This window comes from Pantoea rwandensis (assembly GCF_002095475.1).
GTDB classification, from domain to species: domain Bacteria; phylum Pseudomonadota; class Gammaproteobacteria; order Enterobacterales; family Enterobacteriaceae; genus Pantoea; species Pantoea rwandensis.
In genome coordinates this window covers 57,672-145,065 of record NZ_MLFR01000012.1, presented here as the reverse complement: position 1 = coordinate 145,065, position 87,394 = coordinate 57,672, and the positions used below count along the sequence as shown (strand labels likewise).

Genomic DNA, 87,394 nt, shown 5'->3' with positions numbered 1-87,394 from the left:
CGCATGGATGCGACTGGCAGTTCGGGTTGGCCTGGATGGCCTTACCCGAACGGTCCGTCCGGCGCGACGTTGCAGCCGAAGGTACCGCGGAGCGGCGCGAGGACGGCCCGGCAGCGGCAGAGGTGCTGTGGCCCGCACTGAATCGCGCAAAAGAAAAGGCTGCCACTTCTAAAAATGGCAGCCTCACTCGAACAAAGCTTAATGAAATGCATTAGGGCTAAGTGCCGCCCGTTCAACATTACTGTGCAGGTGCGTCCTGTGAACTGCCTGCGCTGGCCGGCACATTACTTTCAGTGTCACGGCCATTTTTCTTGTAAACGATTTTCTGGCTATCGTTCTCACAGTGCCCTACAACCTGCCCACCCGCCTGATCGGCTTGATCATTGGGAACGATATCCAGCGTAAAGTCCGATTCGGCTACGCCATTACTGACGATCTTCTTACTGATATCCGCTCTAACACTCTCACAGGAGGCCTGCGCCAATACAGGCAGCGCCAGCATCGCCATCAACATCACTGCATTACGTTTTTTCATCACACTCTCCTTGGTTCTGAATTCCCTAGAAAACTATAGCAGCAACAGCGAATTAAGGTGCAACGGTACGGCCAGTGCGGCGATCGAGGCAACGTAAGGTATTCGGTTCCCAATAAGCGTTAACGTTGTAACTCTTTTCGCAGGAGTCACGAGTATCAAAAGCTTTATCCGCCTTATCAAACTCTTTCTCGACACGCGTGTTCACTTTGCCACGCAGATTTTTGGTGTCATTCCACTGCTCTTTGCTTTGACGCGCAGCTTCATTACTGGAAGCACTATTGCCGTTTTCAATAATCAGCCGATCGGTTTGTGCTGATGCCAGCGGTGCAGCCAGCAGCGCGCTGGAGGTCAATACGCCAGCCAGCAAAACAGAAAACAGTTTTTTCATTGTCATTTCCTTTAGTTAACAACAGCCCAGCCGGGAAAAGCGGCTGTAACAACCTTGGGCGCTAGTATATCATCGCTGCTTCTTTGCTCACCAGCGGTGAGCCGTCTGTTTAGGCTAGAGTGAGAATTTATATGCTGGTGAAAACCGCGTTACTGTTTTTTATCACTGCGATCGCAGAAATTGTTGGCTGTTTTCTGCCGTGGCTGTGGTTGAAGAAGGGGATGACGGCGTGGGTATTGGTGCCTGCGGCGGCCAGTCTGGCACTGTTTGTCTGGCTGCTGACCTTACATCCTGCTGCCAGTGGGCGTGTTTATGCAGCTTACGGCGGCGTGTACGTGATGACAGCGCTGATATGGTTGCGCGTGGTCGATGGCGTCAAATTAAGTGCATGGGATTGGGTTGGGGCGTTGGTGGCGTTTAGTGGCATGCTGATCATTGTCACCGGATGGGGTCGCGCGTAGGGCGCACACCGCAGGTGCGCCCTGAGTCAATATCAGCCCTTGTGCACTTTCAAACCGGCAAGCGTCTGTGCAACCGGCATGATTTCCAACGTGTTGATGTTGACGTGCTTAGGCAGAGTGGTCACCCAGTAAACCGCTTCAGTCACATCTTCTGCGGTCAACGCGGTAGTGCCTTCGTAAACCGCATCGGCGCGGCCATCATCGCCTTTGAAACGCACATTAGAGAATTCGGTGCCGCCCACTAAGCCGGGCTCAATATCGGTGACGCGCAGTGCGGTGCCATGTAAATCGGTACGCAGGTTAAGGCTGAACTGACGCACGAAAGCTTTGGTGGCGCCGTAAACGTTCCCGCCGAGATAAGGCCAGCTACCGGCGATGGAACCAATGTTCACAATATGCCCGACGTTGCGTTCCACCATGGCAGGGAGTACGGCGCGCGTCATATACACCAACCCTTTGTTGTTGGTGTCGATCATATTTTCCCAGTCTTCAATGTTCGCTTTGTGCGCTGGTTCGACACCCAGCGCCAGACCGGCATTGTTGACCAGCACATCAATATTGCGCCATTCAGCAGGCAAAGCCGCAATCGCTTCATCGATAGCAGCACGATTACGTACGTCCAACTGAACGGTATACAGATTGTCGCCCAACTCATCTTTCAAGTCTTTCAAACGTTCAGCACGACGTCCGCTGGCGATCACTTTGTGACCTGTAGCAATGAAGCGGCGAGTAATACTTTGACCAAAACCGGCAGTGGCACCCGTAACAAAAATAATCATCTCACTGTTCCTTAAATTATTGCACTTGAAGTTAACTGATTGATTTTAAGATTAAAAACAATCATTAAAGAAAAAGAGGCGTAAAGGCACTTAGTGATTACGTTGCCAGTTACGGATTGGTGATGTCAACCCAGTTAGGTTTGCGATGGAACATTCATGCCACAGAATGTAACACAATGACAAATAAGAAATTGATGGTTGTAAAGCAGCGGGGATAGTGAGGCCGACACCGGGTTGCAGCAGCGGCCTCGATAGTATCATTTAGCGGATATGGGTGAACGCCAGGTCCTGTGAACCTAAATAGAGGTCAGCGGCTAACGCTGTTTTGTCGTCATCAACCTGGAACTGAGTCACGCACTGTTGCAAGTTCACGACCTGTTGTTGCAGCGAGCTGGCCGCTGTTGCGACTTCAGAAACCAATGAAGCATTTTGCTGAGTCACGCCGTCCATCTGCTGAATGGCGATATTAATCTGTGAAATGCCACGCGTCTGTTCTCCAGAAGCCAGCATCACTTCATCCATGATCTCGACGACTTTCTTCACGTCGAGCATAACTTCATTCATGGTGACTCCAGCATCTTTGACTAATCCTGAACCCTGCTCAATATTGCTCAGTGAGTGATTGATCATACTGCCAATTTCCTTCGCGGCAGTGGCGCTGCGCTGGGCGAGCACCCGGACCTCCGAGGCTACAACAGCAAATCCGCGTCCTGCTTCACCGGCACGCGCCGCTTCAACCGCAGCGTTTAAGGCCAGCAGGTTGGTCTGGAAGGCTATACCGTCAATCACCCCGACAATATCACCAATTTTGGCTGAGCTTTTCTCGATTGAACTCATGGTCGCCACGACTTCGGATACAACATTTGCGCCACGAGAAGCTGAGTCCGAGGCCTTCTGAGAAAGGGCATTGGCTTTGCGGGTGTTATCTTCGTTATTTTGCACCGTTGCCATGATCTGCTCCATGCTGGAGGCGGTTTCGTCCAGCGAGGCAGCCTGCTGTTCAGTACGGCTGGAAAGATCGATATTACCGATGGCAATTTCTTCCACACCGGTGCCGATGGCGTTTGTACCATTGCGTACCATTAGCACCATGTTTTCCAACCCATCCCGCATGCGCTGTACTGCCGCGAAGAGTTGAGCAATTTCATTTTTACCGGAGATATCGATACGTGCGCGCAAATCGCCTTCTGCGATACGGTCAAATACCGTAATCACATGGTTAAGTGGTTTCACAATCAGATTGGTCATCACTGACCAAGCCAGGCCTGCAAGTACCAGCGCACAAGCAATACAAATGTAGAGCGTCAACTCCATGCGTTTAACTCGGGCACTGGAGTCATCATAAGCGACATCAATACTTTTTAATTTAAAGGCGACCAGCGCCTTTGAAGCCTGATCGAACGCACCATACAGCGTCGTTGATTTTCCAGCGCGCTGGCGGTACTCATCCAATTTACCGGCTTCCAGCGCGGCAAATGCCGGATTAATAAATTCCTTCATTAGCGCTTCACGCGTTGCGGCCATTTCAGCCGCAATCGGTTTCTCTGCTGAAGATTGCGGATACTTAAGGTATTCCTGCCATTTAGCACTGGCGTTATCTATCTTGCCTCTGGCACGCTCGAGTGCAATTTTGGCTTTTTCAGTGTCACCGTTGCGACGAGCGATTCATAGAGACGTAAGTCCAGTCGCCCACGTAATAATAATTCTGAGCTCTCATTCAGTGCGACCAGACCTGGTAATACCTCTGTATCCACAGTGGCAAAGGATTTATTACCGGACTGGACGGCAACCAATCCCAATATACCGACGAACAACAGTAATGCGGTCAATGAAAAAACCATCATGCTCAGTGCTGTGCGAATCTTTATCCTTCGAAACATCGTGTATTCCCTGATATTGATAAAATAGCGAGATGATAAATGTTGATAAATTAACGTACCAAGAAGCCACATTTGTGACTTCTTAATCGTTAACTTAAATCATGTTTAATTTGACGTTTTTAGTCTTTTGCCATGAAATTTTGCAGCTTCTGATGATAAAACTTGGCTTGCATCATGGTGCCGTGTCCGCTGGTTTCAGCACTTGCCGGTATAACAAATAACTCGGCATGTTTTATCTGATGTAACTCCCCTTGCAAAATGCCGGTTTCAACAGGGTTTCGTTCGTCATCTGCGGAATTAATAATGAGCATGGGGGCAGTAATACGGCTCAAACCAGGCATCGCGTTATAATTTGCGGATGAGTTCCAGATATAAATGAAATCGTTGGCATCTGCCGTCACCGGTGCAGCAAGACGCTCATCCACCAGTTTATCGGCTAAGGCGTGAGTAGGGGCTTTGTGCTGATAAGCCAGCGTGCCGCCTGTGGTTGCAATACTGAACATAATATTCGCCGTTTTCAGCGCAGGGGGTTGCTGCTGGTAATTCCCTTCAGCCCACGCCGGGTCGCCTTTAATCGATTCAATCAACATGCGGCGTAGCATCCAGTTGCGCCCAGACAACTCGTTAGGTTGCGAAGCATCGGCACCAGCTTATCCATCATGGTCGGGTACTTTTCCCCCCACAACCAGGTCTGCATGCCACCCATGGAATACCCCATTACGAGGCGTAGATGCGAGATCCCCAAACCTTCTTTAATTAACCGATATTGTGCGGTCACCATATCGTCATAATCGTAGTGCGGGAAGGCCATCCTTAAGCCATCAGAAGGTTTAGTTGATTTTCCTGACCCAATCCCTTCGGGGATAATAATGAAGTATTTGCGGATATCGAGGGCTTGGCCTGGACCAAAGAGCTCTGCTGCAAATCCTGGGGCGAGAAAGGCGCTCAAAGGCTGGTTAGTACCGTGAAGTAATAATACCGCCGGTTTATTCTTATCACCCAGTGTTATATAGTGAATACGCAGATCGTTGATTTTTTCACCGCTGTTAAAGCGAAATTCTTTCGCCACCCAGTCAGCCTCTTGTGGGGCAGGTAATTGACTGGCGGCGTGTGTCATTGGTGATAAGGTTAACAGAATGGCACCCGCCACTCCTGATATCATGCGATTAAACATAAATGTCGCTCTTATGTGATTTGCGGTTCCCTGGAAGTCAGATATTAGTTTTTAAAGAGATAAATCCCAATTAATATCAACGGCATTAAAAGAAAAGCAGACAATAATCTTTCTTTTTGAGTTTTAACAAGACGATTTTCATCCGGTTTTTCTTAAGCTAATATATCTGGCAGTGATTCTCCTTTTAATTGATGGGAGATATGATTAGCTCTTTGCACTTTTCCTCTTCTGTTTAAATGAAAACCCCACGGATTTATTGAAGTGTTGCTTTGCACCGGAATCGTGCATCACTGCACATCGTTGGCGCATCATCATCTTCCTGTTACCCCTTTTTAAGTGTGAATCCTCAGAGCTTTAAGTTTGCCCCAGGAGGCAACCGTTTGCGCATTCGTTTGCGTGCGTGAATTTAGCTCATTGAAAACAAACGCTATTTTCCTTTGTATTGGCATGTCTCTTGCAAATTGTTCTTAAGGCAATCATCTGCAACGACATGGTCCAAGGAATCGCTATGCCTTACGCCTCTGAAACTCTGCTGCGCGCCAGCTTTTTTGATATTACGGCTCTGGCTACCCAGCCAGATGACATCCTCGCCAACGCGCGCTATCTCGAAGATGGTCTGCTGACGTTGCGTGAGGGCAAAGTGGTCACGCTGGAAAGTTGGGAGATCGCAGAAGGGCGAGTTGATGTTACGCAGGTCATCGATCTGCGTGGCAAACTGATCGTCCCTGGCTTTATCGACACGCATATTCATTATCCGCAAACGGAGATGATCGGTGCTTTTGGTGAGCAATTACTGGAATGGTTGAATCAATATACTTTTCCGGTGGAGAGCCAATATCACTGCCCGAACCACGCTGAGCAGATGTCCGCCTTTTTCTTACAACAGTTGCTGGCGAACGGAACGACCAGTGCATTGGTATTTGGCACCGTCCATCCTCAGTCCGTGGACGCGCTTTTCAGTGCGGCAGAAAAACTGGATATGCGGCTGATTGCGGGAAAAGTCATGATGGACCGCAATGCGCCTGACTATCTGACAGAAACGCCAGAAGAGAGTTACCAGCAAACCAAAGCGTTGATTGAGCGTTGGCACCATCGAGGCCGCCTTAGCTATGCGCTGACACCGCGCTTTGCGCCAACCTCTTCACCTGAATTGCTGGAGAAGGTGCGCCAGTTGCGTGAAGCCTTCCCAGACACCTGGCTACATACGCATCTCAGCGAGAATCAACAGGAGATTGCGTGGGTTAAAGCTTTATTCCCTGAGCACGACGGCTATCTGGATGTGTATCACCAGCATCAACTCACCGGCAAACGCAGCGTGTTTGCGCACTGCCTGCATCTGGAGGATCGAGAGTGGCAATGCCTGCACGATACTGATTCATCGATCGCCTTTTGCCCGACGTCAAACCTGTTCCTTGGCAGTGGTCTGTTCAATATCAAACGCTGCTGGCAACAGGGGGTGCGTATGGGCGTCGGAACTGATGTGGGAGCAGGCACCACGTTCAGTATGCTGCAAACGCTGGGTGAGGCATACAAAGTCGGTCAACTGCAGCAGTACAAGCTCAGTGCCTGCGAAGCCTTTTATCATGCGACGTTAGGTGGCGCGCATGCGCTGGACCTGGATGACAAAATTGGCAACTTCAACGCCGGTAAAGAGGCCGATTTTGTAGTGCTTGACCCGGCAGTCTCCCCTCTGCAAAAACTGCGCAGCGTCAACAGCAAAGACATCTGGGAGCGGTTATTTGTGATGATGACGCTGGGCGATGATCGCAACATTTATCAAACCTGGGTCAGCGGCAGGCCAGTATGGCAGCAGGGTACACATCAGCCTGTTGAAGGTTGTTGCCAGCCGTCGAAACTGCCAGGATAGAAGCATCCCGCCGCACCTGTTGCGGCGTTGCTGATTATCAGGAGCGATAATGACTTCACGCGTTAATCCGTTTTTTACCGTCAGTCCCTTGCCTTATCAAACCCCGCCGTTTGATCTCATTCAGGAAGAGGATTTTCTACCCGCGCTGGAAGCCGGCATTGAAGAGAAACGGCAGGAAGTCGCAGCGATTGCCAGTAATAGTGAACCGGCGACCTTTGCCAACACTTATGAGGCATTAGAACGTTGTGGCCAACTGCTGAAACGCGTCAATATGGTGTTTGGAGCCATGACGTCGGCGAATACCAGCGATCGTCTGCAGGAGATTGATGAGTTAATCACGCCAAAGCTCACCGCGTTAAGTGATGAAATCCATCTTAATAGTCAGCTATTTGCCCGTATTGACAACGTTTATCAGCACCGCGGCTCACACTGCCCTGACGCAGAAGCTATGCGCCTGGTGGAAGTCACCTGGCAACAGTTCCAGCTTGCTGGGGCAAGCCTGAATAACGCCGATAAAGACCAGCTTCGTGCCTGCAATCAGGAGTTAGCCACACTCAGCACTCGTTTCGGTAATAAACTTCTCGCGGCAACAAAAGCAGGGGCCTATACCGTGAGTAGTCCCGCGGCGCTGGCCGGATTGAGTGAAGAGGAGCTGGCGCATGCCAAAGCCGCAGCAGAAGCGCGTGGGTTGAGTGGAGAGTGGCTGCTACCTCTGCAAAATACCACCCAGCAACCGGCATTACAGTCCCTGGAGGTCCGTGCAACGCGTGAGGCACTCTTCAATCAGGCACTGACCCGCAGCGAGCAAGGGGATGATAACGATACTCGCGCCATTGTGTTACGCATGGCGCAACTCCGCGCGCAACAAGCGAAACTGCTCGGTTTCAACACCTATGCAGAGTGGAGCATGCAGGATCAGATGGCGAAAACACCGGATGCTGCCTTTAGCTTTATGCGGAATATTGTACCCGCTGCCCGAGCGCGCGCCGAGCGCGAGGCCGCCGATATCCAGCAAGCCATTGAACAGCAGCACCATAGCTTCACATTACGGGCGTGGGACTGGAATTTTTATGCTGAGCAGGTGCGTAAGGCTAAATACGCGTTAGATGAGAGCCAAATTCGCCCCTACTTTGAACTGAACAGTGTGTTGGAAAGAGGTGTCTTCTGGTCCGCCAGTCAGCTGTTTGGCATTCGATTCCAGCAACGTCACGACTTGCCGGTCTATCATCCGGACGTCAACGTGTATGAAATCTTTGATGCGGATGACACGCCACTGGCGCTGTTCTACACCGATTTATACAAACGCGACAACAAAAGTGGTGGCGCATGGATGAGCAACTTCGTTGATCAAACGACATTGCTCGCGACCAAACCGGTGATTTACAACGTGTGTAACTACACCAAACCTCAGGCGGGCCAACCGGCGCTGCTGAGTTGGGATGAGGTGATTACGCTGTTCCACGAGTTTGGCCATGCGCTGCATGGTTTGTTCGCTTCGCAGCGCTATCCAAGCCTGTCAGGCACTGCCACGCCTCGTGATTTTGTCGAGTTTCCTTCACAGATTAATGAGCACTGGGCCAGCAACGAAGCAGTGTTTGCCAACTATGCGCGCCATTATCAGAGTGGTGAAGCCATGCCCGTTGAGTTGCGTGAGAAGATGGTTCGCGCATCGAAGTTCAACAAAGGCTATGACATGAGTGAACTGCTGGCGGCGGCGTTACTGGACCTGCAATGGCACTCGTTGACCACGCAAGACAACCCGCAGGATGTCAGCCACTTTGAGTTACAGGCGCTGTCCGCCGAGAACATGGCGTTGGCCGCTGTGCCGCCACGTTATCGTTCCAGCTACTTCCGCCACATCTGGGGAGGGGGTTACGCCGCGGGTTATTACGCCTATATCTGGACGCAGATGCTGGCAGATGACGGCTATCAGGCGTTTGTTGAGCGAGGAGGGCTCACTCGCGAGAACGGTCAGCAATTCCGTGAGCATATCCTGTCACGCGGCAACAGCAGCGATTTGCAGCATTTATGGCTGGCATGGCGCGGTAAAGCGCCAGAGATTGGTCCGATGTTGAAAAATCGCGGGTTGGAAGACGCGTAGTTGATCGGGCGCACCTGAATGCGCCCGTACCGCTTAACCCAACGGCCCCCCTTCGATGGTGTCACACATACCGGCCAGCACCCGCTCGCCGGTCTCATTTTTCAAATCCTCATACCACGCGGCCGTCACCGCGGCATCTTTTGCATGGGTCACATCGCAGCGTTTCCGCGCCTTCAACACCAAATCTTTGGTGCGTTCTACGCGTCGTGCTTCATAACGTTGCAGTGCATCTTCGATCCCGAGCGAATGTGATGCCACCGTTTGTGCCAGCACCACGGCATCTTCCATCGCGGCGCAGCCACCTTGTCCAATGTCTGGCGTCGTGCTGTGAGCCGCATCGCCAAGCAGCGCGACGCGCCCTTTTACAAAACGGCTAAAAGGCTCGATATCGTGAATTTCAACGCGATTGGTGGTCTCTGGGTTAATGGCGTCAATCAGGCGTTGCACCGGGGCGGCCCAGCCTTTGAAGTAGCCCTGTAAATCTGATTTAAGTGATAACCGATCTTCCGCTAATCCCTTCGGCAGCGGTACGTCAAAGAAGAAGTAAAAGCGGTCACCACTGACCGGCATCAGTGATACGCGCTTGCCTTCGCCGACAAACGTAGTCCACTGATCGGCGGGTGCGATACGCTCATCCACCGTGACCAAACCATTCCAGTTAACGTAACCGGCGTAGCGGCGTTCAACGTTTTCACCCAATACGTAGTGTCGAACCACCGAATGTGTTCCATCGGCGGCAACCAGAAAATCACCTTCGGCTTGGCTTCCATCGTCGAACCAGGCGCTGACACCGGTTGGCGTCTGTTCGACTTGGGTGACGCGCTTGCCAAATTGAATCCGCGACCGGCCATAGGTATCGAGCAACATCGCTTGCAATTCCGCTCGTGCAACCGGATAAGGGTACTCACCCACCTGTTGCACCAGCGGCGACATACTGAAACGGGTGAGGGTGCTACCGCTGTGCGCATCGTTGTAGGCCATAAATGCCATGTTGCCGCCCAGCGCGCGCAGGGGTTCTTTCATACCCAAGGCGTTCAAGCATTTGACCCCGTTTGGCCAAATAGAGATCGCCGCACCCACCGGCTTCATCTCTTTTACCGCTTCAAACACGGCAGTTTCAAATCCCGCTTTTTCGAGCGCAATCGCGGCGCTCATGCCACCTATACCCGCTCCAATGACTATCGCTTTCATATCTGTCTCCTTTGTCTCTTGATGAATACTTGCAACTTTTGTACCAAAGGAGGGGCAAATAGAGTGATTGATTTAACATAATGAATATAAAGGATTTAGTGTGTGGTGGTATTTTCATTGATGCACGTATATGGTGCGGAAAATTGCACGCATTAAGGGCGCTTATGCCCTTTGTCTGAATCGAAGGTTTCAGTGTGGTATTTGGTCATGAACGCGCCATACTTTCAGCATCAAGCGACGAGGAGTTTCCCATGAAGTGGATAATGGTTTTTACGCTGTTATTGAGTGTTAATGCCTTCGCGCAAACCCAATGGCAGCCAGAACGCAAAGCGCAAGTCGTGCAACTGACACCGGTTGCCGCTAAATGTGACCTCTCATCCTGTCAACAGAACTGCTATGTACAGCAATCGCAGTGCAAAAATGACAACGGCGGCGGCTGTGGTTCACTTGCACAAATTTGCGTACAAAACTGTTCCAGTCAGTGCAAGTAAATGAAATAAAACTGTCATAACAGGGTGCTAGCGTGTTTCCCCGGCAAGGTAATATTCTGATAACAGGGGAAAATAATGAAAACCCGCTTCACGCTGATTGCAACGGTTTTACTGCTGGCTCAGCAGGCACACGCGGCAACACTGCCGCAGGCTGCCGCACTCGCGGCACAGACCTCCACCGGCTCCACGCCGGTTTACACCCAACTTGAGCAGCAGTCGCTACAGGCTGAGCGCAAGTATCTGCAAGGCGATGGCACCACGCTTACCCGTGATGCGCTGGAAAAAGCCAAGCAAAACAGTACACAAGCTGATAAAGCATGGTTGAAAAAGAGCGGTTACGATTTCAACGTTAAGCAAAATCAGCAGGCGGGTATTGCGTTGCTCTCTGGCTTTAGCACGCTGCCTGCCAACGTACTGGACGCGAATCGTGCCACTGTCACCAATATCAACCTGAATGCCACGCAGAATACGCGCCATCAGGCACTGCAAGACGCGGAAGCGATCAGCAGCCTCTATTTCCTCTCCGATGCGATGGGTCCACGTTTGGGCAAAGCTTTCCTCGCCGCTTATGACAAAGGCGAAATCAGTAAAGCCGCCGCACTGATCAAAGCCAGCGAAGTCAGCACCAGCGCAGCGAAAAAACACTTCAACTACCCACGTCCTTTCCTGCATGAAGGCAACACCATTCATCTGGTGCCGGACGATGTGGTGGTGAAAGACAACGTGCGCTATACCGCTGATGGCGGTTCGTTCCCAAGTGGCCACACCAACACCGGCTATACCGACGCGCTGTTAATGGCAGAGATGGTGCCAGAACGCTTTGAGGCGCTGGTGACGCGCGGCGCGCGCTATGGCTACTCTCGCTTAGTGTTGGGCGTGCACTATCCACTGGATGTAATGGGGTCACGCATGGTGGCAGAGCGTAACGTTGCTACCTATCTAAACGATGCTCGTTATCAAGTGCTGTTCAAAGAAGCGCGCGATCAATTGCGTGCTGCGCTTGAGAAAGAGTGTGGTACTTCCCTGGCGGAGTGCGCACGCACAGTCGGTAAAGACGACCCTTATCGTTCACCTGACATGAAGCAGTTCTATCGCTTCACCCTCAATTACAATCTGCCGAAAGCCAACGTGAAAAATACAGCGGTTCAGGTTCCGCAAGGTGCAGAGATTTTGCTGAAAACGGCGTTGCCGCACCTTTCAGATGCGCAGATTCGCCAATTGATGGTGAAAACGGCACTGCCAAACGGTTACCCGTTGTCGGGTAATGCTGAGCAATCATTCTGGCAGCGGGTTGATTTGACCGCAGCCTACGCGTCAGCGAAGAAATAAGCACAACAGGGCGCGCTGTTGCAGTGCGCCCTGAGCAACCGTGCTTTGATCAATCGACGATAAAAAGTTTCGCGCCTTGGGTGGTTGAAGAGCGATGCGCTTCAGCATTATCCGCCACCTGATAACTCACTCCGGGGGTTAAGGTGAAGGTGCGACCATCGTCCAGTTCGGTCACCATTTCCCCTTCCAGGCACAGCAAAATATGCCCCTTACTGCACCAGTGATCTGCGAGGTATCCAGCCGAATACTCGACCATCCGCACGCGGATGTCGCCAAAACGTTGCGTGCGCCACAGTGCGAAGCCCGTGTCTCCAGGGTGCGTTTCTTCCTCGATGGTGTTCCAGTCGGTAATGCCAAACGGCAGCTGATTGATTTGCATGAACATATCCTTATTAAATTAATCAAACGTCCACTATTACCGCTTGGCTAAAAATAAGCCACAACAATCAGCCGACGTCACGCCACATTTCTCCCATCGCCAGTTCGAGTTTTTTGAATACCCGATAACGTGCATCATGAAAAGCAAACCGTTCCGGCCTCGGTAACCACTCGCCGGGATTAATCTGCACCGCCTGTTGCACTGCTGCCGCCAAATGTGGCCAGACACCAACCCCCACGCCGGCACAAAGTGCCGCACCTAAAGCGCCCGTTTCTTTGCATTCGGCTACACGGATAGGAATACCCAACACGTCGGCAAACATCTGAGGCCAGATGCAGCTTCGCGCCGCGCCGCCGGAGAGAATCGCCTGGGTAAAGGGAATACCTGCCGCGCGTAAGCGGTCGATGTGCGCACGATGCGCAAATGTCACGCCCTCGAACAGCGCAAACAGCATGTCAGCTCGGGTATGCCAGCCACCTAAACCGTAGAAACCCGCTTTAGCCGGTTCAGATTTGCGACCGGAGTAGAGGTAAGGGTGATAGAGCGGCAACTGGGCGTTGGGTTCGACGTGTGCCACCGTGTCGCTGCTGCGTGCGGCACCTTGTCCGCTGCGTCCATCATCAAATTCACGCAGAAACCAGTCCAGATTGGCGGCCGAAGTCGCACTGGCTTCAATCGCCATAAAGCGATCTTTCTCGATAATCGAGTTCATAAAAACCGGGCGCAAATAATCGGGTGTATCAACCACGACCTGATTGATACTCCAGGTGCCCGCCACGATGGAAGCTTGTCCCGTCTCCACCACACCTGACCCTACGGCACTGGCCACCACATCGAAAATCCCTGCAACCACGGGGATACCGGCAGGTAATCCCGTCAATCGTGCAGCCTGTTCAGTGACCTGACCCACCACCTCGCAGGATTCACGCAGCGGCGGCAGCAGGGCGAGGGCGTCTTCGATATCGTAGAGCGCCATTAGTTCACGACTGTAATTGCGTAGGCGATAGTCAATCAACCCGGCGCCTGCGGCATCGGAGTAGTCAGCACTGATCGCGCCACTCAGAAAATGTACAATCACATCCTTTGCACAGAGTAAATGCCCCAGTCGGCTCCAGCGATCGGGTTGATGCTGTTTGATCCAACTGATCAGCACCGGCGTTGCGGCGGGCCAGGGCTTTTGCAACGACAGACGATAAATCGCCTGATCTGCACCACTCAGCTCCAACGCCTGGACCGTAGCAAGGGCCCGATGATCAATAGATTGAATGCCAAACAGCGGTTGCTGCTGCTTGTTCAGCGCATACAAGCCATTGCCATGTCCTGCGGCCCCAACGGCAATGACTTCGCGCGGATCGCTGCCCGCCTGCTGAAGACAGCGGCTTACCGCCTGGCTCACGCCGTGCCAGATATCTTCCACTGGACGCTCGGCGTAGCCTTCCTGCGGCTGGTGGGTTTCACCGGCACACTCGGCGACCGAGAGCACGCGCCCGCTGAGGTCAAACAGCACTGCCTTGATCATCGTGTTTCCGGCATCAATGCCGAGAATTTGACTCATATCTCCGACTCCGTTTGACTGGCGAAGACGGCGCACCGCTTAAGCGCCGGTGCAGGTCATGCTTAACCCTGCTGATAAATTTCCAGAGCATCCGGGCCGCTGGCACCCTGATGAATGATCGCCATTAAAGCCTTGACCACACGCGAGGGATTATCGTGCTGATAGACATTACGGCCGTACACCATGCCGCTGGCGCCTTGCGCCATTAACGCAGCACTTTTTGCCAGCACCGGCCCAAGCTCGCCTTTGCCGCCGCCGCGCACCAGCGTTGGGCAGCGCGCGGCTTCCACCACGCGATGAAAATCCTCAACATTTTCCGTTGGATCAGCTTTGATGATGTCTGCACCTAACTCCCGTGCTAAACGCACCAGCGGCACAATTTTTTCCACGTCCCCCAATGAACCATATGCCGCACCTTGCCCGGCCGGCGCCATCACCAAGGGTTCAATCATCAGCGGCATCCCATAGCGATCGCACGCCTGGCGCAGCCGACCAATATTTTCCACGCACATGCGGAAAATGCCTGGCTCATCGGGGATCAAATAGAGATTAACCACCACTGCGGCGGCATCCATTTGCAAGGCGGCGAGAATAGGCTCATCAGGATTGTGCAGTACTGCCCACATTTCGCGGTGACGAGCGGCGTTGTAGGCGTTCCCGACGTCGGTACGCATCACTAATGCGGGTTTGCGTTCGGCAACCCGTTGCAGCAAATCGGCTTGGCCATAATTCACCTGAATCGCATCTGGCTGGGCCGCGATCAGGTTCTCCATCACGCCCTCAATATTCTCCAGCCCAATAAGAAAGTCAGGCTCGTTGGCGATACCGTGGTCGATGGCGACATCAAGGCATTTGCCGTGGTGAAACAGACGGTTCATACGCACTTTATTGGTGACTAGCATGGTGGACTTCCTCCTGAAAAACAGTGGGGTCAAGGTCTTTAAGGCCGTGCCAGCGCGCCAGGCTGGCGCAGCTTCGTTGCAGATGTTGCACACGCTGGAGATCACTCCAAGCCAGTGCGGTGGCCAGCAGATGTGAAATCTCCTCTATCAGCAGCGGAGTCAGTTCGCCGCAGATAGCCAGTGACGTCCGGCGTACTAACAGGTCCTCCAGTTGCCGAACCTGCTCATGTTCAATCAGATAGCGCAATTCCAGTGCGCTGTAAGCTTGATGATGTTGCAGAGGCTGCTCCCCCTGTTGTTGGATCTCTTGCAGGATTGGCAAGGCGCGCGAACCATAGCGCTTCACTAATTGCGTCACACGCGCAAGGGGTAACGCATACTGCTGAGCAAGTTGGTTAAGCCTGCGGGTTTGCTCAGAGGGTTTTGGAAAGTCCCGACCGCCCCCAATGGGCAGGTTATCGCTCGACAGACGGCGCTTTTCACCGATCAGCCGCAGCACCCGGTCTGCGGCTTCTTCACCAAACTGACGGAAGGTGGTCCATTTCCCGCCCACCAGACATAACAGGCTATAGGCATGTGCAGCGTCGGGCGGCAGCAGGATTAATGAGTGGTTGCGCGATATTTGCCCATTCACTTTCGCGTCGCTGGCGGGTAGCGGACGAACACCGCAGAAGGTGTAGAGGATGGCGGACTCAGTGACCACCACGTCGGGGAACACGAAACGCAGTGATTCGAGGATGTAGGCTTTCTCATCTTCCTCACAGACAACGCTATCGGGGTCCTCCACACGGATATCGGTAGAACCCAACAGCACTTTGCTAAACCAGGGGAACATGATGCACACACGGCCTTCCTGGTTTTCGAAATAGACCATTTCACCGTCGAGCATCTGTAACAATTCAGGATGATCAAGAATCAGGTGTGAACCTTTGGTGCCACCAATCAACTTCGCCGATTTTTCCGTTGGGGCGAGGCGTTGATTGAGCTGGTCTATCCATGCACCGCCGGCATTCACCAGCACATGGGGTTGCAGGGTAAAATGCTCACCGCTTAAGGCGTCCTGCAAGGTGACAGATTCTCCATCTGCACTCACCAATTGCATATAGTTGAGCGCCAGGGCATCCGGACAGGCGCTTTCGGCATCTTCGATCAGCTCATAACCGAGTCGCTCCGGGGCGCTGATCCATGCATCGTAATAACTGGCACTGTACTTCACCCAAGGCGCAAAGCCAGGCCAACGATCGCGTGTGGCAGCTTCTGCACGCACCTGATGCTTGGGCATTGACCCGTACTGCCGGGTGTAAATGTCGTAAAGGCTCAGACCCGTTTTGATCAATAAAGCTCCGCGTCGCGTGGGTTTGTCGCTCAGGCGAAGAAAGCGGCGCGTGGCGTTGATCAGACCGCCGCCGAGGTTGTCAATCGGTACCGTGGTACGCAGGGGGAATACATAGTGAGAAGCGTTCTTCAACAGTCGATCACGTTCGGTCACGGACTCCTTAACCAGCGTAAATTCACCGGTTTCCAGATAGCGTAATCCGCCGTGAACCATGCGGGATAAGGCACCACTCGCGGCCTGACACCAGTCACCTTTTTCCACCATAATCACCGGAATGCCTTGTAATGCCAGTTCACGAAACGTACTGATGCCGTTGATGCCGCCGCCGACAATCAGGACTGGCGTCGTGGTGCGCTGCCGTAAGGCGCTGAGTCGCTGTTCGCGTGTTGCATTATTCTCCATGGATTGCTCCCCGGCTCATGGTCATATCGAGTACACCTGCGGCAGTGGATTCATCCGTGACGATGCCTTTTAGCCATTGCCCTCGCAGTGCACAGCGGATGGGATCCACCTTGTCTCGTCCAGCCACCACTGCCATGGAAAAAGGAATACGTTGCAGCTCTGCGAGTGTCAGGCCCACCAGCCTCTGGTTGTCGTCGAAAGGCGCGGGTTGGCCTTGTGAGTCCAACAGCCAAGCCAGCAGTTCACTGCGTGCTCCGCTGGTTTCGATGCTGGCTGACGCGTGACGTGCTGCCAGGTTTAAATCGTAGTAGCTGGAACTGTCGCTGTGAATCGACCCCAGTCCCACCACGGCGATCGAGGCGTTGCGTGCTTTTTCCAGTACCTGATCCACGGCACTGATGCGCATCAGCATGTCGCGCTCAGCAGCAGAATCGGTAAAGAGTGGGGCGTGAATTTGCCAGGCATGCCCCCCAAGCCGTGCCGCCATTTCTGATGCAACATGGTTTACATCGGTATAGTGCTTGCCCTGTACGCAGCCCAGTGCGGGGACGACCTGAACATCATATTTGCGCGCAGGGTGTAAGGCTTCCACTAAAGCGCTAACACCTTTGCCCCCCGTAATGGCAATCACATCGCCATCTTTGAGGCGAGAGAGCAGATATTCTGCCGCCGCGACGCCCACCATCTGTAAATTATGTTCCTCGCTGCGAGCCACATTGGGTGCGACGACAACTTGCTGCAACTGTGCGACTCGCGCCAGGTCACTCTCCAATTGATGGGCCGAGAGCCAAGGGGACTTAATCGTAATCTCCACCATGCCGCTCTCTTTACCTTGACGAATCAGGCGATTAACGCTGGCGACGGACAGGTCTGTTTCAGCTGCAATCTCTGACTGTTTTTTGCCATCAAGGTAGTACATCACCAGCACCTGATAGATTTGTCGGGCGCTGTGGAATGCAGGGTGTTCATTTACCATTTCCATTAAGGTTTCATCCTTATGCCGCGCGATATTTATTCAGCAGATGGTCAATCGATACGGCAGCCAACAAGATCAACCCTTTGATCAGGTCTTGCCAGTAGACCGACACGTTAATCAGAATTAGTGAGCTGGTGACGATGGAGAGCAGGGCTACACCCAATACCGCACCGAGGATGGATCCGGTCCCGCCTTTCAAACTGGCACCGCCAATCACGGCAGCAGCAATCACGTTCAATTCCATACCGACGCCAAAGGTGGGGGTAGCAGAACCGAGACGCGCCATGTAGATGATGCCCGCGACGCCTGCCAGCGTGGAAGTCAACACCGTGACCCACAACTTGATTCGATTGATGTTGATGCCTGAATAGGCTGCAGCACGTTCATTACTGCCGGTGTAAAACACCTTGCGGAATAGCGTGGCCTTGCGCAGCAAAAAGTCGAAAAGGGCAACCAGCACGAAGAACAGAATGATGACGAAGGGGATGCCCCACAGCGCCCCCTGACCAAGAAACTTGAAGCTGGCTGGAAGGGTGAACAGTGAAAGCGGGGTACCTTGGGTAATGATCATACATAACCCGCGGACTATCACCATGGCTGCCAGTGAGGCGATAAAGTGGCTGAGGCCAATTTTGGTGACCGTAAGTCCCATTAACAATCCCACTAATGCGGCAGCGACAATACCGCCAAGGCTGGCAAGCCAAGGGTCGATTCCACTCAGAAAGAGCTGGCCTGCAACCACCATTGAGAGGCATACCACCGCGCCGACAGACAGGTCGATACCGCCGACAATCAATAGAATGGTCATGCCGATCACCACAATGCCCTCAATCGAAAACGACAGCAGCATGGCTTTCATGTTGGCCCAGGTCAGGAAATAGGGTGAAGTAAAACTCATCACCACAAAGATCAGCGCAATAATGACGATCAAGCCGATTTCGCGCTGTTTATGCAGACCGCCGAACAGGGACAGCCGGGATTTTCCAGCAGTGGGCAAGGTCGTGTTCATGGTCATAGGGCCTCCGCTTGCGTTGCGATGCCAGCTGCGAGCCGCATCAGATTCTCTTCTGTCATCGCTGCTCCCGTGACTTCACCACTGATTCGTCCTTCATGAATGACAATAATGCGATCACAAAGTCCGATCAGCTCAGGCAGTTCCGACGAAATCACAACCAAACCGACCCCGTTGCCTGCCAGATTAGCGAGTATTTGATATATTTCCGCTTTAGCGCTCACATCCACGCCACGTGTGGGCTCATCCAGAAACACGATTTCCGGCTGCACCGACAGCACGCGTGCCAGCGCCACTTTTTGCTGATTGCCACCTGAAAGTGACGATACTGGGTCGCTTAGCTTGCCGCGTTTTAGTTTGACCTGCTGTGCCAGAGCTTCCGCTTGCAGACGTTCACGACGCGGGCTGAGCGTTAAGCCGTGATGGCTGACAGCACGGATGTCCAATGCGGAGATATTCCAGTCAATTGGCATCGCCAGAAACAGTCCCGCGTCTTTGCGATCTTCAGATAAATAGACCATGCGCTGCTGAATACTCGCCGCATAATCCTTTAATCGCACCGGTTCACCTTTAATACGGATACTGCCGCGAGTGAGCGGCTGCAGTGCGCAAATACCCTGCGCAATCTCGCTGCGACCAGCACCCATCAAGCCGCCAATCCCGAGGATTTCCCCCGGACGCAGGTTAAAATGGATATCGTGAAAGCGTTTCCCATCACTGATATTCCGCACTTCCAGTAAAGGCGGAGCGTCATTGACGGGCCGTTTATCAGGGTAGAGTTGTGACAACTCTCGGCCGACTAATCGCGTGATCACCTCATCTGCCGTCATGCTAGCGAGGGGGGCACTGTGAACGGTACGGCCATCGCGCAGGATAGTGATGTGCTGGCAGAGCGCGAAAATCTCCGCCATGCGATGGCTGATATACACCACCGTCATGCCCTGATCGCGCAGTTGGCGCACAATGCTAAACAGCGTCTGCGCTTCTGGCTCGGTGAGGGCAGCGGTGGGTTCGTCGAGGATCAGCAGCCGGCAATCTAACGTGAGGGCTTTCGCTATCTCAACTAACTGCTGCTGCGACAGCGACAGCTCACCCACCTTTTTACTCACGGGAATAGGGGCGAGGCGGTTCATCACCTGCTGCGCGCGTTCCCGCAACGCTTTGTGTGGTAACAGCAGGCCGCGCTGTTGATGTGCCATCCAGATATTTTCATAAATACTGATATCCGGGCACAGGGCGATCTCTTGGTGTACTAAACCGATGCCCAACTGCTGCGCTTCACGCGGTGAGCGGATGGTCACGGGTTTCCCATCCAGCCATATTTCACCGCTATCCGGGCGCAGGATGCCGTCAATGATGTTCATCAGGGTCGATTTTCCGGCTCCATTTTCACCCGCCAACGCGTGAATCTCACCGGCCTGCAATGTGAGGTCGACCTCCTGCAATGCCTTGACGGCACCAAAACGTTTACTGATACCGCGCAGTTCCAGCAGTGCTGTCATGATCGGCTCCTTACTCGTTAATGCCTTTGGTGCCACGGCGTTTCAGATAACTATCCCAACGAAAATCGTCGGCATTGTCTTTAGTGACAACCGCGTAACCGTTATCAAGAATGGGGAACGAGAAGGGATTGACGCCTTGACGTTTAGCGTCATTCATTGGGTCAATGAGCTCTGGATGAGCGGCAAGGAATAGAGTCATAAAGCCCATATAACCCTGAATACCCTGATTCGGGTTGATGGCACCAAATACCTGTCCGCTTTTGATCATATCCAACACTTTGGCATTGACGTCCACCGTCATGACTTTCACTTTGCCGCCATTTTCCGCCACCGCTTGCGCAGCACCAATCGCCGAACTGGCTTCCGGCATAAAGATGCCTTTCAGATTGGGGTGAGCTTGCAACATCGACAGCACAGCGTTGTAGGCTTTGGAAGGGTCCTGATAAGTTGCCGCGCGCGCCACTAACTTGCTGTCGGGGAATGCCGCTTTCATTTCATTGACGAATGCTGTGACTCTGCGGTCGTGGTTATCCTGGCCGGGATTCTCTAAAACGGCGAATTCGGCATCTTTACCCATGGCTTTACCTAACTCATCTGCCGCAGCTTTTCCTTCACGGAAGTTGTCAGACGTGATGTAGGCGACGCGTTTACTGTTGGGCGAATCAGCAGCAAAAGTCACTACCGGAATGCCCATTTCGGCAGCGCGGTTGATCGGCTCAATAAAAGGATCAGGATTCATGGGATGAAGGAAAATCCCCGCCGGTTTTTGTGCCAGAATCTGTTCAAAGCTGGCTAACTGTTGGTTGACGTCATAAGCGGGAGTCCCACCGTACACCGTTTTACAACCCAACTGGTGCGCGGCTTGTTTGAACATTTCATAGACCGGAAACCAATATTCAACACCGGTTACCATGACGTTCATGTAGTAAGTTTCGCCGGGTTTGCAGCGAAATTGTGGTGTGTCGTCGGCAGCCTGTGATGTGCTGACAAGTGTGCTGGCGAGAGTGAGGCCAGCCAGAATTGAGGCGATCTTTCTCATGTTTTTCCCCGGAGCAGACGCTGAATATTGAAGGCTCAGCCGTGACAACTAAACGCGGTAAAACGAGCCGGGGTAGGTGCTGAAAATTATTTCTGATGCCTGAAATAATTTTCATAAGCTATAAAAGCTGGCGGGGAAAAGATCAATTAACGGTTAATGAAATGTTTCATGGTTGTGATCACCTTCACTTTCTCAGTGTTAGCACAACATTGGGTTTGGCGATTAATTGGCAGGATTTTATAATCACGCGCTGAAATCATGTATTCACTGAACGAAAAGGAATTTTCATGCTTAAACAACTGACGGTATTGGCGTTGCTGGCGGGTGGCAATGCACTGGCGCACGCTGCTTCGCCCGACACCATCATTAAACCATTAATGCAGCAATATCAGATACCTGGCATGGCTGTCGCCATTCTGCATGACGGTAAAACTGAATTTTACAATTACGGCGTGGCGTCAAAGGAAACCCTTCAGCCAATTTCAGAGCAGACGCTGTTTGAGATGGGTTCGTTGAGCAAAACCTTTACCGCGACATTAGCCAGTTATGCTGCACAGCAGAAAAAACTGCAGTTTAGCGATAAAGCCAGTCAATGGTTGCCAGAACTTAAGGGCAGTGCATTTGATCAGGTTTCGCTGCTGAATCTTGCTACGCACACCGCCGGAACGCCTTTATTTGTGCCTGATGAGGTGACGAATCAGCAACAGCTGATGGACTGGTATAAACACTGGCAGCCAAATGCCAAACCCGGCAGTGTGCGAGTTTATTCCAATCTGGGTATTGGCATGCTGGGGATGATTGCTGCAAAAAGTCTGCAGCAGCCGTTCATCAGCGCGATGGAGCAACAATTGCTGCCGGCCATGGGCATGCACCACACCTTTATTCAGGTGCCCGCTTCTGCCATGGGCCAGTATGCACAGGGTTACAACAAACAGGATAAGCCGGTACGTGTGACGCCTGGGCCGTTGGATGCGGAGTCTTATGGGCTGAAATCCACCTCCGCCGACCTGATACGTTGGCTTTCTATTCAGCTGAACGAGCAGAAAGTCGCCCCTGAATGGCAGCAGGCGATTGCCCGCACGCATCAAGGCTATTACCAGACCGATGCCTTCACTCAAGCGATGATGTGGGAATATTATCCGCTGCCTGTCAGCCAGCAACAGCTCGTCGATGGCAACAGCAGTCAACGCATCTTGAAAGGGATGTCAGCGACGTTAATCTCGCCACCACAGGCAGCTCCTCAACAGGCGTGGTTTAACAAGACAGGTTCGACTAACGGTTTCTCAACCTATGCCGTGTTTATTCCGTCACAGAAAATTGCCGTCATTATGCTGGCGAATAAATGGTTCCCGAATGATGACCGCGTGGTCGCTGCGGATAAAATCATTCAGCAATTGAGCAAGTAAAGCTTAACCCAGGGCGCAGATTGCGCCCTGACGCTATTTTCGGGCATCCAACGCCAGTTTAACGGCCATTCCCGCCAATATGGTAGCCATCATCCAGCGTTGCATGCCTTGCGTTAGTCATCACTGATTATGCCGTGAATGCTTCGTCGCAGACAACGCACGTTTTCAGACTGACAGCGGGAATAAGCTGGGTTAATTTGAGTCTGCTTTTATTTTTTATTTAAAAGGGAGATGAATATGACGGTTCCTGTTGTTGCACTGCTGACTGCAAAACCAGGCTGTGAAAATAAAGCTGAGCAATTATTTCGTGGTGTTATTGAAGAGACATTACGTGAAGAAGGATGTATCACTTATCAGCTGAATATTGACAGCAAAAATCCACGTCGCTTTGTCTGGACTGAAGAGTGGGCCAGCCAGGCTCTGCTGGATAAGCATCTTCAAGCGCCACATATTGTCAAACTGTTCGCCGACCTGGAGCCTTTATTAGAACAGGCCGAAGTCGTGGCATTACGTAAAGTTGCGGGTGGCAACGCGTAACGAATGATGAAGCAGGCTGCGGTCTGCTTTTTTATTTTCTGAACGAAGCGAGTCTGAAATGAGATACGCGTCGTCAGTGGTTTGATTCACAGGCCTGATATTGGGTAGGGTATTCAGAGAGAAACGATGAGAACACAAAAACGTTGTATGGGTTATGTTGCGATTGTGGTGGATGACTACGATCGTGCGATTGAATATTACACGCAGAAATTAGGTTTTCATTTAATCGAAGATACACCACAACCGGGTAAGCGCTGGGTCGTGGTGAATCCAAACCCGCAAAGTGACTGTAACCTACTGTTAGCGCAGGCATCCAACGAGCGCCAGCAGGGTTTTGTTGGCAACCAATGTGGCGGTCGCGTATTTCTGTTCTTGCAGACGGATGACTTCTGGCGCGATTACCACCAGATGAAAGCCAACGGCGTCACGTTCTGTGAACAACCGCGTGAAGAGGAATATGGCATCGTGGTGGTATTTGAAGATATTTACGGCAACCGCTGGGATCTGTATCAGAACAAATAGTGGGCTCATTAGATTTCGAGATTAAAATAGGTTTTTTGAGCACCTTTCTATCAAAGAACCACAATAACCCTGCGAGACCATTATGCTTATCACCTTCAGTGGCTTACCCGGTACGGGAAAAAGCACCATCGCGCGCTTGTTAGCCCGGCAGTTAAGTGCAGTTTATTTGCGTGTCGACAGTGTTGAGCAAGCGCTTCGCGTAGCAGATCAACCTATCGGCCCAGAAGGCTACTTTGTAACCTATGCCGTCGCACGGGAGAATTTGCTATTGGGCTCCACGGTGATTACGGATTCCGTTAACGACCTGATGCAGATTCGTGATGCCTATCGTGATATTGCATTACTGAGTGGCACCGCGATTCTGGAGGTGGAAATCATCTGTTCCGACAAGAATAAACATCGTTTTCGTGTCGAAAACAGGGTTGCAGATATCAAAGGCCATATATTGCCAAGCTGGCAGGCGGTGGAGCAGCGTGAATATCAACCCTGGCAGCGTGATCGGCTGCAACTGGATAGCGCACTGTTATCAGCGCAACAGTGCGTAGATCGTATCGTGCTGGAGATGCACGGATAGATCAAAAAGTCGGCTTCATGCAGCGATTCAGGGGGCGATAGTGGAAACCTGAAATTAGTTGGCTCCCCACTTTAAAGAGATAAATCCGCGCGCTGAATTTCTCATCGGCCAGCGGATCAATATATTTTCCGACTAGCGGGTCTTGTGTGTCGGGTCCAGCAATGCGGAATGATTTTTCAGTTGATGCCGTCAAAGAGTCAATGTGATAGGTGTAATCAAGATTGACTGTTCTATCCACATTGATCTTTCGCTCATCGCCTTGCGGTGAAATAAAGGCCAGGTAAGCATTGAGATGACCTTCACGGCTACCCCGCAGGATGTCCCAATATCCATGACTGATCACGGTACGTTCAGGCTCATCGTAAATGATTAAGGTTTCGCTACGACAGTCACCGGAGAAGGGTTGTAGCAAATAAGGCAACGAAAACCACCCCAAGAACATCATCAACAGGCAGCTCGCGGCAGTAAAGGCAACTTTCATGGGTGATTTCTCCCAATAACCGCCATCGATTCACAGTCAGAAGTTTCTGCTTCAATGTCGCCATTGCAGATAAATAGGTTTATCGAATTGCCATGGTCAGAATTGATGTAAATCTTACTGTTTTGTGTGGTTTGTATTTTCATCTTAATAAGCCAATAGTTCACGCGGGACATCAACTCGGCATTATTGTTTTCTACGTAATTTGAAATATAGAAGATGCGTCCGTCTTGGTTAACGGCTTCGCTGTAATGAAGTGGGTGAATAAACTGTTGACTGCGAAGATAAGCACCCGTAGCAAAGAACAAACAAAATAAGAAGAGAACGAAAATAATCAGTTTCGGTTGAGATGCTTTTTGTTTCACAGCGATGGGGGAGTGCTGTAATGGATAAGTGTTAGGATGATCCTCCTCCTTTACAGTTTCAAACGCCGAACGCTGTTCAATCATCAGAAATTCATGGGTATCTGGCACGACATTGATGTAGTCAGGTTTTAATCGATAACCCGCATAACCCTGTGTTTCGAGGATTTCCTCCACGACACCTAATGACGCAAGAGATTTACGGAGGCGAAAGAGGGTTTGTCTGACAGTATTTTCTGATACCACAGTACCATACTGTTTCCAGCAGGCATCTTGTAGCCTCTCTTTGGAAATAATTTCACCTGCGTGCTCACACAGAAACGTCAGGCATATTTTGCTTTGCCTGCTGAGTAGCACTTCCTTATCTCCTAGTCGTATAAGACCAGAATCGGTAAAAAATAACATATTCAAGTTCGACCTTGACCTCACTACACACAGCAGGCGTTTCAACCTCAGATGCGATAAGTATAACATGAGTCCCAAGAAGGTCTTCTGGGCATTTTAGGGCGAGGAAAAGCTGTTGTAACCGCTTTGTCACCACTTCAAAGGATTGATTTAAATGCTTATTATTTACAGCTGGTGACTTATGTGTGACATGAGCGCCGGTGTGTTGAAAGCGGCATTGCCGATGAATAATATTCGCATCAGATTAATCGCATGTCCTGAGTTAATATATTTTTAAAAGTGTTATCTAAATGTACTGCGATTTTATTGATTTGATTTTTTAATGCAGCCTTTACAGAAAGAAGCGAGAGATATGCTTAATCATAAAAACAAAAACATAATGGTCATCACACCTAACCCTATTACTTACTACGGTATCCGCGCGATGCTAACGACGCTTCCATACATTAATGTGGCACACTGCCCGATCCATTTCCGTGATGAAGCACCCACTCATATCGAGAGGGGCATGCATATGGTGATTATTGATACTGAAATTGCGAATGCTGATATTATTTCGGAACTCATTAAGTCTTGCTCACTATCATCGTCGGTTGTTATTTTGACTCATGCACTAGATTATAAAACAACGCAGAAATATAAGATGATGAATGTGCGTGCAATACTACAAAGAAAAAGCAGTCAAAAAGAGGTTGAAAGTGCAGTTTTCTCTGTATTAGAGAATAATGAATGGGGGTTCGAAGACCACCCTCGCCAATTAAGGCGCGGCTTTACTGCTAGAGAGTTATCGCCTTCCATAAAAGATGAGCAGGCGATGCTGTCTTTATCTGCCACAGAAAGAACCATTATCCGTTCAATTTATCGTGGCAGGACGGTCACTGATATCGCTGTCGCTAAAGAGAAGAGTATCAAAACCATCAGCAGCCAAAAACAGGCCGCTATGCGCAAGCTTAATGTGAAGAACCTTGCGGAACTCCATGTTCGCTATCATCGCTATCTCGATTAACTTCCTGTGTTCGAAACTCCCTTCACGCTTCATACGAAAGCTTAAAGTGACGGTTTAATGTGACTGATATCATAAAATCACGCAATTTATGTTGGTTAACTGCTGTTCAATTGTTATGAATGAAGCGTAAATTAGTTTCGAACGAAGAAATCGGAGCAACGCTATGAACACAATCTTCACCTCAGAACAACAACCAGATGATTTCAAACACAACGTACGCTTGATGAAGAGAGTGCTTAGAGAGCAAATCGGCGATGTCGAAGGGCTGTTTGAGCAAGTGAGAAGCAAAATTGTTAACGAGATAGCGGCAGCACGTGCAGAAGAGGCGCAGAAAGGCACTGCATGGCCGCAACTCAGCTGGGATGAGATCGCAGAAGGTCGCGTAAGCGATGAGGTGAAGGCGCATATTCGCCGTCGTGGTTGTGTGGTGGTGAAACAGACCTTCTCGCGCGACCAGGCATTATGCTGGGACGAATCGATGCTCAAATACCTTGATGACAATCATTTCGATCAGGTCTATCAAGGCCCGGGTGATAATTTCTTTGGCAGCCTTGATGCGTCACGCCCCGAAATCTATCCCATCTATTGGAGCGAGGCGCAGATGACGGCGCGCCAAAGCGATGCGATGGCAAAAACACAATCATTCCTCAACCACCTCTGGACGTTCGAATCCCAGGGCAAACGCTGGTTTGACCCTGACGTCAGCATTATCTATCCCGATCGTATTCGCCGTCGCCTGCCTGGCACTACATCGAAAGGTTTGGGTGCACATACCGATTCCGGTGCGCTGGAACGATGGTTATTACCGGCTTATCAGAGGGTCTTTGGCAAGATCTTCAACAATCAATTCGACCAATATGATCCTTGGGATGCCGCACATCGTACCGAGGTGAATGAATACCAAGCAGGCACCACCACCAAATGCTCGGTATTTCGCACCTTCCAGGGCTGGACTGCGCTGTCGGATATGCAACTCGGCCAAGGGCTGCTGCATGTGGTGCCAGTTCCAGAAGCCATGGCGTATATGCTGCTGCGTCCGCTGCTCAAAGATGTGCCCGAAGATGAACTCTGCGGCGTTGCACCGGGTAAAGTGCTACCGGTTTCAGAGCAGTGGCATCCAGAATTGATTCAGGGCTTGTGCTCTATCCCTGCCATGGAAGCTGGTGATTCGGTGTGGTGGCATTGTGATGTGATCCACTCTGTGGCGCCGGTTCAGGACCAAAAAGGCTGGGGTAATGTGATGTATATTCCGGCTGCTCCCATGTGTGAAAAAAATGCTGCTTATGCCGCTCATGTCGCAGAGTCATTGGCAACGGGCGCATCACCGGGTGATTTCCCTAAAGAGGATTATGAAGCCACCTGGCAGGATCGCTTCACTGTGGAATCATTGAATGTGAACGGACGCCGCAGTCTCGGCTTAAGTTGAATTTCTGGTAAGCTTGGTGAAAATTTAAGGACAGCAGGTGTTATGAACGCACGTCATCAGCAGATTATCCAACTGGTTAGCGAACGCGGCAGTGTAAGCGTCAACGAACTGGCGCTTACTACCGGTGTTTCAGAAGTCACCGTGCGCCAGGATCTCAATGTGTTGGAAAAGGGCGGCTTTCTGCGTCGCGTGCACGGTTCGGCCGTAACGCCAGAAAGTGATGATGTGGGTGCACGAATGCAGACGCGTTTTGCTGTGAAAAAACGTCTGGCAGAATATGCGGCATCTCTGGTGAATACAGGTGAAACGGTGTTTATCGAAGGGGGCAGCACGAATGCGTTGCTAGCACGCGAGCTAAGTGCCCGTGACGATATCACGATCATTACCGTCAGCCACTATATTGCCGGTTTACTGCGGGAAAAGGGTGGGGATGTGATTATCCTCGGTGGCCTGTTTCAGAGAAGCAGCGAGTCAGTAGTCGGTCCTTTAACACGACTGTGTATTCAAAATCTTAATTTCCACAAAGCCTTTATTGGTATCGACGGCTGGGATGCAGTCACCGGATTTACCGGCCGAGATATGCTGCGCTGCGATGTCGTCAATGCGATCATGGAAAAGCAAACGCATACCATTGCATTGACCGACTCGTCAAAGTTTGGGCAGATTCATCCCTACTCGCTGGCACCTTCACACCCTTTTAAGCAGGTGGTCACCGACGCAGAATTGGATGAGGGGTTTCAAAAAGCGTTTATCCTGCAGGGGACAATATTAAGCCTGGTGTAGACGTTCGTTATTGATTGTTCCTGCCGTTAAATTAAGACGTTACCCAATTTGCCGAAGGAATAGCATGTTTTTCGATATTCACTCCCACCGACTGCGCTATCGTCAAATCAACGCTGAAGATTGGCCGTTCTACCTTGCGCTGCAACACGACGAACAGGTAATGCAATTTGTGGCCGATCGCCTGCCTGAAACGACCATTCGCCGCGAAAAGTTCGAGGTGAGATTACCTGAGTGGCGCATAGGCAGCACCCACTGGCTGTGCCTGGTGATCATGGAAAAGAACAACACCACGCCGCTGGGATTGACGGGATTTATCGACCGGGGCGAGGGGATTGCTGAAGTCGGATTTATGTTGGCAAAATCAGCGCAAGGTCAGGGGTTTGGCGCGGAATCATTACGCGATATCAGCCAGTTTGCACTACGTGAATTAGGCTATCGCAAGTTGGTTGCCACCGTGACGGCTGGTAATGAGGCCTCACGTAAGACACTGCTGAAAGTCGGGTTCCAGCAAGAGGGCACACTGCGGAAAAGTTTTTTCCTTGGCGGTGAGTGGCGTGACGATTGGCTATTGGGTTTGCTAGCGGATGAGTTTCACGCTGAACTAGCCCCCGATTAACGCCTGCGCCGTTAATTCATCGGTAATTAAACCGGTCACCAATCCACTGGCCAGCACCGCGCGGATGGCCTCCACTTTCGTTACGCCACCTGCCAGCGCCACAATTTCTGCCCGATGAGCGAGATCCAATTCAACTGACAGCGTACGGGCAGTCAAACTGGTATGAATCATCTGTCCATGCGTATCAAAGAAGTGCCCCAACAATTCGCCCACGGCGCCAGAGCGAGAAATATCGTTGATCTCTGTTTCGTCAATCATACCCGCCTCAACCAGCTGCGCGGCGGGCTCCACGGTGCCGATGCCGACTAATTTAACTTCACTTTGTGCGGCCATCTCAAACACTTCGCTTACCCCGCGTTGTTTGAGCAGCACTCCACGGTCTTCCTGCGTATTGGCAAAAAAGGGAACCGGCATCATATAAGCCTGCGCGCCGGTTTTTTCAGCGATACGGTGCATGACGTCGTGAGGATTCAGCGCGTAGTTGCGGGTTAAACAACCGAGCAATGAAACGAAACGCATATGGGGGGCTTCTATGCGTGGGAGTTGATGAATGGCGGCGGACAGGGTGCGGCCATGGCCTAACCCCAGAGTAATTGACGGTTGCGTGCTAAGCAGATTTCGCAAGTAATCGGCACCAGCCATGCCTAAAGCACGCACGGGCAAGCCCTCTTCACCAAGATCCGGCGCAACGTGGCAAAAGTTTAGACCGTACTTATCCCGAAGCTGATCTTCCAGTGCAACACAAGCCACGATATCGCCATCAATCGACACTTTTACCGCGCCTTCCGCGACCATGCGCGCAATCATGCGATGCGTTTTGACCGAAGGCAATCCGAGGCGTTTAGCCACTTCAGCTTGTGTTAGACCGCCGACGTAATGTAGCCAGGCGGCACGCAAGGCCAGAGAATCATCGCGTTCAGCGGATGTTGGAGCCGGTTTCATGTTTATTTCCTGATGAAGTTGGCCTTAAGAAGCCAGGTGCAAATCCTGCACGCCCGTATCAATGTGCGCCGCCCAAAAAGCCACGCTTTCCGCGATATCTGCCACCACTTGTCGGTCGGTGGGTTCACGCTCCTTGAAACTTAACTCAAGGCAAATCTCATTATCTTGTGCGCCACCCCGCGCCAGCGCCTCAAGCAAAGGCTGCGGTTGGATACGGCCGCCCGCATTGTACTGCAATGTAAAAGGTCTGTGACCGCCTTTATCCATCATGCTCTGTTTGATATGAATAATCGGCGAAAAGCGGGGCACCGCTTCGGCCCATGCATAGGGGTCATAATCACGCGGATCGGCTGAAGTGACATCACCATGATCGATATCCGCCATCATCCACATCGGCAAAGCGAACGACTCGCTGCTCAAGCGCTGCTGCAACGCGAGACACGCGGGAATGGTTTCACCGAACTCGCGCCCAATGCTCATCGGTTCCCAAAACAGATATTTCAATCCTGCGGCCTTTGCATGTTCTGCTACCTCGGCCCAGCAATCGATAGCGATATCCATCAGCGCTTCACGCCGGTTAACATCATTGAAATCCTGCTGAGTGAAGATAGCGAACTGCGAACCCACTGCATCACCGCCCAACTCGGCAGTGATATCAGCAAAGGTCTTAAACCAGTCAACATAGTAGCGGCGCACCTCGACGTCAGGGTGGCCAAAATGATTGAGGCGACCATAAGGTCCAGTCATGCCCGATGTCACGCGCACACCCGTCTCACGCAGCGCTCGCTGCATAAGGCGTGTCATGCGCTTGATGGTTGCGGCAGGCCAACCGGGATTAATAAACTCGTGGGTGAGTTGCAGGTCACGAATGCGGATCTGCTGCGCCACGGTGTAAATCAAGTCCTGCGGTTCAGCAAAACGATTCACCAGCGGATTGGTATTGAGTGAGAGCGTTAACGGCATACGTTAGGCCTCCTTCCGCAGCGGAACCGTGGCGGTAAACGTCGAGACGAACCACTGGTTAAACGCTTGCTGCTGTTCTTCTGAGAGATGCAGCCGATGCTTGGTACGGCGCCACAGGACATCTTCAGGCTGTTGTGCCCACTCGTTCTCCACCAGATAGCGAACTTCGGCTTCATAAAGCTGCGCGCCAAAATGCTGACCCAGTTCGCTGAGGCTAGTGGCATGGCCCAGCACTTTATCAATCCGCGTGCCGTAGAGGCGCGCATAGTGTTTACGCAAAGGCGCGGGCAACCATGGCCAGCGCGTTTTCACCTGTTCAAGGAAAGATTCAAAATCGCCATGAGCCATATCCCCGCCGGGCAAGGTGGCATCCCTTGTCCAGTCTGCGCCCATCGTGGGGAAAAAGGGGGCGAGTTTTTGTAGGGCGTGCTCTGCCAGCTTACGGAAGGTAGTAATTTTACCGCCGAACACATGTAAAAGCGGCGCCTGCTGCTGATCATCAAGGTCAAACACGTAATCGCGCGTGACCGCTGAAGGATTCCCCTTACCATCGTCAAACAGCGGGCGGACACCCGAAAAGCGGGTGATCACATCGCTGGGGCGCAGCTTAACTTTGAAATAGCGATTGACCACATCAATCAGGTACTGCTGCTCGCTGTCATCGGCGGTCACTGCCTCGGCTTTGCCTTGCCATGGGATATCGGTGGTGCCGATCAGCGCCTTGTCGCCTTCATAAGGGTTAATGAAAATCACGCGCTTATCGGTGTTCTGCACCAGATACGCCTGCTGACCTTCCCAGAACTTCGGCACGATAATGTGTGAACCTTTCACCAGACGCACGCTGCGGCTGCTCTTCGTTTGTGTTACCTGATTGACGATATCAAGCACCCACGGCCCCGCGGCGTTAACCAGTACTTTGGCAAACACCGTTTTCTGCGAGCCGCTGACTTCATCTTGTATTGTCACTTCCCATTTGCCACTGAGGCGCTTAGCGGACACACAGCGCGTACGGGGTAAAATCGTGGCACCGCGCTCGGCGGCATCCAGTGCGTTAAGGGCCACCAGCCTTGCATCATCGACCCAGCAGTCAGAGTATTCGAAACCTTTGGTGTAGCTATCGATGATCGGCGCACCTTCAGGATCGCGCATCAGATCTAACGAACGTGTACCTGGTAATTTCTTGCGCCCACCGAGATGGTCATACAGAAACAGCCCCAAACGTACCAGCCAGGCAGGGCGATCGGTTGGGCTGTGCGGCAAGACGAAACGCATCGGCCAGATAATATGAGGCGCAGCATTGAGGAGAACTTCGCGTTCAATCAATGCTTCGCGCACCAGGCGAAACTCATAATATTCCAGATAACGCAGCCCGCCGTGCACCAGCTTGCCTGAGCGCGATGAGGTGCCTTGGGCGAGATCGTCTTTTTCACACATCATCACAGACAGACCGCGACCTGCTGCATCACGTGCAATGCCCGCACCATTAATGCCGCCACCTATCACAAACAGATCCAGCGTGTTTTCACTCATGATTAACTCCTTAAAACTTGTTCAGCGCATGCCAGGCGGCAGGCAGATCGCTGCGGATCTGCTGATAATGGGGGAACAGTTGGTTATAGCGTTGCGACAGCTCCGCAGAAGGCGGCTCCGGTGCATCCAGCAGTGGTCGCACCCAACTTTCGACGCACTGCGCCATGGAGGGATAAGCACCAATGGCAACTGCAGCCATCATGGCGGCACCTGCAGCGCCCGCTTCGTCGCGTTGACTAATGCGCACTGGCGCACCAATACAAGAGGAGAGGATCTGGCGCAGTGGCTGAGAACGTACCGCACCGCCGGTAAGGCGAATTTCCCCTGGCAACGTACTCCCCATAGCCTGATAACAGTCGCGTGCAGCCATCCCAATGCCTTCAATCACGCCGCGTACCAGATCAGCAAAATTGTGCTGATAGTTCAGTCCGGTGAAGCTGGCGCGCGCATCGGCGTTCACGAATGGGCCGCGCTCTCCAGCGATTGAGATGTAAGGATGGAACAGTAAACTGCCGGGTTCAGCCTTGTTGAGCCATTGGTCGATATGTGAAACCAGACGAGCATGATCGACTTCACAACCAAAGTTGCTTAGCAGTTCACTGGCAACATTGAGTAGCCAGTCCAGATTCAGGGTCGATGCCATATTGGTTTGTACTTGTGTGACGTAGCCCGGCCAAGGCAGCGGAATGACATAACCGGTTTGCGCCGGATTAAGCCAGACGTCATCAATGGTGACGCTGCGCAGATGCACACCGGTTGAACCCACAATTGAGCAGGCGGTATTGGCTTCACCCGTGTGTACCCCCGCACCGAGTGCGGTCATCGCCATATCCACGTAACCCAGCGAAATCGGCGTGCCTGCCCGCAACCCGGTCATTTTGGCGGCTTCGGCGGTGAGCGGGTGGGTGGTCTGTGTGCCGTCGATGATCTCAGGTAACAGATGGCGGCGATGCTCCAGCCCTAGCGCGGCAATCACGGTGTCGTCATAACGTTGGGTGCGGAAGTTGCCAAAGGTGAAGCTGGCTTCGGAGGGGTCGGTTGCCCGCACGCCAGTGAGATTGAGGTAAAGCCAGTCTTTGCAGTGCAAAGCGACTTCGCTTTTGGCCAGCAGCTCTGGGTAATGTTGATCCATGTGTGCCAGCTGCGATCCTTGCTGGCAGGTATTCAGGCCGGTACCGGTTGCCTTAAAGCGTTCGGCGGCAAGGGGATGTTGATTGAGCGTTTCAACGGTGTGTGCGGCGCGCGCATCCAGCCAAATCCAGGCATCATCCACCGGTTGATTGTTCGCACCCACCAGCCAAGTGCCATCACCTTGTGCGGTCACAGCCACAGCCACCACGCGCGCTGCAAGATTTTCTACGCGATCGCCCAGTTTGCGGATCGCATCGACGGCATCCTGCCAGGTTTGGCTCATGGATTGCTGTGCTGCGCCACCTTCACTGCGGTAATAGCGGTTACGCACCGAGGCGCACGCTAGCTGTGACCCTTCCAGATCAAACGCCACTGCTTTAACCACTGAAGTGCCGGAATCCAGACCCAGAATGATATCGCCATTACTCACGTACACCTCCGAGGAAAGAAGAATTGAGTCACCACGCCGTGTTAATTCCCTGTGATGAATTTGCTAAATAATGTCTTACACCACTTCTCACTGAGATAACATATCGAGTGTATTATTTTTCGATAAAACGAATAAATTTCACTTCAGTTAGCGAGATTGATCACGAAAATAGAAGCTAAAGTGGGAGGGGGGAAATGTGATATCACACATGAAAGGCTGATTTGGTAAGGCCTACGGAGCGATTGCGAATTCAGGGGCCTAATTTAGCGATCCAGATCTCTCTCCTGAAAAAATTGCTCTTGGGCTGTTGACAATTTAGTCACATCGGAACAATTCTCATCACACAAGTTATCACATTTATAACATTTATCGCGGCGATTATCGCAGCAGATAACAGTGAGAGGTCACGTTATGTCCGATGTCTCAATGCTCGCACAGCAGCTCAGCCGAAAACGCACCCGTCGCTACACCCTCATAGGCGTGGTGGTGGTGGCGGTCATTGCTGCCATGGCCCTTGACACTAAGGTGGTGAAGATTGGTTCGGCGCAAGATGCACAAGAGCAGGGCTTCTCGCCAGATAGCTATGGTCAGAAAACCTTCCCCGGTATCCAGCAGGATGTGGAAGCCCGAGCGGTGGATGCGAAAACCCTGGCTGAGGCGTTGAAGGCCAATCAGCAAGAAGCCGTGCAGAAATATGGTGTGGGTTCGCCGCTACCGGTGATTCCGGTGAAACTGGAAGCGGTGGTACAGCCCGGACAAATGGGCATCTTCCCGCTGAAAGTAGCGGGATTGCCTGAAGGCAATCAGGTGCGCTTGCAAACGGGGCCCGCCATTACCGGCACTGATCTACGCGATGCTAGCGGCAAAATTCAATTCGGCGATTTTACCAACCAGATCGAGTATCAAAATGCCGGTTCGGCCATCAATCGCGCGATGAAAGCCGCCGTCCTAGACAAACTGGATCGTGATGCACTGCCGGGTAAAACCGTGCAAGTGGTTGGCGTGTTTCGTCTGTTGACCCCCACCAGTTGGATGGTGACGCCCGTCAGTCTGGAGGTGAAATGAAACCGTTCAACGTTAATCCTGCCTTGTTAAAAGGCGAAGTGATCTTGGAAGCGCGCCACATCAGCAAAGTCTATGGCTCAACCCATGCGCTGAAGGGCGTGAACTTTGAGATCCGCCGTGGCGAAGTCACCACGCTGTTTGGTGAAAACGGCGCGGGAAAATCGACACTCATGAAAATCTTGTCAGGCGTGATTACGCCAACATCTGGGGAAATTCTTTACAATGGCGAAGAGAAAGTTTTTCGCTCAGCAACCGAAGCGCGTGATTGCGGCATTTCGATCATCCACCAGGAACTGAACCTCGCGCCAAACATGAACGTGCGCGACAACATTTTCATGGGGCGCGAAATCATGAAAACAGGCGGCGTGGATTATGCCGAGGAAGCGCGCATTACCGCGCACTTGATGACGGCGTTGGAAGAGGAGATCGATCCGTTAACGCCAGTCGAGAATCTACGTCTCGGCCAGCAGCAAATTGTCGAGATTGCGCGCGCGCTCTCTGTGAACTCACAAATCCTGATCATGGATGAACCCACTTCGGCACTGAGTGCAGCAGAAGTCTCGGTGCTGTTTCAGGTGATTCGTGACCTTACCAGCCAGGGCGTGGCGATTGTCTATATCTCGCATCATCTGGAGGAAGCGTTGGAGATCACCGATCGGGCGGTCGTGCTGCGTGATGGGGTGATGACCGCTTACGCCAAGCGTGATGAGATCGATCTCGAATGGATCGTGCGCAACATGGTGGGGGACCACTTTGATCTTGGTTCGCCACCGGAGGGCTATGCCTTTGGTGAGCAGGCTCTTACCGTGCAGGATTTGACCCTCAAAAGTAAAACCGGCATTCGGCTGGTGGACAATTTATCGCTGAGCGTCAAAGCCGGAGAAATCGTCTGTATCTATGGGCTGATGGGTGCCGGACGTACGGAATTGCTGGAGTGCATTGCCGGGCGAATACATCAGAGCAGTGGGCACATTCTGTTGCAGGACACCGACGTCTCAGGCCTGACGATACAGCAACGCATTCAAATTGGGCTAGCGCTGGTACCTGAAGATCGTCAGCGCGATGGCCTGGTGCAAACCATGTCGGTGGGCGAAAACCTGTCGCTCGCCAGTATCAGCGAGTTTGTCCGTGGACTGGTGCTGTCACCGCGCCGCGAAAAACAGCTGGTGGCGGACAGTATCCGCAACGTCACGGTGAAAACTGCCGGCGGTGAGGCAGCGATTGGATCACTCTCAGGCGGTAATCAGCAGAAAGTGGTGATCGGCAAAATGCTGGCCACGCGTCCCAAAGTCATTCTGCTGGATGAACCCAGTCGCGGCATCGATATTGGCGCCAAAGCCGAAGTATTTCGTCTGCTGGCGGAGAACGCCAAAAAGGGGCTGGCGGTGGTCTATACCACTTCCGAAGTAGGTGAGTGCCTGAGCATTGCACATCGCATTGTGGTGATGAGTAAAGGGCGCATTAACGCCATCTTCGATTCCAGCGTGAGTAAAGAACGCATTATGGCCGCTTCAGGCGAGTCTCTGGTGGCATGACATGAAGAACGGAGCAAACGATATGACAGACAGAACGCAAACGCTGGATTCGCCGCCGGTCACCACCAAGAAGAAGGCCGAGAAAAGCCTTAATCTGGCGCGGTTGCTGCTGGAAGGGCGCGCCTTTATCGCGCTACTGGTGATTATCGCCACTTTTTCCCTGCTTTCACCTAACTATTTTACCGGTGCCAACTTCCTGACCATGGCCTCGCATGTGGCCATCTTTGGCTTACCGGCGATCGGTATGCTGCTGGTGATCCTCAATGGCGGGATTGACTTGTCAGTGGGATCAACCCTGGGCCTGGCGGGCGTGATGGCCGGTTTTATGATGCAGGGCATCAACCTGGAAGCGTTAGGCGTGGTGTTGTATTTGCCGGTGTGGGCGGTGGCGATCTTAACCCTGGTGATCGGCGCACTCGTGGGATTGGTCAACGGCGTGCTGATTGCCTGGTTCCGTGTGCCGGCCTTTGTGGCGACGTTAGGCACTATGTATGTGGCGCGCGGCATCGCGTTGCTGATCACCAACGGACTGACCTACAACAAACTCTCTGGTAGTGAAGCCTTAGGTAACACCGGCTTCGACTGGCTGGGTTTCAACCGCATCTTCAACATTCCGATTGGCGTGCTGGTACTGGGCGTAGTGGCGCTGGCTTGTGGTTTCCTGCTCAGCCGATCGGCCTTCGGTCGCTGGCTCTATGCCTCTGGCGGCAACGAGCGCGCTGCCGACCTTTCCGGCGTCCCGGTGAAACGTATCAAGATCAGCGTTTATGTGCTGTCGGGCATCTGTGCCGCCATGGCGGGTCTGGTGCTCTCTTCCCAGTTGACTTCAGCCGGTCCTACGGCGGGTACCACCTATGAGCTAACGGCCATTGCTGCCGTGGTGATCGGTGGTGCGGCCTTAACCGGCGGGCGGGGTAACGTGCGTGGCACGCTGCTGGGCGCTTTTGTAATTGGTTTTCTCTCTGATGGCTTGGTGATTATCGGCGTTTCTGCCTACTGGCAGACGGTGTTCACTGGCGCCGTGATTGTGCTGGCGGTGTTGCTCAATACCTTGCAATACGGCAAGCGCGGTCGCTAACTCACGCGCGCTGTTTGGCAGCGCGCGGTTATCCGTAAAACCTGTACCCTAAATAATAACGGAGCACCTATGTTCACAAAACGTCTGTTTATTGCTGCCGCAGCGATGGCGATTACCACCTTCGCTGCACCCACTTGGGCGGATAATGGCCTGATGACCATTATCGTCAACGATCCTTCCAACCCTTATTGGCTAACGGAGGGGCAGGTGGCGCAAAAGGCCGCTGAGAAACTGGGCTACAGCGCCAAAGTCAGCGCGCACAAAGGCGATACCAACACGGAAAGCCAACTCATCGATACCGCGATCACCAACAAATCTAAAGCCATTATTCTTGATCCGGCTAACGCAGACGGATCGGTGGGATCGGTTAAAAAAGCCATTGCGGCGAATATTCCGGTGTTTATCATCAATGCGGAGTTGAATCAGAGTGGGCTGGCAAAAGCGCAGTTGGTCTCTAACAACGCGCAGGGTGCCGCCGTGGGTGCCATGGAGTGGGTGAAACAAGTGGGCGATACCGCCAACTACGTTGAACTGGTGGGGCCTCCTTCAGACAACAATGCGGCAACCCGTGCCAACGGTTTTGATACCGTGCTGTCCCAGTATCCAACACTGAAGAAAGTCGGTCAGGAAGTGGCAAACTGGGATCGTACTCAGGGCTTCAACAAAATGCAGTCATTGCTGCAGGCTAACCCCAACATTAAAGGTGTCATCAGCGGTAACGATGAGATGGCGCTGGGGGCCATTGCCGCGTTGAAGGAAGCCGGCAAGCTGAACCAAATCAAGGTGGGCGGTTTTGATGGTTCACCGGATGCGGTTGATGCCGTTAAAGCCGGTACCTTGGCGTATACCGTGATGCAGCCAGTGGCGCAGTTCGCGCAGAAAGCGGTTGAGCAAGCGGATAGTTTCCTGAAAACCGGTAAAACTGGAGCAGCATCAGAGAAACAGTTGTTTGACTGTATTCTGATCACTAAAGAGAATGCGGGTAACTTTGTTTCCCCGTTCGTATTGAAGCAGTAAGGTGCAGGGGGCCGCATTCAATGGCGGCCATCCTTTACAGGTGCGCATTTCTGCGCACCTGATCGCGGCAACCGAAGTCGACCATTTGCAAAAAGAACGTTTCCGCGTTGTAATCATGACGAACCCGCTTTTCTGCCTCTTTTTCCCGGACGAAACATGGCGCACAACCCGCAGGACTCATCGCTCAACGTATTTATGGCTGAACCTCTACCGAGCGATAGCCGACAGGCGCGACAGCTCGCACGACGTCAATTGATTGCCGAAGCCGTCATGGCGGAAGGCGCCATTCGGATTGAGGACATCACCGATCGGTTTGGCATTAGTCTGATGACCGCACATCGCGATATTGATGAAATGGTCGAACGCGGACTGCTGCATAAATCTCGCGGCGTGGTTTCCGCCACCCCCACGAGCCTGGTTGAGTCGAGCGATATCTATCGTGCAACCCGCCAGTTGGAAGAGAAGCAGGCCATTGCCGAGGTGGCGGCAAGCTATCTGGAGCCGGGTCAGGCGATATTTCTTGATGATTCCACCACGGTATTGCAGATGGCGCGCCTGTTGCCTGCACGTGCGCCACTCACCGTTATCACCAACTCTCTGACGTTAATGAATGAACTGCGCAACGGCCGTGACATCACTTTGATGGGATTGGGCGGGCAGTTTTATCACTGGTGTAACGCCTTTATGGGCCGCATGACGCGGGAAGAGATTGCCAGCCTGCGTGCCGATGTGTTTTTTGTCAGCATGTCAGCGATCATCGACGACGCGGTGTTTCATCAATCCGCAGAAACGGTGGAAACTAAACGCGCGATGTTTGATGCTGCGCAGAAGCGCATTTTGATGATGGATAACACCAAATTTGAACGTCGTGCGCTGCATCGTTTTGCCCATCTCAGTGAATTCGACGTGGTGATCGTGAACCAGGGCACGCCGGTACCGATTTTGCGTCGCCTGCAAGATCTGGGCGTCAATGTGGTAGTGGCGCCAATGAAAGCCAGTTACCCTCAGCGCGAGCAACAGTAACGCTCATCAGCCGAGGAGCATAGCCTCCAAACTGCATCAACACTTGCCTATTAAATCGCAATTCATTTGACAGCTTTATCTACCTACTAGTAGATTGGATTGATCGAAACATAAAACCGTCCTTGATGACGGTTAGGTTTAATACCACGCACGATCTCTTCTGCTCGGGTGAGTGCCTTGACTTCTTTCTATGCAATGTTGAGCGAAACCATGACCAAGCCTTCTCTATCAACCGGCCAAAAAATAACGCGACTGGTCGTTATTGCTGTTATTCCACTGTTACTGATTGTGCTTTTTCTCTGGACGGGGGGTTGGCTTACCCCTGAGAGATTGTCATCAAACAAACTTATTAGCGTATTGCAGCAATCCGGCGGCGAGCATCCTGGCTATCGGCGTAATCACGCCAAAGGGGTGTGCATTAACGGCAACTTTACTGCCAATGGGAATGCCAGCATGCTGTCGCGCGCCGCTTTGTTTGCGCCAGGCGTGACCCCAGTGGTCGGGCGTTTTGCCATCGCGGGCGGAAACCCCAACGCGCCCGACTATACGGTGCCGGTGCGCAGTATGGCATTGGCGTTTTATCAAAAGGATGGTCAGCAGTGGCGTACCGGGATGAATGCGATGCCGTTCTTCCCAGTCAACAGCGTAGAAGGTTTCTATGACCTGCAAATCGCTACGCTACCGGATGCCAAAACGGGCAAGCCCGATCCGGCAAAAATCCAGGCTTTTGTGCAGAAGCATCCTGAAATCAAACCCTTCTTCGGTTGGGCACAGCAATATATCCCGTCCTCCAGTTGGGCAAGCGATCGCTTCAACAGTCTTAACGCGTTTAAATTTGTCGATAAAGCGGGGGCTAGCCACGTTGTGCGTTGGAGTATGGTGCCGCATCAGGCTTATCAACCGATCAATGCCAGTGATAAAAATGACAGCAACTTCCTACAGGACGATCTGCAACAACGCCTCGCCAAAGGCCCATTGATGTGGGATCTGATGATTACCGTGGCCAATGCGCACGATAAGAGTGATGACGCGTCAGTGGCCTGGCCAGCAGATCGCCAGAACATTAATGCCGGAACCTTAACCATCAACCAAACCACGCCGCAGCAGCAGGGAGCCTGCAACGATATCAACTACGATCCATTGATTCTTCCCGACGGCATTGCGGCCTCTGATGATCCCATCCTCAATGCCCGTTCCTCGGCCTATGCCAAGTCCTACAATGCACGCACCCGTGAACAGGCAGGAGCACACTGATGAAACACGCTGACTATTTCCATCCTGCATTGCGCATTATTCACTGGACGATGGCGGCGGCCATTATTGCCATGCTGTTTATCGGCGTCGGCATGGTGGCTAGCGTCTCGTCGCTGCATAGCCTGCTGGTTTCAATCCACAAGCCGCTCGGGGTGATGATTCTGCTGCTGGTGGTGGTGCGATTGTGGTTGCGATTTACCACAGTGAAACCTGCGCTTCCCGCGTCGCTGCCAGCTTGGCAGAAAGGGATCGCGCATCTTTCGCACTGGGCGCTGTATTTCATGATGTTGACCCAACCCTTGATTGGCTGGGCGATGCTGTCAGCCGCAGGCTACCCGGTGAGCCTAGGCGGCAGTATTGTGCTGCCGCCGATTATCCCTGTCAGTAATGACGCCTTTGCCGTGCTGCGCCCGTTACACACCTGGCTGGCGTTGGCGTTGTTCATCACGGTGATGCTCCATCTGGCTGCTGCACTGTTCCACGCATTGATCTTACGGGACGGCGTTTTTAGCAGTATGGCTGGACGGGGCAAGCGTCCTGAAGCGCCTTGACAACCCGGCTGCAGGTCAGTAGGTTCAGTGCCAATTTACTGATTTGCAGCCATTTCATTTTGCTGCCGGAGCCTTGCATGACCGCCGAACGTTCACCGAAAGCCACTGAAATCATTAACCACACCAGAACTCTGCTCACCTCTGGTGGATATAAAAGTTTCAGTTACGCGGATTTAGCTGAACGGGTGCAGATACGTAAAGCGAGTATTCATCACCATTTTCCGGCAAAAGCCGATTTAGTTCAGGCGGTGGTGGCAGAATATCGGCAGGAGGCGCGGGCAGGGATGGCGGCGACCAGCCAGCATTTCAGCAATGACCCGCTGAGCGAACTCAATGGGTATATCAACTTTTGGGCTGGCTGCATCCGAGATAACACCTCGCCTTTTTGTATTTGCGTGATGTTGGCCGTAGAGTTACCGACATTACCCGACGAGGTGGCCGCTGAAGTGACTGGGCATTTCACCGAGTTAGCCGACTGGCTCACAAGCGTGCTGCATAAAGGTGAGCAGAGCGGGGTGTTTATCCTACGTGAAGGGGCGGAAACCGAGGCGAAATCGGTCATGGCCACGGTGCATGGTGCAATGATTGCCGCACGCGCGTTTCATAAACCCGATCTGTTTTTACACATCGTTGCACCAGTCATAAACAGGTTGCGACAGAAAACCGAGCAATAAAAAAAGCCGCGCTGCGGCTTTTTTTTATTTTACGACTCGACGCCGCGCGACTCTTTTATCAGCAGCATGATGACTTTATCGACTAAATAAGGCGCTCGACTATTTAACTCGTCATCATTGCGCAGCTGCGTGGCAATCTTTAATGCAAAGTCACGTACCGCGATGTTTTTAATCTCATGGTTAAGTTGGCTGTGCTCAACTTGTTGCTGCTGTGGATTAGGAAACTTAATCACATTCACATCGCCTCCTGTCAGAAATTTCCCCGGCTTACTGAATCATAGTTAATCTACTAGTTGGTAGGTTGTACGTCAAGTGAACAATTGCCGGAAGATTCGACAGTGGCAATGCAGGATGATACCGCGGAATGCAGGGGTTTTCACCGCTTCGCCAGTGCCGCCATAAAATAGGAATTTTTACCTTTCGCCGTCATCCATTTCGCCATAAATTAGCGCCGACGAGCAGTGCAAGTCGCCAATGATTTGGTGTCTTAACAACAATCAAATTAAAACAATTGCATTCCATTAATTAATGGTAATGAGGATTTCGATGCTTTTAAAACGCAGCTGCAGTTTTGCTATTGTCGCATTAGTTTGTTTATCTGTTACCGCCTGCGGTATGTCACATCGTGGACGTAACACTGCAATTGGCGCGGGTGTCGGTGCCGTCGGCGGTGCAGTATTAACCGGTGGCAGCACGTTCGGTACACTGGGTGGCGCGGCGATTGGTGGTTTAATTGGTCACGAAGTAAGCCGCTAATACTTTATATTGTCGCGCAGTCTCTGCGCGACAATAAAATCACATCAAATAAATTTAACCTTTCCCTTCGATTATATTTTCGCTAACGCTCCAAAGACCTGTTTGCCTTGATGGAATGTAGCCATCACTGGTGCGACATGGGCCACCGCTTCTGCTGAGCAACTCGCTGCAACCAGCATCATGGTTGCGGGATCCTGCGCTTTTGGCCACTGCTGTTCGCCTTGGCTGTTCAGCGGCAATATCTCATTGGTGGCAATGCCGAGTGCGCGACTCAACGAATACTCATCCGGTCCACGATAGAGCTGGGAATAGACATTCGCTTTCTCCAGCATGCTGCCACTGCCAAATGGCTGCCAGTGATCGGCAATGGTATCGGTGCCTGACCACACTGGAATGCCAGCAGCACGCAGCTGCGGCAGCGGCATAATCACGCGCCCGATAGGCACGGTGGTGGCAATGCTGAACTGCTGCTCTTTCAGTTCCTCAATCATTGCGTCCAGTTCTTTTCCTGACAGCGTTCCTAATGCGAACGCATGGCTGATCGTCACCTTACCTTTGAGTTGCGGGTTATCGCGCACGGTCTTCAACATATAACGTATTGCCGCGACGCCGTGTGGCTCCGTTTCATGCAGGTGAATATCGATCGGGGCGGCGAAATCGAGAGCGATGCTGAACATCGTGTCGAGTGACTTCTCCATCGCGCCATCCACGTTGGTGGGATCCAAACCGCCAACGTAGTCCGCCCCCATTTTCATGGCCCCACGCATCATTCCCTCAACATGCGCACGCAGGAGGCCATGTTGAGGGAAGGCGACAATTTTGGCGCTGAAATCCTGGCGATGATGAGCAATCGCTTGCTGCAGATGAGCCAGCCCTTGGAGCTGACTGATCGGATCAATATTGCAGTGGCTACGCGCTTCTGTGCTGCCTTTAGATTGCAGCAGGCCGATCAGCTTTTCAGCACGTCCTTCAGAGGTCGGAACCAGCTCAGGCAGAATCTGTTCTTCCTGGTGGATCATGTCGATGACACTTTTTCGCGGCAGCGGCGCACGCCAACCCTCACCATAGAAGGTTTTGTCGAGGTGAATATGCATATCACGAGTAGCAGGAAGCAGGATATGCCCGCCCGCATCCCAAGCGGGAAGCGGGGAGCTAAATCCTGGTGAGTGGATGCCCGCAACACTCGCGCCATTGATCTCAATGTCATATAAACCCGTGCGGGTTGCGGTAATCACATCCTGTTTACGTATGAATCCTTCTTCGAGGCGGACATTACGCAGCAGATAGTGACTGACATTGATTTGGCTAAGGTTTTCTGGCGCACAGCTTTCAGCCGCAGAAACACGGTTCGTGAACCCGCTGCCAAGCAACGTGCCAGCAGCGGTTAACTTGAGAAAGTCGCGGCGATTGCCTGCCGATAAGAGGCTCATAACAGATGTTCTCCTTGTAGGGGGATATCCACCCTAAAGGAGCCACTGGTACGGTGCTGTGATTTTTTTCACTGATAACTATGGGGAAATTGAATGGCGCCGTTCATCCGCAGGTAAAAGTGCTTTGCGCAGTACAGAAAGTAAGCAAAAAGGTAAATATTCCGATTATTACAAGCATTTACGGCATTAAATCGGTCATTGACTATGCTTAAACAGTCCGACTTATCGACGCTAAAATGCAGGAGAATTCGAATGAAAAAATTATCGATGATTGTCATTACGGTTGGCATGCTCATGGCGGCCAGTTCACAGGCTGAAGCTAAAGGTTGTTTGAAGGGAGCCGCAGTAGGCGGAGTTGCAGGACATGTAGCCCACCATCATGGCGTAGCAGGGGCAGCGGCTGGCTGTGCTGTGGGTCATCACATGGCGAATAAAAAGCAAAAAGAAGCGGACAGCAAGCAACAACAGAATCAAAATTGATCAGCGTCATTCAGCTTATCTAGTCCTAAAACAAACGGACGCGTGATTCTCACTCCGCGTCCTCTTTTATCATCACGTTAACGTAACGTTCGCGGCACCTCTACTTCAATTCGGTCGCCTGTCAGGTTTACTGCTTATCCTGCAAGCCTGAAACCTTTTTGATTCATCCTTCCTCTAGTGTTTTTTCAGCACAGTAAATGTTAAATAAATGCTTATTAATTTAATCATTGTGCGCATACTAACAACTTTTTGTTGCAGCATGGTTTATTGGATAACGCTGTTATTCGTCATTTGAATCAAATCCATATGGGCGGCGGATTGTTATTTCAGTGTTAAAATAAGCCGCAATAAGTGTTATTGGAAGCGCTTTGTAATTCATTGTTAAATTAATGTGTATTGGATGTTGGCTACCTGCCTACTGTAATTGTAACACTGCTAAATAATAATTAATTAACACCACTATCATCATTCTGCTTGCTTTTATATTTTTCTTATAACTAAAGCAACCCATCAAGATCATCCATGCATATGTTTTTAATGAATTAATTTTTACAACTTGAGTTTTATTGTCGTTATTTAACATTTTAGAAACACGGTAAGCATTCATGAGCCTAACGTGTCATTTTCTTTTTGTTACAACTTGACCCTTTATTCGCAGTGTCTTTGCGCTAGCGCAAAATATAGAATAATTTACATAGATTTTCTTATTGCGAGCATGGCTTGGATCTTATTTCACCACCTCATGGTGACAGGTCTCCAGTTAACAATTTTGGTTGTTTTTTCTGTTTTCCTTAGAAATAAAGTCCTCGACAAATACTCTATTTCCTTTCAACACCTGCCTGGGAAATAGACTGTTGGTTGTTGCTCGTAGTTAAGAGGGAGACGACAGTGCAGCACCTGTTTTGACTTATCATGTCTGAGCTTTTCTCATATCACTCGCATGACAAGCGAAAAGGCGCTTTGTTGCCGCTAACTAACACGGTCACTCATATAAAAGAAGATAGTCATGTTAAGTAACGATCTTACATCGCTGATCACGCGTATAGATTTCGCGCTAATTTCATCCATACACATCATTTTTCCCCCGCTAACCATCGGTTTGGCTGCGCTTCTGTTCTTCTCTGAACTGATGTGGGTCAGGAAGCAGGACGAGAAGTGGTACCGCCTGTGTCGCTTTTTTGAAAAGTTATTCATTGTTAACTTCGGTGCAGGTGTGGCGACGGGCGTCACCATGGAAATGGCCTTTGGTATCCTGTATGGCCGCTTCTCTCAGGCTGCCGGACCGTTCTTTGGTCAGGTATTGGGCTATGAGACGATTACCGCCTTTATGTATGAAGCTGGTTTCATCGGACTGATGATTTTTGGTTGGGGCAAAATCAGCCGTGGTATGCACCTGTTTGCTACCTTTAATGTTGCGCTCTCTTCTACGCTCTCTGCGATGTGGATTCTGGTCGCTAACTCCTGGATGCAAACGCCAACGGGTGTGGAGCTTCACAATGGCATCTTTATCGTCACCGACTGGTTAGGTGCGCTGTTTAACCCGAACGCACGCAGTGCTTTCCCTCATATGCTGTTAGCCAGTTTCGAGCTGTCGCTCTGCTTCGTGGTGGCAACCTGTGCCTGGTTCGTGCTGAAGCAACGCCATGTTGAACTGTTCCTGCGCCCGTTAAAGTATGCGCTGGTCGCACTGGCAGTGGTTGCAGCGGTACAGATCTATATGGGTGATGTGCTGGGTGAAGAGACCCTTGAGCACAAGCCAGCCGCGCTGGCCGCAATGGAAGGTCACTACGATACCTATGATGCGCAAGGCAACGTCAACAGTGCCTGGCATATCCTCGGCTGGCCCAATAAGGACGGTACCGGTCTGGCATGGTCCATTGACATTCCACACGGTCTGAGTCTGATTGAAACCAAAACCTGGAATGGTCCGGTCAAGGGCTTAAACAGCTTCGCAAAAGATGAACAACCCCCGGTGGTATTACCGTTCTACGCCTTCCGCGCGATGTCGGGTGCCGCTGCTGCTATCCTGGCGGTTGCCGTATGGGGTCTGTGGTTGATGGCCCGTCGCCGTATGACGGTTGAACTGGCTCCGCGTAACAAACTGTTCTTGCTGCTGGCCGTGCTGATGGTGGCACTGCCGTATATCGCCGTGATTGCGGGCTGGTGGACGCGTGAAATTGGTCGTCAGCCGTGGATTGTATACGGTCTGATGCGTACTGAAGATGGCATGAGTGCGATGTCGCTGGGCTTAGCGATCTTCTGGCTGGTTGGTTTCGCTATTTTCGAAACGGCTGTGGTTGCAGGCACGATCTGGTTCTTGGCGAAGGTTGTGCGTAACGGCCCAGACTTAACCAGCAAACTGCCGGGAGAAGGGCATGAACATCTGGGGCACCTTGAGATGCCTGCCAGCGGTCACGCCGATCACCCTGAATATATCCGCCCGGTTTAATGAGAGAATAGACATTCATGGACATGCTTAATTCTTCACAGCACTTCCTGATCATCGCTTGGTGGTTAGCCTTTGGTGTTAGCGTCATTTTATACATCGCGCTGGATGGTGCCGATCTGGGTGCCGGGATTTTCTCGCTGTTTGTTCGCGACCATGATGAACGTGGTGCGATTATGGCGGCAATGGCCGGCACCTGGGATGCCAATGAAACCTGGCTGATCGTTGCCGGTGGCATTATGTTTGGGACCTTCCCGTTTGTTTACGGATCAGCCTTCATTTACCTGATGGTGCCAATGGCGCTGGTACTTTGGGGCATTATGTCCCGTGCCGTCGCTCTGGAGTTCCGCCATCTGGCGTCACCTTTCTGGCAGAAGTTCTCTGACGGTATTTTTGGCGTGGCCAGTCTGGCCGTGACCTTCTTTGGTGGCATGAGCGTCGGGGCGATCCTGCAGGGCTTCGGTCTTGATCATCCCGCCCAGGGCGTTCCTCACTATATCGGTGGTGCATTCAACTTTGTCTCACCTTTCTCTATCTGGACAGGTGTGGCCTCTTGTATCGCCATGACGCTCGCGGGTGTGCTGTTTGTTCGTGCGCGTTTTGAAAAGTCCGAGCCGATCCGTCAGGATGCGGCGCGTTGGACGGCAGTGATCTTCTGGCTGGCGATTGCCGCGGTAGTGATTACCTGGGTATGGAGTGCGGTACTCTTCGATTGGGCGCGTGAGAAATGGTTCGGTCCACACTTCTGGATCTGGGGACTGTTCGGTCTGCTGGCACTGTTCTGTATTGAACAGGTTCGCCGTGACACGCTGAAGGACAAAGATTTCGCTGCGGTCCTGTGGTTCAACGCTGCCGCGGTTATTCTCGGCTTCGGTATGCTGATCACTATGTTCCCGTACATTGTTCCAGGTACATGGACAATCTGGGATGGCGCAAGTCCACAGGTTTCAATGATTACCTTCACGATGACCATGGGCGGATTCGTTCCGGTTATGCTGATGTATAACTGGTATCAGATCTGGGTATTCCGTGGCCGTATCTCAAAATTGGTTGGTCACGAGGGTCATTAAGCATCATGTCTGCTAGCGCACCTCCTAGTGGAATTGCAGCCCGCCTCGCTGAACGTTGGCTTTCAAGCCTCCGTCAGCAGGCGGGCGGTTTATTTTCACTATCCATCAGTATGGCGGCACTTAATGCTGTGCTGATGATTGCACAGTGTTGGCTTCTCGCTTGGTTAATCGACAAAGCGGTGCTCGAAGGTAAAAGCTTCACCCAACTCATGCCATGCCTCTGGCTGCTGCCATTGGTGATGTTGCTGCGCGCCGGAATTGATGTGCTGCGTCAGGGGTTCGCGTTTGAGGCCTCTGCCCGTATCCGTCAAGGGCTGCGTAACCTATTGCTGGAGCGTATTGCGGCACTGGGCCCAACCTGGAGTCAGAGTCAGCGTACGGGCAGTATCGCCAACTCGCTGAGCGAAGGTGTCGAGGCCATCGAGGCTTACTTTTCAGGTTTTCTTCCGCAAAAAATCATCATCGGTATCGTGCCGATCGCTATTTTGATCGCGCTATTCCCGTTCGACTGGGTGTCTGGCCTGATCATGCTGATCACCGCGCCACTGGTGCCGTTATTTATGATCGTGGTGGGTAAGGGCGCTGAGAAAGTGAGTCTTAAGCAGTGGCATAAACTCAACTTGATGAGTGCGCACTTCTTTGACGTCATCGCCGGTCTAACGACGTTGCGCCAAACCAATGCCGCGCGCCGTCAGGCAAATATTATCGCCGCGATTTCAGACAGCTACCGTCAAACCACGATGAAGGTTTTACGGCTGGCATTCCTCTCTTCTTTAGTACTGGAATTTTTTGCCACCATCAGCACTGCCATGGTTGCCGTGTATGTGGGCTTCCGTTTGTTCTACGGCGAAATGGGCTTTTTACCCGGTTTATTTGCGTTGTTGCTGGCACCCGAGTTTTTCCGCCCACTCCGCGATCTGGGTACGCATTATCACGCGCGAATGGATGCCATTGGCGCCACTGAAGGTTTCCTTGCCATCCTGAATGCGGAGTTACCCGCATCGTCACAGGGGAAGGGGGCGTTAACGGCTAAACCCCGTGAAATCCATATTGAGGGTGTGAGCTATCAGTATGCAGAGGGCGGCGGCGTAACGGATATCTCACTCACCTTGCGTGCGGGTGAAACGCTGGCCATTGTCGGCACCAGCGGTGCCGGTAAAACCACGTTATCACGTCTGCTGCTGGGCTTTATCCAGCCTGCGTCGGGGCGCATCCTGATTGATGGCTGTGAGCTGACATCACTGGATCTTCCCGCATGGCAGCAGCACATTGGCTGGCTGCCGCAGCGACCCACGCTATTTGCTGGATCGATAGCTGAAAATATCCGTTTATCGCGTCCTGACATTAGCGCTGACGAGATAGAAGCGGCAGCACAGCTTGCCCAGGCTGACGGCTTTATCCAGTCACTGCCAGCACAGTATGGCTATAGCCTGGGTGATGGCGGGCAAGGCTTATCCGGTGGGCAGATCCAGCGTATTGCCATGGCTCGGGCGATCTTGAACGCGCCATCGGTAGTGATTCTGGATGAGCCCACCGTTGCGCTGGACAGTGACACCGCTCAGCGCATGATTGCGGCGTTGAGCAACAAATTGCCGGACAGCGCACGTTTGATTATTACCCACGATACGGAGATCGCAGCCAAGGCCGATCGTGTGGTCGTACTGGAAAGGGGACGTATGATTGAATCCGGTACGCCACAGGCGCTGCGTGATCGTGCAGGCCTGTTTGCTGAGCTGGAACGGCTGCAGAAAGGAGCGAGCGTATGAATGATCTCTGCCATCTCTTACGCCTGTCGCGTCCGTGGCGCTTACGCATGGCGCTGGGAGTTCTGCTCTCTGTCATTGTGATTCTCTCGAATGTTGCGCTGCTGGCATTATCAGGTTGGTTTATCACCTCCATGGCCCTGGCTGGCGTCGGTTCACTGGCGCTGGAGTTTTTCACTCCTGCTGCGGCGATCCGTGGTCTTGCCGTATTACGTACTTTCGCGCGCTATGTGGAAAGATTGGTTACACACGATGCAACACTGCGGTTGTTGTCCGTGCTGCGTGTCTGGTTTTACCAACAACTGGCTCCGCTGGCACCTGCACGACTGCAGGATTTCCGCGATGGTGATGTGCTGGCGCGTCTGCGGTCTGATATTGATAGTCTGGATAACTTCTATCTGCGCATCTTAACCCCTGCCATCGCGGGGTTGATCTCCGCCATCATTATTGTGGCTGGGATTTGCTGGTTTTCACCTTCCGTGGCACTGATAGACGCTGCAGTATTGCTGCTGGCCGGGGTGGTGGTGCCCGTTATGGTCGCATCGATGACAAAAACCAGCGGTCATCAGGTTGCGCACGTGCGTTCATCCGCAGTGGCGGCGTCGACTGACCTGATCCGCGGGTTGGGCGAGTTGCAAATGGTCGGTGCCGTCAGCCATCAAACCGATCACCTGCGCCAGCTGTCGCAGCAATTGATTGGCGCTCAGCGCCAGCAAGCCTGGATGAGTGCCATTGGCGGATCGCTGTGCGCCCTGGTGGGACAGCTCGGGATGTTTGCTGCTTTTGTGCTGTTATTCCGTCACGGCCATGCAAGCGGCATTACGCTCAGCGAAATCGTCATGTTGTTATTCACGGTGCTTGCAAGCACTGAAGCTGTAGCCGGATTACCGGGAGCCTTTGCGGCACTGGGGACGACGCGTGAAGCGGCGCGCCGTCTGTTCTCTATGACGGAATTGTCACCGGCGATTGTGTTGCCCGAATCCAGCCCGATGCCAGAGAGTAGCGAGCTGACGTTCAGTTCGGTCACGATGCGTTATGCACCTGAAGCCCCCGTAGTATTGGATAAGCTGAGCTTCACTGTGCCCGCTGGCCATTGCCTGGCGATACTCGGCCCCAGTGGCGCAGGCAAAACAACCCTCCTGAATCTGGTGCAAGGGTTTTGGGACACGACGGAAGGGGATGTGTTGATTGGCGGGCATCCAGTCCGAGAACTTTCCGATGAGGTTTTGCGTCAGATGATCTCGGTGGTCAGTCAGAAAACCTATCTGTTTAATGCCTCCATTCGCGACAACCTTCGCCTGGTCTCACCTGATGCGGACGATGCAACGCTGTGGGACGCGCTGACGCGCGCAGCGCTGGCCGATGAAATCCGTGGCTTCCCGCAGGGGCTCGATACACTGGCGGGGGAATTAGGAGTGCGCCTGTCCGGTGGCCAGGCGCGTAGAATTGCGATCGCACGCGCTTATCTCTCGCATGCGCCGATCGTATTACTCGACGAGCCCACCGAAGGGCTTGATGCGGTAAACACAGAACTCGTGCTCAACTGTCTGAAAGATCTCATCAAGGGTAAAACCACGTTGTTAGTCACTCATCAGATTCAGCCACTTTCTCTCGCGGAAAGTCGGTTACAGCTCGACCTAAAATAACAAGAGCAGAGTCTGATACTTTTCGCTTTAACGCCAGCTCGGGCTCGACTCGAGCAGCGTTTTGATATCAATACAAAAATTAAACGTGTGAGACAACAGACCAGGGATCAACATGGATAAAATGACAAACGCCAAAACTCGACGAAAACATATTCGTTTTCCTCACCTGCTGATTGATCAAATCGAAGAAAGTATGAAGATTGAGAACAGTCAGAACTTCTCTGCCTGGGTGGTGGAAGCCTGCCGATTGAAAGCGAAGGAAGTAACCAGCGAAAAGAAGTAGGTGGGCATTTACGCGGTTGCATCTTGAACATCCGCGCTGAACTTGAGCAGCACCTGACGGCTCGTCGCGAAAAATTCATTGAAACCGGCAGGTCACCTTGCCGGTTTCAATAGATTAACGATTATTACTGACCTGCAAACTGAGCATAATTTTCAGGGGTAATGGTTTTATAGGGTACCCAGTTGTACGCCTCAACTTTCTGTTTATCCAGCAGCGCTTTGGTTACCTGTACCGCACCCGTGGCTTGGCCTTTAGCGTCCTGGAAAATCGTTAATGCCATTTTGCCGTTTTTGACAAACTGCTGTCCGTCTGGCGTTCCATCAATGCCCGCGACCAGGATTTTCTCATTCTTCGCCTGACTCAGGGCCATGATGGCACCAATCGCCATTTCGTCATTGTTGGCAGCGATAGCATCAATAGGACGTTGATTCAGTAACCAACTTGATACCACGTCCACCGCCTCATTACGCTGCCATTTAGCGGTCTGCTTCTCGACCACTTTCATATCTTTATATTTGGCAATCACCGCTTCCACAGCACGGGTGCGTTCACGCGCCTCTTCGTTGGACAATGCACCCATCAAAATTGCCACATTACCTTTGTAGTTCATTTTCTTAGCCAAAGCTTCCATCTGCATCTCGCCGCCCAGCGCGGAGTCTGAGCCGACATAGGCCACGTCTCCTTGCAATTTTACCTCTGGCTTACGGTTCACGAAGATCAGCGGGATATTGGCATTCTTCGCTGCGGTAATCATGGGCAGTACGCCCTGTGTGTCCACTGGATTCAGGATGATGGCGTCAACGCCCTGATTGATAAAATCGTCGACTTGCTGCACTTGCAGTGCGACATCACCTTTAGCATCAACAAACTGCCCGTTAAGTTGATTGGCTTTGAGTTCTGCCTGCATCTGTGTACGTAGAATAGAAACAAAGTTAAGGTCAAAGTTGGCCAGCGCCACGCCGACAGTAAAGGTTTTGGCACTGACGCCGAGACTCAGCAGCAGGGAGCACAGACAGATAAGCACATTTCTGATTTTCATAATTTTTCCTGTAGAGTTGAGATTATTATTTTTTTAAACAGATGAATAACGCCGGGCAACAGGCAAATACCCGGCGGTGTGACACTTAAACAGTGAAATGATCGCGGAACTGTTGTAGTGCTTCGGTACTGTCTCCCTTTGCCCAGCCTTCCATCGCCACGGTGCCGCGATAGCCCACTTCATGTAATGTGCGCGCAATTGCGCGATAGTTGATTTCACCGGTGCCCGGCTGTTGGCGGCCCGGCACATCGGCAACCTGAATTTCACCTATTGCCGGTCCACAGCGGCGAATAAGCTCAATCAGATTCCCTTCACCAATCTGCGCGTGGTAAAGGTCGAGGTTCATTTTCAACGCCGGGCTATTGACCGCTTCGACCAGCGCCAGGGTGTCTGCTGCCAAAGCAAAAGGCGTACCTGGGTGATCAACCGGCAGGTTAAGGTTCTCCAGAGTAAAAACACGTCCGGCACGTTCGCCAAGTTGTGCCACCTTGCGCAGCGTCTCTACCGCTTTGAGCCACATCGCACCGGTGACCACTTCAACCGGTTTAACCGGTAAACCTTTGTCATCCAAACCGGTGCCATGCAGGTTCAGTCCGGGGCAGTTCAGTCGTTGAGCGACGGCCAGTGACGCTTCGGCACTCGCTAATAGCTGCTGGATTTCGTCATCATCCGTCAGGTTACCGGTGAGGTAGCCGGTCATTGAGGTAAAGCGGGCTCCGGTCGCAGCCAGTGCGTCAATATCTTTATTCGCCCATCCCCATATCTCGACACCAAACCCCATCTCATGAATACGCTCCACGCGCTCAACAAAAGGAAGGTCGAGAAACACCATTTCGGCACAGACGGAAAGTTGATAACTGGCCATTAACGCGCTCCCAGTTTGACAGGTTGTTTAAGTTGCACGGATTCAATACACGCCAGCGCGATTTCCAACGCGTTACGCGCATCTTCTCCAGTGGCGCGCGGGGTTTCACCTGTGCGGATGCAGCGAGCAAATTCGGCCATCTCAGCCACATAGGCAGCACTGAGCAGGTCTGAGTCGAGGCGGGATGTTTCAATCGCAATCCCGCCCTGGTGATAACGGACACAGTTATTCACGTTGATATGCCCTGCCTGCAACATACCTTTACTGCCGAAGACTTCGCCTCGCACGTCATAGCCATAGACCGCCTGGAAATTGGCTTCAGCCGTAGCGATGGCGCCGTTATCAAATCGGATAGTGACAACAGAGGTATCTAACAGCCCCTTGTCCTTGAAGTCAGGGCGCACCAGCGCATCGGCAAGGGCATAAACCTCCACCGGTTTTGCACCGTGGTTAAAGTGCAGCAGCGTGTCAAAATCATGGATCAGGGTTTCAAGGAAAATCGTCCATTGTGGGATGCGTGAAGGGTCATGCAGCCCTGGGTCGCGGGTCAGTGAACGGCTGAGTTGCGTAGTGCCATTTTCGCCCGCTTTGACAGCGGCAATGGCTGCCGCAAAACCGGTATCAAAACGACGGTTGAAGCCCACCTGAAGCACAATGCCCGCTGATTTAGCGGCTGCAATGGCGCGTTCGGCTTCATCAAGAGTGACGGCCATCGGTTTTTCGCAGAACACATGTTTACCTGCGTTTGCTGCCGCAATCACCCATTCAGCATGCGTGCGGGCGGGTGCTGCGATCACGACCGCATCAACGTCTGGGTCTTGAAGCAGCGCATGCAGATCGGAGTAGGCTTTATCAACGCCGAGTGCTTTAGCCAGCTTTTCTGCCGCTCCTGGCATCGGGTCAGCCACCGCCGTCAGGATGGCACCGGGTACACGATACGCAAGATTTTCTGCGTGGAAACTTCCCATTCGTCCCGCGCCAATCAGACCAACGCGTACAGTTTTGATAGCCATAAAAGCTCCTTGTTTTGTAGGGTTTGCCCATTCAGGCGTGAATGGATATTGCAAAGGCGATGCCAACTTAAAAATGGCGAAAAGTGTGAGTGACAACACAGAGTTAGCGTAAATAACGACCGTAAAGTTTACATGTCAAGTTAACATGTCAATTAACTGTACATACACCTTGAGCAAGGAGGGATGGCGTGTCATTAACTGATCGTTCCCCCATCAAAGATGAAAGTGATCCTATTTTCAGCCTGCCAAACGGCAATGAAGTGGTGGAATGGGATAATTTGCTCTGGCAGGGCTGGCAGAGTTTTGAAGAAGGCATCCAACCGGGATGGATTCGCCCGAACATCCTTGACTCATGGAATCGCTCGCAGCAGCGCGGTATCGATCCGCATTCATTTCACTATATTTCACCACCCGCTGATGAGCTGAACGCAATTATTGAACGTAACGCGGAGTTCATTCAGGTAGCCCGCAGCATTATGGAAAACCTGTTGGCCTATAACCCGGACGGCCATATCAACCTGACGGATGCACAGGGGGTGACGCTGTACTTTTGCGGATCGGACCTGACCCCGGTCGGCAGTATTTTGCGTGAAGATGTTCTGGGGACCAATTGCACCGCCCGTTGTTTGATTGAACAGCGGTTGGTTTATGTTCTGAGTGGAGAAAACTGGAAGCTGGATCTGCGAAAACGCAACTACCAGTGTGCCGCAGCGCCGGTAAGAGACGGCAGTGGCAAGATGCTGGGCGTACTGACGCTGACCGCCACCCCGGATAACTTCAATGCGCATACCCTTGGCACCGTTCAGGCTGCTGCTGAAGCGGTAGGGCAACAGCTCATGCTGCAGCGTTTACTCGCTGAGCAACAATCCATCCTTGAAACGCTAAACGAAGGGGTGATCGTCTGTGACAGGCATGGTCACATCAAAACGCTCAACCGCTATGCACGGCAAATCTTTAAAGATATTGATCCGCATGCAGGCACCATCGATGTGGTGCTGAGGCCGGAGGGGGGATCATTACTGACCATGCCCTTTTGTAATGACCGCGAGATCCAGTTCATCCCACATAACGCAGATCCGATTTCATGCCTGATCTCCCTGATGCCTGCGCCAGATGATGGGCGCGTATTGTCACTGCGAGAAAACCAGCGTATTCGCGCCATTACACGCAGAGTCATGGGCGTCAGCGCCAGCTATACCTTTGAAATGATTAGAGGGATGTCGCCACGTGTGCAACAAGCGATTTTTAAAGCGCGGGCCAGTAGTCGTACAGACAGTACCGTACTGTTGAGTGGAGAAAGTGGCACCGGGAAAGAGTTATTTGCTCAGGCCATTCACAATGCCAGCCCCCGTCATCATGAGCCTTTTATTGCCCTGAACTGTGGTGCCTTGCCAAGAGATCTTGTGCAGAGCGAACTCTTTGGTTACGTAGACGGCGCTTTCACCGGATCGCGTCGTGGTGGCTCTGCGGGTAAGTTTGAGCTGGCAGATGGCGGCACGCTTTTTCTGGATGAAATAGCGGAAATGCCGCTGGAGGCCCAAACCAGCTTGCTGCGCGTCTTACAAGAAAGCGAGGTGGTGCGTATCGGTGCGGCTCACCCTATTAAGGTCAATGTTCGCATTATCGCCGCCACGCATTGCAACCTGATGGATGCGGTGGAAAAAGGCGCTTTTCGTCGCGACCTGTTCTACCGCCTTAACGTCATGTCGCTTGATATTCCACCGCTGCGGGAGCGTCAGGAAGACATTCCGGGTTTGGTTAATACGTTTATTCATGCCCTTTGTACCCGGCTAAAGCGCATTGCACCGCAGGTGTCACCTGAAGCGATGCATTTTTTACAGGCATGGAACTGGCCCGGTAACGTTCGTGAGTTAGAAAATCTCGTTGAACGCATGGTGAACCTGTGTGAAGGACTGGAAATTGGCAGGGAAGATTTACCGGAAGAAATGACCCGGGGTGCCGTGGCGATAACTCCTCAGGCACTCACGTCGCTACAGGAACATGAGCGTCAACATGTTTTACTCGTCGTTAAAGAACAGAAAGGGAATCTGCGTCAGTCAGCTCAGCGGTTGGGTATTTCGCGCACGGCTTTATATAACAAACTCAATTTGTGGCAGGTTAATGTGGCGTCATTCCGGCAGGATTAAAGTCACCGCATCGTTGAGCTGAAACAGAAGATAAGCGCCCAAGCCGATGGAGTAGGCGCTTTTTACGTTAACGTTCGACGGGCGGGGTGCCGTGAGTATGGAAGGTCTCAATGGTTTTTAATCCCCAGGCCTGACCTCTCTTACGCTCGGATTCGGTCCATACCACGGTCTGCCAGTCTGGAGCCAGAATAAGGCGCGCGCCCGAATTAGCCAGCTCAACACGGTTCCCGGCTGGCTCCCATACATACAGGAAGAACGTGCCCTGAATAGCGTGTTTGTGCGGACCGGTCTCAATATGTACACCATTCTCCAGGAAGATATCAGCCGCGCGCAGAATATCTTCTCGTGTATCCGTCGCATAAGTCACATGGTGCAGGCGCGCATTGCCGCCGCCATGCTCCTCGGTACAAGCCAGATCGTAGGTTTTGTTGTTGATGGTGAACCAGCATCCGCCAATGCGCCCGTTATCTAACTGAATCATTTCAGTGACACGTGCGCCAAGGCAGGTCTCCATAAAGGCTTTGAACTCACGTACATCTGCGGCGAGCAGATTGAGGTGATCCAGCCGACGCGGGCAAGCGCCGCGCCCATGGTAACGTTGTGCCAGATTTTTTAATGAAGGACGCTCATCGGGCTCAGGCTGATAACGTACCGTGTCGTAGTAGATTTCGAAGATATGCCCAAAGGGATCGGCAAAGCGAAAAGCACGCCCGTGCCCAGGCTCATTATCCACCCAGCCTATCGCCTCATACTGACTGGCTTCGATTACGGCGACGCGCCTCAATAATGCGGCTTCTGAGCTGGCGCGATAGGCGATATGCCCCACGCCGGTGGTGTGATGGCGCGTCAGCTTCAGCGAGTGAAATTCGTAGTCGTCCCAGGCGCGCAGCCAGGCGTGATTTTCATCCTGAGCGGAGACAGTCAGGCCGTAAACGTTAACGAAGAAATTCAGACTCTCTTCAAATTTATCGGTGTACATCTCAACATGGGCCAGATGCGCGATATCGAAACAGGGTTCTGACAGGTGCTGCGTCATGAGAATCTTCCTTAACGGGTATTAACGGTTATTCAGGGTTTGAGACAGCGCGGGAATGTCGTTCAACTCCGCGCCTTTAATTTTCATTTCCAGTGCGACATTGCGGTGCAACACGATACTCAATGCAGCCAACAGCGCGGGCAGGGCAAGGATAAAGAAAATGGCGGATTGGGCAGGAAAGGCCCCCATGAGTAGTCCGCCCACGGATGAGCTTAAAATCGCGCCAGTACGGCCAATGCCATGCATCCAGCTTACGCCAGTCGCGCGAATCTCAGTGGGATAGTAAGCAGGAGAATAGACTTGCAGGCCATTTTGCGCGCCATTAATGCACATGCCGATAATAAAAATGAACACGCCTAATGCCACACCGGAGAAGGCGAAAACGCCCTGCGCCAGCAGACAGACGCATCCCAACAGATACACCACGCCGATGACGTATTTAGCGTTCAATTTATCCATTAACGCCCCGACCAAAATGCCGCCTAATGGCCCACCCAGTTGGAACAGACCGGCAAGGATGGCGGCTTGTTCCAGCGAAATGCCGCCAGAACGCATGATGGTGGGTAACCAGCCATTCAGCAGATAGATAACAAACAGCCCCATAAAATAGGTCAGCCACAGAATAATCGTGCCGCGGGCAAAACCGTGACTAAACAGCTGTGCAATGGTGCTGCTGCGCTGGATGCGCGGTGAACTCAGTACAAATGCGTCATGTTGGGTGAAGTGCCCTCCCATGCGATTCAGTAAGGCGGCGATTTGTGCACGCGGTGCTTTACGAACCACTAAGTTAAGGGTTGATTCTGGCAGCAAGACAGCTAACAGCGGCAGCAATAACAGCGGCACGGCTCCCCCCACAATCAACACTGCAGGCCAGTGATAATGGCTGAGCAGTGCGGCGGCGATAAAGCCACCCAAACCGGAGCCGATATTAAAACCACTGAACATCAGGGTGATCATCACCCCTTTACGACGCTCTGGCATATATTCGGCGAGCAGAGTCACGCAGTTAGGCATCACTGCCCCTAAGCCCAGCCCGGCAATAAAACGCAGCAGCGCCATTTGCAACGGTGATGAAGCGAAAGCACAGGCCAGACTGAAGGCAGAAAACATCGCGACGGAGAGCAGAATGACTCTCTTTCGTCCATAACGATCGGACAGCGGACCCGCAATGAGAGCACCAATGGCCACGCCGAACATTGCCGCACCCAGTATCGGTCCCATCGCCGCACGGGAAATATGCCACTGTTCAATCAGCGCGGGAGCAATAAATCCCATCACGGCGGCATCATAACCATCAAACATGATGATAATCAGGCACAGCACCAGCACGCGCCACTGGAAGGGAGAAATCGGACGAGAGTCGATCCAGTCTTTAATATCGATCAGCTTGTTTGTGTTCATGGCTTAGCTCTCTGTTAGGGCTCGTAGGGCCGTTATTGTCGTAGTGAGAGGAGTGTGAATGCCCTTACACGTTATGCAGCCAAGCGCGGAGTGTCTGTCAAAAAAGGCTTTTAGAGGTATGAGTTACATTTATATTGTGAGCAGCGTGGCAAACTTAATGGCTTGCTAAGGTGGCGAAACAGGCCACAGGCAGAGCCTGTGGTCAACATTTCAGCGTGTAGGTGTATGAATTTCGTTTAGGACGCATCCGTGCGTGCTTCAGCATCAATGCTGGCGATCAATGCCAGGGTGGCGGGTGAGTGCAATGCACCCTGGCGTAGCGTTAGGCCAATCGCACGATGCGTATCGGGTAGGGCAAAGCTCAGCGGTTTGAGAATACCGGCACGTAATTCGTAGGCTAACTGATGGCTGGAGACGGCGGCGACCATATCGGAGTTGAGTAACAGTCCTCGTATAATCGCCAGATCGCCGCTTTCAACCACCGGAGTAGGAGGTGCCATACCTAAGCGTTGGAAAGCGCGGTCCAACAACTGACGGCCGGGACTGTTTTCACGCGGTAAAATCCACTGCGTGTGACCAAAATGAACAGGTAGCAAGGGTTTTCCGGCCAAAGGATGCTGTGGACGCGCGAGCAGTACCAGCTCTTCAGTGAACAGTACGCGATTATCCAAATCAGGCACGCTGTCATTCTGACGCAGTGCCCCCAAAATCAGGTCCACATCCCCGGCTCGTAATTCGGTGACCAGGTTGCTAAAGGCACTTTCATTGGTCACCACTTTTACCGACGGATGTTGCGTGACCAGATGTGCGATGGCGCGCGGTAGCAGGCTACTGCGACACAGCGGCAGGGCACCCACCTGTACCGTTCCGTGAATATCACCCACATGGGCGGCAAGATCCTCTGGAATATGACGAATTTCATTGAGTGCGCGGCTGATATGGGGGGCCATTTCCTGCGCCGCCGTTGAAGGCATCATGCCTTTTGGCGATCGTTGAAAAAGGTTCACGCCCGCCCCTTTTTCAAGCACCTTCAATGCGGCACTCACCGCCGGTTGGCTGATACCCAACGCATTGGCCACGCTTTGGGTATGGTGCAAATGGAAGAGTCGTAAAAAAATTTGTAAGCGCCGGACATTGAACAGCCAGATGGGTTCAGCTTCATCCCGGTGACTGCCACGCTGTTTAAAGCGCGCCAACATCGCCGGGATTTGCTGCAACTCCCCCAGTGCTCGCTGCGCGCGCGGCAACACACATTTCCCGGCATCCGTTAACAGCATTCCGCTGGAGTGGCGTTCAAATAGCGCGGTGGATAACGTTTGTTCCAGATCACGCAGTGAGCGGGTCACCGCAGATTGTGTGCGAAATAAATTTTCCGCTGCATTGGAAACCGTACCACGCTCAGCCACCATGCACAGTGACCTTAATTGCATGATTTTAATGTCATTGTCTTCTGTTTGGTATTTCGTCATGACTTTCTCCAATGCGCGACCCTAATCACAACATAAATAAAAGTCATAGCCTGCGCAATGAAAGGAATTATTCGTGTAGCGCGTTGCATGCCAGCATAAAAAAAACGCAACAGCAGGGGAATAACATGGAAAACAACATCAAAAAGAGTGCCTTAGTGGTCAGCGCGCATTCTGCGGACTTCGTCTGGCGTGCGGGTGGTGCCATTGCACTGCACGCTTCGCAGGGTTATGACGTTCACGTGGTCTGCCTCTCCTTTGGTGAGCGCGGAGAGTCAGCCAAGCTATGGCGTAAAGGGAACATGACGGAAGCCCTCGTCAAACAGCAACGCCAGGTGGAAGCGGAAGCGGCCGCAGAAGTGTTAGGTGCCAGTATTGAGTTCTTTGATTTAGGCGATTACCCGCTAAGAGCCGACAAAGAGACCTTATTCCGTCTGGCTGATGTGTTCCGCCGCATCCAACCCCATTTTGTTTTGACACACTCGATTGCCGATCCCTACAACTATGATCACCCACTCGCGGCGAATCTGACGCAGGAAGCACGCATTATTGCCCAGGCAGAGGGATATCGCCCTGGTGAGCCGATCATTGGTGCGCCACCTGTCTATTGCTTTGAGCCGCATCAACCGGAGCAATGTCTGTGGAAACCGGATGTGCTGCTGGATATCACCTCGGTGTGGGACAAGAAATATCAGGCGATTCAATGTATGGCGGGTCAGGAACATCTGTGGGAGTACTACACGCGTGTGGCGCTGCAGCGTGGTGTGCAGGCCAAACGTAACACAGGTATCACCTCTACTCGGGTTATCACCCATGGCGAAGGTTATCAAAGTCTGTTCCCGCGCGTGACGGAGGACCTTTCATGAGCCTTGTGAATAAAAAAGGCGTGGTGGTGCGCCATATCGATCGCGCTAATCGCGATGTGGTGGCCCAGTTCGCGCAGTTTGGTGTAGCAACAGCCCATGAAGCTCAGCAGCGTCAGGGGTTGTTAGATGTACGCATAAAACCTATCCAGCAAGGTGTCACGATCGCCGGCAGTGCAGTGACTGTGCTGGTGTCACCGGGTGATAACTGGATGTTTCACGTGGCGGTAGAGCAGTGTCAGCTGGGTGATGTGCTGCTGGTGGCACCCACATCTGACTGCCATGATGGATTCTTTGGCGATCTGTTAGCGACGTCGTTAAAGGCCAGGGGTGTTGTTGCGCTGGTGGGTGACATTGGCATCCGTGACAGCCAGACGTTACGTGACATGCAGTTTCCGGTCTGGTCTCGCGCCGTATACGCACAGGGTACGGTAAAAGCCACCATTGGTTCGGTGAACGTGCCGGTTATCTGTGCCGGCCAACTGGTCAATCCTGGCGATATCATCGTGGCTGATGATGATGGCGTGGTGGTGATTCCCCGCGCTGATGCTGCTCAGGTTATGCAGGCCGCGCAGCAGCGCGTGGCCAATGAAGAGAGTAAACGCGTTCGTTTGGCCTCGGGCGAACTCGGTCTGGATATTTATCAAATGCGTGAGCAACTGGCTGAAAAAGGGTTGCATTACGTCGAGTCACTGGACGAACTGGCAAAGGCGTCATCATGAAGCAAACCCTGATCCCCTGCACAATGATGCGCGGCGGCACGTCAAAAGCGGCCTGCTTTCTGGCCAGCGATCTGCCTGCCGATCAATCCGTACGCGATAATGTGTTGCTGGCGGTGATGGGTTCGCCAGACAAACGCCAAATTGATGGCATCGGCGGTGCCGATCCGCTCACCAGCAAAGTTGCGATCATTTCACGCTCCTTCCGTTCGGATGCAGATGTGGAGTACCTGTTTGCACAGGTCAATGTGGATAAGGCCGTGGTCGATTACGGACAAAACTGCGGTAATGTACTTGCCGCCGTTGGCCCTATCGCGATTGAAAAAGGGTTAGTCCCCGTAGAGGGCGCGGTGACGCGAGTGCGCATCTTTATGGTGAACACCGGTCAAATTGCCGAAGCGCAAATTCCAACGCCAGAAGGCGCCGTGGAGTATCAGGGCGATACGCATATTGACGGTGTCCCCGGTACTGCCTCAGAGCAGGTGCTGAGATTCGCCGATATTGCCGGATCCAGCTGCGGTGCGCTGTTACCGACCGGCCAGGCGGTTGACACCTTTGATGGGATTAACGTGACCTGCATTGATAACGGTATGCCGGTCGTGGTGGTGCGAGCCGCCGACTTACAACGCACCGGACTAGAAAGTCGTGAGCAACTGGATAGTGATGAAGAGCTAAAAGCGCGGCTTGAATCGATCCGACTTCAGGCCGGTCCCTTGATGAATCTTGGTGATGTCTCACAGCGTAGTGTACCGAAAATGACGCTGATTGCCGCCCCGACAAACGGGGGCGCTATTAGCTCGCGCACCTTTATTCCCCACCGCTGCCACGCATCAATTGGCGTGCTGGGCGCGGTCAGTGTGGCGACGGCATGCCTGATTCCAGGATCGGTTGCAGAAGGCTTAGCCCATGTTAGCAGCGCGCATGAGCAACGACTGGCAGTGGAGCATCCCAGTGGCGAGTTCAGCGTGATGTTAACCCGTGATGCGCAAGGCAATGTGAGTCGCAGTGGTTTGATACGCACCGCACGGCTGCTGTTTGATGGCCGAGTGGCGATTCCAGGCACAGTGTGGTCGGGAACATAAGGAGAGCAGGATGACACAAATCGCCATTATCGGCTTCGGTGAAGCCGGGCAAATTTACGCTGAAGACCTGGCGCGGAAGGCGGCTATCCGCGTCTGGGATAAAAAACTGCTGGGCTCAGAAGCTGCATCGCTACGCGCGCGTGCTCAACAGATCAATGTGGGGCTTGCCGCATCGCTTGGCGAAGCGATCCGGGGCGCTGATATCATCCTGTCACTGGTGACGGCCGGTAATGCGCGGGAAGTCGCTGAGCAGGCGGCGCCGTTGTTAGTGAGTGGGCAGCATTTCCTCGACTTCAACTCCGTCTCGCCAGCCACGAAACTAGCCGCCGCAGAGGCTATAAAGCATGGAAAAGGCAACTACCTTGACGTGGCTGTGATGGCACCCGTGCCACCTAAGCGGCTGGCGACACCACTGCTGCTGGCCGGGCCCCATGCTGATTTGCTGGCTGAAACCTTAACGAGCCTCGATTGCTGTGCTCGCGCCGTGAGCGAAAGCATCGGCGATGTCTCTGCCATAAAGATGTGCCGCAGTGTGATGATCAAAGGGCTGGAAGCCTTAACCACTGAATGCCTCAGCGCCGCGCAACAGTATGGGGTTGAGGATGCGGTTTTGGCCTCACTGCATACGAGCTTCCCTTCAATGGGATGGAACGATCAGCTGCCTCATTATCTGATTAGCCGCGTTGCTGAACATGGTGTCAGGCGGGCGGAAGAGATGAGCGAAGTGGTGAAAACCTTACAAGATGCGGGAGTGGATGCCATGATGAGCAAGGCTATCCGCCAGGTTCAGGCAGCCATGCCGGCTAAAATGGCTGAGCGAGGCATCCTCTACACAGATTTTCAGCCCTTTGTTTGGCAGACGTCACTGAACACATTGAAGTAGGTAATGGCCGCCGTAATTAAAGGCGGCATTGCTCTCCGCTGCGTTTAATGATTACAACACCATGCTGTGATAGTGCTCTGGATGCGCTAAAACATGCGCGATAGTCTGGAGGTTCTCGGAACACATCGCACGTGACCATGCACCTCCCAGGCAGATACGTAATGCATCGGGCGGGTTGTTGTCGGTGCAAAATGCAGCACTGGAGACGGCGCTGACCCCAAGTTCCCGCAATTTTACCGCCACTTCTGCGGGGTTCCAGTTGAGGTGGCGCGGTAACAGTAGCCACAAGTGGAAGCCCTCTGGCGAAGCGCGTAAGTTTAAAGGCCGTAGAATATCGGCGGCAAGTTTCTGGCGAATTCCCGCTTCTGCACGAATGGAACTCAATACGCGATCGGCCGTGCCATCCTGTATCCATTGTGATGCCAGAGCATTGGTGATCGGGCTTGCCATCACGTTGAGCGCGCGTAACGCGCCCGCCAGTAATTGCGTGTTGCGTTTGCCGGGGCCTTTGACAAAGGCTGTACGTAACCCTGGGCCAAAACACTTCGACATGCCGGTGATGTACCACGTCAATTCAGGAATCAGTTCACTGAACGATGGAATGTGATCTGTCATCAGCGCCGCATAGGCTTCATCTTCAATGACCGGAATACTGTAGCGCGAAGCGACATCCGCTAGTGCTTCACGCCGACGCAAAGGCAGCGTTAACGTGGTGGGATTCTGCAAGGTGGGATTGATATAGAGTGCGCTGATATGCCCAGTCTGGCACTGATGTTCAAACGCACGCGGTAGCGGGCCATCCTCATCACAAGGGAGAGATTGCAACGTGATGTTTAACTGGCTGGCGATGGCTTTGAGGCCGGGATAGATCAAATCGCTCACGCAGACGCTGCCCCCTTTACGGCATAACAGCGTCAATAACCCGACGAGGGCACTGTGAATGCCCGGCGTGATTAACACCTCTTCGACGTTAACTGGCGGCAGTTGTTTCTCAAGCCACACTTTAGCCATCGCCTTATCATCGGCGTGTCCGCCAAAGTCCTGATAGCGCAACAGACTGAGTATATTCTGCTGCGTGAACAGGTTAATCGCCCCTTCACTGATTGCCTGCGCCAGGTCCTCTCCCGGCTCGATAGGCGAGTTCATCGTCATCTCATAGCTACTCCCGCCGCTGAGTGGCATCGAAGGGACTTTGCCTCGAATATAGCTGCCTAAGCCTGGACGTGAATCAATCAGCCCTCGCCGTTTCGCCTCGGCATAGCCGCGCGTGACGGTGGTGTAATTGAGCGACAGTGAGATGGCAAGATCGCGTAATGGGGGCAAACGGTCACGAGGCAGGAATTCACCGCTGTTAATGCCATCAGCAATGATGTCAGCAATTAACAAATAGGCGGGACGCGGGGTGAGCTGAGCCTGATGGCCATGCCAGCGGCTGGAGAGCTTGTTGAGCATAGTCGCAACACCTTATCAAATGAGCCGTTTTCACTCACTATGCCGCGCTGCATTTTTCTCTGCAATCACCAATCTCATTGATTGCATCATTGATTGCATGATGATTTAAGATGTGTGCTTTATTGGTGCAGATCGGCATCAATTTAGTGCAGTTAACGACATATCAATAGCTGTGCACTCCTCTTTTTTTCGCGCTCAACTTCGCCCATAAATTTTTTTAGCTCACAAAGTGAGCAGTTGATGGGCTGTTGATTGCATGACCTCAGATCTCGGCTGGCACGCCCCTTGCTCCTGTTAAATGGCATGACCTGCACATGTCACATAACGGGGAGCCAGGCTCCTCAAGACAACCCTTAGGAGAGAAGTGCTATGCCAAAAGTCACAATGCCTGCCCATAAGACGGGAGATTTTTTTGTCGATTACGAAGAAAAGGTTTTTGAGGACGTTAAAGCAGAGCCCGGTCAAAAAGCACTGGTGACCTTCCATACGGTGGCGTTTGAAGGGTCAATTGGCTTCGTCAACATGCTGCAGGCCACGCGCCTGCAGCGTAAAGGGTTTGAAACCTCAATGCTGCTGTACGGTCCGGGTGTGCTGCTGGGCGTTCAGCGTGGTTTCCCGACAATCGGTGCAGAAGCGTTTCCCGGCCATCAGAACTATGCCAACCAGCTCACCAAATTTATGGCTGAAGGCGGAAAGGTCTACGCCTGTCGTTTTGCCCTCCAGGCGTTATATGGGCATGGCGAACCTTCGCTGCTGGAAGGCGTGCGCCCTATTAATCCGCTTGATGTGCTCGATCTCAAGCTGCTGCATGTCCGTGACAATGCGGTAATTATCGATACCTGGACGATGTAAGCGGAGGCCCATCATGGCTGGATCTCGCATTATCCGCGCCGCTGCAGCCCAGATTGCCCCAGATCTCCATGAGGCCAGCAAAACGCTGGCCCGTGTTCTGAAGGCAATTGATGAAGCCGCGTCGCAAGGGGCGGAAATCATCGTGTTTCCCGAAACCTTTGTGCCTTATTACCCCTATTTCTCGTTCATTACCCCGGCGATGACCGCTGGCGCTGCACACCTGAAGCTCTACGAGCAGGCGGTGATCGTACCGGGTCCGATTACACATGCCGTGGGGGAGCGTGCGCGCCTGCGAAATATGGTGGTGGTGCTGGGAGTGAATGAGCGCGATCACGGCACGCTCTACAACACGCAGCTGGTCTTTGATGCCAGCGGGGAGTTGGTACTCAAGCGGCGCAAAATTACCCCGACCTACCATGAACGCATGATCTGGGGGCAGGGCGACGGTTCAGGGTTAAAGGTGGCGGAAACGCGCGTAGGCCGCGTTGGCGCGCTGGCCTGCTGGGAACATTACAACCCGTTGGCCCGCTATAGCCTGATGACGCAACACGAAGAAATCCACTGCAGCCAGTTTCCGGGTTCGCTAGTGGGGCCCATCTTCGCCGAACAGATGGACGTCACAATTCGCCATCACGCGCTGGAGTCAGGCTGCTTCGTGATTAATGCCACGGGCTGGCTGACCGAAGCACAGATTAATGAGCTGACCGCCGACCCGGCCCTGCAGAAGGGACTACGAGGCGGATGTAACACCGCCATTATCTCGCCGGAAGGGCGCCATCTGGTGACGCCGCTAACGGAAGGAGAAGGCATTCTGGTGGCCGATCTGGATATGGCGCTGATTACCAAGCGTAAACGCATGATGGATTCCGTCGGTCATTACGCACGTCCGGAACTGCTGAGTTTGCGGCTGGATGATACGCCAGCGCGTTATGTCATTCCTCGCAGTGTCGAGTCTGAAATCGAAGGAGAGCGCGATGCAGAACGTACCCACTTCACGCCAGCAATTGATCACTGAGTTATTGACTCAGGGTGTACAGGTGATTAATCCGCAGCAGGAGCACGTCAGTCGCCATGGCGGCGCGGGCCCTTCGGATCATCAGGCGATGAATATCGACGGTGTTACGGTGATGGTGCCGATTTATACCCATTCTGCACACCGTTCACCTTGGCAAGTGAAGCATGAATCATCGGGCGCAACCCGTCTCTACAACCTGAATATCCCGGTGAAGGAGATCAGCATTGCCCATAAACCGCGCTTCTACGAGCGGCAGACGGCAGAAGGTATTCCCTATTCACAGATTGCCACCCTACATGGCACCGATGTGCTGGCCACTACGGTGTTGCAAACCTGTATTCGTTACGAAAATCGCGCCAAAGCTTGCCAGTTTTGCGCCATTGGCCAGTCGCTGGCCGCAGGTAGCACCATTGCACGTAAAACGCCGCAGCAACTCGCGGAAGTCGCCAAAGCAGCGGTAGAACTGGATGGTGTTAAGCATATGGTGATGACCACGGGAACCCCTTCGGGTAGCGATCGCGGGGCGCGTATCCTGGTGGAAAGTGCGGAAGCGATTAAAGCGGCCGTGGATCTTCCCTTGCAGGGGCAGTGTGAACCACCGGGCGATGCCGTCTGGTTCCGGCGTATGAAAGATGCCGGTATTGACGCGCTGGGGATGCATCTCGAAGCGGTCACGCCAGCAGTGCGCGCACGCATCATGCCGGGCAAGGCGCAGGTCAGCGTTGACCAGTATCTGATCGCCTTTGCTGATGCCGTTGAGGTGTTTGGCCGTGGTCAGGTCAGCACCTATATCCTCGCAGGGCTGGGTGATAGCCCCGAGGCGATACTGTCGCTGTCGGAAACACTCATTGATCTGGGCGTCTACCCGTTCGTGGTGCCCTTTGTTCCCATCAGCGGCACCCCGCTGGAACACCACGCCGCACCGGACAGTTCCTTCATGGCGTCAATCCTGCAACCCCTGGGACAGATGCTGAACAGCGCGAATCTGCGTTCGCGCGATATTAAAGCGGGCTGCGGCCGTTGCGGCGCCTGTTCTTCGCTGTCCAGCTTTGAACAGGCGATAGCCTGAGGAGCGCCGATGAATCATTACGCGGGATACACCATCAAATGGGTCACTCTGCCTTGGGAACGTCAGCAGGCGTACGCGCTGCGTCAACGTGTGTTCTGCCAGGAGCAGGGACTTTTCGTCGGCGACGATCGTGACGACATTGACAGCGAAGCGCGCCTGCTGGTGGCACTCGGTAGCGTGGCTGGCTGGCACGATGAAGTGGTCGGCACGGTGCGTATTCATCAGCCAGAACCGGGGATCTGGGTGGGATCGCGGCTGGCCGTGGACAGCGCCTATCGTCGACAAGGACAGCTCGGACCAACGCTTATCCGTTTGGCGGTATGCAGCGCGCATGCGTTGGGGTGCCAGGCCTTTTATGCCCAGGTACAGCATCAGAACGAACCGCTGTTCCGGCGCATGCACTGGCAAACGCTCGACTGGCTCGATCTGCGTGGTGTGCGCCATGCGCGCATGCAGGCTGACCTAGCCTTCTATCCACCTTGTCACGATCCGCACAGCGGCATGGTTATTCACACCGCAACCCGACAGCACACCGCGGAGATGCCAACCTTTCTGACAGGAGTTGCGTGATGAAAGAGGATTTACCCGCGCTGATAACACAGCTGCACAGCTATAGCGGCCTCGCGCATAAAAAGGACATTCAGACCGTGGCACGACAGCTGCGCGAAGCCTGGCCTGCGCCTTGTGCGAACGGCGATGACAGCGCGCTGATCCCGGATGGTGACAGCTTCAAGCTGCTGGCGATGGAGGGGTTTATCAATCATTTCGTCGCGGAAGATCCCTGGTTTGCAGGTTGGTGTGGCGTCATGGTGAACCTCAGTGATATCGCCGCCATGGGAGGGCGTCCGCTGGCCATCGTCAATGCACTCTGGGATGACGATTTACCGCATGCAGAGCAGATCCTGCAAGGCATGGCGGCGGCTTCACGCGCCTGGCAGGTGCCGATTGTGGGTGGACACACCAATCTGCGCAGTGAACAGCCGCAGCTGGCGGTGGCGGTACTGGGTGAGACCACTCATCCACTGAGCAGCTTTGCGGTGCGCTCCGGTCAGACGCTGATGGTGGCGATCAATTTACACGGGCGCTGGCATCCACCCGGCCTCAACTGGGATGCCGCCACTGACGCCGCCCCTGCAGCATTAAGGCGGACACTGGCCTTGTTGCCTGAACTGGCTGCGTCGGGTCAGGTACATGCAGCAAAGGATATCAGTCAGGCTGGGTTGGCGGGCACGCTGGTGATGATGCTGGAAAGTGCAGGGCTGGGCGTGGAAATCGATCTGGCTCAGATACCCCGGCCGGATGAGGTGGGGCTGGAGCAATGGCTGTGTGCATTTCCAAGTTTTGGTTTTCTGCTGGCGGTGGACGCTGAGCATTGTGAAGCCGTCCAGCAATGCTTTGAAGACTGCGATGTTGCCTGTGCGGCGGTGGGAAAATTCACCATCAATCAACAACTCATGATGAAACTCCAGCAGCAGCGCGCCTGCTACTGGGATCTGACTCAACAGCCGTTAACCGGCATGACAAATCACTAAAGGAGCGAGCAATGCCTGCGATGCATTTTGTTGTTTGCTGGCCCGACGGCAGCAAAGATACCTGCTATTCGCCTTCTACGGCGATTGAGAAACACCTGCAGGTCAATCATCCCTATACGTTGGAAGAGTTTGTCACCGTCACCACCCGAGCACTGGATGAGGCCAGCGACCGGGTGAAAGCCAAGTTTGGCTATTTCTGCTCCAGCGCCATGGACCAGTCAGCCGCGATCTCGCTCAAAGCACAGCAGTTCAGTGCTGAGCAGCGGGTCACTGTCGAAACCATCACCCCGATCCCGGCCTGACAACAAGCGAGAACACCATGAACCATCACTATCCTGTGGTCATTATTGGCGGCGGGCAGGCAGGGCTCGCCATGAGCTGGAGTCTGACGCAAAAAAATATCCGGCATATTGTGCTGGAACGCCATCGACTTGCCTGGGCCTGGCGTCATCAGCGCTGGGACAATTTCTGTCTGGTGACACCAAACTGGCAATGTAAGCTGCCGGGGTTTCCTTATGACGGCGACGATCCGCACGGGTTTATGTTGCGCGATGACATCGTGGCTTACATTGAACGCTACGCGCAGAGCTTTAATGCGCCGCTTTACGAAGGGGTCAACGTAGAGCGTGTAACGCAACACGCTGATGGTTATGCCTTACACACCTCAATGGGGACCATTCAGGCTGAGCAGGTGGTCATTGCTGTGGGAAATTACCACCGGCCACGCTTTCCTGACATTGCTCAGCAACTGCCGCAGCGTATCGTGCAGGTGCACTCCGCTGAGTACAAATCATCGCAGCAACTGCCAAAAGGGGATGTGCTGGTCGTAGGATCGGCACAGTCCGGCGCGCAAATTGCTGAGGATTTGCACCTTGCAGGGCGCCGCGTGCATCTGTGTGTGGGGAGCGCACCGCGCGTGGCGCGCTTTTATCGCGGACGCGATGTGGTTGACTGGCTGGATGATATGGGGCACTACCGTTTAACCGTAGACAACCATCCTCTGGGAGAGGATGCACGGCGTAAAACCAACACTATGTCACCGGGCGGGATGGGGGAAGGGATATTGATCTGCGCGCGTTTGCGCTGCAGGGCATGCAGCTGTATGGACGTTTGTTGGGCTATCAGGACGGCAAGCTACTCACCGCTGACGACCTGCAAGCCAACCTCGATGGTGCAGATGCGACCTCGAAAAAAATTAAGGACAGTATCGATGCCTGGATCGCGCAGCAGGGTATTCAGGCACCGGAGGAACCGACTTACCAGCCGCTCTGGCAGCCGGAACACCAGCCGGGTGCTATCGATCTTGCCAGCATCAGCGCTATCGTCTGGGCAGTCGGTTTTCACACCGACTTTAGCTGGATTGAGGTGCCAGCCTTCAATGAAAAAGGCTATCCCAGTCATACCCGAGGCGTTTCGGTGCAGCCGGGCCTCTATTTCCTCGGATTACCCTGGTTGTGGACGTGGGGATCGGGACGCTTCGAGGGTGTCGGGGAGGATGCATTATGGGTTGCGAATAGCATTGAACAACACGCTCGGAAAATGGCTGAGCCGGAGGCCACCTATGTTGACAGCCGACGCTGAGGGTGAAGGATTGAACCGGGACTTCTGGCAACGAGAAGCGCAACGACTCCATTGGCAGCATCCCTTCGAACAGGTGGTTGAGTTCGTTGAGAGTGGACCTCGTCGCCGCTGGTTCCCTGAAGGAAAGACCAACCTGTGCTTCAACGCACTCGATCGTCATCTGGCACTGCGCGCGGATCGGTGTGCCATCATCCATCGCGACTTTTGCGGTGAGGCGCATCAAATGAGCTATCGCGAGTTATGGCAACAGGTCAACGCACTCAGCAGCCTGATGGCCGAATGGGGGATTCGGCAGGGCGATCGCGTGTTAATCACACTGCCCATGACGCCGCTGGCTGCGGTGGCGATGTTAGCTTGTGCACGTCTCGGGGCGATACATGTGGTGGTTTATTCTTCAATTACCAGCGAAGCGCTTGCGCAGCGTATTCAGGCTTGTACGCCTGCATTGATTTTGCACCATAGCGACAGCCGTGGTCGAGAATCGTTGCCTACTATTCCCACCACAGCAGAGAACATGCGGGTTGTGGATACCGCCTCTGACGCCTATGTAAAGCAGCTGGCGTTACATATGGACAGGCATGTCCCTTGTGTGTGGCTCTCTTCCTGTGAGCCGTCACATATCTTGTTCACCTCCGGCACCAGCGGTGTACCAAAAGGGATTGTGCGCGATACAGGAGCTATGCCGTGGCGCTGCTAGCCAGTCTGCGCCATCTTTTTCATCTTGCTGATGATGAGGTTTTCTTCACCTCGGCAGATGTAGGCTGGGTGACCGGACACAGTTACGGGATTTACGCACCACTGCTGGCTGGCTTAACCACAGTGATGTGTGAAAGCAGTGCTATTAATGCGCCAGGCCAGAACTGGTGGCACATGGTCGCAGAACTGGGCATTACACGTCTGCTGACCATCGCGGGTGCTATCCGACTAGCACGGCGGCAGGGACCACCGCGAGCCAGTTTGACATCGCTTCGCACATTGTATCTGGCGGGAGAACCACTGGATGAGTCAACTGAGAAGTGGGTGCAAGATGTGATGGCGGTAAGCTGTGAAAACCATTACTGGCAAACGGAATCAGGCTGGCCGCTGTTGGCAGGCCAGGGGACGGCACTGAGTGCGGTATTTTCGCGTAGCGTGGAGGTCGTTAATCCGCTCAATGGTGAAGCCAGCCCAGAAGGCGAAACCGGCATGCTAATAATCAAAAACACCCTAGGGCCAGGAGCAATGCTGACGGTGTGGCAAGACGACACCCAGCACGATCAGCATTATTGGTTACAACATCGAAGTCAGTGGTGTTATGCCACGCACGACTGCGCCATCAAGCAGGGCAGTAAGATTGTCATTCAGGGCCGCATGGATGACGTGATCAATATTGGTGGCAAAAGGCTGGCAACCGCTGAAGTGGAGAATGCGCTGAGTGGTTTACCTGGCATGGTGGAAGTGGTCGCCAATCGGACGCCTCATCCATTGCTTGGCGAGATGGTCGCGTTGTTTGTGGTTACAGAGGCATTAACCTCGACACAGCAAGCATTGCTGAAGCAAGAAATACGGAAAAGGCTGGTGGAGCGCTGTGGTCGTCATGCTTTACCACGGCGGATTCACTTTCGTTATCAACTACCTAAAACCTTTTCCGGAAAATTCCTTCGGCGGATGTTGTTGGATTGATTTTTACTCCGCTCAGCGCCTGTGTTGATATCTGTCTCATGCCTGTCAGATTTAAGCGTTTATGACTCGAGATTCAGAAATTATCTGATCTTTGATGCTCCGGGAAATAACACCCTTGAGCCAGTCAGTCGATGATTTCTTTCCGCTGCGTTTATGAGAATAAATTTTCACCGTAAAGGGCGGGGCGTAGAAGGGTAATTTGAAGCTATTCACGTTCGCCATCGCAGCAATCTTCCCCGAGACGTAGGAAGGGATGGCCATCAGCAGGTCACTCTCAGCGATGATGTGTGGCGAACTCAGCATTGAGGGGGTTTTAAGGACGATTCGGCGTTCCAGCCCAAGATGCCCTAAGTGGGTATCGAGTAGCCCCTTTTTTTCATTCCACGGGGTGACGACCAGATGACCGGCGGCGAGATATTCATCCAGCGTCAGACTCTTGCGGCGGCTGTTGCCGATCACAATAAATTCATCGCTGAACAATTCCACCTCATCCAGATCCTGATGCCTCGCATCATCCGGTTCACTAAATCCCAACGCCAGGTCCACTTCACCCGCGAGCAATTCATTCAGCGCCGGGTTGTTCGGCAAATGGCACAGTTCAAACTGTATGTTGGGGGCCATTTTTTCGATCTCCCCCATCAGGGCAGGAAACACGCAGAAAGCGGTGTAATCCGTGACCGCGATACGAAAGCTCTCGCTGCTGTTTGATGGATCGAATGGCTTAACCGGGCTGAGCCGCTGATTGAGCGCACACAGGCTCTCTGCAATGTGTGGCGCAAGTTCTTCTGCATATACGCTGGGACACATTTTATGCCCCTCACGATAGAACAGCGGGTCTTTTAAGAATTCACGGAGTCGTGTCAGGGCATGGCTAAGCGCAGAGGTGCTCATGGACAGTTCAACTGCGGCCTGCCGGACAGAGCGATGTCGATATACCGCATCGAATACCGGTAAAAGATTGAGGTCAAGACGCCGCAAAACATGATGCATGAAATTCACCTACCATTGATTTTATTGCACTTAATTCATTTTAAGATACCGATTATCATGACAACCTTCAAATCTCGCATAACAGAGACACGTTTATGAGTGTGGCTATCCGGAAAGCAGTCCCGGACGATACCGATGCTATTTACAATATGATCAATGGATTGTCGGTATACCGAGAAGCACCACCCGACGCCATTCCCGGTGTGGAAGAAATCAGAACCACTCTGTTTGCAGAGGACACCAATGCCGAAGCCTATATTTGCGAAATTGAGGGCATTATCGCTGGATATGCGGTTATTTCTCACAGCTACTCCACCTGGCTTGGCCGGCACAGCCTGAACATGGACGATCTTTACTTCACGCCTGATTACCGGGGACGGGGAGCGGGCAAGGCGATGCTTCAGTTTATCGCTCAGCTGGCTGTCAGCAGACGCTGCAGCCGCATCGAATGGAATGCGCTGGAATGGGATAAATCAGCCAAAGATTTTTACAACAGTATTGATGCGCTCCCCCTGAATGAATGGGTGCGATATCGACTGGATGGCCCGGCTCTGGAAAGGTTCGCGTCTCAGATCATTAACTGACATGGCGAGCGGGCTTGCTGTAAATTGTCCACTAAAATGAGACAGTAATTACAATTTAACGTCATTGATGGTCGATTTTGTTTACGTTAATTTTACTCCATCGGCAGCGAATACTCGCTCCCAACAATCAATAATGGAGATGACCATCATGATCGAACAAAGACTCTCAGACGCCCGCGGGCTCGGCGACCACGGCTGGTTACGCTCACGCCATACGTTTTCTTTTGCGAATTACTGGGACCCGAAGCAGACCGGATTCTCTGACCTTCTGGTCATCAATGACGACCGGGTTTCGGGCGGACGTGGCTTTGGCGCTCACCCACACAGCAATATGGAGATCATCTCCTATGTGCTGGACGGATCGCTGGCTCACAAGGATTCGATGGGCACCGGTTCCGTTATCGTCCCGGGAGATGTCCAGCTCATGAGCGCAGGCTCCGGGGTGACCCACAGTGAGTTCAACAACGCAAAAGAAGCAGGGGTTCACTTCCTGCAGATCTGGGTGGTACCCGCCGAGAAGGGCACGGCGCCCGGTTATCAGCAGGTGAGCGTCGCGGATGGAGAGAAGCGCGGACAGTTCAAACTCATCATTTCGCCGGATGGTGCAGAGGCTTCACTGAAAATAAAGCAGGACGTGCGCATTTTTGCCGGACTGTTTGATGGTGGGGAGCAGCAGACAATCTCACTGCCGGAAAACCGTTACGCTTACATTCATGTTGCACGGGGCAGTATTACGGTAAACGGTGTCACTTTCGGTGAGGGAGATGGTGCCCGCGTTCGCAATGAAAGCGAACTGACCTTCTCTGACGGCAAGGAGGCTGAAGTGCTGCTGTTTGACCTGCGTCCGATCGAGGTTAACCATCCAACGCGATAAGCCAAAAAAAGACCGGCTGGAAAGTCGGTCAAGTCCCTTAGTCTTCTTTCAAACAGCCATAAAGTGATGTGTGGCTGTTTTTTTTATGGCCAGCCACGAGGGCCGGCTAATTTATGCTTCAGTTTTTTAACGCTTACAACGATTTCAGGAACGCCAGCAGATCGGCATTCAGCTGTTCGGCATGCGTCACCGCAAAGCCGTGCGGCGCATTGTCATAGACCTTCAGCTGTGCGCCTTCAATCATCTCTGCCGCCAGTTTGCCGGTGGTTTCAAAGGGCACGACCTGGTCGTTGCTGCCATGAATCACCAGGGCTGGCACGTCGATTTTTGCCATGTCCGGGCGGAAATCCGTGGTGGAAAAGGCCGTTACGCAGTCCAGCGTGCCCTTGAGCGAGGCGAGCAGCGCAATATTCAGCGTCTGGGTCAGAACGCCTGCTGATACCGTCTGTCCTGCGTTGGTGCCGTAAAACGGCGCGGCGAAGTCACTGATGAACTGTGCGCGATCTTTACGCAGACCAGCGAGGATCCCCGCGAACACCGACTGATCAACACCGGCAGGGTAGCTATCTGACTGCCCGAAAATTGGCGTGACCGCGCCCAACAGAACCAGACCGTCTACACGTGCTGTGCCGTAATTATTGATATAGCGCGTGACATCACCGCCGCCCATGGAGAAGCCAACCAGCGTCACGTTCTGCAGATCAAGACAGGTGATCAAATCGTTAATATCTGAAGCGAAAGTATCGTAGTCGTAGCCTGTCCAGGGCTGATCTGAGCGACCAAAGCCACGGCGGTCGAAAGCGATCACGCGATAACCATTCTCAGCCAGGAAGTTCAGCTGACTGTCCCACATATCTGCATCCAGCGGCCAGCCGTGGCTGAACAGCACCGGCTTACCTTTTCCCCAATCTTTAAAATAAATCTGCGTACCGTCAGCGGTTTTAATTGTACTCATGGTGTTTTCCTTGCAGTTGAAGTGAACTTATTCATTACTCAGGTGCAACCAGATAGCGTGCGACGGGCATTTGCTCTCCCTGATGGAAGGCATAAACGCGAGTCTGTATCTTCTGGTCGTTCATGGTGTAACGCTCAAGCTGGCGCAAATGTTCCATCCAGGAACCCACGACAAACGTCTCTACGAAGATGCCGGGCTGGAGAATATCTTCATAAACCGCCCAGTTGATGGCTCCCCCGCGGCGGCGCACGCGACGCATGTCCTGCATGCAGACGATAAAGTCGTGCGCATCTTGCTGGCGAATCTGATATTCATAGCTCACCCTGACCGGTCCACGGTCATGATGAATATCCAGTACCGGAACCGTTTCGCCTGTTTCACTGACGTCCAGATTCAGGTCAGGATCTTTATCGAGACGCCAGCGCAATACGGTGAGGCAGGCCAGTGCCATGCCGACGGTGGCGACACAGAGTGAAACCGGAATGCTGTAGCGAGAAGCAAGCTGTCCCCAGACAGCGCTACCCACGGTCATTGAACCAAAAAAGACCGTCAGGTAAACCGCCAGTGCGCGCGCTTTTACCCATTTAGCCGCGCTGCGCTGAGCACCGACGTTGAGCGTGGAGAGTACGGCTATCCAGGCAAAACCGGTGAAAAACTCGAAGGCGTTGAGCAGCCAGAAGTGGCGTACAAACGCCAGCGCGAGCATCGTGGCGGCAAACAGCAAGCTTGCCAGCACCATCAGTTGATCGGCATTAAAACGCTTACGCAGACGTGGCAGCAGCACGGCACCGCAAATAGCACCGACCCCGATAAAGGCCAGCATGATGCCGTATCCACCCGGCCCCAGTCCCAGCTCACGGCGGGCAACCAGCGGCAGGAGTGCCCAGCCGGCGCTGCCGAAAACGAAGAAGGCCACGGTTCGCACCAGTACGTTACGCAGTACCGGGGCAGCATGAACGTAGCGAACGCCTGCCTTCACAGCTGAGAAAAAGTGCTCCGGCGGCAGGCGCTGTACGCTGGGGGCTTCTTTCCAGCGATAAAGAACCCAGGCCACGCCCAGCACGGAGAGCGCATTGAGCATGAACACCATCCACGGGCCAGCAAACGACAGGATCAGACCACCCAGCGCTGGACCAATGGCGCGACTGATGTTGATACCCAGCGAGTTCAACGCAATCGCGGGACTGAGTTCACTTTTGTCGACCAAATCGGGCACGATGGCCTGGAATGGCGGTGAGCTCATGGCGGCACCTGCGCTCATCAGGAAGGCGGCAATCAGCAGTACCAGCGGCGTGACGTGTCCGGTATAGGAGAGAACCGTCAGGGTCGCCGCAGCGATAAACACCCACAACTGAGAGAACAGCAGATATTTTCGTCTGTCGATAATGTCGGCCAGCACGCCGGAGGGCAGGGCAAACAGGAACATCGGCAGGCTGGCGGCCGCCTGGACCAGCGCGACGTTCAGCGGATCGGCGCTGAGCGTCAGCATGGTCCAGTTGACGCCGACATCATTCATCCAGGAACCGATGTTGGACACCACCGTCGCAATCCACAGCATGCGGAACACCGGCTGCTGCAAGGGTTGCCAGGGCGAGGCCGACGTGGCAGGCAAGGGCGTGTTTTCCTCATCCTGCGAGACGTCATTAATGTCATTAACCTGCGCCATGGCGCACCTCACTTTGCTTGCCAGCACCGATGCGCCACTGGCCCGGCCCGGTGATGGCCAGCGTGGTAAAGATAATTAACAGCAGCCAGCCAAACTGACCTTCTGCGATGCTCCAGTCTGAATGCACAAACACCATCGCAACCAGCAGCACGCCGATGATCGGCAGGCAGGCTAAACGGGTGAGTACGCCGATCAGAATGAAAATTGGACAGATGACCTCGGCAAAAATAGCCGGAAGCAGGCTCATGTAGGGACCGAGGCCAAAGGGATCCTCGATACGCGTCAGTTCTTCGCTGAAGTGAAACACCTTCGGCAGGCCGTGTACGTGCAGTAGCAGCAAGCAGCCGGTGAGGCGCAGGAAGAACAGCCCCGCATCAATGCGGGGCGGCTGAGAGAATAAACTCTTCATGTCTATCAGAACACGAAGCAGCTGCAGCCGAGCGCGCCCCAGAAGGCGTTCTCCTCGGATACCGGCATATTGGCGCCGCGTGCGATATCATGCGAGTGGCTGTGCACACCGCACGGGCCGCTGCACTGGTGCGGCATCTGCTGCATGCCCACACGGGTTTGCGCGGTTGGCGGTGCACTGCGATAGTGACCCGGCACTTTGACCACCGGTGACCACTCAGGCAGTACAGGAATTGACGGCGGTGCTTCGCTGCTGAACGAGCCTGCGGCATACACGATATTGCCGTCGACAAGGGTCAGCACCGACTCAATACCTTTAATCTCTTCTTCCGGTACGCTGAAGTAATCTTTGCTCAGCACCACCATGTCCGCCAGCTGACCGGCAATAATCTGGCCTTTTTTACCTTGCTCGCTGGAGAACCAGGCGCTGCCCTGGGTCCACAACATCAGCGCGGTATCACGGTCGAGGCGAGCGTTGACGTCATACATCTGCATCCCGCCCACGGTACGACCGGAGACGAGCCAGTACAGCGCGGTCCATGGGTTATAGCTGGCAACGCGCGTCGCATCAGTACCGAGACCCACCGGCACGCCGGTTTCCAGCATACGCGCCACCGGTGGTGTATGACGGGTCGCTTCAATGCCGTAACGCTCAGCAAAATATTCGCCCTGGAACGCCATACGGTGCTGTACGGCAATACCGCCACCCAGCTCTTTGATACGGTCAATATTGCGCTGCGTCACCGTTTCAGCGTGGTCGAAGAACCAGTGCAGGCCGTTAAACGGAATGTCGCGGTTGACCTTCTCGAATACATCCAGCATGCGGCTGATCGATTCATCGTAGGTGGCGTGCAGGCGGAACGGCCAACGGTGTTCGACCAGATGACGCACCACGCGTTCCAGTTCATCTTCCATACCTGGCGCAAGATCCGGACGCGGCTCAAGGAAGTCTTCAAAGTCGGCGGCAGAGAACACCAGCATCTCACCGGCTCCGTTATGGCGGAAGTAGTCGCTGCCCTGACCTGGGGTCAGCATATCCGTCCACTTTTCAAAATCTTCCAGCTCATGCCCCGGGCGTTGGGTAAACAGGTTGTAAGCGATTCGCAGCGTCATCTGCTTCTTCTCGTGCAGCTCAGCAATCACTTCGTAGTCTTCCGGGTAGTTCTGGAAGCCGCCGCCTGCATCAATCGCGCTGGTGAGGCCAAGACGGTTCAGTTCACGCATAAACTGACGAGTCGAGTTGACCTGCTGCTCAAGCGGTAATTTCGGACCTTTTGCCAGCGTGGCGTACAGGATCATGGCGTTCGGGCGGGCAATCAGCATGCCGGTCGGGTTGCCGTTGCTGTCGCGCTGGATCTCGCCGCCCGGTGGGTTAGGGGTGTCTTTGGTATAGCCCACGACTTTCAGCGCGGCGCGGTTGAGCAGGGCACGGTCATACAGGTGCAGCACGAAAACCGGTGTGTCCGGTGCCGCTTCATTGATTTCATCCAGCGTTGGCATACGGCGCTCGGCAAACTGAAACTCGGTCCAGCCACCCACCACGCGCACCCACTGCGGCGAAGGGGTACGCAGTGCCTGCTCTTTCAGCATGCGCAGCGCATCAAAGACGGAAGGGACGCCTTCCCAGCGCAGCTCAAGATTGTAGTTCAGGCCGCCACGAATCAGGTGCAGGTGCGAGTCATTCAGGCCTGGAACTGCCGTGTGGCCCTTCAGGTCGATGACCTTAGTGCCTTCACAGTGGTGCTGCATGACTTCTGCCAGACTGCCTACTTCAAGAAACTTGCCGTCGCGGATGGCGACCGCATCGGCGATCGGATTTGCACGATCGACGGTATGAAATCGGCCATTGGTGAGAATGACGTCGGCTTTGCCAAGGGTAACCATAGGATCTCCTGAGATGAGTTGTCCGCAACGCCATTAAAGAGCGCGGACACTATTGCCCTGCTATGGCAGCAGGATATTGGGATGGCGGAATTATGATCAGGAGATCTGGAGAACGTCTAGTTATACAAAGGGATATGTATACCTTGGTATAGCTATACCAAGAGATAATAGTCTGAAAATAAAAAGGTTCCTAGACTGCGCTCAGACAGTTACCCACCGAGACAGCGACGCAAACATAACGCTATTCGGTTATCAGGGCGGCTGTCAATTTACGCCGTTTAAACGTTCTACGGAACTTAGCAACACTAACCTCAATGGGCTATGACATGACCAATCGTAAACTTGAAGTACTGACGCCGCAAAACTGCCAGATAATCTTTATCGACCAGCAACCTCAGATGGCTTTTGGCGTTCAGTCAATTGACCGTCAGGTACTGAAAAACAACGTCGTTGCACTGGCGAAAGCGGCCAAAGTCTTCAACATCCCGACTGTACTGACCACCGTTGAGACCGAAAGCTTCTCCGGTAACACTTTCCCGGAGCTGCTGGATGTGTTCCCAGGCCAGGACATCCTTGAGCGTACCTCAATGAACTCCTGGGATGACCAGAAAGTCCGTGATGCACTGGCGGCTAATGGTAAGAAGAAAGTCGTGGTTTCTGGCCTGTGGACTGAAGTGTGTAACAACACCTTTGCACTGTGCGCGATGCTGGAAGGCGACTATGAAATTTACATGGTGGCTGATGCGTCTGGCGGCACCACCAAAGAAGCACACGACTATGCCATGCAGCGCATGATCCAGGCTGGCGTGATCCCGGTAACCTGGCAGCAGGTGATGCTGGAGTGGCAGCGTGACTGGGCACACAAAGATACCTACACCGCCGTGATGGATATTGCGAAAGAGCACTCAGGTGCTTACGGCATCGGTGTTGATTACGCTTACACCATGGTTCACAAAGCCCCATCACGCCAGAAGAGTGAACACCGCACCCTGGCGCCAGTTCCTGCGAAAATTCGTTAATCTGTTTTAGCCGTCCGGCTCTCAGGGCCGGGCGGTTATTTTTATAAGGAGGACCCATGAGTCCTTTATTGATTTCTCTGGGCGCGGGCGCGCTGATCGGTCTGATCTACTCGCTGCTTAAGGTCCGGTCGCCCGCGCCGCCGGCCGTGGCGCTGGTTGGGTTGCTGGGTATGGTCATTGGCAGCACGTTGGGTGGTAAGCTGCTTTACAATGAGGTGTCAGCCAGGATTTCGTCCCATGGCCAGACTCAGTCGGTTGCCGTACAGCAACCCGCCTCACCACAACCTATTGCTAAACAGGCGGGCTGAACATGCTGAGAACCTATTCTGTTTCGCTGGCTGTCGGTATACTCGCCGGTCTGATTTACGCGGTGCTCGACGTTGACTCACCTGCGCCACCGATCATTGCGCTGGTTGGCCTGCTCGGCATGCAAATCGGTGAACATCTTATTCCGCTGATCAAGAGACTGATCAGTCGCCAGCCCTTAAACCTGCACTGGTTTCGTCACGAATATCACCATAAGATTGGCGATAATCAACCACCCTCAGGTGACAAAAACTCCTAAGGATGTGCCTCAAACAGGCCTGAGCTTTATTTAAGGATATCAGCATGCAGCTGTCGCAGCGCATTGTCGTCGTTGATGATGAACGTTCTGTCCGCAGTGGTTTAACCAACCTGCTCCAGTCTGAAGGCTATCAGACCGAAGCCTTCGAATCGGCAGAATCTCTTCTTAGTGATGAAGCCGCGATGGCAAATGCCGCACTTTTTATCATTGATGTTCAGCTGAAGGGCATGAGTGGATTTGAGCTTTACATCAACCTGACCCGGCGGATTAAAAACCCGCCGGGTATTATTATTTCCGGAAACGGAGATGAAAACATGTTGTGGTATGCCATTAATCTGGGCGCCATTGCTTTTCTGCCCAAGCCAATCGACATCGATACCTTGTTTGAACATATCAGACAGGCTTTCTCTTCAAGGGCCGCCCGTCAATGAGTACCGTGCCACAGACATTTAACTCATCAAATAATGATGAATTCGTCTTGTCTGAAGATATGACCTTCATTCCACTGGCGCAGGAGGGAAACATTGACTGGTTCCTGGGCCGCCATGCTTCCAGCGGCGAGACATTTGTACTGGTTACCGCGAGTCATGAAGAGTCGATATCTCAGGTTACGCAGTTACTTAAGAACGAATTTACTCTGCGCGGCAGACTCTCCGAGACCTGGTCACTTAAGCCCCAAAAACAGACGCATTATCAGGGGCGTTATGCTCTGATTTACCGGGCATTCAATTACCGGACGCTGGCAGATGTGCTCTGCATGCCACCGGGCGGCATTCTGGAATTTCTGAACTACGCTGCCAGACTTTGCACCACGCTGAGCATGGCGCATCAGCAGGGGCTGGTGCATGGGGATATTAAGCCCGCGAACTTTTTTTTCAGTGATGACGGTGCCGTTCGCCTTGGCGGCTTCGGCCTGTCAGCCGTTCATGATGGCCAGCTTCAGCAGCCACGCCTGCCGATAGCGGGGGGCACGCTGGCCTATATGTCCCCTGAACACACCTCCCGCTCTGCACATTCCGTTAGCCGCATCAGCGATTTGTACAGTCTTGGCATTGTGCTTTACGAGCTGCTGACTGGAAAACTGCCCTATGGGACGGTTGAGGGAGGGCATGCTGAATGGGTGCATTATCACATTGCTTCCGAAGCACCTCCGCCTCATCTGCTGCGTAAGGACGTCTCGGTGGTGCTGTCTGCGATCATCCTGAGGTTGCTGAATAAATCGCCTGAACATCGCTACCAGACGGCGGACGGCGTACTGGCCGATCTTCGTCGCTGTGCCGCCACCCTGATGCCGGACGGCATTATTGAGTCATTCTCCCTGGGAATGCAGGATGCGCAACCGGAGAATTACACCAGCGACACGCTGTTTACTGACCATTCGCAGGCAACTGATATTCTGGCCGCATTTGATGAAGTCAGCCGCAGCGGCAAACACAACCTTGTTGCCATCAGTGGCGTCCTTGGATCGGGGAAATCATCGCTGTTAGCCTCGTCGCTCAAAATGCTGCGCAATAAAAAAGCACTGATCACCATTGTTAAAGCGGACCAACACTCCCCTGTTTTACCTTACGCTATGTTTAGCGGCGCATTCAGGTCGCTGGCGCTGCACGTGCTGGGACTTCCGGTACAGGAAATGATGCGCTGGAAAACGCACATCGCGCGGACTCTAGGGGACTACGCCGGGCTTGCTATCAGCCTGGTCCCTGAACTGGGTATTCTGCTTAATCAGAAGGCGTCGGTGCAGACGCACTCTCATACCCGTGATGCCAAAGACCGTTTTAATCTGGTGGCCTGCAGCCTGGTCAAGGCGTTCACCGCGCCGGGGCGCCCACTGGTTATTCTGCTTGATGATGCTCACTGGGCGGATCAGGCCACGCTGCATCTGCTGCAAAACCTGCTCAGCTTAGGTGAAGACATCCCCCTGCTGCTGGTCATCACGCACCTCGACAGTGTGACATTGCCCTGTCGCACGATTACCGGCAATCTGAAACGTGTTCGTGCCAGCGCGATGCGCATTACGGATATCTCGCCCGAGCCGCTGACTGAAAAGAGCATTGCGGGTTGGCTGGCGGGGCGCTTTCACACTCGCAGTGCGGCGACAGCTGAACTTGCTCAGCTTATTCATGAGAAAACAGCGGGCAATCCTCTCGCCACCCATGAGTTCTTCCGACAGGCAGTCAGTGACGGTCTTATTTCGCACCATGCGCCGTTCAGATGGGCGTATGATATTCAGGCTCTCAGAAAAAGCCACTACACGGCAAACGTCGCAGCCACTGTTCTTCAGAACCTCTCCTCGCTGCCGTTTGCGACCCGACAGTTAATGGGGCAGATTGCCTCTCTGGGCAGTAGCGGTAACCTGAGTGTGTTAAGTGAAATAACCTCTGTGCCCGTTCAGGCTATCAGTTTGTCACTGCTGCCCGCCGTGACTGCCCGGTTCATCTCGCTCAATGAAACGATATACGCTTTCATGCACCACAGCATGCATGAGGCAGCGATAGCGCTGTTTGAGAACCAGGACAAAGACGCTTTTCATTACGATGCAACCCTGTATTACATGCGAGAGTCTGCGCGTAACGTCTCCAGCACCTTGCTTTTCAGCGCGGCCCATCACCTGCTGTCGGTGAAAAATCTGACCCTGCTGTCGCACGATACAGACGGCTTTTGCCAGCTGTTGCTCCGGGCCAGTCGGCGCGCTAAAACCAGCAGTGACTACATATCGGCACTGCGTTATCTCCAGGCCATCCGCTTACTTAATGAGGAGGCGGTCAGCACGCAAGCCAGTGAGTATCTGCTGGAAGAGGCGGAGTGCGAATTTCTCAACGGTAATCTGCCTGCGGCGCTGGAACTGAGTGCCCGCATCCAGTCATCTCCCGGTGAGGTCGCAGATAAAGCCGAGGCGGCCTGCCTGATCGCCGAGATCCATATGCGCCAGTCTGACAGCAAGCTTGCGCTGGAAACGGCACTCGCCTGGCTGGCGGTTTTTGGTATCCAGCTGAACCGTCATCCCACCCAGGAAGAGTGTGATGCGGCGCGGATGGTACTTAAAGACGACGTGGGCAAGAATCCTTACCCCCGTTTTCGTTCACTCGAGCTGGTTCAGTGTAAAAATACCGAAGCCGTTATGAACCTGCTGGCGAGCGCCAGCACCTTTGCAGCGTTTATCAATCCCCGCTTGCACTTTATGATCCTGTGCCGACTACTGCACTTGTCGATGGCGCGTGGCCTGACCGGCGCCTCCACGCTGGCGCTCTCCTGGTATGGTGTGGTATGCGGCGATCAATACGATGAATACAGCCGTGGCTTTGCCAGCGCCTTGCTGGCACGCGAGCTGGTCTACAAACATGATTTTGTCAGCTTTAAGGCACGCACGCTGTTGCCGCTCGATCAGGTCAGTGTCTGGACGATGCCCCTGAGCTATGCGATTGAGCGGGCGAAAGCGACGTTCGACGTTGGCGTTGAAACCGGCGACCGAACCTCCGCCTGCCTGGCATTACGCCATCTGGTCATGAACTGTCTTACCCGAGGCGATCATCTTGATGGGGTGCACACGACCATCACGCGCGGCATGTTGTATGTCAGAAAGGCGCAGTACCGGGACGTGGAAGTGATCCTCGGCATGCAGCTGGACTATGTTTTGTTCCTGAGAAAGCCGCGCAGCGGCACGTTCAGTGGCGATAATTTTCTGACGCCCGTGCTAGACGTGGTGAAACCTGAACAGGCGGTTGAGCCGATATATCTTATGCAGTTCTGGTCACGACTGTATAAAGCCATGGCGCATTTCTTCGCCTGTGAATATGCAGCTGCCTATCACTGGTTTAAGGATGCCGAACAGTTCACCGCGTTTATCCCCGGCCATGTGCATATGCTTGATTACCATCTGTATAGCGCACTTTCGCTGACGGTGCCGTTAAAGTCGGGAACCATGACAGAGGAATTAAGGCTGCAGCTCCAACCTCACCTTGAGCGCATCGTTACCTGGTCGAATGAAAACAGCAAAACGTTTGCAGACAAAGAAGCCTTGCTGCGTGCTGAACTCTGTCGTCTGGAAGGCGATACGGCAAAGGCTTTCGAGTTGTTTGAAAATACCATGACGTTGTCACGCGACGGCCAGTTTCCGCACATTAATGCACTGGCCTGTGAACTCGCTGCACGGATGGTATATGCCAGAAATATGCCATTTGCTGGAGATAGCTACATTAAAGGGGCTATTGCCGCGTGGGACCGCTGGGGGGCAGGAGCAAAAGTTCATCAGCTGGAGACCCATTATCCGGCGCTGGCGAGCCACGCATCT

Annotated in this window: 82 protein-coding genes and 3 pseudogenes (1 of these 85 running past the window's edge); 51 read left to right on the top strand and 34 right to left on the bottom strand. The window is 53.2% G+C overall.

Annotated features, from left to right (window positions below):
* Positions 1 to 215 (top strand): hypothetical protein (locus HA51_RS27340; protein ID WP_211282939.1); only part of this gene is annotated, 215 nt, incomplete at its 5' end.
* Between the two features lie 23 nt (positions 216 to 238).
* Here HA51_RS27340 and HA51_RS13560 read toward each other — a convergent pair.
* Positions 239 to 535 (bottom strand): DUF1161 domain-containing protein, encoded by a 297-nt coding sequence (locus HA51_RS13560; protein ID WP_084935008.1) that lies wholly within the window; start codon positions 533 to 535, stop codon positions 239 to 241.
* Positions 536 to 587: 52 nt separating this feature from the next.
* Positions 588 to 923 (bottom strand): DUF1283 family protein, encoded by a 336-nt coding sequence (locus tag HA51_RS13555; RefSeq protein ID WP_084935007.1) that lies wholly within the window; start codon positions 921 to 923, stop codon positions 588 to 590.
* A gap of 131 nt (positions 924 to 1,054) precedes the next feature.
* On the opposite strand from HA51_RS13555, the gene HA51_RS13550 reads away from it, so the two are divergent.
* The gene (locus HA51_RS13550) at positions 1,055 to 1,384 is read left to right on the top strand and encodes a YnfA family protein (protein WP_084935006.1); all 330 of its coding nucleotides are present in this window, start codon (positions 1,055 to 1,057) and stop codon (positions 1,382 to 1,384) included.
* 32 nt (positions 1,385 to 1,416) lie between these two features.
* Here the strand turns inward: HA51_RS13550 and ydfG are convergent, their stop codons facing one another.
* The 3 genes and pseudogenes from ydfG to HA51_RS13535 form a co-directional block, all read right to left on the bottom strand.
* The gene (gene ydfG / locus HA51_RS13545) at positions 1,417 to 2,163 is read right to left on the bottom strand and encodes a bifunctional NADP-dependent 3-hydroxy acid dehydrogenase/3-hydroxypropionate dehydrogenase YdfG (RefSeq protein ID WP_084935005.1); all 747 of its coding nucleotides are present in this window, start codon (positions 2,161 to 2,163) and stop codon (positions 1,417 to 1,419) included.
* A gap of 261 nt (positions 2,164 to 2,424) precedes the next feature.
* Positions 2,425 to 4,043: pseudogene (locus tag HA51_RS13540) on the bottom strand (methyl-accepting chemotaxis protein).
* A 119-nt stretch (positions 4,044 to 4,162) separates the two neighbouring features.
* Positions 4,163 to 5,217 (bottom strand): annotated as a pseudogene (locus tag HA51_RS13535) (alpha/beta fold hydrolase).
* 508 nt (positions 5,218 to 5,725) lie between these two features.
* Here HA51_RS13535 and guaD point away from each other — a divergent pair.
* Positions 5,726 to 7,084 (top strand): guanine deaminase, encoded by a 1,359-nt coding sequence (guaD, locus tag HA51_RS13530; RefSeq protein ID WP_084935004.1) that lies wholly within the window; start codon positions 5,726 to 5,728, stop codon positions 7,082 to 7,084.
* Between the two features lie 49 nt (positions 7,085 to 7,133).
* The gene (dcp, locus tag HA51_RS13525; RefSeq protein ID WP_084935003.1) at positions 7,134 to 9,185 is read left to right on the top strand and encodes a peptidyl-dipeptidase Dcp; all 2,052 of its coding nucleotides are present in this window, start codon (positions 7,134 to 7,136) and stop codon (positions 9,183 to 9,185) included.
* A 33-nt stretch (positions 9,186 to 9,218) separates the two neighbouring features.
* Here the strand turns inward: dcp and hpxO are convergent, their stop codons facing one another.
* The gene (gene hpxO, locus HA51_RS13520) at positions 9,219 to 10,376 is read right to left on the bottom strand and encodes an FAD-dependent urate hydroxylase HpxO (RefSeq protein WP_084935002.1); all 1,158 of its coding nucleotides are present in this window, start codon (positions 10,374 to 10,376) and stop codon (positions 9,219 to 9,221) included.
* 251 nt (positions 10,377 to 10,627) lie between these two features.
* On the opposite strand from hpxO, the gene HA51_RS13515 reads away from it, so the two are divergent.
* Complete coding sequence (locus HA51_RS13515) at positions 10,628 to 10,867, top strand: hypothetical protein (protein WP_084935001.1); 240 nt, start codon at positions 10,628 to 10,630, stop codon at positions 10,865 to 10,867.
* A gap of 75 nt (positions 10,868 to 10,942) precedes the next feature.
* The gene (locus HA51_RS13510) at positions 10,943 to 12,196 is read left to right on the top strand and encodes an acid phosphatase (protein ID WP_084935000.1); all 1,254 of its coding nucleotides are present in this window, start codon (positions 10,943 to 10,945) and stop codon (positions 12,194 to 12,196) included.
* Between the two features lie 49 nt (positions 12,197 to 12,245).
* On the opposite strand, the gene HA51_RS13505 is transcribed toward HA51_RS13510, so the two are convergent.
* From HA51_RS13505 to HA51_RS13470, 8 genes are all read right to left on the bottom strand, one after another.
* Positions 12,246 to 12,575 (bottom strand): DHCW motif cupin fold protein, encoded by a 330-nt coding sequence (locus HA51_RS13505; RefSeq protein WP_084934999.1) that lies wholly within the window; start codon positions 12,573 to 12,575, stop codon positions 12,246 to 12,248.
* Between the two features lie 67 nt (positions 12,576 to 12,642).
* Entirely contained in the window at positions 12,643 to 14,130 is a 1,488-nt protein-coding gene (locus HA51_RS13500; protein ID WP_084934998.1) for an FGGY-family carbohydrate kinase, read from the bottom strand.
* 62 nt (positions 14,131 to 14,192) lie between these two features.
* Positions 14,193 to 15,032, bottom strand: coding sequence for a class I fructose-bisphosphate aldolase (locus tag HA51_RS13495; RefSeq protein ID WP_084934997.1), 840 nt, complete (start codon positions 15,030 to 15,032; stop codon positions 14,193 to 14,195).
* Entirely contained in the window at positions 15,016 to 16,770 is a 1,755-nt protein-coding gene (locus tag HA51_RS13490; RefSeq protein ID WP_084934996.1) for a glycerol-3-phosphate dehydrogenase/oxidase, read from the bottom strand. The genes HA51_RS13495 and HA51_RS13490 overlap by 17 nt, the downstream gene beginning before the upstream one ends.
* Positions 16,760 to 17,752, bottom strand: coding sequence for a sugar-binding transcriptional regulator (locus HA51_RS13485; RefSeq protein WP_084934995.1), 993 nt, complete (start codon positions 17,750 to 17,752; stop codon positions 16,760 to 16,762). The genes HA51_RS13490 and HA51_RS13485 overlap by 11 nt, the downstream gene beginning before the upstream one ends.
* 13 nt (positions 17,753 to 17,765) lie before the next feature.
* On the bottom strand, positions 17,766 to 18,761 hold the full coding sequence (locus HA51_RS13480; protein WP_084934994.1) for an ABC transporter permease: 996 nt from the start codon (positions 18,759 to 18,761) through the stop codon (positions 17,766 to 17,768).
* Positions 18,758 to 20,260, bottom strand: a complete 1,503-nt coding sequence (locus HA51_RS13475) for a sugar ABC transporter ATP-binding protein (RefSeq protein ID WP_084934993.1) — start codon at positions 20,258 to 20,260, stop codon at positions 18,758 to 18,760. The genes HA51_RS13480 and HA51_RS13475 overlap by 4 nt, the downstream gene beginning before the upstream one ends.
* Positions 20,261 to 20,270: 10 nt before the next feature.
* On the bottom strand, positions 20,271 to 21,299 hold the full coding sequence (locus tag HA51_RS13470; protein ID WP_084934992.1) for a substrate-binding domain-containing protein: 1,029 nt from the start codon (positions 21,297 to 21,299) through the stop codon (positions 20,271 to 20,273).
* A gap of 287 nt (positions 21,300 to 21,586) precedes the next feature.
* On the opposite strand from HA51_RS13470, the gene ampC reads away from it, so the two are divergent.
* The 4 genes from ampC to HA51_RS13450 all read left to right on the top strand — a co-directional run bounded on the left by ampC (position 21,587) and on the right by HA51_RS13450 (position 24,338).
* Positions 21,587 to 22,705, top strand: a complete 1,119-nt coding sequence (ampC, locus tag HA51_RS13465; RefSeq protein WP_084934991.1) for a class C beta-lactamase — start codon at positions 21,587 to 21,589, stop codon at positions 22,703 to 22,705.
* Positions 22,706 to 22,942: 237 nt separating this feature from the next.
* Positions 22,943 to 23,242 (top strand): putative quinol monooxygenase, encoded by a 300-nt coding sequence (locus HA51_RS13460; protein ID WP_084934990.1) that lies wholly within the window; start codon positions 22,943 to 22,945, stop codon positions 23,240 to 23,242.
* Positions 23,243 to 23,368: 126 nt separating this feature from the next.
* Complete coding sequence (locus HA51_RS13455) at positions 23,369 to 23,764, top strand: VOC family protein (RefSeq protein ID WP_084934989.1); 396 nt, start codon at positions 23,369 to 23,371, stop codon at positions 23,762 to 23,764.
* A gap of 82 nt (positions 23,765 to 23,846) precedes the next feature.
* Positions 23,847 to 24,338 (top strand): P-loop nucleotide/nucleoside kinase family protein, encoded by a 492-nt coding sequence (locus HA51_RS13450; RefSeq protein ID WP_084934988.1) that lies wholly within the window; start codon positions 23,847 to 23,849, stop codon positions 24,336 to 24,338.
* 1 nt (position 24,339) lies between these two features.
* Here HA51_RS13450 and HA51_RS13445 read toward each other — a convergent pair whose 3' ends face one another.
* Both HA51_RS13445 and HA51_RS13440 read right to left on the bottom strand, forming a co-directional pair.
* Positions 24,340 to 24,819, bottom strand: coding sequence for a hypothetical protein (locus tag HA51_RS13445; protein ID WP_084934987.1), 480 nt, complete (start codon positions 24,817 to 24,819; stop codon positions 24,340 to 24,342).
* Complete coding sequence (locus HA51_RS13440) at positions 24,816 to 25,583, bottom strand: winged helix-turn-helix domain-containing protein (protein ID WP_245840212.1); 768 nt, start codon at positions 25,581 to 25,583, stop codon at positions 24,816 to 24,818. The genes HA51_RS13445 and HA51_RS13440 overlap by 4 nt, the downstream gene beginning before the upstream one ends.
* A gap of 352 nt (positions 25,584 to 25,935) precedes the next feature.
* Here HA51_RS13440 and HA51_RS13435 point away from each other — a divergent pair, with 352 nt between their 5' ends.
* The 4 genes from HA51_RS13435 to HA51_RS13420 all read left to right on the top strand — a co-directional run bounded on the left by HA51_RS13435 (position 25,936) and on the right by HA51_RS13420 (position 29,414).
* Positions 25,936 to 26,589 (top strand): helix-turn-helix transcriptional regulator, encoded by a 654-nt coding sequence (locus tag HA51_RS13435; RefSeq protein WP_158087370.1) that lies wholly within the window; start codon positions 25,936 to 25,938, stop codon positions 26,587 to 26,589.
* 163 nt (positions 26,590 to 26,752) lie between these two features.
* Positions 26,753 to 28,015, top strand: coding sequence for a DUF1479 domain-containing protein (locus HA51_RS13430; RefSeq protein WP_084934984.1), 1,263 nt, complete (start codon positions 26,753 to 26,755; stop codon positions 28,013 to 28,015).
* A gap of 42 nt (positions 28,016 to 28,057) precedes the next feature.
* Positions 28,058 to 28,798, top strand: a complete 741-nt coding sequence (locus tag HA51_RS13425) for a DeoR/GlpR family DNA-binding transcription regulator (protein WP_084934983.1) — start codon at positions 28,058 to 28,060, stop codon at positions 28,796 to 28,798.
* A 64-nt stretch (positions 28,799 to 28,862) separates the two neighbouring features.
* A complete protein-coding gene (locus HA51_RS13420; protein ID WP_084934982.1) occupies positions 28,863 to 29,414 on the top strand; it encodes a GNAT family N-acetyltransferase in 552 nt (183 codons plus the stop codon).
* Here the strand turns inward: HA51_RS13420 and HA51_RS13415 are convergent.
* The 4 genes from HA51_RS13415 to HA51_RS13400 are packed head-to-tail and all read right to left on the bottom strand — an operon-like array spanning position 29,400 to position 34,410.
* Positions 29,400 to 30,356: a sugar-binding transcriptional regulator gene (locus tag HA51_RS13415; RefSeq protein ID WP_084934981.1), complete on the bottom strand. Its 957-nt coding sequence runs from the start codon at positions 30,354 to 30,356 to the stop codon at positions 29,400 to 29,402. The genes HA51_RS13420 and HA51_RS13415 overlap by 15 nt on opposite strands.
* A gap of 24 nt (positions 30,357 to 30,380) precedes the next feature.
* The gene (locus tag HA51_RS13410; protein ID WP_084934980.1) at positions 30,381 to 31,319 is read right to left on the bottom strand and encodes a sugar phosphate isomerase/epimerase family protein; all 939 of its coding nucleotides are present in this window, start codon (positions 31,317 to 31,319) and stop codon (positions 30,381 to 30,383) included.
* 3 nt (positions 31,320 to 31,322) lie between these two features.
* A complete protein-coding gene (locus tag HA51_RS13405) occupies positions 31,323 to 32,849 on the bottom strand; it encodes a glycerol-3-phosphate dehydrogenase (protein ID WP_084934979.1) in 1,527 nt (508 codons plus the stop codon).
* A gap of 10 nt (positions 32,850 to 32,859) precedes the next feature.
* Positions 32,860 to 34,410 carry an FGGY-family carbohydrate kinase gene (locus HA51_RS13400; RefSeq protein WP_084934978.1) on the bottom strand — a complete coding sequence of 517 codons (1,551 nt, stop codon included), beginning with the start codon at positions 34,408 to 34,410 and terminating at the stop codon, positions 32,860 to 32,862.
* Between the two features lie 411 nt (positions 34,411 to 34,821).
* Between HA51_RS13400 and HA51_RS13395 the strand changes: the two genes are divergently transcribed.
* The 8 genes from HA51_RS13395 (at position 34,822) to HA51_RS13360 (ending at position 42,607) form a co-directional block, all read left to right on the top strand.
* The gene (locus tag HA51_RS13395) at positions 34,822 to 35,475 is read left to right on the top strand and encodes a DUF2291 domain-containing protein (protein WP_084934977.1); all 654 of its coding nucleotides are present in this window, start codon (positions 34,822 to 34,824) and stop codon (positions 35,473 to 35,475) included.
* Positions 35,472 to 37,010, top strand: coding sequence for a sugar ABC transporter ATP-binding protein (locus HA51_RS13390; RefSeq protein ID WP_084934976.1), 1,539 nt, complete (start codon positions 35,472 to 35,474; stop codon positions 37,008 to 37,010). The genes HA51_RS13395 and HA51_RS13390 overlap by 4 nt, the downstream gene beginning before the upstream one ends.
* 22 nt (positions 37,011 to 37,032) lie before the next feature.
* The gene (locus HA51_RS13385; RefSeq protein WP_211282938.1) at positions 37,033 to 38,088 is read left to right on the top strand and encodes an ABC transporter permease; all 1,056 of its coding nucleotides are present in this window, start codon (positions 37,033 to 37,035) and stop codon (positions 38,086 to 38,088) included.
* Positions 38,089 to 38,157: 69 nt separating this feature from the next.
* On the top strand, positions 38,158 to 39,105 hold the full coding sequence (locus HA51_RS13380) for a D-ribose ABC transporter substrate-binding protein (protein ID WP_034823484.1): 948 nt from the start codon (positions 38,158 to 38,160) through the stop codon (positions 39,103 to 39,105).
* A 156-nt stretch (positions 39,106 to 39,261) separates the two neighbouring features.
* On the top strand, positions 39,262 to 40,128 hold the full coding sequence (locus HA51_RS13375) for a DeoR/GlpR family DNA-binding transcription regulator (protein WP_084934974.1): 867 nt from the start codon (positions 39,262 to 39,264) through the stop codon (positions 40,126 to 40,128).
* 210 nt (positions 40,129 to 40,338) lie between these two features.
* Positions 40,339 to 41,382, top strand: a complete 1,044-nt coding sequence (locus HA51_RS13370; RefSeq protein ID WP_084934973.1) for a catalase family peroxidase — start codon at positions 40,339 to 40,341, stop codon at positions 41,380 to 41,382.
* The gene (locus HA51_RS13365) at positions 41,382 to 41,933 is read left to right on the top strand and encodes a cytochrome b (RefSeq protein ID WP_084934972.1); all 552 of its coding nucleotides are present in this window, start codon (positions 41,382 to 41,384) and stop codon (positions 41,931 to 41,933) included. The genes HA51_RS13370 and HA51_RS13365 overlap by 1 nt, the downstream gene beginning before the upstream one ends.
* 77 nt (positions 41,934 to 42,010) lie before the next feature.
* Positions 42,011 to 42,607, top strand: coding sequence for a TetR/AcrR family transcriptional regulator (locus HA51_RS13360; RefSeq protein ID WP_084934971.1), 597 nt, complete (start codon positions 42,011 to 42,013; stop codon positions 42,605 to 42,607).
* Positions 42,608 to 42,636: 29 nt separating this feature from the next.
* Here the strand turns inward: HA51_RS13360 and HA51_RS13355 are convergent, their stop codons facing one another.
* Positions 42,637 to 42,846, bottom strand: coding sequence for a hypothetical protein (locus HA51_RS13355; RefSeq protein ID WP_084934970.1), 210 nt, complete (start codon positions 42,844 to 42,846; stop codon positions 42,637 to 42,639).
* A gap of 307 nt (positions 42,847 to 43,153) precedes the next feature.
* Between HA51_RS13355 and HA51_RS13350 the strand changes: the two genes are divergently transcribed.
* Positions 43,154 to 43,363 (top strand): glycine zipper 2TM domain-containing protein, encoded by a 210-nt coding sequence (locus HA51_RS13350; protein ID WP_038646981.1) that lies wholly within the window; start codon positions 43,154 to 43,156, stop codon positions 43,361 to 43,363.
* A 71-nt stretch (positions 43,364 to 43,434) separates the two neighbouring features.
* Here HA51_RS13350 and HA51_RS13345 read toward each other — a convergent pair whose 3' ends face one another.
* Complete coding sequence (locus HA51_RS13345; protein ID WP_084934969.1) at positions 43,435 to 44,793, bottom strand: amidohydrolase; 1,359 nt, start codon at positions 44,791 to 44,793, stop codon at positions 43,435 to 43,437.
* A gap of 252 nt (positions 44,794 to 45,045) precedes the next feature.
* On the opposite strand from HA51_RS13345, the gene HA51_RS13340 reads away from it, so the two are divergent.
* The 6 genes from HA51_RS13340 to HA51_RS13315 all read left to right on the top strand — a co-directional run bounded on the left by HA51_RS13340 (position 45,046) and on the right by HA51_RS13315 (position 52,481).
* On the top strand, positions 45,046 to 45,273 hold the full coding sequence (locus HA51_RS13340; RefSeq protein ID WP_084934968.1) for a hypothetical protein: 228 nt from the start codon (positions 45,046 to 45,048) through the stop codon (positions 45,271 to 45,273).
* Between the two features lie 1,006 nt (positions 45,274 to 46,279).
* Complete coding sequence (locus HA51_RS13335; protein ID WP_084934967.1) at positions 46,280 to 47,722, top strand: cytochrome ubiquinol oxidase subunit I; 1,443 nt, start codon at positions 46,280 to 46,282, stop codon at positions 47,720 to 47,722.
* A gap of 17 nt (positions 47,723 to 47,739) precedes the next feature.
* Entirely contained in the window at positions 47,740 to 48,789 is a 1,050-nt protein-coding gene (locus tag HA51_RS13330; protein ID WP_084934966.1) for a cytochrome d ubiquinol oxidase subunit II, read from the top strand.
* Positions 48,790 to 48,794: 5 nt separating this feature from the next.
* Positions 48,795 to 50,555, top strand: coding sequence for a thiol reductant ABC exporter subunit CydD (cydD, locus tag HA51_RS13325; protein WP_084934965.1), 1,761 nt, complete (start codon positions 48,795 to 48,797; stop codon positions 50,553 to 50,555).
* Entirely contained in the window at positions 50,552 to 52,198 is a 1,647-nt protein-coding gene (gene cydC / locus HA51_RS13320; RefSeq protein WP_084934964.1) for a thiol reductant ABC exporter subunit CydC, read from the top strand. The genes cydD and cydC overlap by 4 nt, the downstream gene beginning before the upstream one ends.
* A gap of 112 nt (positions 52,199 to 52,310) precedes the next feature.
* Positions 52,311 to 52,481 carry a YlcI/YnfO family protein gene (locus HA51_RS13315; RefSeq protein WP_084934963.1) on the top strand — a complete coding sequence of 57 codons (171 nt, stop codon included), beginning with the start codon at positions 52,311 to 52,313 and terminating at the stop codon, positions 52,479 to 52,481.
* A 124-nt stretch (positions 52,482 to 52,605) separates the two neighbouring features.
* On the opposite strand, the gene HA51_RS13310 is transcribed toward HA51_RS13315, so the two are convergent.
* The 3 genes from HA51_RS13310 to HA51_RS13300 all read right to left on the bottom strand — a co-directional run bounded on the left by HA51_RS13310 (position 52,606) and on the right by HA51_RS13300 (position 55,398).
* Entirely contained in the window at positions 52,606 to 53,520 is a 915-nt protein-coding gene (locus tag HA51_RS13310; RefSeq protein WP_084934962.1) for a substrate-binding domain-containing protein, read from the bottom strand.
* A gap of 85 nt (positions 53,521 to 53,605) precedes the next feature.
* Positions 53,606 to 54,385, bottom strand: a complete 780-nt coding sequence (locus HA51_RS13305) for a TIM barrel protein (RefSeq protein WP_084934961.1) — start codon at positions 54,383 to 54,385, stop codon at positions 53,606 to 53,608.
* Positions 54,385 to 55,398 carry a Gfo/Idh/MocA family oxidoreductase gene (locus tag HA51_RS13300; RefSeq protein ID WP_084934960.1) on the bottom strand — a complete coding sequence of 338 codons (1,014 nt, stop codon included), beginning with the start codon at positions 55,396 to 55,398 and terminating at the stop codon, positions 54,385 to 54,387. Before HA51_RS13300 ends, HA51_RS13305 begins: the two co-directional genes overlap by 1 nt.
* 188 nt (positions 55,399 to 55,586) lie before the next feature.
* Between HA51_RS13300 and HA51_RS13295 the strand changes: the two genes are divergently transcribed.
* A complete protein-coding gene (locus tag HA51_RS13295) occupies positions 55,587 to 57,545 on the top strand; it encodes a sigma-54-dependent Fis family transcriptional regulator (protein WP_084934959.1) in 1,959 nt (652 codons plus the stop codon).
* 67 nt (positions 57,546 to 57,612) lie between these two features.
* On the opposite strand, the gene HA51_RS13290 is transcribed toward HA51_RS13295, so the two are convergent.
* The 3 genes from HA51_RS13290 to HA51_RS13280 form a co-directional block, all read right to left on the bottom strand.
* Entirely contained in the window at positions 57,613 to 58,581 is a 969-nt protein-coding gene (locus HA51_RS13290) for a VOC family protein (protein ID WP_084934958.1), read from the bottom strand.
* A gap of 21 nt (positions 58,582 to 58,602) precedes the next feature.
* The gene (locus HA51_RS13285; RefSeq protein ID WP_084934957.1) at positions 58,603 to 59,982 is read right to left on the bottom strand and encodes an MFS transporter; all 1,380 of its coding nucleotides are present in this window, start codon (positions 59,980 to 59,982) and stop codon (positions 58,603 to 58,605) included.
* Positions 59,983 to 60,218: 236 nt separating this feature from the next.
* Entirely contained in the window at positions 60,219 to 61,451 is a 1,233-nt protein-coding gene (locus tag HA51_RS13280; RefSeq protein WP_084934956.1) for a LysR family transcriptional regulator, read from the bottom strand.
* A 125-nt stretch (positions 61,452 to 61,576) separates the two neighbouring features.
* Between HA51_RS13280 and galB the strand changes: the two genes are divergently transcribed.
* The 4 genes from galB to HA51_RS13260 are packed head-to-tail and all read left to right on the top strand — an operon-like array spanning position 61,577 to position 64,995.
* Positions 61,577 to 62,314 (top strand): 4-oxalmesaconate hydratase, encoded by a 738-nt coding sequence (gene galB / locus HA51_RS13275; RefSeq protein WP_084934955.1) that lies wholly within the window; start codon positions 61,577 to 61,579, stop codon positions 62,312 to 62,314.
* A complete protein-coding gene (locus HA51_RS13270) occupies positions 62,311 to 63,033 on the top strand; it encodes a 4-carboxy-4-hydroxy-2-oxoadipate aldolase/oxaloacetate decarboxylase (protein WP_084934954.1) in 723 nt (240 codons plus the stop codon). Before galB ends, HA51_RS13270 begins: the two co-directional genes overlap by 4 nt.
* Entirely contained in the window at positions 63,030 to 64,112 is a 1,083-nt protein-coding gene (locus tag HA51_RS13265; protein WP_084934953.1) for a 4-oxalomesaconate tautomerase, read from the top strand. The genes HA51_RS13270 and HA51_RS13265 overlap by 4 nt, the downstream gene beginning before the upstream one ends.
* 10 nt (positions 64,113 to 64,122) lie before the next feature.
* Positions 64,123 to 64,995, top strand: coding sequence for an NAD(P)-dependent oxidoreductase (locus HA51_RS13260; RefSeq protein WP_084934952.1), 873 nt, complete (start codon positions 64,123 to 64,125; stop codon positions 64,993 to 64,995).
* 51 nt (positions 64,996 to 65,046) lie between these two features.
* Here the strand turns inward: HA51_RS13260 and HA51_RS13255 are convergent, their stop codons facing one another.
* Positions 65,047 to 66,447 carry an aminotransferase-like domain-containing protein gene (locus tag HA51_RS13255; RefSeq protein ID WP_084934951.1) on the bottom strand — a complete coding sequence of 467 codons (1,401 nt, stop codon included), beginning with the start codon at positions 66,445 to 66,447 and terminating at the stop codon, positions 65,047 to 65,049.
* 369 nt (positions 66,448 to 66,816) lie between these two features.
* Here HA51_RS13255 and HA51_RS13250 point away from each other — a divergent pair, with 369 nt between their 5' ends.
* From HA51_RS13250 to HA51_RS27700, 10 genes and pseudogenes are all read left to right on the top strand, one after another.
* Positions 66,817 to 67,299, top strand: a complete 483-nt coding sequence (locus HA51_RS13250; protein ID WP_084934950.1) for an MSMEG_0572/Sll0783 family nitrogen starvation response protein — start codon at positions 66,817 to 66,819, stop codon at positions 67,297 to 67,299.
* A 13-nt stretch (positions 67,300 to 67,312) separates the two neighbouring features.
* Positions 67,313 to 68,314 carry a Nit6803 family nitrilase gene (locus HA51_RS13245; RefSeq protein WP_084934949.1) on the top strand — a complete coding sequence of 334 codons (1,002 nt, stop codon included), beginning with the start codon at positions 67,313 to 67,315 and terminating at the stop codon, positions 68,312 to 68,314.
* Positions 68,274 to 69,383, top strand: coding sequence for an MSMEG_0568 family radical SAM protein (locus HA51_RS13240; protein ID WP_211282937.1), 1,110 nt, complete (start codon positions 68,274 to 68,276; stop codon positions 69,381 to 69,383). The genes HA51_RS13245 and HA51_RS13240 overlap by 41 nt, the downstream gene beginning before the upstream one ends.
* Before the next feature lie 9 nt (positions 69,384 to 69,392).
* On the top strand, positions 69,393 to 69,953 hold the full coding sequence (locus tag HA51_RS27335; RefSeq protein WP_211282936.1) for an MSMEG_0567/Sll0786 family nitrogen starvation N-acetyltransferase: 561 nt from the start codon (positions 69,393 to 69,395) through the stop codon (positions 69,951 to 69,953).
* Entirely contained in the window at positions 69,953 to 70,915 is a 963-nt protein-coding gene (locus tag HA51_RS13235) for a sll0787 family AIR synthase-like protein (protein WP_084934948.1), read from the top strand. The genes HA51_RS27335 and HA51_RS13235 overlap by 1 nt, the downstream gene beginning before the upstream one ends.
* A gap of 11 nt (positions 70,916 to 70,926) precedes the next feature.
* Positions 70,927 to 71,217: an MSMEG_0570 family nitrogen starvation response protein gene (locus HA51_RS13230; RefSeq protein WP_084934947.1), complete on the top strand. Its 291-nt coding sequence runs from the start codon at positions 70,927 to 70,929 to the stop codon at positions 71,215 to 71,217.
* A gap of 17 nt (positions 71,218 to 71,234) precedes the next feature.
* Positions 71,235 to 71,768, top strand: a pseudogene (locus HA51_RS27540) (NAD(P)-binding domain-containing protein); the annotation flags it as partial.
* A gap of 239 nt (positions 71,769 to 72,007) precedes the next feature.
* Entirely contained in the window at positions 72,008 to 72,496 is a 489-nt protein-coding gene (locus HA51_RS27535; protein WP_245840213.1) for a hypothetical protein, read from the top strand.
* Complete coding sequence (locus HA51_RS27705) at positions 72,477 to 73,193, top strand: AMP-binding protein (RefSeq protein WP_281253442.1); 717 nt, start codon at positions 72,477 to 72,479, stop codon at positions 73,191 to 73,193. Before HA51_RS27535 ends, HA51_RS27705 begins: the two co-directional genes overlap by 20 nt.
* A complete protein-coding gene (locus HA51_RS27700; RefSeq protein ID WP_281253441.1) occupies positions 73,181 to 74,158 on the top strand; it encodes an AMP-binding protein in 978 nt (325 codons plus the stop codon). Before HA51_RS27705 ends, HA51_RS27700 begins: the two co-directional genes overlap by 13 nt.
* 51 nt (positions 74,159 to 74,209) lie before the next feature.
* On the opposite strand, the gene HA51_RS13215 is transcribed toward HA51_RS27700, so the two are convergent.
* Positions 74,210 to 75,148 (bottom strand): LysR family transcriptional regulator, encoded by a 939-nt coding sequence (locus HA51_RS13215; RefSeq protein WP_084934946.1) that lies wholly within the window; start codon positions 75,146 to 75,148, stop codon positions 74,210 to 74,212.
* A 95-nt stretch (positions 75,149 to 75,243) separates the two neighbouring features.
* Between HA51_RS13215 and HA51_RS13210 the strand changes: the two genes are divergently transcribed.
* On the top strand, positions 75,244 to 75,732 hold the full coding sequence (locus HA51_RS13210) for a GNAT family N-acetyltransferase (protein WP_084934945.1): 489 nt from the start codon (positions 75,244 to 75,246) through the stop codon (positions 75,730 to 75,732).
* Between the two features lie 148 nt (positions 75,733 to 75,880).
* Positions 75,881 to 76,606: a pirin family protein gene (locus HA51_RS13205; protein ID WP_084935015.1), complete on the top strand. Its 726-nt coding sequence runs from the start codon at positions 75,881 to 75,883 to the stop codon at positions 76,604 to 76,606.
* 133 nt (positions 76,607 to 76,739) lie between these two features.
* Here HA51_RS13205 and HA51_RS13200 read toward each other — a convergent pair whose 3' ends face one another.
* From HA51_RS13200 to HA51_RS13185, 4 genes are read right to left on the bottom strand one after another with little or no spacing between them, the layout of a single operon-like run.
* The gene (locus tag HA51_RS13200; protein WP_084934944.1) at positions 76,740 to 77,561 is read right to left on the bottom strand and encodes an alpha/beta fold hydrolase; all 822 of its coding nucleotides are present in this window, start codon (positions 77,559 to 77,561) and stop codon (positions 76,740 to 76,742) included.
* A 34-nt stretch (positions 77,562 to 77,595) separates the two neighbouring features.
* A complete protein-coding gene (locus HA51_RS13195; RefSeq protein WP_084934943.1) occupies positions 77,596 to 79,227 on the bottom strand; it encodes an MFS transporter in 1,632 nt (543 codons plus the stop codon).
* Complete coding sequence (locus tag HA51_RS13190) at positions 79,214 to 79,636, bottom strand: DoxX family protein (protein ID WP_084934942.1); 423 nt, start codon at positions 79,634 to 79,636, stop codon at positions 79,214 to 79,216. Before HA51_RS13190 ends, HA51_RS13195 begins: the two co-directional genes overlap by 14 nt.
* Positions 79,637 to 79,641: 5 nt before the next feature.
* The gene (locus HA51_RS13185) at positions 79,642 to 81,519 is read right to left on the bottom strand and encodes an amidohydrolase (RefSeq protein WP_084934941.1); all 1,878 of its coding nucleotides are present in this window, start codon (positions 81,517 to 81,519) and stop codon (positions 79,642 to 79,644) included.
* A 326-nt stretch (positions 81,520 to 81,845) separates the two neighbouring features.
* Here HA51_RS13185 and HA51_RS13180 point away from each other — a divergent pair, with 326 nt between their 5' ends.
* The 5 genes in view from HA51_RS13180 to HA51_RS13160 are tightly spaced (at most 56 nt apart) and all read left to right on the top strand, a layout consistent with a single transcriptional unit that may run on beyond the window.
* A complete protein-coding gene (locus tag HA51_RS13180) occupies positions 81,846 to 82,538 on the top strand; it encodes a hydrolase (RefSeq protein WP_084935014.1) in 693 nt (230 codons plus the stop codon).
* Positions 82,539 to 82,594: 56 nt separating this feature from the next.
* Entirely contained in the window at positions 82,595 to 82,846 is a 252-nt protein-coding gene (locus tag HA51_RS13175) for a DUF1427 family protein (RefSeq protein WP_084934940.1), read from the top strand.
* A 2-nt stretch (positions 82,847 to 82,848) separates the two neighbouring features.
* A complete protein-coding gene (locus HA51_RS13170) occupies positions 82,849 to 83,103 on the top strand; it encodes a DUF1427 family protein (protein ID WP_084934939.1) in 255 nt (84 codons plus the stop codon).
* A gap of 44 nt (positions 83,104 to 83,147) precedes the next feature.
* Entirely contained in the window at positions 83,148 to 83,534 is a 387-nt protein-coding gene (locus tag HA51_RS13165; protein WP_084934938.1) for a response regulator, read from the top strand.
* A gap of 47 nt (positions 83,535 to 83,581) precedes the next feature.
* Positions 83,582 to 87,394: the 5' portion of an ATP-binding protein gene (locus HA51_RS13160; protein ID WP_245840210.1), read on the top strand. Its footprint extends 1,692 nt past the window's final position; the window shows 3,813 of its 5,505 coding nt (coding positions 1–3,813); the start codon lies at positions 83,582 to 83,584; the stop codon falls past the right edge of the window.

What these genes read in the sequence shown, in the direction of transcription:
- HA51_RS13450 (WP_084934988.1), top strand. Translation starts at nt 23,847, where the DNA reads ATGCTTATCACCTTCAGTGGCTTACCCGGTACGGGAAAAAGCACCATC.
- ampC (WP_084934991.1), top strand. Translation starts at nt 21,587, where the DNA reads ATGCTTAAACAACTGACGGTATTGGCGTTGCTGGCGGGTGGCAATGCA.
- HA51_RS13315 (WP_084934963.1), top strand. Translation starts at nt 52,311, where the DNA reads ATGGATAAAATGACAAACGCCAAAACTCGACGAAAACATATTCGTTTT.
- HA51_RS13165 (WP_084934938.1), top strand. Translation starts at nt 83,148, where the DNA reads ATGCAGCTGTCGCAGCGCATTGTCGTCGTTGATGATGAACGTTCTGTC.
- HA51_RS13360 (WP_084934971.1), top strand. Translation starts at nt 42,011, where the DNA reads ATGACCGCCGAACGTTCACCGAAAGCCACTGAAATCATTAACCACACC.
- HA51_RS13260 (WP_084934952.1), top strand. Translation starts at nt 64,123, where the DNA reads ATGACACAAATCGCCATTATCGGCTTCGGTGAAGCCGGGCAAATTTAC.
- HA51_RS13170 (WP_084934939.1), top strand. Translation starts at nt 82,849, where the DNA reads ATGCTGAGAACCTATTCTGTTTCGCTGGCTGTCGGTATACTCGCCGGT.
- HA51_RS13495 (WP_084934997.1), bottom strand. Translation starts at nt 15,032, where the DNA reads ATGCTAGTCACCAATAAAGTGCGTATGAACCGTCTGTTTCACCACGGC.
- HA51_RS13300 (WP_084934960.1), bottom strand. Translation starts at nt 55,398, where the DNA reads ATGGCTATCAAAACTGTACGCGTTGGTCTGATTGGCGCGGGACGAATG.
- HA51_RS27535 (WP_245840213.1), top strand. Translation starts at nt 72,008, where the DNA reads ATGCAGCTGTATGGACGTTTGTTGGGCTATCAGGACGGCAAGCTACTC.
- HA51_RS13290 (WP_084934958.1), bottom strand. Translation starts at nt 58,581, where the DNA reads ATGACGCAGCACCTGTCAGAACCCTGTTTCGATATCGCGCATCTGGCC.
- HA51_RS13505 (WP_084934999.1), bottom strand. Translation starts at nt 12,575, where the DNA reads ATGCAAATCAATCAGCTGCCGTTTGGCATTACCGACTGGAACACCATC.
- HA51_RS13310 (WP_084934962.1), bottom strand. Translation starts at nt 53,520, where the DNA reads ATGAAAATCAGAAATGTGCTTATCTGTCTGTGCTCCCTGCTGCTGAGT.
- HA51_RS13285 (WP_084934957.1), bottom strand. Translation starts at nt 59,982, where the DNA reads ATGAACACAAACAAGCTGATCGATATTAAAGACTGGATCGACTCTCGT.
- HA51_RS13555 (WP_084935007.1), bottom strand. Translation starts at nt 923, where the DNA reads ATGAAAAAACTGTTTTCTGTTTTGCTGGCTGGCGTATTGACCTCCAGC.
- galB (WP_084934955.1), top strand. Translation starts at nt 61,577, where the DNA reads ATGGAAAACAACATCAAAAAGAGTGCCTTAGTGGTCAGCGCGCATTCT.
- guaD (WP_084935004.1), top strand. Translation starts at nt 5,726, where the DNA reads ATGCCTTACGCCTCTGAAACTCTGCTGCGCGCCAGCTTTTTTGATATT.
- HA51_RS13515 (WP_084935001.1), top strand. Translation starts at nt 10,628, where the DNA reads ATGAAGTGGATAATGGTTTTTACGCTGTTATTGAGTGTTAATGCCTTC.
- HA51_RS13255 (WP_084934951.1), bottom strand. Translation starts at nt 66,447, where the DNA reads ATGCTCAACAAGCTCTCCAGCCGCTGGCATGGCCATCAGGCTCAGCTC.
- HA51_RS13480 (WP_084934994.1), bottom strand. Translation starts at nt 18,761, where the DNA reads ATGACCATGAACACGACCTTGCCCACTGCTGGAAAATCCCGGCTGTCC.
- HA51_RS13415 (WP_084934981.1), bottom strand. Translation starts at nt 30,356, where the DNA reads ATGAAACCGGCTCCAACATCCGCTGAACGCGATGATTCTCTGGCCTTG.
- HA51_RS13435 (WP_158087370.1), top strand. Translation starts at nt 25,936, where the DNA reads ATGCTTAATCATAAAAACAAAAACATAATGGTCATCACACCTAACCCT.
- HA51_RS13335 (WP_084934967.1), top strand. Translation starts at nt 46,280, where the DNA reads ATGTTAAGTAACGATCTTACATCGCTGATCACGCGTATAGATTTCGCG.
- HA51_RS13395 (WP_084934977.1), top strand. Translation starts at nt 34,822, where the DNA reads ATGTCCGATGTCTCAATGCTCGCACAGCAGCTCAGCCGAAAACGCACC.
- HA51_RS13475 (WP_084934993.1), bottom strand. Translation starts at nt 20,260, where the DNA reads ATGACAGCACTGCTGGAACTGCGCGGTATCAGTAAACGTTTTGGTGCC.
- HA51_RS13330 (WP_084934966.1), top strand. Translation starts at nt 47,740, where the DNA reads ATGGACATGCTTAATTCTTCACAGCACTTCCTGATCATCGCTTGGTGG.
- HA51_RS13490 (WP_084934996.1), bottom strand. Translation starts at nt 16,770, where the DNA reads ATGGAGAATAATGCAACACGCGAACAGCGACTCAGCGCCTTACGGCAG.
- HA51_RS13440 (WP_245840212.1), bottom strand. Translation starts at nt 25,583, where the DNA reads ATGTTATTTTTTACCGATTCTGGTCTTATACGACTAGGAGATAAGGAA.
- cydD (WP_084934965.1), top strand. Translation starts at nt 48,795, where the DNA reads ATGTCTGCTAGCGCACCTCCTAGTGGAATTGCAGCCCGCCTCGCTGAA.
- ydfG (WP_084935005.1), bottom strand. Translation starts at nt 2,163, where the DNA reads ATGATTATTTTTGTTACGGGTGCCACTGCCGGTTTTGGTCAAAGTATT.
- HA51_RS27335 (WP_211282936.1), top strand. Translation starts at nt 69,393, where the DNA reads ATGAATCATTACGCGGGATACACCATCAAATGGGTCACTCTGCCTTGG.
- HA51_RS13380 (WP_034823484.1), top strand. Translation starts at nt 38,158, where the DNA reads ATGTTCACAAAACGTCTGTTTATTGCTGCCGCAGCGATGGCGATTACC.
- HA51_RS13550 (WP_084935006.1), top strand. Translation starts at nt 1,055, where the DNA reads ATGCTGGTGAAAACCGCGTTACTGTTTTTTATCACTGCGATCGCAGAA.
- HA51_RS13200 (WP_084934944.1), bottom strand. Translation starts at nt 77,561, where the DNA reads ATGAGTACAATTAAAACCGCTGACGGTACGCAGATTTATTTTAAAGAT.
- HA51_RS13350 (WP_038646981.1), top strand. Translation starts at nt 43,154, where the DNA reads ATGCTTTTAAAACGCAGCTGCAGTTTTGCTATTGTCGCATTAGTTTGT.
- HA51_RS13560 (WP_084935008.1), bottom strand. Translation starts at nt 535, where the DNA reads ATGAAAAAACGTAATGCAGTGATGTTGATGGCGATGCTGGCGCTGCCT.
- HA51_RS13425 (WP_084934983.1), top strand. Translation starts at nt 28,058, where the DNA reads ATGAACGCACGTCATCAGCAGATTATCCAACTGGTTAGCGAACGCGGC.
- HA51_RS13460 (WP_084934990.1), top strand. Translation starts at nt 22,943, where the DNA reads ATGACGGTTCCTGTTGTTGCACTGCTGACTGCAAAACCAGGCTGTGAA.
- HA51_RS13190 (WP_084934942.1), bottom strand. Translation starts at nt 79,636, where the DNA reads ATGAAGAGTTTATTCTCTCAGCCGCCCCGCATTGATGCGGGGCTGTTC.
- HA51_RS13230 (WP_084934947.1), top strand. Translation starts at nt 70,927, where the DNA reads ATGCCTGCGATGCATTTTGTTGTTTGCTGGCCCGACGGCAGCAAAGAT.
- HA51_RS13305 (WP_084934961.1), bottom strand. Translation starts at nt 54,385, where the DNA reads ATGGCCAGTTATCAACTTTCCGTCTGTGCCGAAATGGTGTTTCTCGAC.
- HA51_RS13175 (WP_084934940.1), top strand. Translation starts at nt 82,595, where the DNA reads ATGAGTCCTTTATTGATTTCTCTGGGCGCGGGCGCGCTGATCGGTCTG.
- hpxO (WP_084935002.1), bottom strand. Translation starts at nt 10,376, where the DNA reads ATGAAAGCGATAGTCATTGGAGCGGGTATAGGTGGCATGAGCGCCGCG.
- HA51_RS13205 (WP_084935015.1), top strand. Translation starts at nt 75,881, where the DNA reads ATGATCGAACAAAGACTCTCAGACGCCCGCGGGCTCGGCGACCACGGC.
- HA51_RS13180 (WP_084935014.1), top strand. Translation starts at nt 81,846, where the DNA reads ATGACCAATCGTAAACTTGAAGTACTGACGCCGCAAAACTGCCAGATA.
- HA51_RS13270 (WP_084934954.1), top strand. Translation starts at nt 62,311, where the DNA reads ATGAGCCTTGTGAATAAAAAAGGCGTGGTGGTGCGCCATATCGATCGC.
- HA51_RS13375 (WP_084934974.1), top strand. Translation starts at nt 39,262, where the DNA reads ATGGCGCACAACCCGCAGGACTCATCGCTCAACGTATTTATGGCTGAA.
- dcp (WP_084935003.1), top strand. Translation starts at nt 7,134, where the DNA reads ATGACTTCACGCGTTAATCCGTTTTTTACCGTCAGTCCCTTGCCTTAT.
- HA51_RS13370 (WP_084934973.1), top strand. Translation starts at nt 40,339, where the DNA reads ATGACCAAGCCTTCTCTATCAACCGGCCAAAAAATAACGCGACTGGTC.
- HA51_RS13410 (WP_084934980.1), bottom strand. Translation starts at nt 31,319, where the DNA reads ATGCCGTTAACGCTCTCACTCAATACCAATCCGCTGGTGAATCGTTTT.
- HA51_RS13280 (WP_084934956.1), bottom strand. Translation starts at nt 61,451, where the DNA reads ATGACGAAATACCAAACAGAAGACAATGACATTAAAATCATGCAATTA.
- HA51_RS13470 (WP_084934992.1), bottom strand. Translation starts at nt 21,299, where the DNA reads ATGAGAAAGATCGCCTCAATTCTGGCTGGCCTCACTCTCGCCAGCACA.
- HA51_RS13385 (WP_211282938.1), top strand. Translation starts at nt 37,033, where the DNA reads ATGACAGACAGAACGCAAACGCTGGATTCGCCGCCGGTCACCACCAAG.
- HA51_RS13235 (WP_084934948.1), top strand. Translation starts at nt 69,953, where the DNA reads ATGAAAGAGGATTTACCCGCGCTGATAACACAGCTGCACAGCTATAGC.
- HA51_RS13215 (WP_084934946.1), bottom strand. Translation starts at nt 75,148, where the DNA reads ATGCATCATGTTTTGCGGCGTCTTGACCTCAATCTTTTACCGGTATTC.
- HA51_RS13195 (WP_084934943.1), bottom strand. Translation starts at nt 79,227, where the DNA reads ATGGCGCAGGTTAATGACATTAATGACGTCTCGCAGGATGAGGAAAAC.
- HA51_RS13500 (WP_084934998.1), bottom strand. Translation starts at nt 14,130, where the DNA reads ATGAGTCAAATTCTCGGCATTGATGCCGGAAACACGATGATCAAGGCA.
- HA51_RS13430 (WP_084934984.1), top strand. Translation starts at nt 26,753, where the DNA reads ATGAACACAATCTTCACCTCAGAACAACAACCAGATGATTTCAAACAC.
- HA51_RS13265 (WP_084934953.1), top strand. Translation starts at nt 63,030, where the DNA reads ATGAAGCAAACCCTGATCCCCTGCACAATGATGCGCGGCGGCACGTCA.
- cydC (WP_084934964.1), top strand. Translation starts at nt 50,552, where the DNA reads ATGAATGATCTCTGCCATCTCTTACGCCTGTCGCGTCCGTGGCGCTTA.
- HA51_RS13245 (WP_084934949.1), top strand. Translation starts at nt 67,313, where the DNA reads ATGGCTGGATCTCGCATTATCCGCGCCGCTGCAGCCCAGATTGCCCCA.
- HA51_RS13365 (WP_084934972.1), top strand. Translation starts at nt 41,382, where the DNA reads ATGAAACACGCTGACTATTTCCATCCTGCATTGCGCATTATTCACTGG.
- HA51_RS13345 (WP_084934969.1), bottom strand. Translation starts at nt 44,793, where the DNA reads ATGAGCCTCTTATCGGCAGGCAATCGCCGCGACTTTCTCAAGTTAACC.
- HA51_RS13510 (WP_084935000.1), top strand. Translation starts at nt 10,943, where the DNA reads ATGAAAACCCGCTTCACGCTGATTGCAACGGTTTTACTGCTGGCTCAG.
- HA51_RS27705 (WP_281253442.1), top strand. Translation starts at nt 72,477, where the DNA reads ATGTTGACAGCCGACGCTGAGGGTGAAGGATTGAACCGGGACTTCTGG.
- HA51_RS13340 (WP_084934968.1), top strand. Translation starts at nt 45,046, where the DNA reads ATGAAAAAATTATCGATGATTGTCATTACGGTTGGCATGCTCATGGCG.
- HA51_RS13250 (WP_084934950.1), top strand. Translation starts at nt 66,817, where the DNA reads ATGCCAAAAGTCACAATGCCTGCCCATAAGACGGGAGATTTTTTTGTC.
- HA51_RS13390 (WP_084934976.1), top strand. Translation starts at nt 35,472, where the DNA reads ATGAAACCGTTCAACGTTAATCCTGCCTTGTTAAAAGGCGAAGTGATC.
- HA51_RS13405 (WP_084934979.1), bottom strand. Translation starts at nt 32,849, where the DNA reads ATGAGTGAAAACACGCTGGATCTGTTTGTGATAGGTGGCGGCATTAAT.
- HA51_RS13210 (WP_084934945.1), top strand. Translation starts at nt 75,244, where the DNA reads ATGAGTGTGGCTATCCGGAAAGCAGTCCCGGACGATACCGATGCTATT.
- HA51_RS13240 (WP_211282937.1), top strand. Translation starts at nt 68,274, where the DNA reads ATGCAGAACGTACCCACTTCACGCCAGCAATTGATCACTGAGTTATTG.
- HA51_RS13185 (WP_084934941.1), bottom strand. Translation starts at nt 81,519, where the DNA reads ATGGTTACCCTTGGCAAAGCCGACGTCATTCTCACCAATGGCCGATTT.
- HA51_RS13420 (WP_084934982.1), top strand. Translation starts at nt 28,863, where the DNA reads ATGTTTTTCGATATTCACTCCCACCGACTGCGCTATCGTCAAATCAAC.
- HA51_RS13485 (WP_084934995.1), bottom strand. Translation starts at nt 17,752, where the DNA reads ATGGAAATGGTAAATGAACACCCTGCATTCCACAGCGCCCGACAAATC.
- HA51_RS13455 (WP_084934989.1), top strand. Translation starts at nt 23,369, where the DNA reads ATGAGAACACAAAAACGTTGTATGGGTTATGTTGCGATTGTGGTGGAT.
- HA51_RS13445 (WP_084934987.1), bottom strand. Translation starts at nt 24,819, where the DNA reads ATGAAAGTTGCCTTTACTGCCGCGAGCTGCCTGTTGATGATGTTCTTG.